106 protein-coding genes (2 of these 106 cut by a window edge) are annotated in these 111,746 nt (G+C 71.7%); 44 read left to right on the plus strand and 62 right to left on the minus strand.

Translation table 11 applies throughout. The features are described from left to right. From ACFFR3_RS32595 to ACFFR3_RS32625, 7 genes are all read right to left on the minus strand, one after another. Positions 1-937, minus strand: the 5' portion of a protein-coding gene (locus tag ACFFR3_RS32595) for a SagB/ThcOx family dehydrogenase (RefSeq protein ID WP_379484388.1). 407 nt of this gene lie to the left of the window's left edge; the window shows 937 of its 1,344 coding nt (coding positions 1-937); the start codon lies at positions 935-937; its stop codon lies beyond the left edge, outside the window. After that, positions 934-1,794, minus strand: coding sequence for a thiopeptide-type bacteriocin biosynthesis protein (locus ACFFR3_RS32600; RefSeq protein WP_379484389.1), 861 nt, complete (start codon positions 1,792-1,794; stop codon positions 934-936). Before ACFFR3_RS32600 ends, ACFFR3_RS32595 begins: the two co-directional genes overlap by 4 nt. Continuing rightward, positions 1,791-4,361: a lantibiotic dehydratase family protein gene (locus ACFFR3_RS32605; protein WP_379484390.1), complete on the minus strand. Its 2,571-nt coding sequence runs from the start codon at positions 4,359-4,361 to the stop codon at positions 1,791-1,793. Before ACFFR3_RS32605 ends, ACFFR3_RS32600 begins: the two co-directional genes overlap by 4 nt. A gap of 71 nt (positions 4,362-4,432) precedes the next feature. Continuing rightward, a complete protein-coding gene (locus ACFFR3_RS32610) occupies positions 4,433-4,663 on the minus strand; it encodes a thiomuracin/GE37468 family thiazolyl RiPP peptide (RefSeq protein WP_345391780.1) in 231 nt (76 codons plus the stop codon). A 71-nt stretch (positions 4,664-4,734) separates the two neighbouring features. Beyond that, positions 4,735-5,628 carry a hypothetical protein gene (locus tag ACFFR3_RS32615; protein WP_379484391.1) on the minus strand — a complete coding sequence of 298 codons (894 nt, stop codon included), beginning with the start codon at positions 5,626-5,628 and terminating at the stop codon, positions 4,735-4,737. Further along, positions 5,625-6,257, minus strand: a complete 633-nt coding sequence (locus tag ACFFR3_RS32620; protein ID WP_379484392.1) for a TOMM precursor leader peptide-binding protein — start codon at positions 6,255-6,257, stop codon at positions 5,625-5,627. Before ACFFR3_RS32620 ends, ACFFR3_RS32615 begins: the two co-directional genes overlap by 4 nt. 6 nt (positions 6,258-6,263) lie before the next feature. Beyond that, entirely contained in the window at positions 6,264-7,610 is a 1,347-nt protein-coding gene (locus tag ACFFR3_RS32625; RefSeq protein ID WP_379484393.1) for a YcaO-like family protein, read from the minus strand. 168 nt (positions 7,611-7,778) lie between these two features. Here ACFFR3_RS32625 and ACFFR3_RS32630 point away from each other — a divergent pair, with 168 nt between their 5' ends. Then, complete coding sequence (locus tag ACFFR3_RS32630) at positions 7,779-8,693, plus strand: RNA polymerase sigma-70 factor (RefSeq protein WP_364367177.1); 915 nt, start codon at positions 7,779-7,781, stop codon at positions 8,691-8,693. Positions 8,694-8,695: 2 nt separating this feature from the next. Here the strand turns inward: ACFFR3_RS32630 and ACFFR3_RS32635 are convergent, their stop codons facing one another. The 4 genes from ACFFR3_RS32635 to ACFFR3_RS32650 are packed head-to-tail and all read right to left on the minus strand — an operon-like array spanning position 8,696 to position 12,466. Then, the gene (locus ACFFR3_RS32635) at positions 8,696-9,061 is read right to left on the minus strand and encodes a hypothetical protein (protein WP_345391792.1); all 366 of its coding nucleotides are present in this window, start codon (positions 9,059-9,061) and stop codon (positions 8,696-8,698) included. 6 nt (positions 9,062-9,067) lie between these two features. Continuing rightward, positions 9,068-9,976: a WXG100-like domain-containing protein gene (locus ACFFR3_RS32640; RefSeq protein WP_345391795.1), complete on the minus strand. Its 909-nt coding sequence runs from the start codon at positions 9,974-9,976 to the stop codon at positions 9,068-9,070. Next, positions 9,973-10,338 (minus strand): YbaB/EbfC family nucleoid-associated protein, encoded by a 366-nt coding sequence (locus tag ACFFR3_RS32645; protein ID WP_345391798.1) that lies wholly within the window; start codon positions 10,336-10,338, stop codon positions 9,973-9,975. Before ACFFR3_RS32645 ends, ACFFR3_RS32640 begins: the two co-directional genes overlap by 4 nt. Positions 10,339-10,387: 49 nt before the next feature. Next, complete coding sequence (locus ACFFR3_RS32650; RefSeq protein WP_345391801.1) at positions 10,388-12,466, minus strand: alpha-N-acetylglucosaminidase; 2,079 nt, start codon at positions 12,464-12,466, stop codon at positions 10,388-10,390. Between the two features lie 104 nt (positions 12,467-12,570). On the opposite strand from ACFFR3_RS32650, the gene ACFFR3_RS32655 reads away from it, so the two are divergent. Together ACFFR3_RS32655 and ACFFR3_RS32660 are read left to right on the plus strand one after the other, a co-directional pair. After that, entirely contained in the window at positions 12,571-13,188 is a 618-nt protein-coding gene (locus ACFFR3_RS32655) for a TetR family transcriptional regulator (RefSeq protein WP_345391804.1), read from the plus strand. 2 nt (positions 13,189-13,190) lie between these two features. Then, positions 13,191-14,441, plus strand: a complete 1,251-nt coding sequence (locus ACFFR3_RS32660) for an MFS transporter (RefSeq protein WP_345391807.1) — start codon at positions 13,191-13,193, stop codon at positions 14,439-14,441. 13 nt (positions 14,442-14,454) lie between these two features. Here the strand turns inward: ACFFR3_RS32660 and ACFFR3_RS32665 are convergent, their stop codons facing one another. Next, the gene (locus ACFFR3_RS32665) at positions 14,455-15,216 is read right to left on the minus strand and encodes a FadR/GntR family transcriptional regulator (protein ID WP_345391810.1); all 762 of its coding nucleotides are present in this window, start codon (positions 15,214-15,216) and stop codon (positions 14,455-14,457) included. 132 nt (positions 15,217-15,348) lie between these two features. On the opposite strand from ACFFR3_RS32665, the gene ACFFR3_RS32670 reads away from it, so the two are divergent. Genes ACFFR3_RS32670 through ACFFR3_RS32680 form a run of 3 tightly spaced genes read left to right on the plus strand, consistent with a single transcriptional unit; the run spans position 15,349 to position 18,421 of the window. Further along, complete coding sequence (locus tag ACFFR3_RS32670; protein ID WP_364367187.1) at positions 15,349-16,635, plus strand: ABC transporter substrate-binding protein; 1,287 nt, start codon at positions 15,349-15,351, stop codon at positions 16,633-16,635. 29 nt (positions 16,636-16,664) lie between these two features. Continuing rightward, positions 16,665-17,609 carry a carbohydrate ABC transporter permease gene (locus ACFFR3_RS32675; RefSeq protein ID WP_364367190.1) on the plus strand — a complete coding sequence of 315 codons (945 nt, stop codon included), beginning with the start codon at positions 16,665-16,667 and terminating at the stop codon, positions 17,607-17,609. After that, positions 17,606-18,421 carry a carbohydrate ABC transporter permease gene (locus ACFFR3_RS32680; protein WP_364367193.1) on the plus strand — a complete coding sequence of 272 codons (816 nt, stop codon included), beginning with the start codon at positions 17,606-17,608 and terminating at the stop codon, positions 18,419-18,421. The genes ACFFR3_RS32675 and ACFFR3_RS32680 overlap by 4 nt, the downstream gene beginning before the upstream one ends. Before the next feature lie 6 nt (positions 18,422-18,427). Here ACFFR3_RS32680 and ACFFR3_RS32685 read toward each other — a convergent pair whose 3' ends face one another. From ACFFR3_RS32685 to ACFFR3_RS32775, 19 genes are all read right to left on the minus strand, one after another. Continuing rightward, positions 18,428-19,132 carry an alpha/beta fold hydrolase gene (locus tag ACFFR3_RS32685; protein WP_379484394.1) on the minus strand — a complete coding sequence of 235 codons (705 nt, stop codon included), beginning with the start codon at positions 19,130-19,132 and terminating at the stop codon, positions 18,428-18,430. Between the two features lie 79 nt (positions 19,133-19,211). Continuing rightward, positions 19,212-20,132 carry an RNA polymerase sigma factor gene (locus ACFFR3_RS32690; protein ID WP_379484395.1) on the minus strand — a complete coding sequence of 307 codons (921 nt, stop codon included), beginning with the start codon at positions 20,130-20,132 and terminating at the stop codon, positions 19,212-19,214. A gap of 47 nt (positions 20,133-20,179) precedes the next feature. Then, positions 20,180-20,809 (minus strand): response regulator, encoded by a 630-nt coding sequence (locus ACFFR3_RS32695; protein WP_364367202.1) that lies wholly within the window; start codon positions 20,807-20,809, stop codon positions 20,180-20,182. Continuing rightward, the gene (locus ACFFR3_RS32700) at positions 20,806-22,029 is read right to left on the minus strand and encodes a sensor histidine kinase (protein ID WP_345391825.1); all 1,224 of its coding nucleotides are present in this window, start codon (positions 22,027-22,029) and stop codon (positions 20,806-20,808) included. The genes ACFFR3_RS32695 and ACFFR3_RS32700 overlap by 4 nt, the downstream gene beginning before the upstream one ends. A 7-nt stretch (positions 22,030-22,036) precedes the next feature. After that, a complete protein-coding gene (locus ACFFR3_RS32705) occupies positions 22,037-22,741 on the minus strand; it encodes an ABC transporter permease (RefSeq protein ID WP_345391828.1) in 705 nt (234 codons plus the stop codon). Beyond that, the gene (locus tag ACFFR3_RS32710; protein WP_379484396.1) at positions 22,738-23,658 is read right to left on the minus strand and encodes an ABC transporter ATP-binding protein; all 921 of its coding nucleotides are present in this window, start codon (positions 23,656-23,658) and stop codon (positions 22,738-22,740) included. Before ACFFR3_RS32710 ends, ACFFR3_RS32705 begins: the two co-directional genes overlap by 4 nt. Positions 23,659-23,760: 102 nt before the next feature. Next, positions 23,761-24,153, minus strand: a complete 393-nt coding sequence (locus ACFFR3_RS32715; protein WP_364367209.1) for a hypothetical protein — start codon at positions 24,151-24,153, stop codon at positions 23,761-23,763. An 89-nt stretch (positions 24,154-24,242) separates the two neighbouring features. Further along, complete coding sequence (locus ACFFR3_RS32720) at positions 24,243-25,547, minus strand: hypothetical protein (RefSeq protein WP_379484397.1); 1,305 nt, start codon at positions 25,545-25,547, stop codon at positions 24,243-24,245. Beyond that, positions 25,540-27,486, minus strand: coding sequence for an NAD(P)/FAD-dependent oxidoreductase (locus ACFFR3_RS32725; RefSeq protein WP_345391837.1), 1,947 nt, complete (start codon positions 27,484-27,486; stop codon positions 25,540-25,542). Before ACFFR3_RS32725 ends, ACFFR3_RS32720 begins: the two co-directional genes overlap by 8 nt. After that, positions 27,483-28,616, minus strand: a complete 1,134-nt coding sequence (locus tag ACFFR3_RS32730; protein ID WP_345391840.1) for a molybdopterin-dependent oxidoreductase — start codon at positions 28,614-28,616, stop codon at positions 27,483-27,485. Before ACFFR3_RS32730 ends, ACFFR3_RS32725 begins: the two co-directional genes overlap by 4 nt. A gap of 21 nt (positions 28,617-28,637) precedes the next feature. Continuing rightward, complete coding sequence (locus ACFFR3_RS32735; protein WP_345391843.1) at positions 28,638-29,114, minus strand: peroxiredoxin family protein; 477 nt, start codon at positions 29,112-29,114, stop codon at positions 28,638-28,640. A 25-nt stretch (positions 29,115-29,139) separates the two neighbouring features. Then, positions 29,140-29,901 (minus strand): SDR family NAD(P)-dependent oxidoreductase, encoded by a 762-nt coding sequence (locus ACFFR3_RS32740; RefSeq protein ID WP_345391846.1) that lies wholly within the window; start codon positions 29,899-29,901, stop codon positions 29,140-29,142. A gap of 55 nt (positions 29,902-29,956) precedes the next feature. After that, on the minus strand, positions 29,957-30,172 hold the full coding sequence (locus ACFFR3_RS32745; RefSeq protein WP_345391849.1) for a hypothetical protein: 216 nt from the start codon (positions 30,170-30,172) through the stop codon (positions 29,957-29,959). Then, positions 30,169-30,819 carry a sigma-70 family RNA polymerase sigma factor gene (locus ACFFR3_RS32750; protein ID WP_379484398.1) on the minus strand — a complete coding sequence of 217 codons (651 nt, stop codon included), beginning with the start codon at positions 30,817-30,819 and terminating at the stop codon, positions 30,169-30,171. Before ACFFR3_RS32750 ends, ACFFR3_RS32745 begins: the two co-directional genes overlap by 4 nt. A gap of 19 nt (positions 30,820-30,838) precedes the next feature. Further along, positions 30,839-32,515, minus strand: coding sequence for a BCCT family transporter (locus tag ACFFR3_RS32755; protein WP_379484399.1), 1,677 nt, complete (start codon positions 32,513-32,515; stop codon positions 30,839-30,841). Between the two features lie 66 nt (positions 32,516-32,581). Then, entirely contained in the window at positions 32,582-33,331 is a 750-nt protein-coding gene (locus ACFFR3_RS32760; protein WP_345409433.1) for an amino acid ABC transporter ATP-binding protein, read from the minus strand. A gap of 29 nt (positions 33,332-33,360) precedes the next feature. After that, entirely contained in the window at positions 33,361-34,254 is an 894-nt protein-coding gene (locus ACFFR3_RS32765; RefSeq protein WP_379484400.1) for an amino acid ABC transporter permease, read from the minus strand. A gap of 2 nt (positions 34,255-34,256) precedes the next feature. Further along, complete coding sequence (locus tag ACFFR3_RS32770; RefSeq protein ID WP_345391861.1) at positions 34,257-35,201, minus strand: ABC transporter substrate-binding protein; 945 nt, start codon at positions 35,199-35,201, stop codon at positions 34,257-34,259. Positions 35,202-35,218: 17 nt separating this feature from the next. Next, the gene (locus ACFFR3_RS32775; RefSeq protein WP_345391864.1) at positions 35,219-36,781 is read right to left on the minus strand and encodes an amidohydrolase; all 1,563 of its coding nucleotides are present in this window, start codon (positions 36,779-36,781) and stop codon (positions 35,219-35,221) included. Positions 36,782-36,899: 118 nt separating this feature from the next. Between ACFFR3_RS32775 and ACFFR3_RS32780 the strand changes: the two genes are divergently transcribed. Next, complete coding sequence (locus ACFFR3_RS32780; protein ID WP_345391867.1) at positions 36,900-37,775, plus strand: LysR family transcriptional regulator; 876 nt, start codon at positions 36,900-36,902, stop codon at positions 37,773-37,775. Positions 37,776-37,804: 29 nt separating this feature from the next. On the opposite strand, the gene ACFFR3_RS32785 is transcribed toward ACFFR3_RS32780, so the two are convergent. Both ACFFR3_RS32785 and ACFFR3_RS32790 read right to left on the minus strand, forming a co-directional pair. Beyond that, positions 37,805-38,464, minus strand: coding sequence for a response regulator (locus ACFFR3_RS32785; RefSeq protein WP_345391870.1), 660 nt, complete (start codon positions 38,462-38,464; stop codon positions 37,805-37,807). Continuing rightward, entirely contained in the window at positions 38,461-39,615 is a 1,155-nt protein-coding gene (locus ACFFR3_RS32790; protein ID WP_345391873.1) for a sensor histidine kinase, read from the minus strand. The genes ACFFR3_RS32785 and ACFFR3_RS32790 overlap by 4 nt, the downstream gene beginning before the upstream one ends. A 183-nt stretch (positions 39,616-39,798) precedes the next feature. On the opposite strand from ACFFR3_RS32790, the gene ACFFR3_RS32795 reads away from it, so the two are divergent. The 7 genes from ACFFR3_RS32795 (at position 39,799) to gdhA (ending at position 48,934) form a co-directional block, all read left to right on the plus strand. Continuing rightward, positions 39,799-40,731 (plus strand): alpha/beta fold hydrolase, encoded by a 933-nt coding sequence (locus tag ACFFR3_RS32795; protein WP_379484401.1) that lies wholly within the window; start codon positions 39,799-39,801, stop codon positions 40,729-40,731. A gap of 146 nt (positions 40,732-40,877) precedes the next feature. After that, positions 40,878-41,675, plus strand: a complete 798-nt coding sequence (locus ACFFR3_RS32800) for a helix-turn-helix transcriptional regulator (RefSeq protein ID WP_379484402.1) — start codon at positions 40,878-40,880, stop codon at positions 41,673-41,675. 171 nt (positions 41,676-41,846) lie between these two features. Continuing rightward, positions 41,847-42,899: an iron-siderophore ABC transporter substrate-binding protein gene (locus ACFFR3_RS32805; RefSeq protein ID WP_345391885.1), complete on the plus strand. Its 1,053-nt coding sequence runs from the start codon at positions 41,847-41,849 to the stop codon at positions 42,897-42,899. Further along, complete coding sequence (locus ACFFR3_RS32810; protein ID WP_364367249.1) at positions 42,896-43,951, plus strand: FecCD family ABC transporter permease; 1,056 nt, start codon at positions 42,896-42,898, stop codon at positions 43,949-43,951. Before ACFFR3_RS32805 ends, ACFFR3_RS32810 begins: the two co-directional genes overlap by 4 nt. Further along, positions 43,948-45,006, plus strand: a complete 1,059-nt coding sequence (locus ACFFR3_RS32815; protein WP_364367252.1) for a FecCD family ABC transporter permease — start codon at positions 43,948-43,950, stop codon at positions 45,004-45,006. Before ACFFR3_RS32810 ends, ACFFR3_RS32815 begins: the two co-directional genes overlap by 4 nt. A 78-nt stretch (positions 45,007-45,084) precedes the next feature. Beyond that, on the plus strand, positions 45,085-47,520 hold the full coding sequence (locus ACFFR3_RS32820; protein ID WP_379484403.1) for a PEP/pyruvate-binding domain-containing protein: 2,436 nt from the start codon (positions 45,085-45,087) through the stop codon (positions 47,518-47,520). Positions 47,521-47,593: 73 nt separating this feature from the next. Continuing rightward, on the plus strand, positions 47,594-48,934 hold the full coding sequence (gdhA, locus tag ACFFR3_RS32825; protein WP_345409435.1) for an NADP-specific glutamate dehydrogenase: 1,341 nt from the start codon (positions 47,594-47,596) through the stop codon (positions 48,932-48,934). A 128-nt stretch (positions 48,935-49,062) separates the two neighbouring features. Here gdhA and ACFFR3_RS32830 read toward each other — a convergent pair whose 3' ends face one another. Beyond that, complete coding sequence (locus ACFFR3_RS32830; RefSeq protein ID WP_379484404.1) at positions 49,063-49,881, minus strand: NmrA family NAD(P)-binding protein; 819 nt, start codon at positions 49,879-49,881, stop codon at positions 49,063-49,065. A gap of 85 nt (positions 49,882-49,966) precedes the next feature. Between ACFFR3_RS32830 and ACFFR3_RS32835 the strand changes: the two genes are divergently transcribed. The 3 genes from ACFFR3_RS32835 to ACFFR3_RS32845 all read left to right on the plus strand — a co-directional run bounded on the left by ACFFR3_RS32835 (position 49,967) and on the right by ACFFR3_RS32845 (position 52,129). Then, positions 49,967-50,749, plus strand: coding sequence for a helix-turn-helix transcriptional regulator (locus tag ACFFR3_RS32835; protein WP_364367262.1), 783 nt, complete (start codon positions 49,967-49,969; stop codon positions 50,747-50,749). A 30-nt stretch (positions 50,750-50,779) separates the two neighbouring features. Continuing rightward, positions 50,780-51,505 (plus strand): helix-turn-helix transcriptional regulator, encoded by a 726-nt coding sequence (locus tag ACFFR3_RS32840; RefSeq protein ID WP_345391903.1) that lies wholly within the window; start codon positions 50,780-50,782, stop codon positions 51,503-51,505. Positions 51,506-51,589: 84 nt separating this feature from the next. After that, a complete protein-coding gene (locus ACFFR3_RS32845; RefSeq protein ID WP_364367265.1) occupies positions 51,590-52,129 on the plus strand; it encodes a hypothetical protein in 540 nt (179 codons plus the stop codon). Here ACFFR3_RS32845 and ACFFR3_RS32850 read toward each other — a convergent pair. From ACFFR3_RS32850 to ACFFR3_RS32885, 8 genes are all read right to left on the minus strand, one after another. Next, positions 52,110-52,940 (minus strand): glycerophosphodiester phosphodiesterase, encoded by an 831-nt coding sequence (locus ACFFR3_RS32850; protein ID WP_345391909.1) that lies wholly within the window; start codon positions 52,938-52,940, stop codon positions 52,110-52,112. The two genes, ACFFR3_RS32845 and ACFFR3_RS32850, sit on opposite strands and share 20 nt — an antisense overlap. Positions 52,941-53,114: 174 nt before the next feature. After that, complete coding sequence (locus ACFFR3_RS32855) at positions 53,115-54,023, minus strand: sugar phosphate isomerase/epimerase family protein (RefSeq protein WP_364367268.1); 909 nt, start codon at positions 54,021-54,023, stop codon at positions 53,115-53,117. Between the two features lie 10 nt (positions 54,024-54,033). Continuing rightward, positions 54,034-56,148: a PQQ-dependent sugar dehydrogenase gene (locus tag ACFFR3_RS32860; RefSeq protein WP_364367271.1), complete on the minus strand. Its 2,115-nt coding sequence runs from the start codon at positions 56,146-56,148 to the stop codon at positions 54,034-54,036. A gap of 197 nt (positions 56,149-56,345) precedes the next feature. After that, the gene (locus tag ACFFR3_RS32865) at positions 56,346-57,569 is read right to left on the minus strand and encodes a S1C family serine protease (RefSeq protein WP_364367274.1); all 1,224 of its coding nucleotides are present in this window, start codon (positions 57,567-57,569) and stop codon (positions 56,346-56,348) included. Between the two features lie 136 nt (positions 57,570-57,705). Continuing rightward, the gene (locus tag ACFFR3_RS32870; protein WP_364367277.1) at positions 57,706-58,365 is read right to left on the minus strand and encodes a response regulator; all 660 of its coding nucleotides are present in this window, start codon (positions 58,363-58,365) and stop codon (positions 57,706-57,708) included. Beyond that, positions 58,362-59,525 (minus strand): sensor histidine kinase, encoded by a 1,164-nt coding sequence (locus tag ACFFR3_RS32875; RefSeq protein ID WP_345391924.1) that lies wholly within the window; start codon positions 59,523-59,525, stop codon positions 58,362-58,364. The genes ACFFR3_RS32870 and ACFFR3_RS32875 overlap by 4 nt, the downstream gene beginning before the upstream one ends. A gap of 28 nt (positions 59,526-59,553) precedes the next feature. Then, a complete protein-coding gene (locus ACFFR3_RS32880; protein ID WP_345391927.1) occupies positions 59,554-60,126 on the minus strand; it encodes a hypothetical protein in 573 nt (190 codons plus the stop codon). A 413-nt stretch (positions 60,127-60,539) separates the two neighbouring features. After that, positions 60,540-61,208 (minus strand): hypothetical protein, encoded by a 669-nt coding sequence (locus ACFFR3_RS32885; RefSeq protein WP_364367281.1) that lies wholly within the window; start codon positions 61,206-61,208, stop codon positions 60,540-60,542. Positions 61,209-61,546: 338 nt separating this feature from the next. On the opposite strand from ACFFR3_RS32885, the gene ACFFR3_RS32890 reads away from it, so the two are divergent. From ACFFR3_RS32890 to ACFFR3_RS32920, 7 genes are all read left to right on the plus strand, one after another. Then, entirely contained in the window at positions 61,547-62,734 is a 1,188-nt protein-coding gene (locus ACFFR3_RS32890; RefSeq protein WP_345391933.1) for a trypsin-like serine peptidase, read from the plus strand. 258 nt (positions 62,735-62,992) lie between these two features. Continuing rightward, the gene (locus ACFFR3_RS32895) at positions 62,993-64,180 is read left to right on the plus strand and encodes a M20/M25/M40 family metallo-hydrolase (RefSeq protein ID WP_345391936.1); all 1,188 of its coding nucleotides are present in this window, start codon (positions 62,993-62,995) and stop codon (positions 64,178-64,180) included. Between the two features lie 203 nt (positions 64,181-64,383). Next, complete coding sequence (locus ACFFR3_RS32900) at positions 64,384-64,833, plus strand: RlpA-like double-psi beta-barrel domain-containing protein (protein WP_345391939.1); 450 nt, start codon at positions 64,384-64,386, stop codon at positions 64,831-64,833. A 33-nt stretch (positions 64,834-64,866) separates the two neighbouring features. Beyond that, positions 64,867-65,451 carry a cell wall protein gene (locus tag ACFFR3_RS32905; RefSeq protein WP_345391942.1) on the plus strand — a complete coding sequence of 195 codons (585 nt, stop codon included), beginning with the start codon at positions 64,867-64,869 and terminating at the stop codon, positions 65,449-65,451. A gap of 10 nt (positions 65,452-65,461) precedes the next feature. Beyond that, positions 65,462-66,217: a MauE/DoxX family redox-associated membrane protein gene (locus ACFFR3_RS32910; protein ID WP_379484405.1), complete on the plus strand. Its 756-nt coding sequence runs from the start codon at positions 65,462-65,464 to the stop codon at positions 66,215-66,217. 67 nt (positions 66,218-66,284) lie between these two features. Beyond that, positions 66,285-66,452 (plus strand): hypothetical protein, encoded by a 168-nt coding sequence (locus tag ACFFR3_RS32915; RefSeq protein WP_345391945.1) that lies wholly within the window; start codon positions 66,285-66,287, stop codon positions 66,450-66,452. Positions 66,453-66,497: 45 nt separating this feature from the next. Next, on the plus strand, positions 66,498-67,076 hold the full coding sequence (locus ACFFR3_RS32920; protein WP_379484406.1) for a dienelactone hydrolase family protein: 579 nt from the start codon (positions 66,498-66,500) through the stop codon (positions 67,074-67,076). Here the strand turns inward: ACFFR3_RS32920 and ACFFR3_RS32925 are convergent. Together ACFFR3_RS32925 and ACFFR3_RS32930 are read right to left on the minus strand one after the other, a co-directional pair. Then, positions 67,069-67,410, minus strand: a complete 342-nt coding sequence (locus ACFFR3_RS32925; RefSeq protein ID WP_355412342.1) for a chorismate mutase — start codon at positions 67,408-67,410, stop codon at positions 67,069-67,071. The genes ACFFR3_RS32920 and ACFFR3_RS32925 overlap by 8 nt on opposite strands. 77 nt (positions 67,411-67,487) lie before the next feature. Then, complete coding sequence (locus ACFFR3_RS32930; protein WP_345391958.1) at positions 67,488-67,694, minus strand: hypothetical protein; 207 nt, start codon at positions 67,692-67,694, stop codon at positions 67,488-67,490. A gap of 174 nt (positions 67,695-67,868) precedes the next feature. Between ACFFR3_RS32930 and ACFFR3_RS32935 the strand changes: the two genes are divergently transcribed. Together ACFFR3_RS32935 and ACFFR3_RS32940 are read left to right on the plus strand one after the other, a co-directional pair. Further along, positions 67,869-69,143: a sensor histidine kinase gene (locus ACFFR3_RS32935; protein ID WP_364367295.1), complete on the plus strand. Its 1,275-nt coding sequence runs from the start codon at positions 67,869-67,871 to the stop codon at positions 69,141-69,143. Beyond that, complete coding sequence (locus tag ACFFR3_RS32940) at positions 69,131-69,787, plus strand: response regulator (protein ID WP_345391965.1); 657 nt, start codon at positions 69,131-69,133, stop codon at positions 69,785-69,787. The genes ACFFR3_RS32935 and ACFFR3_RS32940 overlap by 13 nt, the downstream gene beginning before the upstream one ends. Positions 69,788-69,791: 4 nt before the next feature. Here the strand turns inward: ACFFR3_RS32940 and ACFFR3_RS32945 are convergent, their stop codons facing one another. After that, positions 69,792-70,049 carry a hypothetical protein gene (locus ACFFR3_RS32945; RefSeq protein ID WP_364367301.1) on the minus strand — a complete coding sequence of 86 codons (258 nt, stop codon included), beginning with the start codon at positions 70,047-70,049 and terminating at the stop codon, positions 69,792-69,794. Positions 70,050-70,143: 94 nt separating this feature from the next. Beyond that, a complete protein-coding gene (locus tag ACFFR3_RS32950; protein ID WP_345391968.1) occupies positions 70,144-70,482 on the minus strand; it encodes a hypothetical protein in 339 nt (112 codons plus the stop codon). A gap of 337 nt (positions 70,483-70,819) precedes the next feature. On the opposite strand from ACFFR3_RS32950, the gene ACFFR3_RS32955 reads away from it, so the two are divergent. After that, positions 70,820-72,154, plus strand: a complete 1,335-nt coding sequence (locus tag ACFFR3_RS32955; RefSeq protein WP_379484407.1) for a lipase family protein — start codon at positions 70,820-70,822, stop codon at positions 72,152-72,154. A 55-nt stretch (positions 72,155-72,209) separates the two neighbouring features. Here ACFFR3_RS32955 and ACFFR3_RS32960 read toward each other — a convergent pair whose 3' ends face one another. Beyond that, positions 72,210-73,604, minus strand: coding sequence for a PLL family lectin (locus tag ACFFR3_RS32960; RefSeq protein ID WP_379484408.1), 1,395 nt, complete (start codon positions 73,602-73,604; stop codon positions 72,210-72,212). Positions 73,605-73,737: 133 nt separating this feature from the next. Beyond that, positions 73,738-75,240: an FAD-dependent monooxygenase gene (locus tag ACFFR3_RS32965; RefSeq protein ID WP_379484409.1), complete on the minus strand. Its 1,503-nt coding sequence runs from the start codon at positions 75,238-75,240 to the stop codon at positions 73,738-73,740. A 189-nt stretch (positions 75,241-75,429) separates the two neighbouring features. Here ACFFR3_RS32965 and ACFFR3_RS32970 point away from each other — a divergent pair, with 189 nt between their 5' ends. Then, positions 75,430-76,626 (plus strand): cytochrome P450, encoded by a 1,197-nt coding sequence (locus tag ACFFR3_RS32970; RefSeq protein ID WP_345391980.1) that lies wholly within the window; start codon positions 75,430-75,432, stop codon positions 76,624-76,626. Positions 76,627-76,789: 163 nt separating this feature from the next. On the opposite strand, the gene ACFFR3_RS32975 is transcribed toward ACFFR3_RS32970, so the two are convergent. Together ACFFR3_RS32975 and ACFFR3_RS32980 are read right to left on the minus strand one after the other, a co-directional pair. Then, complete coding sequence (locus ACFFR3_RS32975; RefSeq protein ID WP_345391983.1) at positions 76,790-77,146, minus strand: helix-turn-helix domain-containing protein; 357 nt, start codon at positions 77,144-77,146, stop codon at positions 76,790-76,792. Then, positions 77,143-77,514: a type II toxin-antitoxin system RelE/ParE family toxin gene (locus tag ACFFR3_RS32980; protein ID WP_364367316.1), complete on the minus strand. Its 372-nt coding sequence runs from the start codon at positions 77,512-77,514 to the stop codon at positions 77,143-77,145. The genes ACFFR3_RS32975 and ACFFR3_RS32980 overlap by 4 nt, the downstream gene beginning before the upstream one ends. A 173-nt stretch (positions 77,515-77,687) precedes the next feature. Here ACFFR3_RS32980 and ACFFR3_RS32985 point away from each other — a divergent pair, with 173 nt between their 5' ends. Continuing rightward, positions 77,688-78,641 (plus strand): NAD-dependent epimerase/dehydratase family protein, encoded by a 954-nt coding sequence (locus ACFFR3_RS32985; RefSeq protein ID WP_379484410.1) that lies wholly within the window; start codon positions 77,688-77,690, stop codon positions 78,639-78,641. 8 nt (positions 78,642-78,649) lie between these two features. On the opposite strand, the gene ACFFR3_RS32990 is transcribed toward ACFFR3_RS32985, so the two are convergent. Genes ACFFR3_RS32990 through ACFFR3_RS33010 form a run of 5 tightly spaced genes read right to left on the minus strand, consistent with a single transcriptional unit; the run spans position 78,650 to position 83,299 of the window. After that, the gene (locus ACFFR3_RS32990; RefSeq protein WP_364367322.1) at positions 78,650-79,924 is read right to left on the minus strand and encodes an ABC transporter substrate-binding protein; all 1,275 of its coding nucleotides are present in this window, start codon (positions 79,922-79,924) and stop codon (positions 78,650-78,652) included. Positions 79,925-79,929: 5 nt separating this feature from the next. Next, complete coding sequence (locus ACFFR3_RS32995) at positions 79,930-80,931, minus strand: branched-chain amino acid ABC transporter permease (RefSeq protein ID WP_379484411.1); 1,002 nt, start codon at positions 80,929-80,931, stop codon at positions 79,930-79,932. Beyond that, the gene (locus ACFFR3_RS33000) at positions 80,928-81,809 is read right to left on the minus strand and encodes a branched-chain amino acid ABC transporter permease (RefSeq protein ID WP_364367328.1); all 882 of its coding nucleotides are present in this window, start codon (positions 81,807-81,809) and stop codon (positions 80,928-80,930) included. Before ACFFR3_RS33000 ends, ACFFR3_RS32995 begins: the two co-directional genes overlap by 4 nt. 3 nt (positions 81,810-81,812) lie before the next feature. Beyond that, a complete protein-coding gene (locus tag ACFFR3_RS33005; RefSeq protein WP_345392007.1) occupies positions 81,813-82,529 on the minus strand; it encodes an ABC transporter ATP-binding protein in 717 nt (238 codons plus the stop codon). Further along, complete coding sequence (locus ACFFR3_RS33010) at positions 82,526-83,299, minus strand: ABC transporter ATP-binding protein (RefSeq protein WP_345392010.1); 774 nt, start codon at positions 83,297-83,299, stop codon at positions 82,526-82,528. Before ACFFR3_RS33010 ends, ACFFR3_RS33005 begins: the two co-directional genes overlap by 4 nt. 178 nt (positions 83,300-83,477) lie before the next feature. Between ACFFR3_RS33010 and ACFFR3_RS33015 the strand changes: the two genes are divergently transcribed. Further along, positions 83,478-84,842, plus strand: a complete 1,365-nt coding sequence (locus ACFFR3_RS33015; RefSeq protein ID WP_345392013.1) for a PucR family transcriptional regulator — start codon at positions 83,478-83,480, stop codon at positions 84,840-84,842. After that, on the plus strand, positions 84,829-86,295 hold the full coding sequence (locus ACFFR3_RS33020) for a long-chain-fatty-acid--CoA ligase (RefSeq protein ID WP_379484412.1): 1,467 nt from the start codon (positions 84,829-84,831) through the stop codon (positions 86,293-86,295). Before ACFFR3_RS33015 ends, ACFFR3_RS33020 begins: the two co-directional genes overlap by 14 nt. Here ACFFR3_RS33020 and ACFFR3_RS33025 read toward each other — a convergent pair. Further along, entirely contained in the window at positions 86,273-88,615 is a 2,343-nt protein-coding gene (locus tag ACFFR3_RS33025; protein WP_345392019.1) for a glycoside hydrolase family 2 protein, read from the minus strand. The two genes, ACFFR3_RS33020 and ACFFR3_RS33025, sit on opposite strands and share 23 nt — an antisense overlap. Before the next feature lie 178 nt (positions 88,616-88,793). On the opposite strand from ACFFR3_RS33025, the gene ACFFR3_RS33030 reads away from it, so the two are divergent. Further along, complete coding sequence (locus ACFFR3_RS33030) at positions 88,794-89,663, plus strand: hypothetical protein (protein WP_345392022.1); 870 nt, start codon at positions 88,794-88,796, stop codon at positions 89,661-89,663. Here ACFFR3_RS33030 and rarD read toward each other — a convergent pair. Together rarD and ACFFR3_RS33040 are read right to left on the minus strand one after the other, a co-directional pair. After that, positions 89,554-90,519: an EamA family transporter RarD gene (gene rarD, locus ACFFR3_RS33035; RefSeq protein WP_345392025.1), complete on the minus strand. Its 966-nt coding sequence runs from the start codon at positions 90,517-90,519 to the stop codon at positions 89,554-89,556. The genes ACFFR3_RS33030 and rarD overlap by 110 nt on opposite strands. Positions 90,520-90,554: 35 nt before the next feature. Then, entirely contained in the window at positions 90,555-91,583 is a 1,029-nt protein-coding gene (locus ACFFR3_RS33040) for a LacI family DNA-binding transcriptional regulator (RefSeq protein ID WP_379484413.1), read from the minus strand. A 137-nt stretch (positions 91,584-91,720) separates the two neighbouring features. On the opposite strand from ACFFR3_RS33040, the gene ACFFR3_RS33045 reads away from it, so the two are divergent. The 5 genes from ACFFR3_RS33045 to ACFFR3_RS33065 are packed head-to-tail and all read left to right on the plus strand — an operon-like array spanning position 91,721 to position 98,556. Then, positions 91,721-93,091, plus strand: a complete 1,371-nt coding sequence (locus ACFFR3_RS33045; RefSeq protein ID WP_364367345.1) for an ABC transporter substrate-binding protein — start codon at positions 91,721-91,723, stop codon at positions 93,089-93,091. After that, the gene (locus ACFFR3_RS33050; protein ID WP_345392034.1) at positions 93,088-93,978 is read left to right on the plus strand and encodes a carbohydrate ABC transporter permease; all 891 of its coding nucleotides are present in this window, start codon (positions 93,088-93,090) and stop codon (positions 93,976-93,978) included. The genes ACFFR3_RS33045 and ACFFR3_RS33050 overlap by 4 nt, the downstream gene beginning before the upstream one ends. Then, positions 93,975-94,817, plus strand: a complete 843-nt coding sequence (locus ACFFR3_RS33055) for a carbohydrate ABC transporter permease (RefSeq protein ID WP_345392037.1) — start codon at positions 93,975-93,977, stop codon at positions 94,815-94,817. Before ACFFR3_RS33050 ends, ACFFR3_RS33055 begins: the two co-directional genes overlap by 4 nt. A gap of 23 nt (positions 94,818-94,840) precedes the next feature. Next, positions 94,841-96,910 carry a glycoside hydrolase family 2 protein gene (locus ACFFR3_RS33060; RefSeq protein WP_345392040.1) on the plus strand — a complete coding sequence of 690 codons (2,070 nt, stop codon included), beginning with the start codon at positions 94,841-94,843 and terminating at the stop codon, positions 96,908-96,910. A gap of 17 nt (positions 96,911-96,927) precedes the next feature. After that, positions 96,928-98,556 (plus strand): ricin-type beta-trefoil lectin domain protein, encoded by a 1,629-nt coding sequence (locus ACFFR3_RS33065; protein WP_379484414.1) that lies wholly within the window; start codon positions 96,928-96,930, stop codon positions 98,554-98,556. Positions 98,557-98,612: 56 nt separating this feature from the next. Here ACFFR3_RS33065 and ACFFR3_RS33070 read toward each other — a convergent pair whose 3' ends face one another. Then, positions 98,613-99,191 (minus strand): TetR/AcrR family transcriptional regulator, encoded by a 579-nt coding sequence (locus ACFFR3_RS33070; RefSeq protein WP_345392046.1) that lies wholly within the window; start codon positions 99,189-99,191, stop codon positions 98,613-98,615. Between the two features lie 151 nt (positions 99,192-99,342). On the opposite strand from ACFFR3_RS33070, the gene ACFFR3_RS33075 reads away from it, so the two are divergent. Both ACFFR3_RS33075 and ACFFR3_RS33080 read left to right on the plus strand, forming a co-directional pair. Beyond that, positions 99,343-102,486 (plus strand): AfsR/SARP family transcriptional regulator, encoded by a 3,144-nt coding sequence (locus tag ACFFR3_RS33075; RefSeq protein ID WP_345392049.1) that lies wholly within the window; start codon positions 99,343-99,345, stop codon positions 102,484-102,486. Between the two features lie 66 nt (positions 102,487-102,552). Continuing rightward, the gene (locus ACFFR3_RS33080; protein WP_345392052.1) at positions 102,553-103,710 is read left to right on the plus strand and encodes an FAD-dependent monooxygenase; all 1,158 of its coding nucleotides are present in this window, start codon (positions 102,553-102,555) and stop codon (positions 103,708-103,710) included. Here the strand turns inward: ACFFR3_RS33080 and ACFFR3_RS33085 are convergent. Further along, positions 103,700-104,518, minus strand: coding sequence for an SAM-dependent methyltransferase (locus ACFFR3_RS33085; protein WP_364367364.1), 819 nt, complete (start codon positions 104,516-104,518; stop codon positions 103,700-103,702). The genes ACFFR3_RS33080 and ACFFR3_RS33085 overlap by 11 nt on opposite strands. Positions 104,519-104,735: 217 nt before the next feature. Here ACFFR3_RS33085 and ACFFR3_RS33090 point away from each other — a divergent pair, with 217 nt between their 5' ends. Then, the gene (locus tag ACFFR3_RS33090; protein WP_345392058.1) at positions 104,736-104,921 is read left to right on the plus strand and encodes a hypothetical protein; all 186 of its coding nucleotides are present in this window, start codon (positions 104,736-104,738) and stop codon (positions 104,919-104,921) included. Positions 104,922-104,925: 4 nt separating this feature from the next. On the opposite strand, the gene ACFFR3_RS33095 is transcribed toward ACFFR3_RS33090, so the two are convergent. Then, positions 104,926-105,735 carry an N-acetylmuramoyl-L-alanine amidase gene (locus ACFFR3_RS33095; protein ID WP_345392061.1) on the minus strand — a complete coding sequence of 270 codons (810 nt, stop codon included), beginning with the start codon at positions 105,733-105,735 and terminating at the stop codon, positions 104,926-104,928. 100 nt (positions 105,736-105,835) lie between these two features. Between ACFFR3_RS33095 and ACFFR3_RS33100 the strand changes: the two genes are divergently transcribed. After that, positions 105,836-107,245 carry a N,N-dimethylformamidase beta subunit family domain-containing protein gene (locus ACFFR3_RS33100; protein ID WP_345392064.1) on the plus strand — a complete coding sequence of 470 codons (1,410 nt, stop codon included), beginning with the start codon at positions 105,836-105,838 and terminating at the stop codon, positions 107,243-107,245. Here the strand turns inward: ACFFR3_RS33100 and ACFFR3_RS33105 are convergent. Continuing rightward, a complete protein-coding gene (locus ACFFR3_RS33105; protein ID WP_345392067.1) occupies positions 107,242-108,846 on the minus strand; it encodes a carbamoyltransferase family protein in 1,605 nt (534 codons plus the stop codon). The genes ACFFR3_RS33100 and ACFFR3_RS33105 overlap by 4 nt on opposite strands. A 344-nt stretch (positions 108,847-109,190) precedes the next feature. Here ACFFR3_RS33105 and ACFFR3_RS33110 point away from each other — a divergent pair, with 344 nt between their 5' ends. From ACFFR3_RS33110 to ACFFR3_RS33120, 3 genes are all read left to right on the plus strand, one after another. Then, positions 109,191-109,826, plus strand: a complete 636-nt coding sequence (locus tag ACFFR3_RS33110) for a GNAT family N-acetyltransferase (protein WP_379484415.1) — start codon at positions 109,191-109,193, stop codon at positions 109,824-109,826. Between the two features lie 260 nt (positions 109,827-110,086). Next, positions 110,087-110,944, plus strand: coding sequence for an SGNH/GDSL hydrolase family protein (locus ACFFR3_RS33115; RefSeq protein ID WP_379484416.1), 858 nt, complete (start codon positions 110,087-110,089; stop codon positions 110,942-110,944). A gap of 122 nt (positions 110,945-111,066) precedes the next feature. Beyond that, positions 111,067-111,746, plus strand: the beginning of a protein-coding gene (locus ACFFR3_RS33120) for an AfsR/SARP family transcriptional regulator (protein ID WP_379484417.1). 2,644 nt of this gene lie beyond the right edge of the window; 680 of the gene's 3,324 nt are visible here — the first part of the coding sequence; the start codon lies at positions 111,067-111,069; its stop codon lies beyond the right edge, outside the window.

Genomic DNA, 111,746 nt, shown 5'->3' on the forward strand with positions numbered 1-111,746 from the left:
CCGGGTAGATCTCCAGCTCGTGCATGGCTCCGCCGGCCGGATAGGGCCGGCTCACGTGCTGGACGCCGTCGATCCGGTAGATGCCGCGGTTGCCCGCGCAACGGTGGAGGAACTCTCCGAGGCCCGCGGCGGTCAGCGGGGCGCCGTCGTCGTGCCCGCGAATCGATCGCCGCTCCTCCAGCACCTCGGTCAGGCGAGGTTCGGCGGCGTACCGGCGGCCCGGATCAGACCGGGCCAGCTCGACGATCTCGCCCCCGAACGGCTCACGACGCGCCCCCGGCGGGGCGAACACGCCGGCCGTCCAGTCGCCCTTGCCGTACGGGACTCCAGGCAGCCGGGTGCGGCTGCGATGGTGGAACCACAGCTCATGCGGCTGCCACAGGCGCTCGGGCGGCCCGGCCGCCTCGTCGTCCTCCGGTACGGCGAGGCCGGCCGCCCAAAGGTCCTGACGGAGCCGGACAAGCGCCGGATCATCGTCGACCGGCCGGTCGGCGGCGAGCAGAACCACGGCGCGGCGCTCGTGCAGCCGGACGCGACACCAGGACAGCGGGGACTCCACGACCACCTCGCCGCCGTCCCTGCGAGCGATCGCGAACCTCGACAGGGTCAGGCGGCCGGGTGGCTCTCCCTGATGGGGCTCCTGCGGCCGCTCCGGCTCAACGGTGTAGACCTTCCGGCCGGCGGCGGCCACGGTGACGTGCAACCAGCCGCCCGTCCGCAGCAGCTCCAGCTGAGTGAAGAAGCCGGGATGAGTTCGCAGCTCGCCGAGGGGGACGGACTCCTGTCCCAAGCGCCGCAGCAGCGCGTGCTGGTCTGCGGTCAGGCGACCCAGACATGTGCTGTGCGGCCAGCTGAGCAGGTGGTAAGAGCCGTCTGGAGCGAGCGTTCCCGCCACCTCCGGCCTCAGCCTGACCATTTCCTCGATCGGTGGTGTCATGCCCGATGCTCTTCCTCACGCAGTTCATGCACGGTCCATGCGGCCAGGGAGGACGCGTATCGCTCGGTCCACAGGTCGATGCCCAGGCGGTTGGCGGCGAGGTGCGCGCAGGTGGTCAGCACCGCTGCCGTCCTGTCCGGGTCCACCTGCAGCGCCTTGCGCAGTTTCGCCGTCGTCCGCGACCAACCGGCCAGACCGTCGTCGCGTGTCACCTGATCCGTGTGGTCGACCAGCCCGCGCAGGCGCCGCCCCAGCGGTAGCAGGATGTCGCGCTGCCGCGCGTAGGCCTCCGCATGCTCTTGCGACGCCGTCGGCGGTGCCGCGAGCCGGAGCCGGACGATGATGTACATCGCGACGCCGGCGGTGACGCGCTGCTCTGCGGTGATCCCCGCTTCGAGCATGGCCAGGACGATCCTGCTGGAGTCCACGAAGTGCTCTTCCACCGCCGCCATCGCGGGGCGCCCGTAGCGGTGGTACTCCCTGCGATAGGGGATGAACGCGACGGAGTCGTTCGAGGCCAGGGTGGGGGCGAACTCCGTCATCTGTTCCCCGCGGGCCAGTTCGGCGGCCGACCGCTCGTACTCGGTCTGACTGATCCGGGTCTCGGAGGGCCACGTCTGGAAGAAGCGGCGGCTTCTCTTCTCGATCAGGCGGCGGACTCTGGCGTGGTCGGATGGCTCGGCCCGTACGCGTAACCGCACGTGCGGTCCTGCCTCCCAATAGCGAAGGAAGAAGAAGTCCCGGCCGAGGCCCTCCGCGGCAAGGTCGTCCACGATCTCCCTGATCAGCCGGGTGATCAGGCTGTCCTGATCACCGTGGTAGAAGACGTGCGCGCTCACCCACTGGCCGCCGCTCATGTCAGGCGATCCCACGCCGAGACGTCCAGCATCATCTCCATGACGTGACCTCCGCCGTGGTTCTCGTGCGCCGTCACCGGATCCGGCAGTGCCTCCTCGAAGAGGACCACGTCGTGGGGGGACCGCAGGAAATCGGTGAAAACCCGCACGAGGAAGGGGTTGGCGAAATCGATGAAGAGCGGCTTATGCTCGCCGGTCCGTGCCCGGGAACGGCTCTTGAACAGGCTTTTCACGTAGCAGGTCTCCGGGATTCCGGCGATCTGCCGCCACTCGGTCAGGCGCAGCAGATAGGCGGCCTCCCGCTCGCCGGCCTTGGGCGCGGGGATGGCCGGCGGCGCTTTGTGCCGGGCGGCTCGTCGTACCGTCACGCGTCCCACTCGCGCCCGCGAGATCACCTCCCTGCCGCGCGTTCCGGACCAGTGCCCGCGGGGCGCGAGGGCGGCGATCGGCTGGGGAGCGTCCTCGCCGAACCCTTTCACGAGTAGCTGGGCCGCACGTGGCAGGGTCCAAGGTGCGCTCATGCCGAGATGTAGCGGTCTGATCTCCCGATCGAAGCCACTCGCACGCAACCGCAGGAGGCCGCGGGCATGGTCGCGCTCCACCCACAGATCCCGCAGATCGATCCCGCGGATGCCCGGTCGCGCGTCACCGTGCCACGGGTAGACGATCTCGTACGGCACACAGGGCTCCCGGACGTTCAGCGAGGTGCCGAGAGAGCCGCCGAGCCCCGCGAACAACGGAAAATCGCCGGGGATCACCCATGGCTCCGCACGACGTCCCGCCAGGCCGTCCACGCGGCGGTGCCCCTTGCCGTATCCGATGAAGACGTTGTTGACCACGAACTCGGGCCCCGCCTGCTCCAGCAGCGGCTGGCCGTACACCTCGAGCGAGTGCAGTTCGTCCACCCACAGGGGGAAACCGGCCACCGCGTCGGCGAGCCGCTGGGGATCGATGTCGACGGTCTCGTGACCGGCCTGCTCACCCCAGAGCACGCGGGCGGCGTCATCCCGTAGGGCGTGGAGCTCATCGGCGCGTGCCGACCCGCTCTCCCGCCGCTCCGACGGCGAGTGCCACAGGCGGCCGATCGTCCTGCCCTCGGGGGAGCCGCCGGCCACCTCCTGCATGACCTCGTGGTAGAAGTCCAGGTAACGCATCCGCTGATCGGCGGACGGCCGCCGGGTCCACCACGCGTCCAGAGCGATCTTCAACTCCAGGCTGGGGCTGAACACCGCCAGCCACCGGCGGAGGACCTGCAGATCGTCCATGACGGGCCGCCAGGCGCTGCGCCCGAAAGCCGCCAGCGGGCTCTCGGCCACGGCGGTGTCGAAGGTGGCCTGGCCTCCGGCCGACGCGACGGGCTGTCCCAGATGGTCCGACAGGTCGGCGAGCGCGCGGCGGACGTCGTTCAGGCGGCGTCGGTGGCCCTCGACATCGTCGATCGGCACGTCGATGCTCAGCCGATCGCTGACGGTCTGGACGAGCGCGCCCTCGTGGACGAAGTCCGCGCCGAGCGACCGCAACCAGCGCGCGGTCTCCCCCGGCGTGGTGACCTGCCCGCCGGGTTGGGGCGCGACCTGCAGCAGGCCGATCTCGACGAGGTGATCGAGGAAGGCGTCGACCTGAGCAGGATCGGCCTTGCCTCGCTCCGCCAGCCGTCCGGCGAGGTCTCCGAGCGTGCCGGCAGCGGTACCGGCAGCGGTGCCGGCAAGCAAGTCCAGGCAGGCATGGATCGCCGGCGTGCCATTGATCGTGATCATCGGCTCCTCGGGCGGGTGGCCGAGGAAGCGCAGCCGGTCACGGTCGACGACCACGCTCGGATTGACCCGGACGAACAGAGCGCGCCGGGTGCGATCGCTCGCCACCAGGGCCGCGTGCAGGTCCGACCGGGTCACGTGCCCCAGCTGCAGCACGCCGCGCGCGCCACGCACCCCATCGGCGAGCCGACGGACCGCGATGTCGTCCTCGCTCCACGTGCCGCGCCCGGTCACCATGAACGTGCTGAAAGGGCTGGTCTTGGCCGCGGCGCGGGTCAGATACTTGGCCAGGGCCGCCGCCAGCCGGTGCGGAGCGCCACGATGCGGGTCGGCCAGCCACTTGTCCAGGTCGTCCGAGAGGGCGGCACTGGCCTGCAGGAGCCCGCGCCGGAAGGCGGGGGCCGAGGCCATCTCGCGCAACCGGGCGGCGCGGGCGTCGGTCTCGGATCTCACCAGTTCGTCCAGGTCGTGCTCACCCGCGCGTAGCCGGGCGTGCAGCGCCAGCCACTGCTCCACCCTGTCGGCGAGGTCCTGTGCCAGCGCCTTTCGCGTGTCCGGGCTCCACTCGCGCGCGGTGGGCGCCCGCCCCTGGTAGAGGGCGCGGCGCAGGCCGACCATGAACGGCTTGACGGGATCGTCGGCCAGGCTTGCGATCACGCCGTACAGGTCGTCGCTCAGAGCCTCGCTCTCGGTCCTCAGCCTGCGCCGCAGTTGGAGCTGTCGCTCCACCGCCTGCCATGCCTCGTGGAAACGCAGCTCGCGTAGCACCTCCGACGGCATGCCGGCCAGCCGGATCAACGGGGGAACATCCACCTCAACCTCATTCGATGAGCACCAGGACGTGGCCGGTGGGCCGCCGCGCGGGGGGCGGCCCACGAGCCGGACTACTCCTCGTCCTCGTCGATGCCGGGCGCCACTGGGAGCGGGTCATCGGTGCAGGAGCCGCAGCCCCCCGTACCGGAGCAGGGGTAGCAGCGGGTGGACAGGCAGGAGGCGACCACGTCCAGGCCACGGCCCAAGGTCAGGGTCTCCACCTCCAGCCCGCTGACGGTGAGGTCGAAGACGTCCATCGAAAGGTCCTGAACGTCGAAATCCAGCATTTCTGTGGTCGGCATGGAAGCCCCTTTCACCTAGCGGAGTTGGCGTCAAAGCTAGGAGGAGCCGGTATGTCCGAGGTATGCCGACGTTATGCCAGGTGACCGCAGCGTTCGCAGTCCCCCCGGCGTGCGACGACGTCCTGGTGCGACGACCACGCGCGCAGGTCGAAGGTGGTGATCGTGCCCGGCGGGAGCGGTGCGCCGATCCGGGCGCGCTGATGGAGGATCTCGCCCGCGACGAGCGCCCAGGCCAGGTCCGCCGCCTCCGACGGATCCGGGCCGGACCCGCCGGCCGGCGGAACGTGAGCGGCACTGCGGACGCAGGCCAGGCAAGGGGTGAGCCGCCGGTCGAAGCGGCACAGTCGCAGGGTTCCTCCGGCGTACCAGGCCCACGTCCACGTCAGGCCATGCTCGAAGCAGGCCACGTCGAACCGTTCGAGCAGGTCGCGCTCCGTCTCACCCGCCGGCCCGACGACGTACGACTGCGCCGCCGGCACGCTGCCGGGCGCCACCAGCGTGACCCGGTCCCCCGACGCCGCCAGCAAGTCGGCGACCCGCGCGGCGGGCGGCCCCGTGTCCACGATGAAGGCGGGTGAGGCATGCATCGCCCGATAGGCCGCCGCCACGTTGGGCCAGGCCGGGTCGGCACCGAGCATCCTGCCCAGGGCCTGCGCGGCACCCGCGGGCACGCCCGGGGGCGGCTCCGGATCGTCGTCGCCCTCCTGCAGGTGACCCGTGGAGTGGAGGAGGCGAAGGGCGGCGGTGACCGCCTGCTCCGTACCTGCTCCGAGATCGCGGGCGAGGTCGGCGTGGGTACGGCTGCCGTCGAGCAATGGCAGGAGGCGTGGCAGGAATGTACGCGCCGCCTTCCCGTCGAAGGACCTCGGCTGCGCCGTGCCCTCCAGGACGAGACCCCGCTCGTACGGCACGGCGCACAGCCCGGGATGGAGCTTCGGCTTTCGAGGCAGGTCGGAGGACGTCACTCGGTCTCCAGCTCTTCCACGACGCCTCGCAGGCGGACGATGCTGCGAAGCTGCGGCGCTTCCGCCGCCTCGGGCGCGCAGACCGCGCAGCCGTGGACCGGCACGAGCCTGCTCACCAGCGGTGTGTTCGACAGCAGATCGAGGTGGCGTACGCGGGTCGTGTCCGCCGGGTCGGCCTGAGCGGCCAGCGCGGCCAGCGCGGCGGCCAGTGCCGGCCAGTGCGCCAGATACCCGCGGTCGGCGACCTCCGGATGCCGGCGGTGATGCTCCTCCACCGCTTCCTGAGCCGATACGTTGGCCGCGTGCTGCCGCACCCTGTTGCGGTAACAGGTGGAACAACCCCGAGAGCCGGCCCGCGACACCGGGCCGACACGCAGGCGCGGATGGTCGAGGACGACGGGGAGGAAGGCGAAGTCCCGCAGGTGCGCGGCCCGCGACAGCTCCAGCTCCACGGCGGGTGCGGGCACCGAGGCGGCCAGCACCACGGTCGCGGTCGCAGGCGGGAGGTCGATCTCCCGCCCGGCCGGAGGCGCGTCGGCGAGGCGGGTGGCCGGTCCCGAGAGCAGCCGGGCGGCAGCGGCGCCGAAGGCACCGACGGTGACGATGAGATCGGGCGGTCGCATGATCATCGGCCCTCACACGAACGGCTGGGGCCACGGATTGAGGTCGGCTTCGGCGTGGGCGGGGTAGCCCATGGCGACGGGCGCCTCGTACAGTCGCGGCGTCCCGCGGTACTGAGCGGCGCCGACGAAGGACAGCGGCATCAGCCGCGGCACGATGACGCGGACCACCGACATCCCGATGTCCCGTGCCTCGTCGCAGGTGAGGTCCACCGCGAACGCCTCCATTCCGTGATCCCGCAGCCGCTGGAGTATCCATCGCAGGGCCGGCCGCCCCTCTGCCACCTCGGGCGCGGGCAGATCGGACAGGCTGCGCCGGTGCGGCGAGTCGAGCAGGAAGTCGAAGGCGTGCGCCCGTTCGGGGGCGGCCATGTACGTGCCTCCGTCGAAGGGGTCGCGGAACGTCATGGGGTCCGTTCGCTCCGGCACCCGGGAACGCAGGCCGATCCGGCACGAGGCGGCCTCGCGGAACACCTTCTCCGCCGCCGCGTACGGGTCGAGATCCGTGGCGCACGTCACCCGCGTCCGCGTGGCCGGATGGTGCGGCGCGACCTCCACCAGGTAAACGGTGGGTACACCGAGGTCGGTCGTGGCGTCGAACAGGTGGGTGACGACCTGTTCCTCGCGTGCGATACGGGCGAGGAGGGCGAGTTCGTCCGACACACGGTCCAGGTCAAGACGGGGCAGCGGCAACCGCTGCAACCAGGTCAGGACGATCGCGTCGCGCTCGATCACCTCGCACAGCGCTTTGGCGAGCGCGGTGTGCACGTCGGTGTGTGCGGCGCAGCCGGTGGAGATCGGCGCCGTGAGCCGCTCACCCTCGGAGGCGTGGCGGAGGTGCAGGTAGACATAGGGGACCGGGATCCAGGCCGGCTTGGACGTCATGAGCGACAGACCGCGGACCCAGCGCATGGGCGCGAGCTTGTCCGGTTTGACCAGGGGGCAGGCCGGGTGGGCCGCCTCTGCATCGGAGATGCTCGGCACCGTGTCGAGGTCGAGTGCCTCATCGCCGAGTTCGGCCGCTGTCGCCCAGACGAACTGATCCTCGCTGTAGACGCTGCTCGAGTAGCGCTCCAAGGCCTCGGCGACGGCCAGCCAGCGCGCCTCTCGCTCGTCGACGGACGCGGCCGCACCGTCGATGGTCCCGTTCGTCGGACGCCCGCGCATCGCATCGGCCACCGCGGGCAGCACCTGCGTGGTGTCGCCCAGGGCGGCGGCATGAACCGGCAGCAACGCACCGGTCTCAGGAGTCAGCAGCCGGCTGGTCGAGCCGACGAGCCCGCCGAGAGGTGAGACCATCGCCTCCAGCGCGTCCGCCACCGGGGGTCTGGGGCGCGGGGGCCCGCCTAACGTCTCCGTCAAGGGCTTCCTCGGGTCCGATCTCCTTGGGCGCCAGGCACCGGCGCGTTCTCGGGGAGCGGTCGGCCGCCATCGGCCCGATCACTCTAGTCGAGTCAGCCGCGCGGCGTTCTGATGGTCACGAGGGGACCGGCCGTGTCACAAAAAGGCAGGCGGGGGCGTCTTGTGGGTGTGACGCAATCAGGCATCAACGAACGCGGCCCGCGCGCCGACACCGCGACCGAGGCGTTCGTCACCCATCGGAACCTGCTCTTCACGGTCGCTTACGAGCTGCTCGGCTCGGCCGCCGACGCCGAGGACGTCCTGCAGGAGACGTGGCTGCGCTGGGTGGACGTCGATCTCGCCGCCGTCCGTGACCGTCGCGCCTACCTGGTACGCATCGTCACCCGCAAGGCGCTCGACCGCCTGCGTACGCTGAGCCGGCGCCGCGAGTCGTACATCGGGCCGTGGCTTCCTGAGCCGCTGCTGACGACGCCCGACGTGGCCGAGGACGTAGAGCTGGCCGACAGCGTCTCGATGGCGATGCTGCTGGTGTTGGAGACGTTGCAGCCGGTGGAGCGGGCGGTGTTCGTGCTGCGGGAGGTGTTCGACCTGGCGTACGAGGAGATCGCCGCGGCCGTCGGCAAGAGCCAGGCCGCGGTCCGCCAGCTCGCCCACCGGGCACGTACGCACGTCGCCGCCCGCCGCCCGCGCGGCACCGGCTCCCCCGCCGAGCACCGCGCCGCCCTGCTGGCCTTCCAGCGGGCGGTCGAGACCGGCGAGCTCCAGGACCTGCTCGACATCCTCGCCCCTGACGTGGTGGCCTTGAGCGACGGCGGCGGCGTCAAGTCCGCCCTGCCGCGCCCGGTCGTGGGCGCCGACGCGGTGGCCCGCCTGCTGTCGACCGGCTGGTGGCGCACCGACGCGAAGCGAACGGTCGAACCGGTGCACATCAACGGCTCCCCCGCCCTGCTCATCCGGCTGGACGGCGAGATAGACGGCGTGCTGGCGGTACACGTGGACAACGGCCACGTCACCGGCGCCTACCACGTCAGAAACCCCGAAAAGCTCTCCCACATCAACCGCCCGACCACCGTCAGCCGCTGAGGTCAGGCTTTGGCGGTGCCCCAGATGGGCTGGTCGGGGTCCGGGGGTGGGAGCCTGGAGAGGATTTCGGCGACGCTGTTCCAGTCGCCGACCTCCACGTTGTCGGTCATCAGGCGCAGGCGGTCGGCGATCTCGTGGTGGGCCTCCATGAGGACCCCGATGCCGGCGGCCAGCTGGCCGGCGACCGCCGCGTAGCCGCTGCCGCCGCCCTGGCCCTTGAAGAACGTGACGCCCTCGGCGGTGCCGCCCCAGAAGTCGCCGATGGCGTTGAGCTCCTCGGCCGCCGCCGCGACGAACGTGGCCAGCTCGGTGCCCTCGACGTCGAACGCGATCGCCGCCGAGCGGATGCGTGACTTGCCGATCTCCACGGAAACTCAGCCTCCCGCTGGTTTGTGGGCCATGGTGAAGTACAGGAGCACCCGGCCCAGGGTCTCCTTCCAGGTGGGGAGCAGTTCCTCGCCGCGCTGCCCGTTCATGAGGTCGTACGAGGGCCCGTACGCGATGGACCCGCCGGCCATGCGGCTGAGGAAGTATTGGACGTCCGCGTTCGAGGTGACCTTCTTGGCCAGGGGCGCGGCGGCGTCGAAGACGCCGTAGAAGGCGACCGAGGCGGCGAACTCCTTGAGCGCCTGCGTGGCGTTGTCCTCGAGCGAGCCGACGTCCTCGCCGCGCGCGGCCTTGACGCCGGCCACCGCCGCCACGTCGCCGACCGCGAAGAAGACGCTGCCGATCGTGTACTCGGTCAGCTTGGCCAGCACGATCTTGGCCATGCCGTGTTGCAGCAGCTTCGCGAGCAGCCCGGCCTGCGCCCGGCGGATGAGGATCTGGGTGATCTGGTACGCCACCCCGGCCTGCCAGGGGAAGGTGGAGATGAAGACGAAGCTGGCGAAGTTGGCCATGGCCAGGGTCCAGTAGGCGTGCCTGGCCGCCTCGACCGCTTCGGCGAACTCGTTGCAGGCCGCGCTGGTGTCGCGGCACCGCTGGGCGAGCTTGGCGGCGTACCCGTTCTCCTCCGGCTCGGGGTAGAGCCCTTCGATCATGGCCCGCTTGAACTGGTCCACCCCGGCCCCGTGGTTGGTGCGCCACACGGAGGCGGCGGCGGGGTAGGTGTGCGACGGGCTCTGCTCGATGCGCTCGGCCAGGCGCGCGTAGACGCCGGCGGCCTGGCGGGCCCGGTCGGGGTCGCCCTCGGGGTAGTCGACGGCGAGCATCTGGAAGACGAAGCCGGCGATGCCGAGGGTGCCGAACGTGTAGACGCCCGCGCGGCCGTACGGAAGCTTCAACGGCGGCGCGTCCCGTCGGCGCGGTCGCCGTCGAGCAGCGTGCCGGCGATGAACGGCGTCACCAGGTCCTGCGCCTCCTGCTCCGCCTGGCGGCCGGCCCGTCCCGCGGCCTCCATGATGGCCGCCGCGAGCTGTTCCGAGCCGAGCCGCATGGCGCGCGGGTCGATGGTGACTCCGGCGAGCGTCCCGGTCTGTGTCACCTCCACCACGACCCGGCCGTCGGCGGCCTCGCCCCGGCCCTTGACCGCGGCGATCCGGTCGCGCAGTCCCTCGAGCTCCGCGAGATCCTGCTGGTAGCCGCGGAGGAGCCGGCCCAGTTCCTCGTCGCCGGTGGTGGTGAACGGATCTCTCGGTGATGTCATCCCGCCTCCTGAATCACCTAGACGATCTTTCACAAGATACGCAAACCGGTCAAATCTCGGTTCGGTCTCCGAGGATCTCCAGGGCGATCGCGACCGGGTCGCCTGACGGCTCCGCCGGGTGATCGGCATGCCGGTCGGCCCACGCCTGGCCGAAGGCGTTCCAGTCGATCTCGCCCTGGGCGAAGAAGGTCCGCCAGCGCTCCCGGTAGTAGCCGCTCATCAGCCCGGCCCAGTTGCGGTTGGCGTACTCGGTGAGGATGGCGGCGTCAGGCCCGCCCCACACGGTGACGAGCCGCTTGGCGGCGCGTTCGAGGTCGCGCCGCTCCCCCTCGTCGGCGCCCCAGCGGCGGGCGTCGCGCAGCCAGCGGCCGAGCAGGAACTCGGGGCGGGTGGCGAGCAGCCGGTCCTGGACGTCGATCAGCCGCAGGAACCGCTCCTGGACGGCCGGCTCGGCGAGCCGGGGGACGAGCGCGCGGCCGCGGTCGTCGAGGACCTGGCGGGTGACATCGACCACGTCATGCCGGTACGTGTCGCGCTCACGCAGCCGGGGCGCCGCCTTGAGCAGCAGCCGCCAGGCGGCCTCCACCTGCGCGGGGTCGTAGTGCAGCCGCCGGGGACCGACGGCCGACGCCTGGTCGGCGGTGAACGACGGGGTGGCGGCGAAGACGCTGTCGGTGGCCGCGTAGACGTGGAAGTCGGCCAGCTTCTCGGCGAACTCCTCGTCCCCTTCGGGCATGGACGTCTCCCCGCCCCACGTCGCGTACGCCGAGGCGCGCAGCAGCCGCCACGCCTCCAGCGCGTCGGGGTCGGCGGCGCCATAGCGGGCGTGCACCCAGTCCGCCAGCCAGGCGTCGAGGTCGACGGGCTCGCGGGTCCACGCGAGGTCGGCGAACAAGTCCCAGACCACGGGGTTGGTCTGCACGCCCTCGGCCATGTTCGTCAGCCCGGTCAGCTCGCCGGAGGCGAGCGGTGCGGCCAGCGCGGCGGGGGCGGCGGCGATGTCGGGCAGTGAGCCGTACAGGCCGTGCCGGCCGCCGTAGTTGGGCAGGATGCCGTACGCCCAGGGCGCGCCCCAGAACCCGCCGGCCCGCCGCCAGGTGTCGCCGGTCAGGTCGAGCACCAGCATCCGCTGCCGGTCGCAGACCTCGAACAACTCCTCGCGCGGGTTGCCCGCCCACGCCTGGACGACCCACAGGTAGCCGGGGTCGGCGGCACGCATCGCTCGTTCGACGCCGCAGGCCGCGTCGGCGAGCGAGGTGCCGCCGGTCTTGCCGCCCTCGTGCAGCAGGTCCACCGCCCAGGTGCCGGACTCCCCGAAGCGTTCGCGCTGGTGCCGGTAGAAGGCCGCGGCGACCTGCGCGTAGTGCGGGGTGGAGGTGTCGAGCCAGTCGGGACGTGCCGGGCCGGCGACGTCCATGAACCACCGGCCCTGCGGGACGACGACGGCGCCGGGGTTGCGCTCGGCGAAACCGCCGGGGACGGTGCCGGAGAACCCGGGCAGGATCGGCGTGATGCCCAGCTCCCGCATCCGCGCCAGCACCAGGACGGCCAGCTCGGCGCGCCGCTCGACGAGGCCGCGGGTGGTGCCGCCGCCGAAGCTGTGGATGTTGTTCAGCCACTGCCACGGCTGGTGCGACGGCGGGACGATCCAGGCCAGCAGCTCGCTCTCGGTGTAGCCGAACTCGGCGAACGCCGCCAGCCACACCGCCTCCTGCCCGAGCGTGAGGTGCGCGGCGTTGACGCCGGACGCGGCGAGCAGGTCGAGCTCGCGCTGCCAGTCGTCCCAGTCGTAGAACGGCGTCGTGTACCCGGCGACGGTGAGGTTGTAGGCCACCCGGTAGCGGTACGGCGAGGCCGCCGCCAGTGGTTCGGCGGGCGGCGGCGCGTGCTCGGGGAGGTGGTCGCCCCAGCGCGAGACCGTCCCGCGCGCCACGTGCCGCAGGTAGTGGGCGAACCCGCTGAGCACGGCCACGGGCCCGGTGCCGGCCAGCACCGTACGGCCCTCCTCGCCGGCGCGGACCTCGAAGCGGTCGCCGTCACCGGGCAGCGCCCGCACCTCGAAGGCGAGCGGTCCTGCGAGCCTGCGCAGCGCCTCCTGGGCGACGGGCACCCATGCGGGCGTGGTCATAAGACCTCCAGAAAATGTCTCAACGGGACTTTTCATAGTTTGGTGCGAAATTTCCCGCCAAGCCTACTGTCCCAGTGAGACACTTTTGCCCTACGGTAAGGGCCATGACCAGCCCAGGACTCCGCGAGCGCAAGAAAGCCGGCACCCGCCGCGCCCTGATCGAGGCCGCCCTCACCCTGTTCGAACGGCAGGGCTTCGACGGCACGACGGTCCAGCAGATCGCCGACGAGGTGCAGGTGGCGCGGCGGACCTTCAACCGCTACTTCACCTCGAAGGAGGACGTCGTCCTCGCCCACGAGGACCAGGTCATGGAGGATCTGCTGGCCGCGGTCGGCGACCGTCCGCGCGGCGAGTCGCCGGTCACCGCGCTGCGCGCGGTCTTCCGCACCTGGCTGGCCGACCCCCACTGGGCCCGGCACGAGCTGCCCCGCATGCAGCGCGTCCAGCTCCTGCTGGCCGACAACCCCGCGCTGATGGGCGAGAACATGCGGCGCTTCGCCGTACGCGAGGAGCTGCTCGCCCGCCACCTGGCCGAGCGGTCGGGCGCGGGGCACGGCTTCCACGCCCGGCTGCTGGCCTCGACGGCCTTCGCGGCGCTGCGCATCGCGTTCCAGGAGTGGGCGGCTCAGCCCGACGCCGGCCCCGACTCCTGCGCCCGCCTGGTCGACGAGGCCCTGCGACGGCTCGACCTCGGGCTGGACCTTCCCCCTCTCATGGAGTAGGCATGACCATCACCTCGAGCCGGGACGCCCACGGCGCCACCGGCCGCCGCCTCGGCGCGCTCCTGGGCGCGATGTTCCTGTTCAACGTGGCCGGTTACGCGGCCATCGGCGCCGCCCTGCAGGTGCTGCTGCCCTCCCAGGTCGAGGCGGCCGACCCGGTGGGCAAGCTGTCGGCGTTCGGGCTGGTGACCGGCGTCAGCGCGATCGCGTCGGTGTGCGTGCCGCCGATCGTGGGCGCTCTGTCCGACAGGACGCGCGGGCGGTGGGGCCGCCGCTCCCCCTGGATACTCGGCGGCGGCCTGGCCACCCTCGCCGCCCTGGTCCTGCTGGGCTGGATGTCCACGGTCGCCGGGCTGCTGATCGGCTGGTTCCTCGTGCAGGGCACGGTGAACGTCGGGCTGAACATCCTCATCGCCGTGGTGGCCGACCAGGTGCCTGAGCGCAGGCGCGGGCTGGCCTCCACGGTCGGCGGGCTGGGCGTGCCGGTGGGCTCGCTGGCGGGCACGGCGGCCGGGGCCGCGTTCATCGACTCCGCGCTGCTCGCGTACACGCTGCTCGGGGTGGTGTTCGTCGCGGCGTCGGCGCTGCTCGCGCTGCTCAGCCGTGAGCACGTCACCGTGGCCGTCGCGCCCGGGCGGGTGCCGCTGCGCGCTCAGCTGACCTCCGCGCTGGACAGCCTGCGCGCCCGGGACTACGCGTGGGCGTTCGGCTCGCGCGCGGTGATGTTCCTCGGCTACTTCGCCGTCTCCTCCTTCGGCCTCTACATCCTCAGCGACTACATCGAGCTGCCCGCCGGGCTCGCCCCCCAGGACGCGCTGACGCTGCAGACCACCGTGCAGACGCTCTGTCTGGTCGTAGGGACGATCATCGCGGGCCCGCTGGCCGACCGGCTGAACCGGCACAAGCTGTTCGTGCTCATCTCCTCGTTGATGGTCACGGTGTCGGTGGCGCTGCCGGTGCTCGCGCCCGTCTGGCCCGTCCAGCTCGCCACCGCCGTCATCGGCGGCCTCGGCTTCGGCGCCTACCTCTCGGTGGACCAGGCGCTGGTCACGCTGGTGCTGCCGGCGGCCGAGGACAGCGGGCGCGACCTCGGCGTCTTCCACATCGCGCTGAACGCGCCGCAGGTCGTGGCGCCGTTCGGCGGCTCGCTGGTGGTCGCCCACCTCGGCGGCTATCCGGCGCTGTTCGTCACCGGCGGCGTGCTCGCACTCGTCGGCGCGCTCATGATCCTGCGGGTACGCGGCGTCCGCTGACGCGCCCTTCCGGTCACCTGTCGCCGGGCTCGGCGCTGCGCTCCCACATCGACTTCATCTCCGCGAACCCCTGCTCCATGATGCCCACCATGGCCCGCCGCGCGCGCTCTCCGTCGCGGCGCTGGATCGCCTGGGCCACGTCGGTGTGCAGGTGGAGCGCCTGCTCGTCCGGATAGTGCGGCATCAGGTGGTAGTGGTGCCGCCCGGCGAGCACCTCGGCGACGATCAGGTGCAGCTTCTCGAACATCTCGTTGCCCGACGCGGCGAGCACCCGCCGGTGGAACTCGATGTCGAGGTCGAGGAAGCGGGTCTCGTCGCCGGCCTTCCCGGCCGCCCACATCTTGGCCGCGAGCCCCACCAGCTCGCTCGCCTCGTCGTCGCTGATATGGGTGGCGGCCAGCGCGGCCGCGTACGGCTCGATCGCGGTACGCAGCTCCGTGATCGAGCGCATCTGCGCCATGCGCCCGCCGGAGGCGAGCCGCCAGCGGATCACCTGCGGGTCGAAGACGTTCCACGCCCGGGCGGGCTGGATCATGATGCCGACCCTGCGCCGGGTCTCGATCAGCCCCATGGACGCGAGCACGCGCAGCACCTCGCGGATCACCGAGCGGGAGACCTGATAGCGGTCGATCAGGTCGTCGATGCTGAGGACGGAGCCGGCGGGCAGGTCGCCGTTGCAGATGACGGTGCCGAGCCGGTCGAGGACCCGAGCATGCAGCCCAGCCTCGGCAGGGGCAGGTGGGGTTGGTGCGCCCTTGGGGGAGGACTGAGTCACGAATAAAGCATATCAATTGAAAGACGATACTTGAATAAGTCAGCTTTTTTGTCCTAGCATCCCGGCATTAACCGGATGTTACGGATACGTGGCGCATAGGGGGCGGCGACCATGAAAGAAAGGCGAGATCACGTGCGACATCGGTCGATCATCGGTGCATCTCTGGCCGTGGTGGTGTCCATGACCCTGTCCGCCTGCGGCGGCGACGACGGCGATGGCGCGTCCACCACGGTCCGGGTCACGCTGGCCAACCACGTGTGGACCGACAACATCAAGAAGGCGCTGCCCGAGTTCGAGAAGCAGAGCGGGCTCAAGGTCGAGGTCACCCAGCTCGGCGAGGACCAGCTGTCCGACCAGTACAACGTCAAGCTCAACGCCGGCTCCGCCGACATCGACGTGATGATGTACCGCCCCCTGCAGGAGGGCAGGCTCTTCGCCAAGAACAAATACCTGGCCGACCTCTCCACCCAGGTCAAGGCCAACGCGAACTGGGACTTCAGCGACTTCCAGGCCGGCCCGGTCGAGGCCACCACGTACGAGGGCAAGCCCGTCGGCGTCCCCATCATCACCGAGCAGGAGGTCCTCTACTACCGCAAGGACCTGCTGGAGAAGGCCGGGCTCGACGCCCCGCCGAAGACCCTCGACGAGCTGAAGGCCGCCGCCGCCAAGATCAAGGAGAGCGAGCCCGACGTCGCCGGGTTCGTCGCGCGCACCGGCAAATCCGCGGCCGTCACCCAGTTCTCCAGCTTCCTCTACAGCTTCGGCGGCGACTTCGTGGACGCCAACGGCAAGTCCGCGGTCGCCAGCGACGCCGCCAAGCAGGCGTACGCCTTCTACGGCGGCCTGATCAAGGACAGCGGCCCGGCGAACGTCAGCACCGACATGAGCTGGCCCGAGGCGATGGCGATCTTCACCCAGGGCAAGGCCGCCTTCTATACCGAGGCCAACTCGCTCTACCAGAACGCCACCGACCCCGCGAAGTCGAAGGTGTCGGACCAGGTGGGCTTCGCGCCGTTCCCCGCCGGCCCCGCCGGGTCCAAGCCGTACAACATCCCGTCGTGGGCGCTCGGCATCAACGAGAGCTCGGAGAACGCGGCCAACGCCTGGAAGTTCATCGAGTGGGCGACCAGCAAGGAGCAGACGCTCGCCCAGCAGAAGGCCGGCGTCCCCGGCGCCCGCGCGTCCGTGTGGGAGAACCCCGAGGGCACCTCGACGTTCCCCAAGGACCTCGCCGAGGCCATCGCGGCCAGCACCCAGGCCGGGGTCGGTCATGACCGGCCGCTGGTCGTGAAGGTCGCCGAGTCCCGCGAGATCGTCGGCCAGCCCATCGTGGACGCGATCACCGGCAAGGACGCGGCGGCGGCCGCCGACGCCGCCAACACCGCGTTCCAGAAGTTCCTGGACGACGAGGCCAGGTAGCAGCTACCTCGCTTCTTTCTGGAGATTCCGTGGCAACGACCACCACCGAGCCGCCGCGCAGCGCGTCCACCCCCACCCCCGCCACGCCGGGGTGGGCGCGCTGGGTGGACGACCACCGCAAATGGCTCTTCGCCGCGCCGGCGATGGCGTTCGTCGCCGCGCTGCTCGTCTTCCCGCTGGGCTGGACGATCTTCCTCAGCCTCACCGACGCCGAGGGCTCCGTCCGCGCCGAGAGCGACTTCGTCGGCCTGCGGAACTACCTCGACGTGCTCACCGACACCGAGCGGTTCTGGCCCGCCGTCGGGCGCACGGCCATGTTCACGATCGTGGCGCTGCTGTTCGAGGTGGTCCTGGGGATGGCGATCGCGCTGCTGCTGTGGCGGCCGTTCAAGGGCGAGCGGTGGGTCCGCGTCGCCATCCTGCTGCCGCTCGTCGCCACCCCCGTCGCGGTCGGCATGATGTGGCGGCTCATCTTCGACCCCAACATCGGCCTGGCCAACCAGCTGCTCGGCTGGTTCGGCATCGGGCCGCAGCCCTGGCTGGCCGGCCAGCACACCGCGCTGCCCACCACGATCCTCATCGACGTGTGGCAGTGGACGCCGATGGTGGTGCTGATCCTGCTCGCCGGGCTCACCTCGCTGTCGGAGGAGCCGCAGGAGGCCGCCCGCATCGACGGCGCGAGCACCTGGCAGCGCTTCAGGCACGTCACGCTCCCGCTGCTGACGCCCACCCTGACGGTCGCGGTCCTGCTGCGCGGCATCGACGCGCTCAAGACCTTCGACATCCTGTACGCCACCAAGGGCCGCGGCGGCGGCTCGTTCCACGAGGTGGAGACGCTCAACGTGTACGCCTACGGGCTCAGCTTCGACTACAACGAGTACGGCGTCTCGTCCACCGTCCTCATCCTCTTCTTCCTGATCATCATCGGGGCGATGTGGGCCCTGACCGCGCGGCGCAAGGAGGCGAAGCGATGAGGGCCCGGCCCGCGTACCGGATCTTCCGCGCGACCGCGCTCACCGTCGTGGTGCTCGTGCTGGTCGCGCCGCTGGTCTGGATGGTCGCCGCGTCGCTCAAGACGAACGTCGACATCTACGACCCGGCCAAGGCGCTGTCCTTCTCCCCCACGCTGGACAACTACGGCAAGGTGCTCCAGCAGGCCAACTACGTGGAGTTCATCCTCAACAGCCTGTGGGTGGCCTTCGCCGCCACGGTGGCCTCGCTCATCCTGGGCGTTCCTGCGGCGTACTCGATGAGCCGGTTCAACATGAAGAAGTCGGCGCTGGTCGTGCTGATGGCGCGGATCATCCCCGGTGTCTCGCTGCTCGTGCCGTGGTTCTACGTCTTCTCCAACCTGCGCATGGTCGGCGGCTTCGGGGTGCTGATCATCAGCCACATGTTCGTGTCGCTGCCGCTCGTGGTCTACATCATGATGGGCTACTTCGACAGCCTGCCGACCGAGCTGGAGGAGGCGGCGCTGGTCGACGGGCTGACGCACGTCGGCGCGTTCCGGCGGATCACGCTGCCGCTGTCGGTGCCGGGCATCGCGACCTCGGGGATCCTGTCGTTCATCTTCTCGTGGAACAACTTCATGTTCGCGCTCGTGCTGTCCGACGCGGACACCAAGACCCTGCCCGTCGCGATCTTCGACTTCGTCGGGTACGCCAGTATCGACTGGGGCGGCCTGATGGCCGCGACCACCGTGGTCACCCTGCCGATCATGGTGATCGCGCTGTTCGTGCAGAAGTACGTGGTGTCCGGCCTCACCGCGGGCGCCACCAAGGGCTGACCCTTCTCAGGCGAGCAGGGCCCGCGTGACCTCGTCCGGGTAGGTCAGCATGCCCTGGTGGCCGCCGGGGACCATCGTCGGCGTCAGGCCGATCCTGGCGGCCAGCTCGTCGCCCGGCCTGGCCAGGGCGTGGTCGTCGGCGCCGAGCACGTACGAGAGGGGCTTGCCCAGGCCCGTCACGTCGGGCACGTCGAGCGGCTCCAGGAAGTACGCGCCCGGCTGTGGCCCCAGCAGCTCGTGGAAGATCCGCCGCGCCGCCTCGGGCAGCTCCGGGACCAGCACCGGCACCTGCTCGAACGCGACCTCCACGCTCCCGTCGGGCGAGGCGTCGATGGCGGCGCGCATGATGGCGGCGTATTCGGCGTTCTCATCGACGAACGGCACCCCTCGGGCCGGGACGAACGCGTTGTAGTAGACGATGCGGGCCAGCCGGTGCGCGACCCGGTGGGCGGCGCCGGTGATCGGGTAGCCGCCCCAGCTGTGGCCGACCAGCACCACGTCGTGCAGGTCGCGCCGCTCGATCTCGGCAACCACGTGGTCGACCGTCTCGGAGAGGTGGCGGCCGTCGCGGCGGTCGCCGTCGGCGAGGCCGGGCAGGGTGAGCGTCACGGCCTCGTGGCCGGCGGCGCGGAGCCGGCGGGCGACGGGCTGCCAGACCCAGCCGGCCTGCCAGGCGCCGGGCACGAGAACGAACGTCGATATGTCGGACATAGCTGTTGCCTTCCGTGGGGTGAACACCCACACGATCCGTGTCGAACGCGGAAAGTTCGGTCCGAGCTCAAGATTTCTGTCAGGCCGCTCGGTGGATCATCCTCACGCGACGGACCCGGCCGCCCTCATAGGCCAGCAACCAGCCCATCCACGGCGCGCATCCCGGCCCCGCCTCCGCCGGGCTGAACACCTCGGTCTCCCACACCACGACGTCGGCGCTCGCCGCCACCTGGGCCACCCGCTGCCGGGTGCCCGCCCCCATCCGCACGTCCACGACCCGGGCCAGGTGCTCGATGCCGCGCGTACGCCGTCCGTTCCCCCAGGCGATCTCCACGTCCGGCCACCAGCTCTCCCTGAGCGCGGCCCGGAACGTCCCCTGATGTCCGGCGGCGATCAGCTCGTCCGCCTCCCGCCGCCGCGCGGCCACGGCCACCGCCGCATCGCCGTGCGCACCGTCCCAGGTGCCCGGCAACGTCCGTGCCAGCATGCCCCGCGCCTCGTGCAGCCTGCGCCGCACGGTCCCGACAGGAACGCCGCAGACGGCCGCGATCTCCTCATACCTGGTCACCGAGGAGAAGTAACGCAGCAGCGTCACTGTTCGCAGCGGCGGCGACAACCGGCCGACGGCGTGCCAGATCCAGTCGCGCTGGGCGTGCCGCTCCAGCGCCTCCTGCGGATCGGCGGCCCGCTCGGGCGGCGTCAGGTGTCCGACGGGGATCGCCTGCCGCGCCCGCAACCGCTTCCTGCACAGGTTGCGGACGATCATCCGCAGCCACGGCCCCACGGCATCCGGATCACGCAGGTCCCCGATCCGCGCCAGCGCCGTCAGCGACGCGTCCTGCACGGCGTCCTCGCTCTCACCCGGGTCATGCATCACGCTCAACGCCACCGCCAGCATGCCGCCTCGATGCCTGGCCAGCAGCGTCCCCAGCGCACCCGCGTCACCCTGCTGGGCCAGCACCACCAACTCACCGTCGGCCGGCTCCCCAAAACCCGACATAACCGACAAAGTCACCGCGCCACTCTCCCATGCCCCGTCCCGGGCGGTCAGGGGCGGTCGAACAGGCCGCGTTCGAAGGCGGCGGCCACGGCGGCGGCGCGGTCTTTGACGCCCAGCTTGGTGTAGATGTGCAGCAGGTGGCTCTTGACGGTGGCCTCGCTGATGAACAGGCGGGCGGCGGCCTCCCTGTTCGTGCTGCCGCGGGCGATCAGGCCGAGCACCTCCAGCTCTCGGGAGCTCAGGGGATCGGCGGGGGCGCGTACCTGGCCCAGCAACCGGGTGGCCACCGACGGGGACAACACCGCCTCGCCGCGCGCGGCGGCACGGACGGCGCGGACGAGCTCGTCAGGCATCGCGTCCTTCAGCAGGTAGCCGGTGGCGCCCGCCTCGATGGCCGGCAGCACGTCGCGATCGGTGTCGTACGTGGTCAGCACCAGCACCCTGGCCGTGCTCCCCCGCTCGGCCAGCATCCGGATCGCGGTGACCCCGTCGGTGCCCGGCATCCGCAGGTCCATGAGAATCACGTCGGGCCGCAGCTCCTCGGCCAGGCCGACCGCCTCGGCCCCGTCGCCCGCGACCCCGACCACCTCGAAGCCGGGCTCGCCGGTGAACATGCCGCGCAGCCCGTCCCGCACGATGGGATGGTCGTCGACGACGATCAGCCGGATCACGCTCATCGCGGCTCCATCGCCGGGACGCTGGCGGAGACGGCGGTGCCCCCGCCCGGCTCCGACTCGACCTCTAAGCCGCCGGCCAGCCGGGTGACCCGCTGCCGCATCGACGTCATGCCGAAACCGCCTCCTTGGGTGCCGGGGACGAACCCCGCGCCGTCGTCGCGTACGTCAAGAGTGACCACGTCGTCCATGTACGACACGGTGACGCCGACCCGGGAGGCGCGGGCGTGCTTGGCCACGTTCGCCAGGGCCTCCTGGCAGACCCGCAGCAGGGTCACCTCCACCTCGGGATGCAGCGGCCTGGCCGTCCCCGTCGTCGCGAACGCGGCCGGCACCCCGTGCAGGCCCTCCCACCGCCGCACCACCTCGGACAGCGCCTCGGGCAGCCGGGCGGTCTCCAGCTCGGCCGGCCCCACCGCGTGCACGGACCTGCGGGCCTCGGCCAGGCCGTCCCTGGCGAGCTGGGCGGCGTTGTCGAGGTGGCGCTGCCAGGTCTCCGGGTCGTCCTTGGCCTTGGCGGCGGCCTGGACCTGGGTGATGATCCCGGCCAGCCCCTGGGCGAGCGTGTCGTGGATCTCCCTGGCCAGCCGCCGCCGCTCGTCGGTGACGCCGGCCTCGCGGGCCTGGAGGAGGAGCTGGGCCTGCAGCCCGGCGTTCTCCCGCATGGTCTCCTCCAGCTTGGCGTTGGTGGCGGCGAGCTGGTCGACCATCTGCTGCCTGCGTACGCTCTGCTCGTTGATCATGTCACCGGAGAGGCTGAACAGCACGACCAGCACCACGATGGCGACGATGACCAGCACGTAGGAGGAGATGACGGCCGGGTCAGGGCCGGGCAGCCCGCCGAAGTAGCCGGTGACGGCGGCCGCCGCCGTGACCGTCACGCCCGCGATCCGCCAGCGGCCGCGCAACAGGCGCCAGGAGTCCAGATAGCCGGTGAAGGCGTAGAAGCCGGCGAACCACGGGCTGAGCAGGCCGAGCGCGGTGACCAGCGCGATCAGGCCGGCGAGGTAGAGCACCGCTCCCCTGGCGGTCCCCGTGCAGGACGGGCGGCGCAGCACCACCATCCAGCCGGCCGCGAGCACGCTCAGCACCAGGACGGCGATCCGCTGTCCCGCCGTGAGGTCGCCGGTGAGCAGCGCGAGCCCCGCCGCGACGGCCAGCAGCACGTACGGGGCGGCGCCGAGGCCGGCGACCAGCCGCGTGTGAGCGGTTTCCGGCTGCACGCCTACCTCATTCCCAGCGGAAGAACCGGGCCGCGACCCCACCGATGACCAGCGCATATGCCGCCATTATGGCAAGAAGGAGTGGTTGTGTCGCCGCCCCGCTCCAGGCATCGTGCACGGCCTGCCGGAAGAGCCCCAGCGGCGTGAACCGCCCGATCGTGGCGAGCAGCTCGGGCATGGCGTCCACGGGCTGCATCACGCCGCCGAGGAAGGCCAGCGGGAAGTAGAGCAGCACGCCGATGCCGTTCGCGGCCCGCCCGGTGGTGGCCGTCGCCGCGATGAGCAGGCCGACCGCGACGATCGCCGCGGTGCCGAGCAGGAACGCGGCCACCAGCGACGCCACCCGCGCGGGCGCCGCCGCCTGGAAGACCGTCACCGAGACGGCGACGAGCAGCGCCGACGACACCACCGCGAAGACGAGCTGGAGGATCAGCTGCACGCCCAGCAGCGCACCGGGGCTGACCGGCGTCGTGGAGAACCGGCGCAGGATGCCCCGCTCCCGGTAGGTCGCCAGCGTCGTGGGCACCATGTAGAGCCCCACCAGCCCCACCGCGACCGTCATCGAGAGCGCGGGCAGCATGGTGTCGCCCGGCGCCGCCCCGCTGCTGAAGACGATGAGGATGAACAGCGGGATCACCATGCTGAAGATCGCGCCGGGGTCGCGCATCAGCAGCTTGGTCTCGACACCCGTGAGTTTCCCGAAGCCGGTCACGCGTCCTCCTTGGCGTCGAAGGCCCGTCCCGTCAGGGCGACGAACGCGTCGTCGAGAGTGTGCTGCTCGATGCGCAGCTCGGCCACCGGCACCTGGTCACGTGCCAGCGCGGACGTCACCGCGACCGCGAAGTCCCCCCGTCCCGCCACGATGACCTGCTCCCCCGAGCGGGACACCGACGCCACCCCCGGCAGCCGCGTCAGCAGCGCGTCGTCGAACGGCGCCAGCGGCCTGAACCGCAGGTGCTGGTCGGCGTCCACGTTGGAGATGAGGTTCGCCGGGCTGTCGAGGGCGACGATCCGGCCCCTGTCGAACACCGCGACCCGGTCGCACAGCTCCTCCACCTCGTCCATGAAGTGGCTGACCAGCACGACCGTCACGCCCGCCGCGCGGACCCGCTTGATCAGCTCCCACGTGGCCCGCCGGGCGGCCGGGTCGAGGCCCGTGGTCAGCTCGTCGAGGAAGGCCACCTTCGGATCGCCGACCAGCGCCAGCGCGATGAACAGCCGCTGCTTCTGCCCGCCCGACAGCGAGCCGAACTTCGCCTGCCGCTTTTCGGCCAGCCCCCACTCCTCCAGCAGCGCCCGCCAGTCCTTCGGCGTGCGGTAGAAGGAGGCGAACAGGTCGAGCGCCTCCCCCACCTTGATGTTCTCGGGCAGGAGTGACTGCTGCAGCTGTACGCCGACCAGGTGGCTCAGCTCTTTCCGGTCCTTGACCGGGTCGCGCCCGAGCACCCTGGTCGAGCCCCCGTCGGGCCGCCGCAGCCCCTCCACGCACTCCACGGTCGTCGTCTTCCCGGCCCCGTTGGGGCCGAGGATGCCGAAGATCTCACCCTCGGCCACGGAGAACGACACCTCGTTCACCACTGGCAGCCCGCCGTACCGCTTGACGAGCCCGTTCACCTCGATCACCGTCATGCGTTCATGGTGGCGGGGAACGCCCTTCGCCCGAATCGCCCAGCCGGCCACGACCCGGCGCGGATCCGGCTGACCGACAAATCAACCGATCGGTTGATGCGGTCAGGTGTGGTCCTTGTCCTTGTTGTCGTTGCAGATGGGGTAGGTGCTGTCGCGCACGGTCCGGAAGTTGGCCAGCGACATCCACCCCATCTTCCTGGTGCCCTTGACCCGCCCGTAGACCCAGAGGTTCCCGTGGCGGTTCTTCTGCCAGCAGTGGAAGTAGAGCACCTGCCCCGCGCGCATCCGCATGACGTCGCACCCGCTCTGGTAAGGGATGTCCTTGAGGTTGTAGGAGCCCCTCATCACCCCATAGCCGTCGTCCAGGTTGGGCCCCTTGTACACATAGTTCGGGCACGGCGCCGGAACGGACGTCGCGGCCTGGGCGGCCGGCGCGCCTGCCAGGGCCGCCCCGGCGACCACCAGCGCCACCGCCGTCGCACTCACAAAACGCATACGCCTCTCCTTCCTCAGGGGATTTTGTGTCCCAGAAGTATGGGGGCCGGCGTGTTGAGTATTCGTTGAGTGCCTGTTGAGTCACCGGCTCACGTGGCGACCAGGGTCGGGACGAGGACGGCCAGGAGGAGGACCAGGGTCCAGATGGCGGGGGCCGAGCCGAGGGTCTGCTCGCGCAGCGCGTTCGCGCGTTCCGCGGCGGACTGGCCACGGGTGAGCCACCACGGGTTGGCCCGCTCCTCCAGCCGGTTGTAGAGGACGCCGACGGCGGCCCCCGCCACCAGGTGGGCGACCAGGGCGGGGAAGGCGGCGGCCAGGTCGGGTGACGGGTGGGCGCCGCGCAGGACGGGCAGCAGGATGAGCGGGCCGAGCAACCACCACAGGAACCCGTACGACAGGCCCCAGCCGAGCCCGGACACCGAGTCGAAGCTGCGTCCGCGGAAGAACAGCGCGTACGTGACGCCGGCGACCACGCCTTCGACGAGCCCGAGCGGCCCGGCGGCGAGCGCCCCGAGCAGACCTGCCACCAGGCCCAGAGCGACGCCGTAAGCGGCGGCCGTGAGCCTGGGGACGCCGAGCGGGTCGGGCTGCAGGCGGCGGACGTCGTCGGCGAACAGCACCAGCGCCAGCCCGCCGAGCCAGGTGAAGACGGCGCCGGTGCCCGCGCCGAGCAGCAGGTAACCGGGCAGGGCGGGCAGCGTCTCGCGGACCATGGCGATCGACCAGTCGAGCCGCCCGCCGTCGAGGAGGCCAGGCAGGGTCAGGGCGAGCAGGATCCACCAGGCGAAGCCGTACACCATGCCGCGGATCAGCGCGGGCCCGGTGCCCTCGGAGCGGCCGCCGAACAGCAGCGCGTACGCGGCGCCCGCGAAGGGGGCCGCGACCAGCAGCTCGTACGGAGTCCGGCCGGTCATGACGTTCAGCCCCAGGACCAGCACGGCGGCGCTCACCAGCGCGGCGACGGCGCCCCTGACCACCGTGGCGAGGCGGATCGGGGCGGACGGCGCCTGCCGCCAGGCGTAGGCGGCGGCGGTGAAGGCGCCGTAGGCGAGATGGCCGAACAGGCTCGGGGTGAGGCTCTGGCCGCTCGTCAGATCCCAGGTGACGGGCCGGCCGAGCAGGATCGGCAGCAGCGTGAGCGGGCCGAGGAACCACCAGAAGGCGCCGTACACGAGCCCCCAGAACAGCAGCTCGCCCGCCTGGGCGCGCTGCCGCTCGACGAGCAGGCCGAACCCGGCGCCGATGATCATCGCGAACAGCATGTGCACGGCGAACCCGAGCACCACGGAGTCGGTGCGGACGATGGCGGCGACCGTGGGCAGAAAGCCGATCTGCGCCATGATCAGGCCGAACACCAGCCCGCCGGCGATGCCTGAGACGGCTCCCCTAATCATGAGCGATGTCCCTCGGGAAGGCGAGGTCGAGCGACCAGTCGAACAACACCCGCAGTTTCTTCTCCAGCCCCGGCAGCTTGGCGAGGTAGACGGCCCGCCACACCGCCCAGGCGAGGAAGCCGGACAGCCGCAGCCCCCGGATCTCGGCGACGGCGGTGTGGCGGCCGAGCGCGACCAGGGTGCCGAGCGAGCGGTGGCGGAACTCGGCCGGCTCGCCGCCCCGCAGCGTCGCGGCCACGTTGTCGGCCGCGGTACGGCCCTGCCGCAGCGCGTGCTGGGCGGTCGGCGGGTACGGCACGCCGTCCGGCCCGAGGACCCGCGCGCAGTCACCGATCGCCCACACGCCTGCCCTGCCCGGCACGCGCAACCGGCCGTCGGCGGCCGGCAGCCCCTCGGTCAAGGGGTGGGGCTTGTTGCCCGCCGTCCACACGATCGTGCGGGTGCCGATCTTCTCCCCCTCCTTGAGGAGCGCGGCATCGGACGTGGCGCCGGACAGCCGGGCGCCCAGCCGGATCTCGATGCCCCTGGCGGTCAGCTTGCGGTGCGCGTACGCGCCGAGCGTGGCGCTCAGCTCGGGCAGGATCCGCTCCCCCGAGTGCACGAGCACGAAGCGCGGCTCGTCGGGACGGATGCCGGGATAGCGGTGCAGCACTCCGTGGACCAGGTCGAACAGCTCGGCGATCAGCTCGCTTCCGGCGAAGCCGCCCCCCGCCACCACGAACGTCAGCAGCTCACGCCGGTCGCCGCCCGCGAGGTCGGCGGCGTCCAGCAGGTCGAGCACGTGGTGGCGGAGCCGGGTGGCGTCGGCGGTCGTCTTGAGCGTGAACGCGTGCTCGGCCAGCCCCGGCAGGTCGTGGAAGGACGGGATGGAGCCGACGGCGTACACGAGCTGGTCGTAGGGCACGGTCGTCCCGTCGCTCACGCGGACCGTCCGTCCGGCGGTGTCCACGGACTCGACCCGCGCGTGCAGGAACGTCGTACGGCTCAGGAAGGCGCGTACGGGGACGCTGATGTGCCGGGGCTCCAGGGCGCCGGTGGCCGCGCCCGCCAGCATCGGCGTGAACAGCAGCGAGCCGGCGTCGCTGATCAGCGTGACCTCGGCGGGCAGCCCCCGGGTGACGAGCCGGTCGAGCCTGCGGGCGGCGGCCAGCCCGCCGAAGCCGCCGCCGACGACGACCACGCGCGCGGTCTTCTGCGGCGGGGCGGCGGCCGGTTGCTCGCGGCGGCGCGGAGCGACGTACAGCAGCACGCCGGTGATGCCGCCGAGCAGCACCTCTCCCGCGAGCGAGCGGAAGTCGCCCGGCGTGATCGTCCAGTGCGGGGCGCCGCCGAGCAGGACGGGCAGCACCGTCAGCGACCAGACGGCCCAGGCGAGCAGCCCGGTCAGCAGGCCGCCGGCCAGGGCGTTGGCCAGGCTGAACAGCCGGGTGCCGAACAGCGCGGCCAGCACGGCGCCGAGCAGCGCGGCGTGCGCGAGGAACAGCGCCCACGTGCCGGCGTCGATCATGTCGTTGACCGCCATCAGAGACACCACCGGCACGCCGGACACCAGGCCCGCGAGCAGCCCGAGCCGGCCTGTCCTGGTCCACAGCCTCGGCAGCAGCGCGGCCAGCGCCAGCGCGGCGAGGACGAGCAGCAGGTTGCGGCCGTAGTCGAGCGGCAGGATGGACGGGTTGTCGCCGCGCCTGCCCAGGGCCAGCACGGTCGGCAGCGTCGCCAGCGTCACCGTGCCCGCCACGATCGCGGCGGCCCGCACCGCCCAGCGCACCCGGCGCAGCGCCCAGCCGGCCAGCAGCACCAGCGGCACCAGGATCGCGTCGTGCGCCACCGCGGCGCCGCCGAACCACCAGGCCCAGCCCACCGGGTTGCTCTCCCTGACCAGCCCGGCGAAGCCGAGCAGGATCAGCGCGGCGCCGGCCGCGTACAGAAGCCATCTCATGTGACGCGTACCGTCCCCACCCATTTGGTCTGCATGACGCCCGGCCGGTTCGGGGCGATGAGGCGTACCGGGTAGCCGTGGTCGGGGTCCAGCGGCCGGCCGTTGAGCTTGAGTGCGAGCAGGGTCAGCGGGTCCTGCCAGTGCGGCGCGCGGACCTCGCTGGTGCGGTAGTACCCGGCGCGTTCCAGCGACTCGACGGTCAGGACCGCCTCGGGCGCGCCGCCCGCCGCCTCGATGAGGTCGCGCAGGCGGACGCCCGTCCACTCGCACTCCACGCTCCAGCCCTCCACGCAGGCGATCGGCAGGCGTACCGTGTGCTGCGGCATGCGGGCCAGCTCGTCGTAGCCGATCATCAGCTCCGTACGCACCGCGCCCGTCACGACCAGCTGGTACGCCGCCGGATCCACCTGCGTCACCCCGGCCGCCGCGGCGGAGCGGTTGACCGGTACGCCCTGCGGCCCGATGTCCGGGTTGCGCGGCGCGAGCACCGCCAGCCGCTTGAGCGGCGTGACGGTCTCGCCCGCGGTGACCAGCGCCGCCACGCCGCACGCGGCGGCCACGGTGGCGAGGAAGCGGCGCCGGTCCGGGTCCTCGACCCGGGTGAAGGCGTGCCGCCGCACCTTGGCCCACTCGTTGACGACGTGGATGATGAGCGCGCCGTAGACGATGAACGCGGTCCAGTAGTGCGCCTGGATGAACCCGAACGGCCACAGGTACGTGTACGCGATGTTCATCAGCCCCGTGACGAGCTGGAACAGCGCGCCCGCGACCAGCAGCAGCACCGACAGCCGCTCGGCCGCGTGCCCGGCGGAGCGCAGCGGCGGCCACTGCCACAGCTTCGGGTAGACCGTCCACAGCTTGGCCAGCAGCAGCGGCACCGTGGCGATGCCGCCGATGACGTGCAGCCCCTGCGTCACCCGATAGAGGTTGACCGGCCGCGACGGCCACAGCAGCCACGCGGGCGGGTGCTGCACGTAGTGGCTGAACAGCCCGGTCGCGAAGGCGACGGTGAAGCTGACGCCCAGCCACATGCCCAGCTTGGCCGCCACCTTCTCCGAGTGCAGCCGGCTGGTGAACCGGCCCGGCAGCGACCGGCCGAGGTCCGTGACCTGCCTCAGGCGCGTGCTCATGGTCGGGCTCCCCCTGGCCGGCTACGCGTGCTCGCGCATGTAGCGGATCATTCCGGCGACGTCCTCGGGGACGAGGCGGCCGATGGCGCCGCTGGAGTAGACGCTGACGAGGACCCGGCCCTGCGGGTCGAGCAGGAAGCCGGTCGACTGCAGGTAGAGGGGGTCCTCGTTGACGAAGGCGCCGGTCGCCTCGGCGTACGCGCGGGCGTCCGCGCTGTGGCCCACCGGGAACCGTAGGCCGTGCTTGCCGATCGTCTCCTTGGTGGTGGCCTCGTCGTCCACGGAGACGGCGACCACCTTGGTGTCGAGGTCGGCGAGCTTGTCCAGCGACCGCTGGAACGCGCGAAGCTGCGCGTTGCAGTACGGGCACCACGCGCCGCGGTAGAACAGCACCACGCCGAAGTGGCCGGCGAACGCGCCCGGCAGGTCGAGGGTCTCCGACCCGGGCAGCGTCACGGTCAGGTCCGGGAACGTGTCCCCGGGATTCAGCAGGCTCATGGCCTTTTCCTTCCGGTAATGGTGGTCAGGCGTCGAAGTCCCAGATCTGGCCGGTGCCGTTGTCGCGGGCCAGCCGGTCGAGCAGCGTCCTGGCCGACTGCTCGGGCGTGATCAGCCGCCCCTCGGTGTGCGAGCGGATGAACCGCTCGTGCAGCGCGGCGCCGATCCGGCCCGGGTCCTGGGCGCGGATGTAGCCCGGCATGGCCGTGTCGACCAGGCCGGGGCGGTAGACGTTGACGGTGACGCCGGTGCCGTCGAGCTCCAGCGCGAGGTTGAGGGTGTGGGCTTCGAGCGCGGTCTTGGTGGTGACGTACGCGTTGCCGCCGATCATGCTGCCCGGGCGGGCGACGGCCCCGGTGGAGACGTTGACGACGCGGCCCCAGCCCCGGTCGAGCATCCCGGGCACGAACGCGACGGCCAGCGTCACGGGGGCGAGCACGTTGATGCGCATCGCCGCCGCCCACTCGCCGACGTCCACGGCGGGCGTCTCCCCCAGCGGCCACACCACGCCGGCGTTGTTGACGAGGATGTCGACGGCGCCCAGCTCGTCGCGTACGCGGGCGATCGCCTCTGCCAGCCGCCCGTCGTCGCCCAGGTCCGCGGGCACCACGTACGCGGTGCCGCCCTGCTCCTTGATCAGGTCGGCCGTACCGGCCAGCTCGTCCTCCGACCGCGCGAGCAGCGCGACCTTCGCGCCGCCCGCGGCCAGGCCGACGGCGGTCGCCCGGCCGATGCCCCGGCCGGCCCCGGTGACCAGGGCGGCCCTGCCTTTGAACGAATGAGTCATGCCCCGTTCGCGACGATCAGGGGCGAGCCCTTACCTCGATGTGACGCAGGTCACATCAATCGTCGCTGATGGCGGCCAGCAGGCCCTCGAAGTCGTCGGCGCACGGGCCGCAGGCGCGCAGGTGCGCGGCGATGCCCGGATAGCGCCGCGCGGCCCCGGCGTCCTCGGCCACCAGCTCGACGTAGACGTGCAGCATGGCGATCGCCTCCTCGCAGCCCACGTCGCGGGGGTCGGTCTGCAGGAAGCGGTCGAGCCCGGCCCAGTCGTTCACGGGCGCCTCACCATGTCGTCAACGTCGCTCACGTATCCCTTAGCGGCGAGCGCCGCCCTGAGCTTACGTCTGGCGTCGAACATTGTTTTGTAGATGGCGTTGCGATTGGTGCCCAGCTCGGCGGCGAGCACGTCGAGCGGCACCCCGGTGAGCACCAGGGCGACGAAGACGCGGCGCTGGTGCTCGGTCAGCTTGTCGAGCACGGCCTGGCGCAGTGCGGCGAGCAGGTCGCGCCACTCCGACTCCTTGGCCGGATCGAGCCCGAACCGGTCGGGCAGGCGTTCCCACTGCTCGCCTTCGAGCGGCACGCCCGGCTCGCGCCAGAAGTGCCGCGCGACCTTACCGGCCACCTCCAGCACGACGAACTTGTAGGCCCAGGTCGTGAACCGGCTCTCGCCACGGAAGTCGCCGACCTTGCGGGTGATGGCGAGCAGCGCGTCGGAGGTGGCCTGCTGGGCGAGGTCGTCGAGCTCGGGCCCGGTCACGCCGAGCCGCGCCGCGCGCCTGCCCACCTCTTTCCTGGCGATGCGCAGCAGCAGCTCGTGCAGCCGCCCGACGGCCGCCTGCCGCTCGGGCCCCGTGCAGCTCAGCGCCCGCACCCATGCGGCCGACTCGTCGTCCAGCACAGTCGGGCTACCTCCCCCCATGCAGGCATCGTAGCGAGATCTACTCCCGGCGCTCCGCGTCCCCGTCCTTGTCGCCGTCGGCGGGGCTGATCACCAGCTCGAACTCGTCGTCGTACAGCTCGTGGCCGCTCTCGACGGCCGAGTGCACGATCTCCACGCCGCGCTTGCCGCGCAGGATCAGCGGGTCGTGGCGCAGGTCGCGGGTGAGCGCCACGCACATGGCCACCATCACCAGCATGAACGGCACCGCGGCCAGGATCGTGACGTTCTGCAGCCCGGTCAGCGCCGCCTCGCCACCGCCGCCGAGCAGCAGCATGATGGCCGCGACCGCGCCGGTCAGCACGCCCCAGAAGACCACCACGGGCCGGGTGGGGCGCAGGCTGCCGTTCTGGGAGAGGGTGCCCATGACGACCGAGGCGGCGTCCGCGCCCGAGACGAAGAAGATGCCCACCAGCACCATCACGAGCAGCGTCGTGACGCCGACCAGCGGGAACTGGTTGAGCACGGCGAAGAGCTGGCCCTCGGCGGTGGCCTCGCGGGTCAGGCCCGCGCCGCCGGCCTCCAGCGACATCGCGGTGCCGCCGAGGATCGCGAACCAGACCAGGCTGACCAGGCTGGGCACCAGGATCACGCCGCCGACGAACTGCCGGATCGTCCGCCCCCTGCTGATCCTGGCGATGAACATGCCGACGAACGGCGTCCAGGAGATCCACCACGCCCAGTAGAAGACCGACCACGTCGAGAGCCATTCGGCGACCTCGTCACCCCCGGTCGCCTCGGTACGCCCGGCGAGCCCGGCCAGCTCGCCCAGGTACGCGGCGACGGAGGTGGGCAGCAGGTTGAGGATCAGCACGGTCGGCCCGGCCACGAAGAGGAACAGGGCGAGCGCCACCGCCAGCACCATGTTCGTGTTGGACAGCCACTGGATGCCCTTCGCCACACCCGACACCGCCGACACCACGAACGCCAGCGTCAGCAACGCGATGATCATGATGAGCAGCCCGATGCCGGCCTCCCCGAGACCGGCCTCCCTGACGCCGCTGCCGATCTGCAGCGCGCCGAGGCCGAGCGAGGCGGCCGAGCCGAACAGCGTGGCCAGGATGGCCAGCACGTCGATCACCTTGCCGGCCCCGCCGTTCGCGTGCCGGGCGCCGATCAGCGGGGTGAACACCGCGCTGATCGTCTGCCGCCGGCCCCGGCGGAAGGTGCCGTACGCGATGGCCAGACCGACCACGGCGTAGATCGACCAGGGGTGCAGCGTCCAGTGGAAGAGCGTGGTGGCCATCGCGGTGCTCATCCGCGCGGCCGGCGGCGCCGTGGCCTCATGGGTGCCCGGCGGCGGCTCGGTGAAGTGCGTGAGCGGCTCGTTCACCCCGTAGAACATCAGGCCGATGCCCATGCCGGCGCTGAACATCATCGCGACCCAGGACACCGTCCTGAACTCGGGCTCCTCGTCCTCGCCGCCGAGCGTGATGCGGCCGTACTTGCTGAAGGCCACCCACAGCACGAACACCACCAGCCCGGAGGCGACCAGCACGAACGCCCAGCCCAGGTTGTGCATGGTGGCGTTGAGCAGCCTGCTCGACACCCCCTGCAGCGAGCCGGTGGCGACCGCGCCCCAGACGATGAAGACCAGGGTCAGGACGGCGGCCACGCCGAACACCACCCAGTCCGTACGGGGCGGGCGGGCAGCGTCGCGGCCATCCGAGCTCGGCATGGGCACTCCTGTGATCCGGACCCCTCGTGCCCCTCTCGTCTCCAGATCCGGGTCCGGTAAACAGCCCTAGCCCTGATCTTCCCGCTGGCTCAGCACGCTCGACAGGAACGCCTTGGTCCGCTCGTGTTCCGGGGCGGCGACCAGCTCGGCGGGCACGCCGCTCTCGACCACGACCCCGTCGGCGAAGAACGTCAGCCGGTCGCCGACCTCCCTGGCGAAGGCGATCTCGTGGGTGACCACGACCATGGTCATGCCGTCGGCGGCCAGGCCGCGCATCACCTCCAGCACCTCGTCCACCAGCTCGGGGTCCAGCGCCGACGTGGGCTCGTCGAACAGCATCAGCTCGGGCCTCATGGCCAGCGCCCTGGCGATGGCGACGCGCTGCTGCTGCCCGCCGGAGAGCTGATGGGGCCGCTTGTGCGCGTGGTCGGCCAGCCCGACCCTGTCGAGGTGCTCCATCGCGCTCTCGCGCGCCCGCTCGGCCGGCACGCCCAGGACGTGCACGGGCGCGCAGGCCACGTTCTCCAGCGCGCTCTGGTGGGCGAACAGGTTGAAGCGCTGGAACACCATGCCGATCCTGCGGCGGAAGGCGGCGAACTCCTTCGGCGTCCAGGGCCGGTAACGGCCGTCGCGCAGCGTGTGGCCGACCTCCTCGCCCAGCACCCGCAGGCTGCCGCCGAGCACCGGCTCAAGGCCGTTCACGCAGCGCAGGAACGTCGACTTGCCCGACCCCGACGGCCCGATGACGCAGCTCACCTCGCCGGGCGCGACCTCGAAGTCCACGCCGTTGAGCACCTGCGTGTCGCCGTAGCTCATCCGCACGCCCCGGGCGTGCACGACCGGGGTCACGCCGCCGCCTTCGGACGCCCGCCGCCCCGCACCAGCCGGACGGCCTCTGAGCCGAAGCGGCGCTCCAGCCGGCCCTGGAGGAAGGTCGCGATGGCGGTCATGAGCATGTACCACAGGCTCGCCACGATGAGCAGCTCCATGATCAGGTTGTTGGCCTTGTAGATCTGGCTGGCGTTCGTCATCAGGTCGTGGCCGGCGACGACGTACACCAGGGACGTGGTCTTCAGCATGGAGATGAACTCGTTGCCGGTGGGCGGGATGATGATGCGCAGCGCCTGCGGCAGCACGATCACCCGCATCCGCTTGGCGGGGGTCATGCCCAGCGCGTACGCCGCCTCGGTCTGGCCGTGGTCCACCGCCTGGATACCGGCGCGTACGGTCTCGGCGAAGTAGGCCGCGAGGTTGAGCCCGAGCCCCAGCATGGCCGCGGTGAACCCGGTCATCACCTCGTTGGTGTCCCACTTCAGGCCGATCATCGTGAACGGGATCTTCAGCACCAGCTCGGGGAACAGGAACGCCAGGTTGTACCAGAAGATGAGCTGCACCAGCACCGGCGTGCCGCGGAAGAACCAGATGTAGAGCGTGGCCAGGCCGCTGAGCACCGGGTTGTGCGACAGCCGCAGGATCGCCATCGCCACGCCGAGCACCAGCCCGAGCACGGTCGCCAGCACCGAGATCTCGATGGTGACCCAGACGCCCGCGAGAATGCGGTCGTTGAACAGGTACTCGACGACCTTGCCCCAGTGCAGGCGCGGGTTGGCGGCGAACAGGTAGACCAGCCAGCCGGCGACCGCGACCGCGACGAGCGCGGCGGCCAGGCGGCCCCAGTGCCGGGTCCTGACGACCGGGATCCGCGCGCCGTCCGGCCCGGTGAACGGTTCGGTGCGCATGCTCACGTACCGCCGTTGATGGTGGCCGCGTCCACGGCCAGCGCGCCCAGGTTCCAGGCTTCGAGCATCTTGGCGTACTCGCCGCTCGCGATCAGCGAGTCGAGCGCGCCCTTGACCGCCTCGATCAGCTCCTTGTTGTCGGTGCGCAGCCCGATGCCCCACAGGCTCTCCGTGCCCTCAAGGGCCTTCGCCTCGATGCCGAGCTTCTCGTCGGGCACCTTGTACGCCGCCACCACGTAGTCGGTGATGCTGGCCTGCGCCCGCCCGCCGGTCACCTGCAGCAGCGCCTCCTGGTCGCCGGGGAACTTCAGCAGCTCGACGGCCTTCTCACCGGCCTTCTCGCAGTCGGCGGAGTAGCCCTCGGCCAGCTGCAGCGACGAGCCGTTGTCCACGACGGAGACCGTCTTGCCGCACAGGTCCTTCGGGCCGGAGATCTTCTCCGGGTTGCCCTTCTTGACGATCATCCCGGCGCCCGCCTTGACGTAGTCGACGAACGTGAGCTGCTCCCGCCGCTCAGGCGTGTCGCTCATCGACGAGATGACGAAGTCGTAGCGGCCGGTCAGCACGCCCGGGATCTGCGAGTTGAACTCCTCGTCGGTGATGCTCACCTTGACGCCGAGCTTCCGCGCGATCGCCCTGGCCAGGGCCGGGTCGAAGCCGATCGGCGTCTTGCCGTCGCTCGCGTACAGCTCCATCGGCGGGTAGCCGATGGACGAGACCACCTTCAGCCCGTCCTTCTTCAGCTTCGCCGGCGTCTTGCTGGCCAGGGCCGGGTCGGGCGTGATGGCGTTGATGACGCCGGCCGCCTTCTCCTCGGCGGGCGCCTGGTCCAGGGTGACCGGCGGAGCGCTGCCGGCGGGCTCCGAGGTGTCGGCGTCCAGGGATTGGGCGCCGCAGGCCGCGGTCGCGGCCAGCAGCAGGCCGGCGGTGATGATACGGATCTTCACAGGGGGGTGCTCCTTCGTCAGGATCGCCGCCAGCGGACGTCGCCGCCGACGACGGTGGTGAGGACCTGGGTACGCAGCACCGCCTCCGGCGCCTCCAGGTAGGGGTCCGTGTCCACCGCGATGAAGTCGGCGAGCATGCCGGGCGCCAGCACGCCCTTGCGGTCCTGCTCGCCGGCCGCGTACGCGGCGCCCAGCGTGTGCGCGGTGATCGCCTCGGCCATGCTGAGCCGCTGCTCGGGCTGCCAGCCGCCGGCGGGGGTGCCGTCCTGCCTGGTGCGGGTGACCGCGGCGTACAGGGCGGCGAACGGGTCGGGGCTCTCCACGGGGGCGTCCGAGCCGAAGGCCAGCGCGACGCCGGCGTTCAGCATGCCGCGCCAGGCGTACGAGGCCAGGTCGTGCTCGCCCAGCAGCGCGTCCACCAGGGAGATGTCGGTGGTGCAGTGCACCGGCTGCATCGAGGCGACGACCCCGAGCCTGGCCATCCTGGTCAGGTCCTGCGGGCGCAGGTGCTGGGCGTGCTCGATCCGGTGCCGCAGGCCGGGGGTGGGGCCGACCTGCTCGTACGCGTCCAGCACCAGCCGGTTCGCCCGGTCGCCGATCGCGTGCGTGGCCACCGCGATCCCGGCACCGGCCGCGGCGGAGAAGAGGCGGACGAGGTCCTCGTACGGGGTGACCGCGATGCCGGTGTTGCCCTCCTCGCCGGCGAACGAGCGGTGCATGTGGCAGGTGTGCGAGCCCAGCGCGCCGTCGCTGAACACCTTGACCGGCCCCGTACGGAACCAGTCGTCGCCCTGCCCGGTCCTGCGCCCTTCGGCGATGGCCGCCTCCAGGTGGCCCACCGGGATCGCCTTGTGCACCCGGATCTTCAGCTCGCCCGCGTCGCGCAGCTCCAGGTAGGCGGCGCGACAGTCCTCGCCGTCGATGTCGTGCACGCTGGTCACCCCGAGCGCCAGCAGTTCCTCCTGCCCGGCGCGCAGCCGGTCGCGCAGGTCGCCGGCGACCATCAGGGCGCGCAGCGGGTAGGACGCCGCCTCGCGCAGGATGCCGGTGGGCTCGCCGTCCGCGTCCCTGACGATCTCGCCGCCCACCGGGTCGGGGGTGCTCGCGTCGATGCCGGCCAGGTGGAGCGCGGCGCTGTTGGCCCAGACGGTGTGGCCGTCCACGTTCGGCAGCGCCACGGGCAGGTCGGGGCAGACCGAGTCGAGGGCGCGGCGGTCGGGCTGGACGGGCGGGTTCCAGACGTTGCTGTTCCACCGGCCGCCGAACAGCCATCCGCCCGGCCGCAGCCTGGCCGCGTGCTCGGCGATCCTGGCCAGGGCCTCGTCCAGGGAGCGGACGTCGCGCAGGTCCACGCCGGTGAGGCTGTGGGCGTACTGGGCGGTGTGGATGTGGGCGTCGTAGAAGCCGGGCAGGACGGCGGCGCCGTCGAGGTCCACCAGCTCGGGCGCCGTGCCCGCGGCCGCGCGTACCTCGTCCTCGGTGCCCACGGCGACGATCTGCTCGCCGTCCACGGCCATGGCCTGGGCGGCGGGAGCGCCGGGGACGCCGGTGCGGATGGCGGCGTTGCGGTATACGCGCATGCTGTCGTGATCTCTCAGGGAATGGGGAGGAGTGGTGTCGCTCACTGTAGGAGTCGCGAAAAGAAGTAGGAAGCGCTATAAACACGACATTTAGCGCCGCTGAGACCAAGGAATGCTTATGCTGAAGCCCGAGCATCTGCGTACGCTGCGTGAGGTCGTCCGGCTCGGCTCCTTCGCCGCCGCGGCCAACCGGCTCGGCTACACCTCCTCCGCCGTCTCCCAGCAGATGGCCGCGCTCGAACGCGAGACCGGCGTCCGCCTCTTCGAGCGCTTCGCCCACAGCGTGCTGCCGACCAGCGCGGCCGAGGTGATGGCGCGGCAGGCCGAGACCGTGCTCGCCGACATCGACCGCATGGTGGCCACCGTCCAGGAGGTGCACCGCAACAGCCACCCGCAGGTCCGGCTGGGCCTGTTCCCCAGCTTCGCCGACGTGCTGGCCGGCGTCCTGCGCGACATGGAGCCCGAGGAGCGGGCCGGCGTCCGGCTGTCGGTCGCCGAGCCCTCGCAGCTCATCACCCGCCTCGGCACCGGCGGCGAGATGGACGCCGCCGTCGTCTACCAGGTGGGCAACTCCGGGCTGTCGTGGCCGTCGGCGCTGTCGCGGCGGTGGATCGCCGAGGACCGCTACCGGCTCGTCCTGCCCCGCTCCTGGCCCGACCTGTCACCGCACCGGGCCGAGCAGCTCGTCGACCTGCCCTGGATCATGCACCACCCGGCCAGCAGCGACGCCACCCTCTTCGAGGCCCTGTTCGCCGGCTGGAACCTGCATCCGCGCGTGGTCGGCAACTCCGACGACTTCAAGGTCACCCTGTCGCTGATCGCCGCCGGCCTGGGCGCCGCCCTCCTCCCCGACCTCGCCCTCCGCCACCACAACCCTGAGGTGGTGGTCGTGGACCTCCCCTGGCTAAACATCAGCCGCAGCATCTTCACCCTCGTCCACCCCGACCGCGAAACCGCCCGCCTCCAAACCCTCCTGGACGCCCTCACCCTCTGAATCGACCACGGGAGGCGTGGACGATGACGTCAGGTGGCGAGGCCGCGGCGGTAGGCGTAGACCACTGCCTGGACGCGGTCGCGCAGGTCGAGCTTGGTGAGGATGCGGGAGACGTACGTCTTGACCGTCTCCTGGCTGATGACCAGGGTGGCGGCGATCTCGCTGTTGGACTGGCCGTCGGCGATGAGGCGCAGCACCTCCAGCTCGCGCGGCGTCAGCGCGGAGTCGGCGGCCGGCTCGTCCACGGGGCGGATGCGGGCGGCGTACTTGCCGACGAGCTGCCGGGTCACCTCGGGGGCGAGCAGCGCGGAGCCGGTGGCGACGGTACGGATGCCGTGCAGCAACTGGGGCGGCGGGGCGTCCTTGAGCAGGAAGCCGCTGGCCCCGGCGCGCAGCGCCTCGTAGACGTACTCGTCGAGGTTGAAGGTGGTGATGACGAGCACCTTGACGGGGTCCTCGACGCCGGCGCCGGCGAGCTGCGCGGTGGCCTTGATGCCGTCGAGCACGGGCATGCGGACGTCCATCACCACGAGGTCGGGCCTGAGCCTGCGGGCCATCTCGACCCCGGTGCGGCCGTCGCCGCACTCGCCGACGACCTCCATGTCGGGTTGCGCGTCGATGATGGTGGCGAACCCGGTGCGGATGAGCGCCTGGTCGTCGCAGATCAGGACGCGGATCGGCGCGCTCACGAACCGCTCCCCGTCGGGATGTCGGCGCGTACGGCGAAGCCGCCGCCGGCCTGCGGCCCGGACTCGAACCTGCCGCCGAGGGCCGCGACGCGTTCGCGCAGCCCGTTCAGGCCGCGCCCGCTCCCTCCCACGGAAGTGGCACGGGAGCCGGAGCCGTCGGTGGTGACCACCACGCTGATCTCCTCCTCGCCATAGCGCACCTGGACCAGAGTCTGGCTGCCATGGGCGTATTTGAGGGCGTTTGTCAGAGCTTCCTGGACGACTCTATAGGTCACGAATTCGGCGCTGCCTGCGGATTCGGATGGTTTGCCGTCCTCGTCGAACTCGACCGGCTGCCCGGCCTGCCGCGTCTGCTCGACGAGGTCCGCGAGATCGCTCGCCGACGGCACGCTGAAGTCGGCCTCGTGGTCGGGGTTGAGCACGTCGAGCAGGTGACGCAGGTCGGAGATGGCGCGCCGTCCCGTCCGGGTGACGGAGCCGAGCGCCGCGTCGAGGCGTTCAGGGTTGGCGGTCAGATAGCGGGCCGCCTCCGCCTGCACGACCATGGCCGTCACGTGATGGGTCACGACGTCGTGGAGCTCGCGGGCGATGCGGGTGCGCTCGGCGGTGCGGGTGGCCTCGGCGACGTGGCGGCGGCGCTCGGCCTCGGAGGCGCGGAAGGCGCGCAGCCAGGAGCCGACCGCCCAGAGGATCACCAGCGCCACGTAGAAGACGATCAGGTCTGGCAGCGTCTCCTCCGAGCCGAGCCGTTCGAGCCAGAGCACCAGCACCACGTACGCCACCGACAGCAGCGCCGGGGTGAGCCGGCGGCGGCGTTCGATGTGGGCGCCGGCGCTGATGATGGCGATCGGCAGGGCGATGCTGCTCACCGCGTGGTAGGCGAAGACCTGATCGAGGGCGAACCCGATCGAGATCAGCGCGATGGCGGCGGCCGGGTAGCGCCGCCGTACGGCGAGCGGCAGGCACTCCAGGGCGACCACCAGGAGGGTGAGCGCGTCGAAGGGCTCGTTGGGCAGCATGCCGAGGTTGGTGCCGCTGCCCTGGAACTCGGGCACGAACGACAGGACGATCAGCAGCAGGGCCAAGGGAAGATCCCGGACCGTGACGTCGCTCCGTCGCCAGATGTCCCTTATGCGTCGAAGATCCATCACCGAGCGAGCCTAGCGGTAGCAGGGGGTGGCGTGCCCACCTCGGAGCGAAACCGAAACAGGCGGCTTGTCCCCCATGCGAGCTACGGGCGATTGTCCACTGTGTGGTGACGCTTCCGGGGCGCTCGATTCCATAGCGTAACGGTCATAACGCCAACGACGTTCCTTTAGCCCCTGGAGGACATCATGATCCGCACGTTCAAGACCACCGCCGTGGCCGCCCTCTGCGCCGCCGTGGTCGGCGTCGGTGCCGCCGGCTGCAATGCCGACGGACTCGATGAGCTGGACAAGCTCGACGCCTTGGACGGCACGCCGTCCACCTCCCAGGAGGCCGGGGAGAAGCTGCTGTCCGGCACCGAGAAGATCGACGTGGCGGGCGTGAAGGTGAACGTGTCCTGCGCCGGCGAGGCGGCCGAGGGCAAGCCGGTGATCATGCTGCTGGCCGGCGCGGGTGACGGGCTGGACAAGCTGGCCGCCCTGCAGAAGACGCTGAGCGCGAAGCACCGGGTCTGCTCGTACGACCGTCCCGGCGAGGGCACCAGCGACAAGCCCAAGGGCCCGCAGACCTTCGAGAGCGCGGGCGAGGTGCTGACCGCGGTGCTCGACAAGGCCGCGGGCGACCACCCGGTGGTGCTGGCCGGACACTCCCTCGGCGGCCTGATCGCCGCCAGGTACGCCCCCGAGCACACCGACAAGGTCAAGGGCGTCGTCCTCATGGACGCCACCCCGTCCACCATGCTCAGCGACATGGAGAAGTCGATCCCGGCGAACGCCAAGGGCCCGGCCGGCGAGCTGCGCGCCCAGAACCTGGCCGTCTTCAAGGGGCAGAACCCCGAGATGATGAGCATGCCCGACGGGCCGGTCGGCTCCGCCGGTGACATCCCGGTCGAGGTGCTCACGCACGGCAAGGAGTACCTCGCGGCGCTGCCGACGTACGGGCCGAAGCTGGAGCAGGCGTGGACCGCCGGCCAGCGCGCGTGGCTGAAGCTGTCCAGCGACAGCAAGCTGATCGTCGCCGACAAGAGCGAGCACTACATCTACGTCGACCAGCCCGAGCTCGCCGTCGAGTCCATCGAGCGGGTCACCGCGCAGGCCGCGGGCGACCAGCCCGCGCAGTGACGGCCTGAAGACGAGGCGCGTGCCCGCCGACAGGGGCTTGCGGCGGGCACGCGCCTTTCCCTGTGTCCTCCATGTCCACGAGGGCCGGAGCCGGTGAGAGCGTCCCCTTAAGGTGACGGACAGGAGTCATCGCAGGAGGCGGCACGGTGAGCGCGCAGGGACGGGGGCCGACGGGCAGGGAGCTCCGGGTGCTACCCGCGCTCGCGGCCGGGCCGGTGGACATGCCGTTCCCTATCCTCAGCTGGAGCGAGGACTTCACGCACGACCTCGACTGGAACGAGCACTCCCACCCCTACCACGAGCTGCTGTGGAACGAGCGGGGCGCGTCCAAGGCCGTGGTGGGCGCGCGGGTCTGGACGGTCACTCCCACGCTCGGCCTGTGGATGCCCGCCGGGACGCTGCACTCCGGCTCGGCGGCGGCGGGCACGCGGTGCCGGGCCAGCCTGTTCGGCTTCGACGCGGTCGCCCCGATCTCCCCCACGCCGGTCGCGGTCGAGATCACGCCGCTGCTGCGGCTGCTGCTCGAACGGCTGGCCGACGCCGGGCTGCCCGCGCGCTCGCGGGAGCTGACCGAGGCGATGGTGCTCGACGTGCTCACCCCGTCGCCGCACGAGCTGCTGCTCAAGATGCCGACGTCCGAGCTGCTGCGGCCGATCGCCGACGCGGTCATGACGGATCCCGCCGACCGGCGCGGGCTGGCCGAGTGGGCGTCCCTGCTGGGGGTGAGCGCCAGGACGATCTCGCGGGCCTTCAACGCCGAGACCGGCACGAGCTTCGCGCGCTGGGTGGCGGCGGTGCGGGCGCAGCACGCGGTGGAGCTGCTCACCCGGGGGTGGCCGGTGGAGGTGGTGGCGGAGCGGGTCGGGTACCGGTCGGCGAGCGCGTTCGGCGCGGCCTTCCGCCGGACGACGGGGCTGACGCCGGGAGCGTTCAGAGCGCCATGAGCGCTCAGGGGGCGCGGGCGTGCGGACGTGAGTCCAGGCTGTGCGGCCGTGTCCCGATCGCGATATCCGGTGTCCTGAACGCTTGATTGCGACAAGTCGCCCATTTCTCTTATCGTGCAGGGTCATAGGTAAGCCTTACCTAAGTAGTGGGTCACCACCAGTGGAGTACGAGTGAAGCGTCCACCCAGCCTGCGCCTCATCACCGTGGCGATCGCCCTGCTCATGGGCATCGTCGCCTGCGGCAGCAGTCAGCCGGAACAGGCGCGGGACAGCGCCGCGGCACCGACCGCGAGCGGCGACGCCGCCTTCCCCCTGACGATCAAGCACGCGCTCGGCACCACCACCATCCCGGCCAAGCCCACCCGCGTCGCCACCGTCAACTGGGCCAACCACGAGGTGCCGCTGGCCCTCGGCGTCGTCCCCGTCGGCATGGCCAAGGCGAACTTCGGCGACGACGACACCGACGGCCTGCTCCCCTGGGTGGCGGAACGGCTCAAGGAGCTGAACGCCCCGGCTCCCGTGCTGTTCGACGAGACCGACGGCATCGACTTCGAGGCCGTGGCCGACACGCGCCCCGACGTCATCCTGGCCGCGTACTCGGGCCTGACCCAGCAGGACTACGACACGCTCAACGAGATCGCCCCCACGATCGCCTACCCTGACGCCGCCTGGGCCACCCCGTGGCGCGAGATCATCAGGCTGAACAGCAAGGCCATCGGCCTGGCCGCCGAAGGCGAGCGGCTGATCGGCGACATCGAGACCGACATCAAGGCGGCCGTCGCCGAACACCCGCAGCTCAAGGGCAAGTCGATCATGTTCATGACGCACGTGGACCCCAACGACGTCAGCGAGATCGGCTTCTACACCACGCACGACACCCGCACGCTGTTCTTCGAGGACCTCGGGCTGACGATCCCCGGCAGCATCGCCGAGGCGTCGAAGGGCACCGACAAGTTCGCCCTGACCAGGAGCGCCGAGCAGATCGACGTCTTCGACGACGTGGACATCATCACCGGTTACGGCGACGAGAAGGGCGAGCTGCTCGCCAAGATCCGCAAGGACCCGCTGCTGTCGAAGATCCCCGCCGTCGAGCGCGGCTCGATCTACCTGCTGCCCGACAGCAAGCCGCTCGGCACCGCCGCCAACCCGACGCCACTGTCCATCAGGTACGTGCTCAAGGACTACGTCAAGGCCCTGGCCGAAGCCGCGGACAAGGTCAAGTGACCCTGCCGCGACCCGAGGCCGCCACCGGCCGGAGCCAGGACGCCGCCGCCGCGCGGCGTCCTGCGCGTGTCCGGGCCCTGTGGCTGCTGGCCGTCGTGGTGGTGCTGGCCGCGCTCATGGTCGCCTCGGTCGCCCTGGGCTCGCGGGACGTCTCCTGGGCCGACGTCTGGGCCGCGCTCGGCGGGGCCGACGGCTCGCTCGACCAGGCCGCGGTCGCCAAGCGCATCCCGCGTACGCTCCTCGCCGTGCTCATCGGCGGCGCGCTCGGCCTGGCCGGGGGCGTGATGCAGGGCGTGACCCGCAACCCGCTGGCCGATCCCGGCATCCTGGGCGTCAACATGGGCGCCTCGCTGGCCGTCGTCACCGCCGTCGCGTTCTTCGGGCTCACCTCGCCCACCGGCTACGTCTGGGTCGCGATGGCGGGGGCCGCCGCCGCCGCGCTGTTCGTCTACACCGTCGGCTCACTCGGGCGCGGCGGTGCCACGCCGCTCAAGCTCGCGCTCTCCGGGGCCGCCACGTCGGCCGCGTTCGCGTCCCTGGTCAGCGCCGTCATCCTGCCGCGCAACGACCTCGCGGGCAGCTTCCGGCTGTGGCAGATCGGCGGGGTCGGCGGGGCGTCGTACGAGCGGATCGGGCACATCCTGCCGTTCGCCGCCGCCGGCTTCGTGCTGTGCCTGCTGTGCGCGCGGGGGCTGAACTCGCTCGCCCTGGGCGACGACATCGCGGCCGGGCTGGGCGAGCGGGTCGCCCTCATCAGGGCCACCGCCGCGCTCGGCGCCGTCGTCCTGTGCGGCGCCGCGACCGCCGCGGCCGGGCCGATCGCGTTCGTCGGGCTGGTCGTGCCGCACGCTGTCCGCCTGCTCGCCGGTGTGGACCACCGCTGGTCGCTGCCGTTCTCGGCACTGGGCGGCGCGGCCCTGCTGACCGCCGCCGACGTCGTCGGACGCATGGTGGCGCGTCCCGAGGACGTCGAGGTCGGCATCGTGACCGCCCTGATCGGCGCACCGTTCTTCATCGTCATCGTCCGCCGCCAGAAGGTACGTGAACTGTGACCGCCTTCCTGACCAGACCGCCGTCGGCCGAGGTCGTGCGGGTGGTGGCGCGCGACCGGCGGCGGCGGGTGTCGCGGCGGCGGGTCGTCGTGGTGACGCTGGCCGTGCTCGTCGTCGCCGCGTTCGCGGTGACCCTGATGGCCGGGCAGACGTTCTACCCGCCGGGCGACGTCATCCAGGTCATCCTCGGCGAGCGGGTGCCGGGCGCGTCGTTCACCGTCGGCCGGCTGCGCCTGCCCCGCGCCGTGCTCGCGCTCGTCGCGGGCTTCAGCTTCGGGCTGGCGGGCGTGACGTTCCAGACGATGCTCCGCAACCCGCTGGCCAGCCCCGACATCATCGGCATCAGCGCGGGCGCGAGCACGGCGGCGGCCATCGCGATCGTGTCGTTCTCGTTGGGCGGCCCGCAGGTGTCGGCCATCGCGATCGTCGCGGCCCTGGCCGTCGCGCTGCTGGTCTACACGCTGGCCTTCCGCGACGGGGTGGCGGGCACCCGGCTCATCCTGATCGGCATCGGCGTCGCGGCCATCCTCGACAGCGTCACCTCGTACGTCCTGTCGCGGGCCGCGGAATGGGACCTCCAGGAGGCCATGCGCTGGCTGACCGGCAGCCTCAACGGCGCAGGATGGGAGCAGGTCCGACCGGCCCTGGCCGCGCTGGTCGTCCTGACGCCCGTGCTGCTGTGGCAGGCCCGCGACCTGTCCGCGCTGCAGCTCGGCGACGACACGGCCGCCGCGCTCGGCGTCCGCGTCGAGCGCACCCGGATCACGGTGATCGTCGCCGCGGTCTGCCTGATCGCGTTCGCCACGGCGGCGGCCGGGCCGATCGCGTTCGTGGCGTTCCTGTCGGGACCGATCGCCGCGCGGCTGATCGGCCCAGGCAGCTCACTGCTCGTGCCCGCCGGTCTGGTCGGCGCGCTGATGGTGCTCGCCGCCGACTTCGCGGGGCAGTTCGCGTTCGACACGCGCTTCCCGGTGGGCGTGGTCACGGGGGTGCTGGGGGCGCCGTACCTCGTCTATCTGATCGTCCGTACGCACCGCGCCGGCGGCTCGCTCTGACGTGCGAGGATGGACGGGGCCTGGAGGCGAGGCGTAGGTTGATGGATCATCTACCGGCTGACCAGGTCGGGGGGCGCAATGACCATCATCGATGTGGCCGCGGCCGGCTCTTCCATGGTCGAGACCGTGGGCGGCAAGGCCGCCGGTCTCGGCGAGATGATCAGGGCGGGTGAGCGGGTTCCCGACGGCTTCTGCCTGACCGTGGCGGCCTACCGGAGCGGGGAGCTGCCCGAGCAGGAGCTGATCGACGCCTACGAGCGGCTCGGCGGCGGGCGGGTGGCGGTGCGCTCCAGCGCCACCACCGAGGACCTGCCCGATGCCGGCTTCGCCGGTCAGCACGACACCTATCTCAACGTGGAGGGCCACGCCGCGCTGCTCGACGCGGTACGCCGCTGCTGGGACTCCCTGCACAACGAGCGGGCGACGGCCTACAGGAAGGCCGTGGGCGTCGACGACGCCGCCATGGGCGTGGTCGTGCAGCGCATGGTGGACGCCGAGGTCGCCGGGGTGCTGTTCACCGCGAACCCGGTGACCGGCTGCCGTGCGGAGATGGTGGTGGACGCCGCCCCCGGCCTCGGCACGTCCGTCGTGGACGGCACGGTCGTCCCCGACCACTACGTCTTCGGCCACCGCGCGGCGCCCGACGGCGGCGGCTGCCTCGACCGGCGGCGGCTGGCGGCGCTGCGCGACGCGGGGCGGCGGCTGCAGGCGCACTTCGGCACGCCGCAGGACGTCGAGTGGGCCTTCGACGCCGCCGGCACGCTGTGGCTGCTGCAGTCGCGGCCGATCACCACGCTGTTCCCCGCGCCGCCCGCCACCCGCGACACCCGCCTCTATCTCGAGGTCGGCCACATGCAGGGCATGCTCAGGCCGGTGACGCCGATGGGCATGTCGCTGCTCAAGGCGGCGATGGGCGTGTGGCTGGAGTCCACGGGCGGCAGGTTCGACCGGCGCGACCCGCTGCCGCGCGTGGTGCCGATCGGCGGGCGGCTCTACTTCGACCTGACCGACTTCCTGCGCAACACCTCGATGCGCGGGCAGCTGGGCGCGTCGCTGGAGGTGTACGGGCCGCGGGTGCGCGAGGCGGTCGATCGGGTGCTGGACGATCCGCGGTTCACCCCGCGTCCAGGGCTGCCGTTCCGGCTGGGCAGCGCCGTACGGATGACGCTGCGGCTCGCCCCCGGCCTCGTCGCGGGCGTCGCGCACAGCCTGGCCGCGCCCGACGCCGGACGGGCCAGGGCCTACCGCGCCGTGCACCGGATGCGGCGCGACGTCGTCCCGCCCGCCGAGCCCGCCACGGCGGCCGAGCGGCTGCGCTGGGTGATCGAGGACGCCCATCGCCCGCTGCGGACGCCCGGCCTGTACGGGCTGATGGGTCCGCTGGTCGCGGGCATGCTGGCCGGCACGTCGCCGGCGGGGCTGCTGGCCGGCGTCGCCTCCGCCGAGGAGCTGGACGTGGTGCTCGGCGGCATGCCGTACAACGTGACCACGGACATGGACCTCGCGCTGTGGCAGGTCGCGGTCAACGCGCGCCGGCACCGCGAGCTGTTCCTCGGCACCGACCCCGCCGAGCTGGCGGCCCGCTACCGCGCGGGCGAGCTGCCGGACATCGGCCTGGACGGCTTCCTCGGCCGCTACGGCATGCGGGCGGCGGCGGAGATCGACGTCGGCATGCCGCGCTGGGCGGAGGACCCGGCGCCGCTGTTCGGCACCATCGCCAACTACCTGCGCGTGGAGGACCCCGAGCAGGCGCCCGACCGGCGCTTCGAGCTGGCCGCGGCACGGGCCGAGCGGATGATCCGCACGCTGGCGCCGCGCGCCCGCCTCGCCCGTCCGGTACGCGGCAGGCTCGCGGTGTTCCTCATGCGCCGCTCACGCAAGCTGACCGGGCTGCGGGAGATCGGCAAGTTCGCCTGGCTGCCGATGATGCAGGAGTCGCGCCGCCAGCTCCTGCTCATCGGCGCGGACCTGGCCGGGCGGGGCCTGCTGGAGGAGGCCGGCGACGTCATGTTCCTCGACCTCGCCGAGCTGGCCCAGGCCGTGCGCCACGGCGAGGACCACCGGCCGCTGATCGCCCGCCGCCGCGCCGAGTACGCGCGGGAGCTGCGCCGCCCCACCGTGCCCGGCGCGCTGCTGTCGGACGGCACCGACCTGGAGGCGCTGGCCCCGCCGAGCGTCCCGGCCGAGGACGGCGTGCTGGTGGGCATGGCGGGCGCGGCGGGCCGGGCGACGGGCCGGGCCAGGGTGATCCGCGACCCGGCGGGCGCGCGCATCGAGCCGGGCGAGATCCTCGTCGCGCCCACCACCGACCCGGGCTGGACGCCGTTGTTCCTGACGACGGCGGGCCTGGTGACCGAGACCGGCTCCGCCATCGCCCACGGCCCCACCGTGGCCAGGGAGTACGGCATCCCGGCCGTCATCTGCGTCCGCGACGCCACCCGCGCGATCAGGACCGGCGACCTGATCACCATCGACGGGGGCGCCGGCACGGTCAAGGTGGAGCGCCACGGCTGAACCTGCGTGCGGCTCACAACGCGCCTCCCCGTACAGTGAGGAGTCCGCCACAACCCCCGTGAGCTTGGAGTACGTGTTGCACGAGAAGTTGTCGTCGATCTATGACAACGTCCTGCGCCGCAATCCCGGTGAGATCGAGTTCCACCAGGCCGTCCGGGAAGTCCTCGACAGCATCGGCCCCGTGCTCGGGAAGCACCCCGAGTACGCCGAATCGAAGATCATCGAACGCATCTGCGAGCCCGAGCGGCAGATCATCTTCCGCGTGCCGTGGATGGACGACCAGGGCCAGGTGCAGATCAACCGGGGCTTCCGGGTGGAGTTCAACAGCGCGCTCGGCCCCTACAAAGGCGGCCTGCGCTTCCACCCCTCCGTCTACCTGGGGATCGTCAAGTTCCTCGGGTTCGAGCAGATCTTCAAGAACAGCCTGACCGGCCTGCCCATCGGGGGCGGCAAAGGCGGCTCCGACTTCGACCCCAAGGGCCGTTCCGACCGCGAGGTGATGCGGTTCTGCCAGAGCTTCATGACGGAGCTCTACCGGCACATCGGCGAGTACACCGACGTGCCCGCCGGTGACACGGGCGTCGGCGGCCGGGAGATCGGCTACCTGTTCGGCCAGTACAAGCGCATCACCAACCGCTACGAGTCCGGCGTCATCACCGGCAAGGGCCTCGTCTACGGCGGCGCCCAGGTCCGCACCGAGGCCACCGGCTACGGCTGCGTCTTCTTCGTCGACGAGATGCTGAAGGCGCGCGGCACGTCGTTCGACGGCAAGCGGGTCGTGGTGTCCGGCTCGGGCAACGTCGCCGTCTACGCCATCGAGAAGGTCGAGCAGCTCGGCGGCCTCGTCGTCGCCTGCTCCGACTCCTCCGGCTACGTGCTGGACGAGAAGGGCATCGACCTGGAGCTGCTCAAGCAGATCAAGCAGGTGGAGCGGGGCAGGCTCGACACGTACGCGCAGCGCCGCGAGCACGCCACCTTCGTGCCCGGCCGCAGCGTCTGGGAGGTGCCGGGCGAGGTAGCGCTGCCGTCGGCCACCCAGAACGAGATCACCGGCGAAGCCGCCGCCGCCATGGTGGCGGGCGGCCTGGTCGCGGTCGGCGAGGGCGCCAACATGCCGACCACGCCCGAGGGCATCAAGGTGTTCCAGGAGGCGGGCATCGCGTACGGGCCCGGCAAGGCCGCCAACGCGGGCGGCGTCGCGACCAGCGCCCTGGAGATGCAGCAGAACGCCAGCCGCGACTCGTGGACGTTCGAGTTCTCCGAGCAGCGGCTGCAGGAGATCATGCGCGACATCCACGACCGCTGCCTCAGCACCGCCGACGAGTACGGCATGCCGGGCAACTACGTGGCCGGCGCGAACATCGACGGCTTCCGCCGCGTCGCGGACGCCATGCTGGCCCTCGGCCTGATCTGACCAGCCTGATCTGACCCAGCCTGATCTGACGCGGTCTGATCTGACGCGGTCTGATCTGACGGCCTGGCCCGGCCAACGACGTCCGGGTCAACCAGCTTCCTCCTTGTACCGTCTTGTACCGAGACCCCCTACTCAAGCCGCCAGGCGGACGCCGTGCGGGCGACGTAGGCGGCGAAATCGATCGGGTCGCGGCCGAGCGCCCTCTTGACGCCGTCGCGCGGCTCGGCGTACAGGCCCGCGCGCATGCCGGCGAACAGCGCGTTCAGCTCCGCCGCCGCCTCCTCCGGCGCGCCCTGGGCGAGCAGCTCGTCCCTGTACTGCTCGGGGGTCAGCTCCTCGTACCTGATGGGATGCCCCGCCGCCTCGGCGATGGCCGCCACGGCCGCGCGGAAGGTCAGCGCCCGGGGGCCGGACAGCGTGTAGACCTGCTCGTGATGGCCGTCCTCGGTGAGCGCCGCCGCGGCGACGTCGGCGATGTCCTGCGCGTCCACGAACGGCTCGGGCACGTCCCCGATCGGCAGGCCCAGCCGTCCTTCGCGGAGCGGGGCCCGCCAGATGGAGGGGTCGTCGAAGTTCTGGTTGAAGTTGTTCGGGCGGATGATCGTCCATTCGGCGCCCGACTCGCGTACGGCCTGGTCCAGCGCGGCCATGCCCCTGAAGTAGCCGGGGAACCGCTCGATGTCGCGGCCGGACAGCGCCACGAGCCTGCCCACGCCCGCCTCCGTCGCCTGTTTCACGAACGGCTCGGCGGCCTCAGGCTCCTGGGGCGCGATGAGGTAGAGCGCCGACGCACCTGCCACCGCGCCCGCCCACGTGCCGGGGTCGGACCAGTCGAACCGCGTCCCGCTCGACCGGGTCGCGACCCGCACGTCCGCACCGCGTCCTTGCAACGTCTTCACCAGGCGGCTGCCGGTCTTGCCCGTGCCGCCCAACACCACGATCGTCATGCCCCTCAGTGAATCGGCCGCGGACGGGGTGCGGCCATGGCTCAGGATCCAGAGCGCATGCGCAATCGTCCATAGCATGGGAGGTATGGATCCGTTCGATGATCTGCTGCGCGGTGTCCGGTCCGAGGACGCCGAGCTCGGCGTCGAGGAGCTGACGCCGGGGCGCCCCCTCACCGGCGGCGCGGCCCTGACCCTCCTGGCGCCCATCGAAGGCGTCGCCGAGCTGCCGCACGGCGTCGTGCGGGCCGGCGAGACGGCGGTGGTGCGCGGGCCGTTCACCGCCCGCGCGCCAGGGCGTGCCGTGCTCCTCGTCGGCACGTACGACGTGCGCGGCGCCGTCGGGCACCGCCTCCTCGACGTCCTGCCGCCTCTGCTGGTGCTGCCGGACGGCGACGACTGCGCCGCGACCAGGGACTTCCTCGTGTCGCAGGCCGCCTCGTGCGCGCCCGGCCGGCAGGTCGTGCTGGACCGGCTGCTGGAGTGGCTGCTGGTGTGCACGCTGCGGGCCTGGTTCGACCAGCAGGCCGTCGCGCCCGCCGGGTGGCACGACGAGACGCTCGGCCCGGCGCTGCGTGCGATGCACGCGGCGCCCGACCGGCCGTGGACGCTGGCCGCGCTGGCCGGTGAGGCGGGCGTGTCGCGGGCCACGCTCGCCGAGCGGTTCGTGCGGGTGGTGGGCAAGCCGCCGCTGACGTACCTGAAGGAGTGGCGGATGGCGCTGGCGGCCGACCTGCTGACCGAGCCGGCCTCGACCGTCGGCGCGGTGGCCCGCCGGGTCGGGTATGCCGACGCGTTCGGGTTCAGCACGGCCTTCAAGCGCTTCTACGGCGTCAGCCCCACCGAGTGCCGGGCGGGTTGCCGAACCTGAGCCGCCCGCTTTAGGGGAGAATCGACCCTTGTGGAGGAGAGCGGGTCGCTGGCGGACCTCGCCCGCCGGCTGGAGGAGGTCGTGGGCGAGCTGCGCGGCATCCCCGTGGACGTCGAGCGGGTGGCCGACAACGCGCTCGTCCAGCCGCTCATCCTGGAGGCCGCCGGCACGGCCAAGGAGCTGCGGGCCATGCACCCGCTGGGCTCGACCGACCGGGGCCGCAGGGAGCAGCGCAGTCGGCGCGACGTGCTCGACGCGCTGCGCGGCGGCCTGAGCATGCGCACGATCGTGCACTCCGCCGTGCTGGACGACCCGGTCAAGGCGGCCCGCATCAGGGAGCTGCACGCGGCGGGCGACCTGCACCGGATCGTCGACGAGCCGATCCAGCAGCTGCTGGTCTTCGACCGGACGGTGGCGTTCCTGCGCACCACGCCCGTCGCCCACGCCCCCGGTGCCCTGGTCATCAGGCAGCAGAGCGTGATCGCGGCGCTGATCGACCTGTTCGAGCTGACGTGGGAGCGGGCCAGGGAGGTGACGGAGCCGGCGTACATGCTGTCGCCGCGCGAGCGCGAGGTGCTGGCGCTGATCGCCGAGGGCCGCTCGAACCGGGCCGTCGCCGACGCCCTGTCGATCAGCGAGGCGGCGGTGGGCAAGCACGTGACGAGCCTGTTCGCCAAGCTGGAGCTGCCCGCCACCGACGACGTCAACCGGCGGGTGCTGGCGGTGCTGGCCTATCTGCGCGGCACGGCCCGCTGAGGGTAGGGACAGAGCTACCCCGCCCTCGCCGTAGCCCCCGCGCGGGGGCGGCGCCGGGTCCGCTTGGATGGTCACATGCAACGAATGACGGGATTGCTGGTCGGTGCGGTGTTCGGGGCGGTCTTCGTGCTCGTCAACGCGGGCGGCCCGCTGGGCGGCGCGGTGGCGGGCGTGCTGCGGGTGGCCGCCTGCCTGGGAGCCGCCGGGGTGGTCGCCATGTGGTTCATGACCGTACGCGGGGAGCGCAGGTCGGGGCAGCCGCAGGGCCCCGGCATGTACGGGCGGGGTTACCTGCTCATCGTGCTGGCCGAGGTGGTGCTGCTCTTCGGCGGGCTGCGGGTGCTGGCCGCGCTCGGCGCCCCCGAGCAGGCCAACGTGGCCTGGGTGGCGTTCGTGGTGGGGGTGCACTTCGTCGCGCTCGCGCCGGTGTGGAAGGACTGGACGATCGCCGTGCCGGGCGCGCTGCTGGCTTTGCTCGGCGTGGCCGGGTTCGCACTGGCCGGCACGTCCGCGCTGGCCTGGGTGCCGATCGTGAGCGGGGTGGCGTCGGGGGTGGTGCTGCTGGCGGCGTCGCTCACGACCGGCTGGCGCACGATGGCGGGGCTCAGCGCAGCCCGCGCTTGACGGCCGTGAGCCGGCGGGGGTGGTTGGTCATGATGCCGTCCACCCCGTACGACACCAGTTTGCGCAGCACGGCCGGCTTGTCGGCGGTCCAGGTGTAGACCCGCATGCCCCGGTCGTGCACCTTCTTGACATAGCGGGCGGTGAGGCTCTTGTGGGCCAGCGTGAGCCCGTCGGCGTAGCGGGAGAGCTCGCTCAGCCGGGCCGCGTTCGGCTTGCCGAGCAGCGCGATCGGCAGTCCTGGCACCATGGCGTGCAGGAACCGCATCGACTGCCAGCCGAACGCCTGCACGGTGAGCAGCCCGTCGCCCCACAGCTCGCGCGACTCCTGCAGCTCGGCGGCCACCCTGCGGTCGATGTCAGGGCTGTCCGGCGGGTGCTTGATCTCCAGCAGCAGCCGGGTGCCGGTGTCGCGGACCGCGCGCAGGGCTTCGGCGAGGGTGGGCACGCCCTCGCCGCGGTAGCGGGCGGAGAACCAGGAGCCGGCGTCGAGCCGCTGGATCTCGTCGAGCGTGAAGTCCGAGACCCGCCACGGCGCCCGGCGGGGGAAGACCTTCTCGACGTTCGTGGTCCGCTCGAGTGTCTCGTCGTGCATGAGCACGAGCTTGTGGTCCTTGGTCTGCTGGACGTCGAACTCGCACACGTCCGCCCCTTGCGTCCGGGCCCGGGCACAGGCGGCGATGGTGTTCTCGGGAGCGTGCGCGGAGCCGCCCCGGTGGGCGATGGTGTCCACCCGGGGCGGCGCCGCGTGGGCCGTGGGGCCCGGCACCACGGCCAGGGCCGCGATGGCGAGGACGCCGAGAAAGCGGTACATGGTCCCTCCCTCCGTGTCGCGGCGCTGGCCGGCACACGTGCTGTTGTGCCAGAGAAGTGCCCACCAATGAGAGGAATGACCGTTTTCTACGGGCGTGTCGCGGAGGTCCGTACGAACTTTTGACCGCAGAAGACGCGTCCCGGACCGGCCGCCGCCGGCCCGGGGCCCGTGCGGTCAGTACCGCAGCTTGCGGAGGTAGCGGTAGCCCACCTCCGCCGTCTGCCGCGGTGTCACGTCCGGGGTGTCGTTCTCCACGATGTACTCCTCCACCCGGTGCGCGCGGAACACCCGGCGGAAGTCGATCGTCCCCGTGCCCAGGTCGGCCATGTCGCCGTCGAGGTGCCGGTCCTTGACGTGGTACTGCAGCACGCGCTGCGGCGCCCGGCGGATCACGTCGATCGCGAACTTCACCGGGTCGCTCGCCCCGCGCCCCACGCCGCCGGTGACCGCCCAGTAGATGTCGATCTCCAGGTGCACCAGGCGGGGGTCCAGCTCGGAGGTGAGCACGTCCCACGGGGTGACCCCGCCCCCGAGGTCGGTGGTGAACTCGTGGGCGTGGTTGTGGTAGCCGTAGCGCAGGCCGGCCGAGCGGGCCGCGCGCGCCTCGACGTTCATCCGCTCGGCCCAGCCCTTCCACTCGTCCAGGCTGTCCGACGCGAGGTAGGGCACCACCATGTACTTCTGGCCGAGCGTCAGCGCGTTCTCGATCTTCGTGTTGAGCGCGGCGTCGTCGGCGCTGATGCCGTCGTGGCTGGACGTGGCCCGCACGCCCAGCCCGTCGAGAAAGCGCCGCAGCTGCCTGGCCGTGCGGCCGAAGTAGCCGAGCGCCAGCTCCACCTTCGGATACCCGGCCCGCGCCACGTACCTGAGGGTGTCGTCGTAGCTCTGGGCCAGGTCGTCGCGGAGCGTGTAGAGCTGGATGCTGATCTTGCCGGGCGGCACCTTCTCGCCGCGCGGGGGGTGCGGGTGGTGCGGATTCGTCACCGCCGCGGCGGCGGGCGAGCCGGCGGCGACCGCCGCCGCGCCGAGCCCGAGACCCGCGGCGAGCAGGGAGCGCCTGCTGGGGCCGTAGCCGTAACACATGGTGGTTCTCCTATCGCGTCGGCTGGAGCACGACCTGGGTGCTGCTGGTCAGCGGCGGCAGTCCGCCGGTTCCGGGGTCGGTGTAGGTGGCCACGAAGACGCCGGTGAGGTTGTCCGTCTCCGGGTCGTGCCCGCTCGGCTCGGTGGTCTGGATCGATCCCGTGCAGCCGCGGGCCGTGGTCTGCGGGTGTCCGTGGTCGTCGTGGCCGAGGATGTAGTCCACCGTGACGGCGGCGCAGTCCACCGGCTGGTCGTCGGTGACCCGCACCTCGAACTCGACGACGTCGCCGAAGCTGAACTGGTCGCCGCCCGCCGGCCTGACCAGCTCGACGACCGGCGCCGCGTTGCCCACCACGACCCGTACGGACGTCGCGGCCGACCGCCCGCGCGGGTCGGTGACCTTGAGCGTGGCGTTGTAGAGGCCGTTCTGCCGGTAGGTGTAGGAGCCCGACGGGCTGCGCGAGTCCACCCGGCCGTCCGCGTCGAAGTCCCAGGCGTAGCTGAGCCGGTCACCGTCGGGGTCGCTGGTCCCCGTGCTGCTGAAGGCGACCGTCAGCGGAGCCAGCCCGGCCGTCGCGGACGCCGTGGCGACCGGGATCGGCGAGTGGTTGCCGGTGCGGCCGATGTAGTCGATGCGGGCGAGCTGCGCGTCGGGGTTCTCGCTGAAGTAGCCGTCGCCGTACTCCAGCACGTACAGCGCCCCGTCGGGGCCGAACTCCATGTCCATCGGGTTGTCGAAGACGATCGACGGCAGCACGCTCTCGATGCGGCCGTCCCGGTGCATGGCCTTGACGTAGTCGCGGGTCCACTCGTAGAACAGCGGCACGCCGTCGTAGTAGCGCGGCCAGGCCACCGAGTCGCGACCGCGGGTGTCGGCCTTGCCGATGTCGTACGCCGGCCCGCCCATCGGCCCGATCCCGCCGGTGCCCAGCTCGGGGAACTCAGGCGAAGGCCCGTACGAGTACCAGACGTCGGGCTGGGTGACCGGCGGCAGCTCGCGCAGTCCGGTGTTGCGCGGCGACTCGTTGACCGGCGCCGCACAGTTGAACGTCGCTCCCGAGGCGCCGGTGGCGAAGTCGTAGTCCACGTACGGCAGCCGCGCCGTCGCGCAGTACGGCCAGCCGTAGTTGCCCGCCTTGCGGACGACCGTCCACTTGCCGGTGCCGGCCGGGCCCCTGCTCGGGTTGGCCTGCTGCTGGTCGGGCGAGTAGTCGCCGACGTACAGCTCCCCCGTCCTGCGGTTCAGCTCGATCCTGAACGGGTTGCGCAGCCCCATGGCGTAGATCTCCGGCCTGGTGTCCTTGGTGCCGGGCCGGAACAGGTTGCCCTTGGGGATGGAGTAGCCGCCGCCGCTGTCGCGTGGCTTGATGCGCAGGATCTTGCCGCGCAGGTCGTTGGTGTTGCCCGAGCTGCGCTGGGCGTCGAACGCGGGGTTGCGGTCCGGCCGCTCGTCGATCGGGGTGAAGCCGTCGGAGGAGAACGGGTTGGTGTCGTCGCCGGTGGACAGGTAGAGGTTGCCCGCGGCGTCGAAGACGATGTCGCCGCCGACGTGGCAGCAGATGCCGCGGTCCACCGGCACGTCCATGATGCGCTGCTCGGTGCGCAGGTCGATGGTGGCGCCGGTGAAGCGGAAGCGCGACAGCCTGATCAGGCCCTTGAACGGGGCGAAGTCGGCGGGGGTGCCGGTGATCGGGGCGTCGCCCTCGTTGACGTCGGGGGTGGCCGGGTCGTCGACGGGGGTGTCGAGCGGGGGCGAGTAGTAGAGGTAGACCCAGTCGTCCTTCTTGGAACCCTTCCCGAAGCCCGGGCTGAGCGCGATGCTCTGCAGCCCTTCCTCGTCGTGCTGGTAGACGTCGAGCGTGGCGGCGAGCGTGTTGAGCCCGGTCTTCGGGTCGTGTAACCAGACCTCGCCGCGCCTCGTGGTGTGCAGGACTCGGTTGTCCGGTAGGACCGCCAGGTCTATGGGCTCACCCGGATGGTCGTTGAGCGTCACCTTCTGGAACTGGCTGTCGGGCGGCGCACTGGTCGTGGGGGCCGCCACGCCGGCGTGTGCGACGGCCTGCACGCAGGCCGGCATGATGATCGCCGCGGCGCTCATGGCCGCGATCATGGTTCTCGCTCTCACGCCTCTCTCCTTCGGTCTACTCGGGTGGGATAAGAGAGGGCAAATTAACGTGAATGTAACCCGAGTTACGCCGATCGAGGAGGGCCTAATTCACGCCCGCCCGCGTATCTCCCGCCCCCGATCGCACTAAGTGGAAAGGTGATCAACAAAAGATCGCCCCCTGCCGGAGCAGGAGGCGATCGGGATTCTCTATGACGTCAGTTCTTCTGTTCCTCCATGGTGACGGTCACCGTGGACTCCTCGCCACCGCGCTGATAGGTGATGGCCACCTGCTGGCCGACCTTGTAGCCGCGAACCTGGCCGACCACCGTGTCACCGCTCGCCACCTGGGTGCTGCCGATCTTGGTGATGAGGTCGCCCTCCTTGAGCCCCGCCTTCTCGGCCGGGCTGCCCTTCGTCACCTGCCTGATGAGCGCGCCAGGCACGTCGCCGGTGGCGTTGGTGACGCTCACGCCCAGGTAGACGTGCGTCACCTTGCCGTCCTTGATGAGCTGCTCCGAGACGTGCTTGGCGGTGTTCACCGGGATCGCGAAGCCCAGGTTGACGCCGTCGGAGGCCACCGCGCTGTTGATGCCGACCAGCTCACCGGCCGCGTTGACCAGCGCTCCGCCGGAGTTGCCGGGGTTGATGGCGGCGTCCGTCTGGATCATGCCGCCGAGCGTGGTGATGTCCTCGGGCTGCGACCGCCCGCCCCAGCCCGGCGGGAGCTGCTGGTCCTGCGGGCCGTTGCCGGCCGTCACCGTACGGTCGAGCGCGCTGACGATGCCGGAGGTCACCGTGCCGTCCAGGCCCAGCGGGCTGCCGATGGCCAGCACGTCGTCGCCCACCTTGAGCTGGTCGCTGTCGCCGAGCGTCACCGCGGCCAGCCCCGACACGTCCTGGGCCCTGATGACGGCGAGGTCGGTGGCCGGGTCGGTGCCGACGACGGTGGCCTTGGCCATCTTGCCGTCGTTGAACTTCACCGTCAGCCCGCTGTCCTGCCCAGACACCACGTGGTTGTTGGTGAGGATCAGCCCGTCCGCCGACAGCACCACGCCGGAGCCCTCCGACGTGCTGCCCTGGATCATCACCACGGACGGCTGCACCTTCTCCGCCACCTGCGCCACCGTGTACTGGTCGGCGGCGGTGCGGAAGACGGGGCTCGGCTGGCTCGGGGTGGCGGTCGCCACCGGCGTGCTGCCCCCCGCCAGGTACGCGCCCACGGCCCCGCCGCCCAGCGCGGCTGCTCCGAGCGCGGCGACGGCCGCCAGCGCCAGCCCCGCGACCGCCTTGCGGGTCAGCATGAACGCCTGCTTCGCGGCGGGCCGCGGGGGCGGCGGCATCGACGGGATCGGCCGGGTGAACCCTCCGGCGGACGGTGGTGTGGCACCGAACTGGCTCCAGCCACCGGTGCGAGGCTCCCTCGGCTCGTTCGCGCTCATGTCATCTCCTAGAGTCCCGATGACACAAGCGTGATCGAACGTGCGTAAACACCGGCTAAGCCGTACGCCGCCCGCGCCGGCACCCCCTGATGGCCGCCTTATCACCGCTGGCCGCGGCCTCGCCCGCCGCTGGAAATCAGCCGGAAATTCCCGGCGTGACGAGCCCCGCCTCGTAGGCGACGATCACCGCCTGCACCCGGTCGCGCAGCCCCAGTTTGGCCAGCACGTTGCTGACGTGCGTCTTGACCGTGTGCTCGCTGACCACCAGCTCCGCGGCGATCTCCGCGTTGGACAGCCCGCGCGCGATCAGCCGCAGCGTCTCCTGCTCGCGCGCGGTCAGCACCGACAGCCTGTCGGCCGGTGGCCGGGGCGCGGCCCGCGACGTGAACTCGGCGATCAGTTTCGTGGTGATCGACGGGGCCAGCAGCGACTCGCCGGCCGCGACCACGCGTACGGCGTGCACCAGGTCGTCGCGGCGCACGTCCTTGAGCAGGAAGCCGCTCGCCCCGGCGCGCAGCGCGTCGTAGACGTAGTCGTCGAGGTCGAACGTGGTCAGCATGAGCACCCGGCACGCTCCCTCCGCGCAGACCACGCGGGCCGCCTCGATGCCGTCCATGACGGGCATGCGGATGTCGAGCAGCAGCACGTCGGGGGCGTGCTCACGGACCGCGGCGATCGCCTGCTCCCCGTCGCCCGCCTCGGCCACCACCTCGATGTCCGGCTGGGCGTCGAGGATCATGCCGAACCCGGCGCGTACCAGCTCCTGGTCGTCCGCCACGACGACGCGGACGGTCACGACGCCGCCAGCGGCAGCCGGACCAGCACCTGGAAGCCGGGGCCTTCCTCGCGCGGGCCCGCCACGGCGCTGCCGCCGCACGCGGCGGCGCGCTCGCGGATGCCGATCAGGCCGTTGCCGCCCGAGGGCAGCGCGGGCTCCCTGCCGTGTCCGTCGTCGGTGATGTCGATCATGAGTGCGTCTTCCTGCCAGGTCAGCGCGAGGCCGGCGCTGGTGGCGCCGGCATGCTTGACGATGTTGGTGAGGGCTTCCTGAACGATCCGGTACGCGGCCACCTCCGTGTCCGGCGACAGCGGCCGCGGGTCACCCGTGTTGGAGCAGTCCACCCGCAGCCCGGCCGCCCTGAGCTGGTCGGCCAGGGCGGGCACCGCCGCGAGGGTGGGCTGGGGGCCGCGCGGGCCCTCCTCCTCCTTCAGCACGTTCAGCAGCCGGCGCAGCTGCTCCATCGCGTCCCGGCCCGCCGCGGCGATCGCGTCGAACGCGGCCACCGCCCTGGCCGGCTGCGTCGCGACCGCCACCGGCCCCGCCTCGGCCTGCACCACCATGACGCTGACCGCGTGGGCGAGGATGTCGTGCATGTCGCGGGCGATCCTGGCCCGCTCCCGCTCGGCGGCCCGCTCGGCCTCGGCCTCTCTTTCCCTGGCGAGCTGGGCGGCGCGCTCCTCCAGGGCGGCGGCGTGCGCGCGGGAGGAGGCGGCGGCCCGGCCGATCGCGTACGCGGCGACGAACAGCACGATGCCCCGCAACGCCGTCTCCGACGAGCCGACGACGAGCATCCCGCCTCCGAGCGCGGCGGCCAGCAGGACCCAGCGCACCCGGCGGGGGCAGATCACGGCGACGGTGTACAGGGTCACCAGGCCGCCGTACCAGATGGGCTGATCGGCCACCTCGTCCACCAGGTCGTACAGGCTGCTCGGAATGAGCGAGCCCAGCAGGGCGAGGACCGGCGCGCGTCGCCGCCACACCAGCGGCACGGCGGAGGCGACCACGACCGTGTATCCCCACCAGTGCCAGGGCCCGCCCGCCGGGTTGTCCCGGGAGAGCAGCGGCCAGAGCTGCACCACCAGCACCAGCGCCGCGAGCCAGCCGTCCACCAGTGTGGGAGGCAGTGCCGCCGCGCGGCGCCGGAGAACGGTGAGGAGGTCCTGCATGTCACTCATCCTGCCTGCTGCTCCTCATACGGGCTCGTCATACGGCGGCGAGCGCCACGGCGGGCCGGCGGATGAGCGGGAGGAGCGCGACGAGCATGAAGAGCGCGGAGACCGGAATCAGGTCCTTCCAGACGATCGGCAGGGCGAGGTAGACCAGCACCGGCGCGAGCGTCCACACGGGAAGGACGCGCAGGACCGCGAGCCGGATCATCAGGACGAGTTGCGCCACGTAGAACAGGAACGGCAGGCCGTCATACACCGTGAACGGCACGCCTGGCACGCTCTGGACCTGCTGGAACAGCAGGTTCATGCCGTCCCGGTCGGCGGCGGCGAACCCGACGGCGATGTCGATGCCGAACTGGACGAGCAGCGCCACCACGCCCACGAGCCCGGCCACCGCGCCGGCCGTGGCCAGGGCGTCCCGCCCGGCGAGCGTGCGGAACCACAGGAAGAGCCAGGCGAACAGGAGGAGCGCCGCCATGAAGGCCAGGTGCCCGGCGGTCCAGGCGAGGCCGGGGCCGTAACTGCCGTCGAGGCCGTCGAGGATGCGGATGGCGCCGTAGGCGAAGGCGAAGAGAGGCGCGGCGATCAGCGCCGAACGGGGAGTCATAAGGCGATGGTGCGGCCGGCGGGGCCCTGCCGGCATCGCCGGTGGGAGGGATTCCGCGACTCACTCCTGCGCATGAGACGCCGGCGCGGCCGGCTTCCACGTCGGGGAAAGGCGAGATGTGAGGGCCCGATACCCTCACATCTCCTGGCGGATCCGTGTTCAGCGGCGGCGACGCCGGCGCCGGCGGGCCCGCCCGTAGGTGTCGCCCCCACCGCCCGGAGTGGGCTCCGGTCCAGGAGCGGCGGGCAGGCGGAAGACTCTGAATCCGAGATATCGCTGTATGGCCATTGGTGTCCCCCTCGTAGAAGCCGTGGGGTTCGGCGCACCGGACGGCTGCGCGCCCGGCCGTGCCGGACTGCCACCCCCCATACCCGCGATGTCTCCTCAGAACCCTCCTGACCTGCGAAATCCGGCTACTTGGCGGACAGGATCCGGCGCTTGAACTTGGGATGCTCGGTCTCCCAGTAGCGCCAGCCCTCGACGCGGGCGGGCACGTTCGCCACGCCGGCGGCCACCTTGCGGCGGTCGCAGGTGCCGAGGACGGACCAGGCCGACCAGCCGATGCGGTAACCGAAAACGCGGTACCACATGTTGCCGTATTTGCCCGGCGTGACTTCCCTGGTGTATTCGTGCCCGGTGAAGACCATGTGCCGCTCTTCGAGGTGCGGCAGGCCGAGCCGGCGCAGGGCCTCCACCACCGACTTGGTGTCGGTGACGTCGTCCACCGTCCGCGCTCTGCTTTTCTCCAGCGACTTGGTCTTCTCGTTCTCGGCTTCGAGGAAGGCGAGCACCTCGTGCTCGCGCGTGACCGACACCGTCATCGAGCCGCCGGGGCCGTCGATGTAGCGGGTGCGGGGCAGGAAGAAGTTGCGCGGCGAGAGCTTGTGGATCCGCCAGAAAGTGCGCGGCCTGCAGTTACGCCCGCCGTCCTCGTCCCTCCTGCCGGTGTGGAAGCCCCTGTCGCTGTGGATGCCCTTGAACTTGCGCAGGTGTCGGTCGTCGCGGTCGTCCGCGCTCGCCGCCGGTGCCATGGTGACCGCCAGCGCCACCGTGAGCAGCCCGTGCACCGCCGGCCTCGCCATTTTTCTCATTGGGGTGAGCATTTACCGTTCCTTTCGGAATACGACCCATGGTCGCCAGACCGGTACGATGCTTACAGTTGCCGCGAGCCGAGTGACAACGCCACGCCGCAGGTCAATATCCCGCACCAGGGAAAGAATCCCTGAAAATGCGTTCGCCGCTCGTGGCTATTTCGTAAAGAAAAAGTAGTGTCCCCGCCTATAGGCGCCTCTATGCACCCTGCGTGACGTGTCGGATTCGTCGGGTGATGTCGCCATATCCATTTGGGCGTGCGTTGAGGAGAATCGAACGCACCCTACGTACCTCCCTACGGCAGTTACCGGGTTTCGGGAGGTACGTAATGCACCGCAGAGTCGCCCTGCTCCCCGCCGTCGCGCTCGCCCTCGCGGGCGCCCTGGCCCCCGTGGGCACCGCGAACGCCGGCACGGCCGGCGGGCCGGACTTCAGGCGGCCCGCCGGGTGGACGGCGACGGATTCCTGGCGCGAGCGCAGGACCGTCTCGCAGTACTGGAGCACCAACCGCATGCTCGCGGCCCAGCCGCTGAACGCCCCCGCCCCGCGGCGCAACCAGTGGCGCGGCCCGTCCCGGGGCAACCCCTGGTCCACCCAGGGCACCCGCGCCGCGGGCAGCCGCGGCTCGTCCTGGTACGAACGCGGCAACCAGGGCACCGGCAACCGGGGAACCGGCGGGCAGGGGACGGGCGGACAGGGCACGGGCGGACAGGGCACGGGCGGACAGGGAACAGGTGGCCAGGGAACAGGTGGCCAGGGAACAGGTGGCCAGGGCAACGGCAACCAAGGGAACGGCAACGGCAACCAGCAGCGGACCGCCGTCAACAACAGCCCCGGCCTGCGCTGGACCGACGGCGGCGCGGTCGTCCGCACCACCGGCCGGGTCTTCTTCACCACCGCCGACGGCCGCAACTCCTCCTGCTCCGGCTCGGCCGTGACCAGCGCGAACGAGAGCGTCGTCATCACCGCGGGCCACTGCGTCAAGCTGAACGGCGCCGCGCACCGCAACTGGGTGTTCGTCCCCGCCTTCGACAACGGCCGACGGCCGTTCGGCACGTGGGTGGGCACCAGGATGTTCACCACCCCGCAGTGGAACGCCCGCGAGGACATCAACTTCGACGTGGCCGCCGTCGTGGTGGCGCCGCTCAACGGGCGCACGCTGACCGACGTCGTCGGCGGGCAGGGCGTGGCCTTCAACCAGGCCAGGCAGCAGCAGATGTTCTCCTTCGGATATCCGGCGGCCGAGCCGTTCGACGGGTCGCGGCTGATCTACTGCAGCGGGCGCGCGTTCAACGACACGGTGATGACGCAGGACCAGGGGCTGCGGTGCAACATGACCGGCGGCTCCAGCGGCGGTCCCTGGTTCCAGAGCTTCGACGCGGCCACCGGGCTCGGCTCGCTGAACTCGGTGAACAGCTTCACCTATAACTTCGCGCCCGGTTTCATGTTCGGCCCGTTCTTCGGCGACGAGGCGATGGCCGCCTACCGCGCCGCGCAGAACGCCGACGCGGTCTGACCTCCGACCGAAGCGACGGCGCGGTCCGAGCGCCGACCGGAGCGGCGGCGCGGTCCGAGCGCCGACCGGAGCGGCGGCGCGGTCCGAGCGCCGGTCGGCGGGCCGGGGTGATTCGCCCGCCGGTCGGCGGGCCGGGGTGATTCGCCCGCCGGTCGGCGGGCCGGGGTGATTCGCGCGGCGGGCGGCGGGCCGGGGTGGTGACGCGCGTGCTCGGGGCGGGCGTCGCCGGTGCGGCATGATGGCTCAGGGAGGGCCGCCATGCCGCACACCGCCGACCCGCTGGAGCTGCTCCAGGCACTCGTCGCCATCGACTCGGTCAACCCCGCCCTGTCCCCGGGCGGCGCGGGTGAGCAGGCCGCCGCCGACTTCTGCGGGCGGTGGCTGGGCGAGCGCGGGTTCGAGGTCCACCGGCTGGAGCGCCGGCCGGGCCGCCCGTCGGTGGTGGGCGTGCTCAAGGGCACCGGCGGTGGCCGGTCCATCATGCTGAACGGGCATCTCGACACGGTCGCCTACGGCACGTACGAGGGCGACCCGCTGAGCCCGCGCGTCGAGGACGGCCCTGTCCATGGCCCTGTCCATGGCCGCGTCTATGGCCGCGTCTATGGCAGGGGCGCCTTCGACATGAAGAGCGGCGTCGCCGCCATGCTGGCCGCCGCCGCCCGCGCCACCGCGGCGGGGCGGCTGCGCGGCGACGTCATCGTGGCCTGCGTCGCCGACGAGGAGCACGCCAGCTCCGGCACCGAGGAGGTCCTTGAGCGGTTCACCGCCGACGGGGCCGTGGTGACGGAGCCGAGCATGCTGGAGGTGACGCTGGCGCACAAGGGCTTCGCCTGGTTCGAGGTCGACGTGCTGGGCCGCGCCGCCCACGGCTCGCGTCCCGATCTCGGAATCGACGCGATAGCCAAGGCCGGTCACTTCCTCGTCGCGCTGGAGGAGCTGGGCGCCCGGCTGGCGGCGGCGGGCGGGCACCCGCTCCTGGGCCCCGGCACCGTACACGCGTCGATGATCGACGGCGGCGAAGGGCCATCGACGTATCCTGCGCGATGCCGGATTACGGTCGAGCGCCGCACGGTGCCGGGCGAGCCGGCCGCGGCCGTACGCGACGAGCTGGCCGCGATCCTCGACCGCCTGGCCGCCACCGTGCCCGGCTTCCGTTACGAGCTGCGCGCGGGCCTGCATCGCGAGCCCTTCGAGGCCGACCCGGGCGCGCCGATCACGCGGGTGCTGCTCGCCCAGGCGGAGCGGGTGCTCGGCCGCCCGCCGGTGATCAGGGCGGAGCCGTTCTGGACCGACTGCGCGCTGCTCGCCGCGGCCGGCATCCCGTGCCTGCTCTTCGGCGTCTCGGGCGGCGGCGCGCACGCCGACGAGGAGTGGGCCGACATCGCCGCGTTGCACCAGGTCACCGACGTCCTGACCGGCACCGTCACGGAGTTCTGCGCCGGCTGAGCGGCCTCGGAGCGACGGCTGGACGCGGCCGCGACCGGCCCCGCACCCACCACTGGCCGGTCGCTCGTCACGCCCCCGCCGCCCCACAGGTCATGAAAAATCAGGGCATTGACGAAAATTCCTTACATGGTACTCATAGATCGAGTCGGAAACCTTCAACCCCTCGCAGAGACCGTCCACAAGCGCACCCAAGGAGGACGCGCATGGCGCGAAGCAAGGCCACCGACCCGCCCGCCGACTTACTCGGCCCCGTCCAAGGAGAGGTCTCCTGGTTCTGCTGCGGCACCGCATGGGGCCCGTGCAGCAGCACCGGCAAGGGAGCCTGCGGCACCTGCAACTCCGGCAGTCTCCAGCACGCCTGGCCCAACGCCTCCGACGCGTGCTGGTCCATCACCCGTCCCGACCGCTGCGGTGTCAGCCTGTCGCGCAGGACGTGCGGCTTCCGGCACCGCATCACCTCGTTGTGCGGCGGCGGCAGCGTCGTCACCGCGATCGCGGACTGCGGCCCGCAGACCGACCTGTTCTGCGGTGAGCGCAGCTGCTGCGGCGCGACCTGCGCCAACAACCGCCTGATCGACCTGACGCCCGCCGCCTACAGCCAGATCGCCAGCCTCTCATCCGGCCTGCGGCCGGCCGAGATCTCGACGCCCTGAGGGACGGTGATCACAGTGCCAAGCAGACGAGACGTGCTGAGGTCGGCCGTGCTCGGCGGCGGCGCGAGCGTGGTCGCGGCGACCGCGATGGGCTCGCTCGGCCCCGAGGCGGCCTTCGCGACCGCCGCACCCGCCCAGAAGGTCGAGCCGGGAGCACCGGACCCGGACTTCGCCGAGGGCCGGATCCGCTCGATCAAGGACAACACCCTGCTTGTCCTGGGCTCCAACATGGTGCTCCACACGATCAGAGTGGTGGACGGCACCAGCCTGTGGAAGCTCGGCCCCGTCGGGTTCGACCAGGCCAAGCCGGGCGACGGCCTGTACGCCAGAGGCGTGCGGATGCCGGACGGCATGCTGGCCGCCGAGTCGGTGTGGCTGAACATCGTCAACATCAAGGGCCACATCACCAACATCAAGGGCCAGACCTTCCACCTCGACCACAACGGGCACGAAGTGCTGTGCCACGTGGTCGCCGGCACGACGGTCGCCATCCACTCCCAGTCGCCGCCGACCACGGACCTGTCGATGCTGAAGGTCAGCCAGCACGTGCAGGTCCTGGGCGCATGGCGGCCCGACACCAACGAAGTGGACATCGCCACGGTCTTCTCCCCGCACTAGGAGGCAGCTCGTGAACGGGATCGCCGCGTCGCAGCCGTACGTCATCGCCTCGTTCCTCGTCTGGGCAGGTCTGCTGAAGCTGTTCAGCCGGCGGATGCGGGCACAGGCCGGGCGCACCGCGCTGGCCAGGCTCACCGGTGCGGCGCGCGCGGTCCCCGCGCTGCGCCTGACCGGGCTGGCCGAGCTGGCGGTCGCGGCCGGGCTGCTGGTGCCGTCCGCGCACCCGTGGAACGCGGGGGCGGCGGCGCTGCTCACGGCCGGTTTCCTCGCCTATCTCCGGTACGCGCACGTCGCCGCGCCGGCCACGTCCTGCGGCTGTCTCGGCACCCACTCCCAGCCGGTGGACGTGCGCTCGTTCGCCCGTGCCGGGCTGCTGCTGGCCGGCGCCCTGCTCGCGCTGGCCGCACCGTCCGGCACGGTCTCCGCTCCCGTCGTCGCCGTGGTGGTCGCCATGGAGGTGGCGGCGCTGCTGGCGCTCTCCTCGGAGCTCGACGGCCACTGGCTCACGCCGCTGCGCCGCCGCCTGGTACGCCCGGTCGCCGCGCCCCCGCAGGACGGGGTGCCGCTGGAGGCGTCCCTGCACCTGCTGCGCCGCAGCCCCGCGTACTGCTCGGCGTCCGCCCAGCTCACCTCGGACGTCCAGGAGACGTGGGACCAGGACGGCGTGCGCTTCGTCGTCTACGGCGCCCATGGCCGCACGGCCGTCTTCGCGGTCCCGCTGACCGGCGACGACCCTGGCCAGGTCAAGGTCGCGCTCGTGGACTGAGGGCGGCACGTACGCCGGACAGGCAGCGCTCGACGACGCGCAGATTCCGTTCGGCCCCGAGCTGGTCATGGTGGGGCCGAAGACCGGGGAGCGGGTGGTCGGCGAGGTGGGCACGCGGGCGGCCGAGGTGCTGCTCGACATCCTGGACGGCGGCGGCGAGCCGGCTCGCACGACGCACACGTTGCGCTCAAGGCTGATCAGGCGCTCGTCGGTGGCGCCGCCGCGCGTGCCCTGACATACTCGGCTTCCGAACGCCCGATCGAAAAAAGGGAGGACGGTCATGGCCGAGGTGCTGCTGTTCCATCATGCCTGCGGGCTGACCGCCGGTGTGCGCGAGTTCGCCGCGACGCTGGAGGCGGCGGGTCACACCGTGCACGCGCCCGACCTCTACGACGGGCACGTCTTCGACAACCTGCCGGACGGCGTGGCCTATGCGGAGAAGGCGGGCTTCGGCACGTTCGCCGAGCGGGGCAGAGCCGCTGCGCTCGACCTGCCCGCCGGGCTGGTCTACGTGGGGTTCTCGCTGGGCGTGATGTCGGCCCAGAGCCTGGCGCAGACGCGCGCGGGGGCGAGGGGCGCGGTGCTGATCGACGCGTGCGTGCCGGTCGCCGAGTTCGGCGAGGCGTGGCCGCAGGGGGTGCCGGTGCAGGTGCACGGGATGGAGGCCGACGAGATCTTCGCCGGTGAGGGCGACCTCGACGCGGCGCGGGCCCTTGTGGGGTCGGCCGCCGACGCGGAGCTGTTCCTCTATCCCGGTGACCGGCACAACTTCGCCGACCCGAGCCTGCCGTCCTACGATCGGGCCGCCGCCGGGCTGCTCACCGAGCGGGTGCTCGCGTTCCTCGATCGGCTCACGTAGCGCGGGCGGCCGCCCGGTTGCTGGCGATCAGCTCGTGATGCCTGACGACCTCGGCGATGATGAAGTTCAGGAAGCGCTCGGCGAAGACGGGGTCGAGCTTCGACTGCTCGGCCAGGGCGCGCAGGCGGCGGATCTGTGCGGCCTCCCGCTCGGGGTCCGCCGGGGGCAGCTCATACTCCGCCTTGAGACGGCCGACCTCCTGCGTGCACTTGAACCGCTCGGCCAGCAGGTGGACGAGCGCGGCGTCGAGGTTGTCGATGCTGTCGCGGAGCCGCTGCAGCTCCTTGCGGACGAACGCTTCCTGCTCAGGACGATCTTCCGAGGCTTTTTCCATAAATATCCCCTTTCATCCCTGGAAGGGGAAATCCTACCTGCCGCTTCACCGGCGGGTGCCCTGGACGGACGTCCGGTTCAGCGGCGGCGGGCGGTGTAGTGCTGGTGGATCAGGGCGGCGGCGCAGGCCAGGGTGAGCAGACCGAAGCCCATGCCGACCAGCACCGGTAGATCCGACACCGACGTCACCACGTTACAGACCGCGAAGACCGCGAGCAGCGCCCACAGCACCGGACGGCTGACGTGGTGGCGGGCCTGACGCATCTCGGAGGTGTGCTGGGTCATCGCGATCTCCTTGCCGTTCTGTGTTCCGCTTGCACCACGAAACGGTACGAACCTCCCGCCGGCCCGGCGATCCCACCAACGCGACAGCCGAGGTACAGCCTGCTGTACTCTTCCGCCGCCGCCCTGACGGCCGCGCCCGCCGGTGACCTAGGGTCGGTGGCGAAGGAGGTGCGGATGCCCGACCACGACTCGCCTGCCGAGCGGCGGCCCGCCCGTACGTGGGATCCGTCCGCCCGTGCCAGGGCGACGCTCGACGGGCTCGAACACCTCGTCGGCGGCATCGGCACCGGCGCCCTGGCGCTGCTCGTGCTGGTCGGGCTGGTCCTCGTGGGGCTGCTCTGCCTCGTGGGCGTGGGCCTGCCGCTGCTGCCCGGCGCGCTGCGCGCCCTGCGCGCGGTCGCCGACCGTGAGCGGGCCCGGCTGACCCGCTGGGGCCCCGGCGACCTCATCAGCCCCGATCCGGTGCCCGACGGCTGGCGGGCGGCCGTCAAGCGGCCCGCGAGCCGGCGGGAGCTGGTCTGGGTGCTGCCGCACGCGACGATCGGGCTGCTCATCGGCTTCGTCGGGCTGACGTTGCCGTTCAGCGCGGTCCGCGACCTGCTCTACCCGCTGTACTGGCAGGTCCTGCCGCCCGGCGAGACGGCAGGGGCCGGACTCGGCATCTGGGACGCCGACACCTTCCCCAGCGCGCTCGCGGTCAGCCCGCTCAGCCTGTTCTGGCTGGCGCTCACGCTGGCGTTCGTGCCCGCCATGGCCAGGCTCCAGGCGTGGCCGGGGCGCCGCCTGCTGGCCGCCGACCCGGCGACCGACCTCGCGCTGCGGGTCGCCCAGCTCACCGCCACCCGCGCGGGGGCACTCGACGCGCACGCCGCCGAGCTGCGCAGGATCGAGCGCTCGCTGCACGACGGCACACAGAACCGCATCGTGGCGGTCACCATGCTGCTCGGTGCGGCCAGGCGGGCGCTGGCCCGCGACCCGGCCACCGCCGACGCCGTGCTCGAAAGCGCCCAGAACGCCGCCGAGACGGCGCTCGCCGAGCTGCGCGCGGTCGTCCGCAGCATCCTGCCGCCGGTGCTGGCCGACCGCAGCCTGCCCGACGCGCTGACCGGCCTGGCCGCGGCCAGCCCCGTGCCCTGCCGGATCGACGCCGAGGTGCCGGGACGGTGTCCCGCCTCCGTCGAGGCCACCGCCTACTTCGTGGTGGCCGAGGCACTGACCAACATCGCCAAGCACAGCCAGGCCACGCGGGCGCAGGTCACCGTGCGCCGTGACGACGCCTGGCTGCGCATCGAGATCACCGACGACGGGCGCGGCGGCGCGGCCGAGAGCGGCGGGTCCGGGCTGAGCGGCATCCGCCGCAGGACCGAGGCCCACGACGGCACGTTCGCGCTGACCAGCCCCGCCGGCGGACCCACCACCATGAATGTGAGCCTTCCATGCGGATTGTGATCGCCGAGGACGACCCGTTGCTGCGCGAGGGGCTCGCGCTGCTGTTGCGCGCCGAGGCGCTCGACGTGGTCGCCACCGCCGCCGACCCCGACGGCTTCCTGAAGGCGATCGACGAGTGCGAGCCCGACGTCGCCATCGTGGACGTGCGCATGCCGCCCACCCACACCGACGAGGGCATCGTGGCCGCCGTCGAGGCCAGGCGGCGGCTGCCCGGGCTCGCGGTGCTGGTGCTGTCGGCGTACGTCGAGCAGGCGTTCGCCACCGAGCTGCTCTCCCACGGCAGCGCCAGGCTCGGCTACCTGCTCAAGGAGCGGGTGGGCCGGGTGCAGGAGTTCCTCTCCGCGCTGCACCGGGTGGCCGAGGGCGGCACCGCGATCGACCCCGAGGTCGTCGCGCAGCTCCTCACCCGCTCCCGGCCCGACAACCGGCTCGACCGGCTCAGCCCGCGCGAGCGCGACGTGCTCGCGCTGATGGCCGAGGGGCTCGGCAACGCGGCCATCGCCGAGCGGCTGGTCGTCACCGACGGCGCGGTGCACAAGCACATCCGCAGCATCTTCGCCAAGCTCGACCTCGCCCCGACCGACAGGACCGACCGGCGGGTGGCCGCCGTCCTGCAATATCTGGAGAGCGGCCACCGGCGTTAGCGGCTCAGGCGCCCAGGTCGCGGACGACGTTGTCCAGGCGGTGGGCCAGGGCGTCGAGCACCTCGTCCGTGGGGGTGCCGCCGGGGATCTGGGCCATGACATCGTCTCGGCTGGCGATCACCAGGCCCTTGTGGGCGTCGTCCACCTCGCCTGCGGGCAGCACCTCGCAGCCGCCGCGGATGAAGACCAGCGTGGCGTCCGGGTGCCGGGAGTCCAGCAGCCGGCGTACGCACTCCCTGTCGATCAAAGACGTCGTGGACATCGCAACTCCTCCGGTCCGGCCCTCCCAGCAGGCCGCATACCCGGTGAGCAGCGCCGAAACCCGGCGGTCCGCCGCGCACGGCCCTGACGAGGGGTCAGCCGAAGGTCGGGGGGCCGCCGTCCTGGCGGGCGCGGCGGATGCCGAACAGCACCAGGTAGAAGGCGGCCGCCAGAGCCACCAGCGCGGGCGGCACGGCCAGCGGCGGGTTGCCGGCGAGCACCGCGAGCACGGCCAGCACCACGCCGCCGAGCAGCAGCAGCGCGGCGGCCAGCAGGCGCAGGCTGACCGCGGTCGACGGCCCGGGCCGCCGCGCCCACTCCCCCTGCCCGGCCCCGTGCACGTGCGGCACGCCGGTGTCGCTCGCGTCCTCGCCGGGCGGCGGCTCCTTCAGCACGGGAGCGAAGAACTCGTCGTCGTCGCGTCGTTCTGGCATCGTGCTCACCTCGCGCGGTAGGTCGTTCTCGAAGGGCTCGTCCGTCGAAGGAGTTGGTTGTCTCGAGGTGCTCGTCCGTCGAAGGAGTCGGTTGTCTCGAGGTGCTCGTCCGTCGAAGGAGTCGGTTGTCTCGAGGTGCTCGTCCGTCGAAGGAGTCGGTTGTCTCGAGGTGCTCGCCGGGCTGTTCCGCACCTCCTGCCCCGTCGCCGCCGGGTGTCACGTCATCAGGTCTGACCTGCGAAAACGCCACCACGTTCGGTACTCGGTCAATGACTGGCAGTGACCGTAAGGTGTGGTCAGTGGCCCCAGTTGGCCCTCAGCGAAAAGAGGATCGGACATGCCGCAGGAACCGCGAATAGACGTCGAGACCAGGGCCCACACCTTCGAGAGCAGCCTCAGCACCGACCAGGTCGAACGCATCGCCGCCGCGCTCGGGCAGCAGGGGGTCTGGTTCGCCGCCCCGCCGCGCCGCGACGGCGAGGCCCGCCGGCCCGAGCTCACCTGGGACCTGGTCGGCGACGAGCCGTACCAGGGCTACACCGCGACCGGCCGCGCCGCCGTGCATCTGGCCGACGGGCACGACGCACCGACCAGGCCGCTGATCCTGGCCGACGGCTTCAACTACGGGCCCAGCGACCTCGACGCGCTGTGGCGGCACTTCAACCAGCCCTACCAGAGGGGCGTGCCCGGCTTCCTCGACCAGCTGAGGTCCATGGGCATCGACGTCGTCCTGCTGGGCTTCGACCAGCGGCACGCCGCCGTCCAGGCCAACGCCGCCGTCGCGGTGAGCTGCGTGCGGCGCGTCATCGACGAGCGCCTGGGCGACGACCAGCTCGTGGTCGGCGGCGTCAGCATGGGGGGCATCGTCACCCGGTACGCGCTGGCCCGCATGGAGAGCGAGGGCGTCGACCACCAGACCGACAAGTACTTCTCCTACGACAGCCCGCACCTCGGCGCCTGGATCCCGCTGGTGCTGCAGCAGCTGGCGTACCTGCACGAGTCGCTGGCCCCGCGCTCCGACGGCCCGGGCCAGGCCGCGCTGATCCGCAGCCCGGCCGCGCAGCAGCTGCTGTGGGGCTGGGTGGACGACGCCGACTACTCGGGGCCGGTGACCAGCGCCAGCCCGCTGCGCCTGGAGTTCCTGGAGGATCTGCGCCGGGTGGGCTGGTTCCCGATGCGGCCGTACAAGCTGGGTCTGGCCAACGGCACCGGCGACGGCGTCGGTCCCGACCTCGCGCCCGGCACGCCGGTCTTCGACCTGCAGCACGAGACGCTGCAGCTGACCGCCCGCGTCCAGCCCGACATGGGCGAGCTGCAGAACATCGGCGTCGTGCGCTTCGGCGCGCCGGTGTGGACGAGCGCGACCTCGCACGTCGCCGCGTTCGACGGCGCGCCGGGCGGCACGCTCGACTCGTGGGGCCGGCTGGCCGACGCGACGGGCCTGCCGATCCAGGACCGGCTGCGGCGCAGCTGCTTCGTGCCCTCGGTCAGCGCGGTGGCGCTGGCCAGGGATCCGTTCCAGTGGCAGTCGGAGCTCTACCACGACCTCGGCGACCTGCCGAAGGACGAGACGTTCCTCGACGCGTTCTGCTGCGACACGGCCAACACCGAGCACGGCGCGGTGTCGAGGCCGCTCATCGAATGGTTCCTCGACCAGCTCGCCGGCTGGTAGGCGGCCATGAACGGGTGCCGGCTCGCGGTGCGGGCCGGCACCCGCGCGTGTGGGCTCAGCGGGCTCCCCGGTGCAGGACCAGGAGCTGGTCGCGGGTGGCGTTCCTGTCGCGGTAGGCCATGATGACCGGGCTCTCGACGCTGTGGTGGCCGGGCAGCCGCTCGTCGGAGCTCCACGCGGAGCCGTTGAAGCTGCTCCACCACAGGCTCTGGTCGGCGGTGCCGCGGTGCACGCAGTAGAGGCGGTCCTTGTAGACGGTCAGCGCGGGGCCCTCGCCGGCGTGGTGGCCGGGCAGCCGCTGGTCGGGGCTCCACGTCGAGCCGTCCCAGCGCGTCCACCACAGGGCGGTGTCGTCGCCCGCGCCCCTGTGCACGCAGTAGAGGTGACCGCGGTAGACGGCCAGCGCCGGGTTCGAGCGGCTGGAGTGGCCGGGCAGCCGCTGGTCCTGGCTCCAGCTCGACCCGTCCCAGCGCGTCCACCACAGAGCGTCGTCGCCCGCGCCCCGGTGCACGCAGTAGAGCTGCCCGTCGTACGCCGCCAGCGCCGGCGCGCTCTCGCTGAAATGCCGCGGCAGCCGCTCGTCCGGGCTCCAGCTCGACCCGTCGAAGCGGGTCCACCACAGGGCGGTGTCGTCGCCCGCGCCCCGGTGCACGCAGTAGAGCTGCCCGTCGTACGCCGCCAGCGCCGGCGCGGCCTGGCTGAGGTGCTGCGGGAAACGCTGGTCCTCGCTCCAGCCCTCCTCGGCGTCGTAGACCGTCCACCACAGGCTCGCGTCGCCCGCGCCGCCCCGGTGGGCCAGGAACAGCCGGTCCTGGAACTCGCCCAGCGCCGGCCCCGTCACGCTGAAGTGGTCGACGAACCGCTGGTCCGCGCTCCAGCCCTGCTCCGGCTCGTGGACCGCCCAGTACAGGCCGTTCTCTCCGGCGGGCCTGCCGTCCTGGCGGGCGGGGACGAGCATGCCGGGCGCGGTCCACGGCGAGACCAGCTTGACCCCGTACGGGCGGGCGATGGAGGCGATCCAGGCGGCCTTGCCGCGTACGGCGCGCTCGATGACCGGGGTCAGCCAGCCGCCCACGATGGTCGCCGCGCTCTGTGCGATGAGCTGCGGGATCTCGGCGGCGAGCAGCGCGGCCGACTCGTTGAGGTGGATCTCGAAGCCCCACCACCGGGAGATCGGCCACACGTCGGCGCCCATCGTGCGCAGCTCGCGCTGGAGGTCGCGGAAGCGCTGCTGGTCCTGGGCGGTGAGGTCGGCGATCTGACGTTCGCTCTCGCGCCTGGCCTCGACCGCCTCGCGGGCCGGGGCGTCCTCCAGCAGCTCGGTCTCGACGGCCGCGTCCACGGCGGCGGAGGCCGTCGGGTCGTCCTGGGCGTGCAGCAGGGCGGCCTCGCCGCCGAGCACGCCGTCTTCCTCGTCGATCGTCCTGCCGGCCCGGGTCTCGTCAGTCATATCCAGCCCCCTGGAGTGATAGGTGCGCGAACTTCGCCATCGTAACCAGGAGTAGTGTTTCGATTACTCTATGGCTGTCTTGATCCCGGTAAACTCGCCGCAACCCCGGCCCATGGGGACAACCGGCGACCGGCTACCTGAGGTGCCCCAAAGCCAGGCGGAGCGCGCCTTCGGGGTCGCCGCCGCGCCAGGCCACGTGCTGGTCGGGGCGCACCAGCGTCAGCGGCTCGCCGGGCAGGTCCACCTCCTCCAGCGGCACGCCCAGCTCGCGCGCCTGCGCCACCAGCGAGGCGGCCTGCGGCGAGCCGAGGTCGCCGACCAGGCTGAAGGCGCGGCCGAGGCGGTCGTACAGGGACTCGCCCGGCGCGAGCCAGCGGTGCGGCAGGCGCTCGCCCGTCCCGGACGCGACGATCGGCGAGCCGGTGTAGGTGTAGCCGAGCACCAGGTCGAGGCTGTGGAACTCGCTGTCCTTGGTCCGCCTGATCGCCTCCGCGACGGCCGGGCGCACCTTCGCGAACTCCTCGTCCGTGCCCATCAGCGCCGGGTCGGCCAGCTCGGGGGCGAGGGTGGCCATGTTCGCCGCGGCGGCCTCGATGGTGTCGGCCGCGATGGGGCGGCGCTCGCTCTCGTACGTGGCCAGCAGCGCCTCCGGCGCCCATCCGCGCAGCACCGCGGCGAGCTTCCAGCCGATGTTGACCGCGTCGCCGACGCCGGTGTTGAAGCCGTGACCGCCGTAGGGCGGGTTCTGGTGGGCGGCGTCGCCGGCCAGGAAGACCCGCCTGCTCGCGTACCGGTCGGCCAGCAGCATGCGTGCCGTCCACGGGTCGGTGGCCAGGATCTCCACGTCGATGTCGGCGCCCGCGAGGTTGCGCACCAGCCGTACGGGGTCGGCGTCCTCGGCCCGCACCCCCTGGGCGATGCACCACCAGGTGTCCTTGAGGTCGAGCCGGCCGACGATGCCGGGCTGGGCCGGGTTGAGCACCCAGTAGTGCACGGCGGGCCCGTGCGGCACCCGGTCGGCGAGGTCGGGGGCGCGGAAGACGATGTTGAAGTTGGGCCTGGCGTCCTGGCGGCCCTCGTACCGGGAGCCGATGGCGTCCCTGGTGACGCTGCGCGAGCCGTCGCAACCGACCACGTACTGGGCGCGGACCTCGCGCTCGGCGCCGTCGGTGGCCGCGATGCGCACGGTCACGCCGTCGGCGTCCTCCTCCAGGCCCGTCACCTGCCACCCGGTGAGCAGCGCGTCGCCGACGGCCTCCCGCAGCACCTCCTCGACCAGCGGCTGCGGCACCTGCTGGCCGGGCTCGGCGGCGAGGTCGGAGCCGACGAGGTCGAGGCCGAAGCAGCGGTCGATCCTGGTGATCTCCCTGCCGAGCAGGCTGGTGGCGAACACCGCCTCGTCCGACCAGGCCACCGCCAGCGGCGCCCGCGAGCGCAGCGTCTCCGCCAGGCCCCACCTGCGCAGGATCTCCATCGACCGGGCCGAGGTGGTCTTCGCCCGCGGCCGCAGCCAGGACACCGTCTCGCGCGGCTCCACCACTAAGCACTCGATGCCGTGATGCGCCAGCTCCACCGCGGTCGCCAGGCCGACTGGCCCGCCGCCGGCGACCAGCACGGGCACTTGCCTTCTCTCCATGGGCCGTCCTCTTCATCCTGATAAGTGGGGGTATGTTTCCGGCGTCGCCGAGCCCGCGTCAAGCCGGCCGACTGCGATGCGGCCATGGTTCAAGTACGACCCCGCAACGATTGATGATCGCTTCTAGTGAACCGATCACCGGGATCAGTACGGTGCTGTGCAAATAACGGAACCATCTCAGGGGATTGCATGAGCGAGACCTCGGCGATGCCGCTGCACATGCGGCGGGTGGCGTTCGATCCGGCACCGGAGCTGGCGGCGGTGCGGGATGAGGAAGGTATCAAGAAGATCACGACAGCGTTCGGGGCGGAGGCATGGCTCGTCACCCGCCACGCCGACGTCCGGGAGGTGCTGGGCGACGCGGAGACGTTCAAGGTGGCGCCGCAGACCATCGCCCGCCTGCCCGGAGCGCCGCCGATGACCGAGGAGCAGCTCGCCAAGGTACGCGCGGGCAACCTCCTCGGCGTCGACCCGCCCGAGCACACGCGGCTGCGCAGGATGCTGACGCCCGAGTTCACCATCCGCCGCATGCGCCGCCTGGAGCCCAGGATCCAGCGCATCGTGGACGAGCACCTCGACGCGCTCGAAGCCGCCGGCTCCCCGGCCGACCTGGTGCCGTCGTTCGCGTTACCGATCCCGTCGCTGGTGATCTGCGAGCTGCTCGGTGTCCCGTACGAGGACCGCGAGGGCTTCCAGCAGCGGACGAACCGGATGCTCGACATGACCGTGCCGGGCGAGGAGCGCATGATGCTCCAGTTCGAGCAGCGCGCCTACATGGAGACCCTGGTCGCGCGCATCCAGGCCGACCCGGGCGAGGAGCTGCTCGGCATGCTCGTCCGCGAGCACGGCGACGACCTGTCCACCGACGAGCTGATCGGGATCGGCGGCCTGCTGCTGTTCGCCGGCCACGAGACCACCTCCAACATGCTCTCGCTCGGCACGCTCGCCCTGCTGCGCCACCCGGAGCAGCTCGACCTGCTGCGCCGCGAGCCCGAGCGCATCGACGCGACGGTGGAGGAGCTGCTGCGCTACCTCAGCATCGTCAACTCCGGCACCACCAAGGTCGCCACGAAGGACGTCGAGGTGGGCGGACAGCAGATCGCGGAGGGCGACCTGGTGCTGTGCAGCCTGCCGGCCGCCAACAGGGACCCGTCGTTCCTGCCGGATGCGAACACCTTCGACCTCGGCCGCGGCGCCCCCGGTCACCTGGCGTTCGGCCACGGCGTCCACCACTGCCTGGGCGCCCCGCTGGCCCGCATGGAGCTGCGCATCGCCTTCCCCGCCTTGCTCCAGCGCTTCCCGAAGCTCCGCCTGACGGACAACCCGGCCCAGTTCCGCACCTCCAGCATCGTCTACGGCCTCGCCTCCCTGGAGGTCGCCTGGTAGTCGCCGACCTCGTTGACCAGCAGGTCGTCCTGCTCGGCCGCGGCGGTCACCGTCCAGACGATGAAGTTGCTCTCGCCCCGATGACAGGCGGCTTCGGGGCCGAGCGCAATTTCGGGCGGGCAATGGTGATCGGCTCGCTGGCGGTCTTGACGGCCGCCTACATTTATGCGTTCGTGAGCTGTCGGTGATGCACTGTCAGAGGCTCGATTTCAGTGATGTCGTCGTCGACGACCAGTTCGACGCGGAACCGTACCCCCATCGCAGCGCCGAGGCGCAGCAGGGTCGCTATATCTGGAATGCCGCCGCCACCCTCGATGCGAGACAAAGCAGGCTGGGACATCCCAGAGCGTTCCGCTACGGTCTTCTGGGACAAGCCTCGGCGCCTACGGATTTCACGCAGTTGGTCTCCGAGCTCCAGATCACGTCCCGCCTGCTCGTATTCGGGGTGGGGCTGTGCATCCGCTTCCATCTCGCGCAGACGCTTCGCCTTGTAGGTTTCCCAACGGCTGTGACCCATCATGCACTCCTCTCAAACACGTGCGTGGTGGTCAGGTCGTGCTCTGCCTCGCACCGCTTCTTGGCGGCGATCGCTCGGGCGATGTCTGGGGCCTGTGTCCCTTCCTGTGCCTTGCGGAAGGCTGTAAGGATCACAATCGCCTTGTCGGACGGCTTCCAGAAGGTCAAGCGCCAGGTCGTACGGTCAAGAGCAACACGCAACTCGTGAACGCCCTCGGCATCCTTCAGTTTCTTCACGTGATCCCCATCAGGGATGCCACCAATGACGAGGTAGTCGTCAACGTTGCGCATGACACGCTGGTAGAGCGGGAAAGAAAGTTCGTCCAGCCAAGACTCCACCTCCGGCTCTAGGGCGATCTCCCACTGTGACATACCATCAATAGTATATGCACTCGATGGTAACTCACGGCGACGCGGCGTTCTCGGCAGCGCGAGGGGTTCCGTGTCAACCAGCAGGTACGAGGCGGAGGTGTACAGCGGGTGAGAACGTTCCAGTCCGGTCACCGGCTCTCCGGGAGCAGCGCGGGCGGGGATACGCTGGGCGCATGCGCGTTGTGGTGATCGGCGGTAGTGGGCACATCGGGACGTATCTCATTCCGCGGCTGGTGGCGGCCGGGCATGACGTGGTCAACGTGAGCAGGGGCTCCCGCGAGCCCTACGCCCCGCACGGCGCCTGGGAGCGGGTGACCACGGTCACCGCCGACAGGAAGGTGGACGAGGCCGACGGCACGTTCGGGCGGCGCATCGCGAAGCTGGAGCCGGACGTCGTCATCGACCTGATCTGCTTCACCGAGAGCAGCGCGGTGCTGCTGGCCGACGCGCTGGCCGGCAAGGTGCGGCATTTCCTGCACTGCGGCACGATCTGGGTGCACGGGCCGAGCGCGCAGGTGCCGACGACGGAGGACGTCAAGCGGGCGCCCTTCGGCGACTACGGCGTGCGCAAGGCGGCCATCGAGGCGATGTTGCTGGAGCGGGCCCAGCGCGACGGGTTCCCGGCGACGATCATCCATCCCGGCCACATCACCGGGCCGGGATGGGTGCCGGTCAACCCGGCGGGCAACGTCAACCCGGCGGTGTTCCAGACCCTGGCGGAGGGGTCGGAGCTGGCGCTGCCCAACCTGGGGCTGGAGACCGTCCAGCACGTGCACGCCGACGACGTGGCCCGGCTGTTCATGGACGCCATCGCCAGCCGGTCGGCCGCGGTGGGCGAGAGCTTCCATTCGGTCGCCACCACCGCCCTGTCGCTGCGCGGCTACGCCGAGGCGGTGGCGGGCTGGTTCGGCAAGGAGGCGCGGCTGTCGTTCCTGCCGTGGGAGCAGTGGCGCAGGACGGTCTCCGAGGACGACGCGGCGCTGACGTACGACCACATCGCCCACAGCCCTCACTGCAGCATGGACAAGGCCGAGCGGCTGCTCGGCCACCGTCCCCGCTACACCTCGCTGGAGGCGACCGCCGAGGCGGTCGACTGGCTGGTGCGCGCGGGGACGATCAAGCCGTAGCGCTCGGGTCAGCCGGTCAGGGGGCCGAACTCGGCGCGGGTGTCGACCACCTCGCCGAACAGCTCCCACCGCTCGCCCTTGAACTCCATGAGCTGCATCGACTCGATGGGGAACCCGTCGTCGGCGGCGGTGTCGAGCGTGACGCCGGGCAACAGCATGTCGACCTTGACGCCCTTGAGGTTGCGCACGGAGTCGCGCAGCCCCTCGCGGGTCGGGCAAGGCGCGGCCTCCATCGCCTTGTGGAAGCTGCTCGCGACGGCCCAGCCGAAGGTGTGGTACGGCACGTTCACGTCGGCGCCCGGCGCGTACTGCTTCATCTTCTCCTTGTAGAGCACCATCTCGGGGTCGCTCTCCCACGTGGGGTCGTTCGGGTCCTTGTAGTAGGTGGAGGACACGACGCCCTGCACGTTCTCGAAGCCGACCGGCTTGAGCACGGTGATCGAGGCGGCCACGTTGTTGACGATGTGCAGCGGGTTCCACTTGGTGTTCTTGGCGTCGGCGGCCAGCGCCTGCGAGCCGAACTTGGGCGTGGTGACGTTGAGGAACACGTCGGCCTCCGACTCGGCGAGGTTCCGCATCTGCGGGTCCACGCTGGGGTCGGTCACCTCGTAGCTCTGCTCGGCGACGACCTGCACCTGCGTGCCCTCGATGGCCCGCTTGAACCCGCCGAGCAGGTCCTTGCCGAAGTCGTCGTTCTGGTAGAGGACGGCGACCTTGGCCTGCGGCTGCTCCTTCTTCAGGTACGCGGCGTAGACGCGGGCCTCGGAGATGTAGTTGGGCTGCCAGCCGATCGTCCACGGGTGGGCGGCGTCGGTGCCCCACTGGGAGGCGCCGGTGGCCACGAAGATCTGCGGGACCTTGCGCTGGTTGGTGTAGTCCCAGGTGGCCGCGGTCGAGGGGGTGCCGAGCGTCTGGAACAGGGCGAACACCTGCTCCTGCTCGACGAGCCTGCGGGCCTCCTCCACGGCCTTGGGCGGCTGGTAGCCGTCGTCGCGGACGACGAACTCGACCTTGCGCCCGCCGATGCCGTTCTTCTCGGCGTTGATGTAGTCGAAGTAGGCCTTGATGCCCTTGGGGATGTCCCCGTAGGCGGAGGCGGGGCCGGACAGCGGGTAGATGCCGCCCAGCTTGATGCTGGTGTCGGTGATGCCGGTGGTCTGCTGCCCCTGGCACTGGCCGGTGGCCGCCGTACCCGTGGTGCCGCCGCCGCTGTCCCGCCCCCCGCAGGCGGCGACGGCGAGCAGGAGCAGCGCCGCACCGCCGATCGCAGATACTCGTCGCATCCCTCTTACTCCTTCCGGGGAATCTTCTTGAGCAGGCGCCCGGCCAGACCGGCGAGCCCCGTCGGGGCCACGTACATGACCGCGATGATCAGCAGGCCGAAGATGACGCCGGGCGCGGCGTCGTTGACGTCCTGCGAGATGCTCGGCACGAACATCACGAACAGCCCGCCGAGCACGGGTCCCGACAGCGAGCCGAGCCCTCCGACGACCAGGCCGGCCAGCAGGGTGATCGACAGGTTCACGGTGAACGAGTCAGGCGAGACGAAGCCGATCACCCACGTGTAGACGCATCCGGCGGCGCCGGCGTACATGGCGCTCCAGGCGAACGCGAGCGTCTTGTACGACGACAGCCGCACGCCCATGACCTCGGCCGCCGTCTCGTTGTCGCGGACGGCGTGCAGCGCCCGCCCCACCCGCGACCGCAGCAGCCCCGCCGCCACCAGGAAGGCGACGACGGCGACGACGAGGGTGAGGAAGTACAGCCACTGGTCCTCGGCCAGGCCGCTCCACGCGGGCGGCGCCGGTTTGGCCAGCGTCAGCCCCATGGACCCGCCGGTCAGCTCCTCGAACCGCTTGAGCAGCGGCACCAGGAAGATCGCGATGGCGAGGGTGACGAGCGCGAGGTAGAGACCGCGCAGCCGCATCGCCGGCACGCCGAGCGCGAGGCCGATCACGAACGCCACGGCCGCCGCGATGGGCAGGGTCAGCGGATACGGCAGGTCGTACCGGTCGAGCATGATGGCGCCCGCGTACGCGCCGACGGCGAAGAACGCGCCGTGCCCGAGCGAGATCTGCCCGGCGTGCCCGACGAGCAGGTTGAGGCCGAGCAGCGCCACGCTGTAGATGAGCACCATCGTGAGCTGGAAGACGTGGAAGGGCGCGAGCTGGAAGGGCGCGTAGACGGCGGCGGCGAGCAGCAGCGCGAGCCCGGCCCACCGCCAGCGCGGGTCGGGGGCGCGCCGCGCCCGTACGGGCGCCCGGGGAGAGGCTTCCTTGAGCTGGATCATGCGCGTTCCACCACCGCCCGGCCGAACAGCCCTTGGGGCCGCAGCAGCAGCACACCGAGGATGATCACCAGCGGCACCCCCACCTTGAGGTCGGACCCGATGACGCCGACGTACGCCCCGGCGAGGGTCTCGGCGACGCCCACGATCAGCCCGCCGACGACGGCGCCGACCGGGCTGTCGAAGCCGCCGAGCGTGGCCGCCGCGAACGCGTAGATGAGGACGCCGCCCATCATGTTGGGCTCAAGGAACAGCAGCGGCGCGACCAGCACCCCGGAGACCGCGCCGACGGTGGCGGCCAGCCCCCAGCCCAGCGCGAGCGTCCAGCCGACCCTGATGCCGACCAGCTTCGCCGAGGCGGGGTTGCTCGCCACCGCGCGCATGCCGAGCCCGATCTTGGTGTGCTGGAAGAGCAGGTACAGCAGCCCCATGGTGAGCGCCACCACGCCGAGCACGCCCAGCGTGGAGAAGTTGACGCTGACCCCGGCCGCCTCCAGCGCGCCGCCGGGGAACGGGTTGGGGAAGTCCTTGATGAGGAACGTCCAGATCCACCCGGCCGCCGCGTTGACGAAGATGAACAGCCCGACGGTGACGATGACGAGGGTCAGCTCGGGCGCGCCCTCGACGGGCCGGATGATCACCCGTTCGATGAGCATCCCGCCCGCGAACGACACCGCCAGCGTCAGCACCAGCGCCAGCCAGAACGGCAGCCCGGCCGCCACGCACTGCCAGGCGATGTACGTGGAGAACATGGCCAGCTCGCCCTGGGCGAAGTTCACGATCCCGGTGAACTGGTAGATCAGCACCAGGGCCAGCGCCAGGCTGGCGTAGATGGCGCCCGCGCCGAGCCCCTCGACGACCTGCTGCAGGAATCCGGCCATCGGCTACACCCGGTACCCGAGGTAGGACTGCGCGACCTGCTCGTCCGCCCTGATCTGCGCGGCCGTGCCGGACAGCACGATGCGCCCGGTCTCCAGGACGTGCGCCTGCTGGGCTATGCCGAGAGCGAGGTGGGCGTTCTGCTCGACGACGACCACGGTGGTCTGCTCCTCTGCGTTGATGGTCTGCACGATGCGGAACAGCTCCCGGGTGACCAGCGGGGCCAGGCCCAGCGACGGCTCGTCGAGCAGCAGCACCCTGGGGCGCAGCATGAGCGCCCTGCCGATGGCCAGCATCTGCTGCTCGCCGCCGCTCAGGCTGCCGGCGGCCTGCTTGAGGCGGGTCTTCAGCACCGGGAAGTAGGTGTAGATGCGGTCGAGGTCTTGGGCGACGGAGGCGCGGTCGCGGCGGACGAACGCGCCGAGCCGCAGGTTCTCCTCGACGGTGAGCGGCATGAACGTGCCGCGCCCCTCGGGCACGTGGGCCACGCCGAGCCTGGCCACCGCGTCGGGCGACCGCCCGGTCAGGTCGGCGTCGCCGAGCGTGATCTTCCCGCGCGCCTTGACCATCCCCGACAGGGCTCTGAGCAGGGTGGTCTTGCCGGCGCCGTTCGGGCCGAGAATCGCGCAGACCTCCCCCTGCCGTACGGTGAAGCGCACGCCGTGCAGCACCCGGGCGTCGCCGTAGCCGGCGACCAGGCCGTCCACCACGAGGTCGCTCACGTGCCCGCCTCCTCTCCCGAGGTCCCCAGGTACGCCTCGATGACGCCGGCATCGCGCTGGACCTCCTCGGGCGGCCCTTCGGCGATCTTGCGGCCGAAGTCGAGGCAGACGATGCGCTCGCAGGTGCCCATGACGAACCCCATGTGGTGCTCGACCACGATCACCGTCAGGTCGTACTCGCCGCGGATCGCCGCGAGCGTGCCGGCGAACTCCTCCACCTCGGCCGCGTTCAGCCCGTTGACCGGCTCGTCGAGCAGCAGCAGCCGGGGCTTGGAGACGAGCGCGCGGGCCAGCTCGACCCGTTTCAGCGTGCCGAACGGCAGCCCGGCCGCCGGATGCCCGGCCACCTCGGACAGGCTCAGCCGCTCCAGCACCGCGTCCGCGTCCTCCCGCAGCGCCCGCTCCTCGCGTCGCACGCCGGGCAGCCGGAGCCCGGCGGACAGGAAGCCGGCGCGGCCCCGGTGGTGCGCGCCGACCAGCACGTTGTCGCGCACCGACAGGCGCGGGAACAGGCCCAGGTTCTGGAACGTGCGCGCGATGCCGAGCCTGGCGATGGCGTGCGGGGCCAGCGCGGTCAGGTCGGCGCCCTCGTACGTGACGGTCCCTTCGTCCGGGTCGTACCGGCGGGTCAGGCAGTTGAACAGGGTGGTCTTGCCGGCGCCGTTCGGCCCGATGAGCCCCACCATCTCCCCGCCCGCGACCCCGAACCCCACGCCGTCCAGCGCGGTGATGCCGCCGAAGCGAACGGTAAGATCGTGTACCTCCAGCATCCGGCCTCCTGGAGAACAATGTTCTGAAGTTGGCCTCAGCGTAGGAGCCGCTCGTCAGGAGCCGCATTGGGCACGGTGACCCAAGATGTTTCCGGCGAGTTGTCTTCTGAGCACAGCGTGGGTCTCATCCCGGTTACGACCCGTTGACCGCCCGCCGCAGGCCATGGATCATCCCGGCATGTCCACTGGTTCGAGCACCGTGGAAGCCGCCGTACGCGCGGAACGCACACGCATACTCTCCGAGCTGCTCAGCGACCTGCCCGCACTCGCCGACGTCGCCGTGGCGACGATGCGCGAGGAGATCCCCGCCTACGAGGCCCAGGGCCCGGCCTTCCACGCCGACGTTCGCGACCAGGTGGTCAAGCACTACCGCGCCAAGCTGGGCGTGCTGCTCGAGGACCGCACGGTCACGCTGGAGGACATCACCTTCACCCGGCGGGCCGCGATGCGCCGGGCCAGGGCGGGGGTGGCGCTGGCCGACTACATCAACGCGTTCAGGGTCGGGCAGCAGGTCTTCTGGGAGGCCGTGGTCGAGCGGGCCGGGCACGCGTACGCGGGGCGCGAGGCCGCCCTGACGCTGGCCGCCCCGCTGATGCGCTACTGCGACTTCGCCAGCACGCACGCGGCCAACGCGTACATGGAGTTCCAGCAGTACGCGGCGGCCGAGGCCGTGCGCGAGAGCCGCGACCTGCTGGAGACGCTGCTGGCCGGGGCCGTCCCGACGCGCGGCAGGGAGCTGGCCGCCGCGCAGGCGCACGGCCTCGCCCCGGACGCGCGCACGCCGCTGCTCGTGGTGATCGCCGTGCTGGCCGGGCCGACCGCCCCCGTCGCGACGGGGCCCGACCAGGGCGCCGACGCCCGGCACGCGGCCTGCGCCGCCATCGCGCGGACCGGCGGGAACGGCACCCGTACGCTGTCGGTCGTCCGCCAGTCGGAGATCGTCGCCATCCCCGTGCTCGGTCCCGGCGTGGACGCGGAAGAGCTGTGCGACCGGTTCCAGGGCGTGCGCGAGAGCCTCGCCGCCGAGGGCGTCAGGCTGGCCATGGGCATCAGCACGGTCGCGGCGGGCACCGCGCAAATCCCGCAGGCGTACCAGGAGGCGCGGGCGGTGCTGGACTTCGTGCCCGAGGACGGCGGCGTGGCCGCGCTGCCCAGGATCACGCCGTTCCAGTATCTCGCGCTGAAGGCCGACGACACCGCCCGCCACCTCGTCGACCGCCGCATCACCGCGCTGCTGTCGGAGGACCGGGCACGCGGCGGCGTGCTCACCGCCACGATCAGGGCGTTCGCCGGAGCCGACCTCAACCTGCGGGCCGCCGCCGAGCGGCTGCAGATCCACCCCAACACCGCCCAATACCGGCTGCGCCGCATCCAGGAGCGCACCGGGCGGAGCCTGCGCTCGATCAACGATCTCCTGGAGCTGCTCGTCGCCATCGCGCTGCACGATGCGCTTCCCACCAATGCCGGGCGGGAAAGACTGGGTGCCGCGACCAATGAGGGGCGTGGGAGAGCCGACGTACGGTCTTTGCATGAACCTCGCTGACCGGCTCCACGCCGCCGCCCACCGGCTGGGCGGCCGGGCGGTTCTCACGCTGGACGAGGCGGAGCTGACGTACGGGGCGCTGGAGGAGCTGAGCGCCCGCCTGGCGGGCCTGCTGCGGTGCCGCGGCATCGGCCCTGGCGACCGGGTCGCCATCATGCTGCCGAACGTGCCGGAGTTCGGCGTCGTCTACTACGGGGTCCTGCGGACCGGGGCGGTCGTGGTGCCGCTCGACCCGCTGCTGAAGCGGCGGGAGATCGCCGCGTACCTGGGGGACTGCGGAGCCAGGCTGCTCATCGCCTGGCATGCCTTCGCCGAGACGGCCGAGGCGGGCTCCGCCGGCACCAAGGCCGACTGCTTCTTCGTGGTGCCGGGCGAGTTCCGCCGGCTGCTGCGCCGCGTCGCCGCCGAGCCCGCGATCGCCCCGGCCGCGCCCGACGACACCGCCGTCATCCACTACACCTCAGGCACGACAGGCCGGCCCAAGGGCATCGAGCTGACCCACGGCAACCTCGGCGGCAACGCCGCCACCGTGGCCCGCATGCACGCGCTCGGCGTGGACGACGTCGTGCTCGGCGCGCTGCCGCTCTACCACACCTTCGGCCAGACCTGCTCGCTCAACGCCACCGTGCACGCCGGGGCCCGCCTGACATTGCTCAACCGCTTCGACCCCGGCCGGGCCCTGGAGGTGATCAGGCGCGACGGGGTGACCGTCTTCCAGGGCGTGCCCACCATGTTCATCGCGCTGCTCGACCACCCGGGCGCCTCCGACATGTCGATGCTGCGGGTCTGCGCCTCCGGCGGGGCGGCGCTGCCGCTCGACGTGCTGCGCGCGTACGAGACCCGCTTCGGCTGCGAGATCATCGAGGGCTACGGCCTCAGCGAGACCTCCCCCGTCGCCGCCACCAACCGCGGCGGCCACCACCGCAGGCCCGGCTCGATCGGCTGGCCCATCAGGGACGTCGAGATGAAGATCGTGGACGAGGACGGCCGCGAGGTGCCGAGCGGCGAGATCGGCGAGATCGTGGTCCGCGGCCCCAACGTCATGAAGGGCTACTGGAACGACCCGGCCGCCACCGCCGAGGCCGTCCGCGACGGCTGGTTCCACACCGGCGACCTCGGCCGGGTGGACCCCGACGGCTACTTCTTCCTGGTGGACCGCCGCCGCGACGTCATCATCCGCGGCGGCTACACGGTCTACCCGCGCGAGATCGAGGAGGTCCTGTACGAACACCCGGCCGTCCGCCAGGCCGCCGTGGTGGGCGTGCCACACCCGGAACTGGGCGAGGAGATCGCCGCCGTGGTGGCTCTGCGCACCCCTGTGGACGGGGACGAACTGCGCGACTTCGTACGGGAGCGGGTGGCGGCGTACAAGTATCCCCGCCGCCTGACCTTCGTCGACGAACTCCCGATGAGCCCGACGGGCAAGATCCTCAAACGCGCCCTGACCCCCTGACGCTCTCGTTGACGCAGCGCAGCACCGGGTACGACGTCAAAGCCTCCGGGTCCACCTCCCCCTTGACGTGGAAGGTGACGGTCTCGCCCGGGAGCAGCGTGACGAGCTGGTCGTCCACCGTCGCCGCAGGGTCGAGGCGGTCGGGGAAGAGGGCCAGGTCGCGGAGGATCGTCCTCGCTGTGATGGTGACCGCGTGGCCGCCCTCCTCCGGGGCCACGGTCGCCGTGTAGTCGGCCGGGGGATAGTTCATGGCCGGGTCTTCGGCGGTCGTGAACAATGCCCGGTACGTCCCCAGTTCGACGGTCAGGAGGGCTGCTTCCCGGCCCCTCGGCTGGGCCACACGGACCGTGGCGCGGGCGGGGACCTCCACCTGGTCGGTCTGGGCGGCCAGGGCCCTGCCCGTCAGGTCGCGCAGGGCCAGGGTGAGGGTGCCGGACCACGCGTCGTCGGTGTCGTTGACCAGGACCACCTCGTCGCCGAGCCGGGTGATGAGGCGGTCGGCGTAGGAGCGGCGCAGCGCGTACCAGAGGGGCTTCCTGCGGCCCCCGCCGTCCACGGCGGCCCACGAGGTGACCGGCCAGCAGTCGTTGAGCTGCCAGACGATCGTGCCCATGCAGTACGGCATCAGCGCACGGAACCGCTCGACCCCGAACGTCATCGCGCGGGCCTGGTTGAGCTGCGTGTAGTAGTGCCAGTCGTCGAACGTCTCGGGGCGCGGCAGGTGCTCGCCCAGCCCGGCCAGCAGCTTGTCCTGCCCGCCTGGCGCCTTCTGGTGCGAGGAGCCGGGGGTCAGCGGCTCGTCGGAGGAGCCGGCCCGCAAGGTGGCGTACGTCGGCGGCCCCTGGTAGCCGAACTCGGCGACGAAGCGGGGCGTGTAGTCGGCGTAATGGACGTAGTCGAGCCCGCCGCCCCAGACCGTCCAGATGTGCACGGTGCCGGTCGAGGGGTCGCGGACGTCGCGGTCGGGGCTGCCCGAGTAAGGGCTGCCCGGCCAGTAGGGGCGGGTCGGGTCGAGCTCGGAGACCACCGAAGGCAGCAGGTCGTAGTAGAACGCGGCGCCCCAGCTCCTGCCGTCCAGCCGCTCGCGCCAGTCCCAGTGCTGGTGGCCCTCGATGTTCTCGTTGTTGCCGCACCACAGCACCAGGCTCGGATGGGCCGACAGCCTGGCCACGTTGTCGCGCGCCTCGGCCTCGACCTCGGAGCGGAACGGCTCCTCCTCGGGGTAGGCGGAGCAGGCGAACGGGAAGTCCTGCCACACCAGCAGGCCGAGGCGGTCGGCGAGGTCGTAGAAGGCGTCGGACTCGTAGAGGCCGCCGCCCCACACCCGCAGCGTGTTGGCGCCGGCGGCGACGGCCTGATCGACGCGTTCGGCCAGGCGGCCGAGGGTGACGCGGGCGGGGAAGCAGTCGTCGGGGATCCAGTTGAAGCCGCGCACGAACACCGGCCGCCCGTTGACGATCAGCCGGAACGCGTCGGTGTCCAGCTCGACCGTGCGGAAGCCGATCTCGCGCCGCCACTGGTCGGAGCCGGTCCGCACGGTCAGCGGGTAGAGCGGCTGCGCGCCGTGGCCGCGCGGCCACCACCGCTCGGCGTGCGGCACGTCGAGGCGCAGCACGGCCTCGCTCTCGCCCTGCTCCAGCTTGGCCTCCACGGTCACGCCGGCCACCTCGGCGGTGACGGTGACGGGCGCCTCGCCGGTACGTTCGACGCGCACGTGCACGTCGACCCCGTCGCCGCGCACCAGCGGCCGCACCTCGGCCAGGCGCGCGCCGGACCAGGAGTGCAGGCCGACGGGCCGCCAGATGCCGCTGGTCACCAGCGTGGGTCCCCAGTCCCAGCCGAAGTTGCAGGCCATCTTCCTGATGAACGCGTACGGCTCGTCGTAGGGGCCGGGCCGGTCGCCGTGCCTGGCCTGCTGCTCCTCGGCGTAGGCGTAGGGGGCGCGGAAGCGCACCTGGAGCGTGTTGCGGCCGTCGCGCAGCAGGTCGCGGACGGCGAAGCGGTAGGTGCGGTGCATGTTGGCGGTGCCGCCCAGCTCGTGGCCGTTGAGCAGCACGGTGGCGACCGTGTCGAGCCCTTCGCAGACGAGGTCGGCCCGCTCGGCGCCGTCGTCGTGCCAGTCGAAGGCGGTCTCGTAGATCCAGTCCGTACGCCCGATCCAGCCCAGCCGCCGCTCGTTGTCGTCGCGGTAGGGGTCGTCGATGAGCCCGGCGGCGAGGAGGTCCGTGTGCACGCTGCCCGGCACGGCCGCCGGGATGCCGGCGAGGTCACGGTCGCCGTCCGCGCGGAGGGTCCAGCCGTCGTGCAGCGCACGGAACACGTGTTTTCTCCCTACTAAACCGAATAAGCCCACGTGACTCTACGTGTGAGCCTCAGGGCCGTCAACGGGCGGGATGGTGAGATTAACCGGTTCCCTGGCGGCATCGCAGGCGAGGGGAGATCGCAAACGGGGTAAGTACTCAGGGACTTCAGTGCGCTCATCCTCCCGGGAGACCCAAATGACGAGGCCGGCGAAGAAGCAGCCGACGTTCGCGCTCGACCCCGTCCTGATCATCGGCACCGCACTGTCCGTGCTGATCGGCGTGATCTTCTACGTCAAAGAGGACACCGCGCAGGGGCTGGGCATGGTGGCCGGGCTCATCGGCGGCGTGATCACGTTACAGGTGCAGACCCTGCTGCGGGAGAAGCGCAGGATCGACCACGAGACACGGGTGGGGCAGATGGTGGCGACCATCGAGAAGATCCCGTGGCTGCCCGACCTGATGCTGCCGATGCTGCGGGCGGCCAAGCACGTGGAGCGCGAGTACGCGGGCACCCCGGCGGCCGACGCCTGCCGGGTGGCGTTCGAGGACTGCCTGCGCACGCTGGCCGACCTCGAGCGCGGCCACTTCCGCACGCCGTACGGCGACAACGCGGTCTTCCAGCGGCTGATCGACCAGACCAAGGCCACCATGTGCGCCACCAGCGTGCCCTCGGTCGACCTCACCTGGTGGCGCGAGCCGGTCGGCCGCCAGTATTGGCAGGCCCAGCTCGACGCGCTGGCGCGGGGCGTGACGATCCGCCGGGTCTTCATCTACCACGAGTGGAGCGAGGAGCTGGAGTCGCTGGCCCGCGAGCAGGCCGCCGCCGGCGTACGGGTGCGCAGGGTGCACGTGGACCGGCTCCCGCCGGCGATGCGGGTGATCAGCGGCGTGTGGGACGGCACCTGCGGCCACGAGCTGAGCTACACGGCGGCCGGTGAGGCGGTGCACGACACGTTCACGGTGTCTCCCCCTGATCTCGAACGGCTGATGACGCAGTTCGAGATGATCGAGCGGAGCGCGGTGGAGCTCGACGAGCCCCGGCGCCAGCCCGACTCCGTCGCCTGACGCCTTCGGCGGTCAGCATGGCGAGCGCGGCCCACAGCAGGGCGAACGCCGCCCACCTGACCGCCGGCATCACCTCGCGGAACACCAGCACGCCGAGGAGGAACTGCACGATCGGCTCGATGAACTGCAGCATGCCGACCACGCTCAGCGGCACGCGCGTGGCCGCCGCGTTGAACAGCAGCATCGGCGCCATCATGACGAACCCCGAGCCGACGCCGAGCAGGGTGTTGCCGAGCGACACGTGGCCGAACGTGGCCTGCCCCGAGGTCTGCAGCACGATCGTGTAGACCGCGGCGAACGGGAACAGCACCGCGGTCTCCACCATCAGCCCCTCGACGGCGCCCACGTCGAGATGCTTCTTGATCAGCCCGTACAGGCCGAAGGTGGCGGCCAGGCCGAGCGCGATCCAGGGCAGGCCGCCGTACGCGGCGGTGAGCACGGCGACGGCGCCCGCGCCGAGCCCGATGGCGGCCCACTGGCCGGGCCGCAGCCGCTCGCGCAGAACGGCCACGCCGAGCGCGACGCTGACCAGCGGGGTGATGAAGTAGCCGAGCGAGGCGTCCACCACGTGGCCGTTGGTGCTGGCCCAGATGAACAACGCCCAGTTGGCCGAGGTGAGCACCCCGGCGAGGGTGAGCAGGCCCAGCTCGCGGGGCTTGCGCAGGATCTCGGCCACCCTTCTCGCCCGGCCCATGGCGAGCAGCAGCAGGCCGACCGCGATGGGCGAGAAGAGCACGCGCAGGGCGAGGATCTCAATGGCGCCGGTGGGCTCGACCAGCGGCCAGTAGAGCACGGACAGGCCCCACAGCACGTACGCCGCCGCGCCGAGCAGGAGACCTTGACGAGCGACGGGCACCACCCAACCTTACGTCGTCCGATCAGAACGGCCGATCAGGCCGGTTGCTCCCCCGCCGTGCTCTCGCGGACGATCAGCCGGTGCGGCACCACGATCTCGGGCGGCGGGCCTGACGGCTCGGCCGCGGTGATCGTCTCCAGCAGCGCGTCCACGGCCCGCCTGGCCAGCTCGCCCTTGTCGGGGGCGATGGTGGTGAGGCTGGGCGTGCTGTACTGGCCCTCCTCGATGTCGTCGATGCCCACCACCGCGACGTCGTCGGGCACCCGCCACCCTGCCCTGGTCAGCGCCCTGATCGCGCCGAGGGCGAGCAGGTCGTTGTAGCAGAGGACCGCGTCGGGCGGCTCCGGCAGGGCGATGAGGCGCTGCACGGCCTCGGCGCCGAGCCGCCGGTGGAAGTGCGGCGTGGAGACGATCAGGGTCTCGTCCACCTCGATGCCGGCGCGGGCCAGCGCCTGCCGGTAGCCGGTGGTGCGGAGCTGGGCGGTCTCGCCGGTCGCGTACGGCTGGTCTCCGATGGCGGCCACCCGGCGCCGGCCGAGATCGAGCAGGTGGGTGGTGGCCTCGCGGGCGGCGGCGACGTTGTCGATGGCGACGTGGGGCAGGCTGCCGTTGAAGATGTGCTCGCCGAGCAGCACGATCGGCACCTTGTTGGCCCGGCCGCGCAGCTCTTCCGCGGTGACGGAGATGGGGCTGATCAGCAGGCCGTCGAAGAGCGTGGCGCGCGAGTCGCGGCCGAGCAGCTCGCGCTCCCTGTCGCCGTCGCCGTCGGTCTGGTCGATCATGACGACGTAGCCCCGGGCGCGGGCGGCGGTGATGATCTCGCGGGCCAGCTCGGCGAAGTAGGGCACGTCGAGCTCGGGCACGACGAGCGCGATCATCCCGGTGCGGCCCTGCTTGAGGTTGCGGGCGATGAGGTTGGGACGGTAGCCGAGCTCGTCGAGCACGGTCTGCACCCGGGCGCGCAGCTCGTCGGAGACCGGCGCGTAACCGTTCACCACGTTGGACACCGTGCGGATCGACACGTTCGCCCGCTTGGCGACGTCACGCAAGGTTGGACCGGCCATGCGTCTCCTATACCTCCCGCGCTCTCAGTTGGGTAGATCCTAAACCCGCTCTTGCATCGTTGCAGACGAGTATGCATGATGTCTGCATCGTTGCAGAGCCCTCACACCGTCTCATCCCGTCCGGCTAGGAGTCGAAGATGCCCCCATCCCCCATTGGCCGCCGTGGTTTTCTCAAGGGAGCCCTGGGCATCGGGGCCCTCGCCGCCACCGGCTCGCTCGCCGCCGCCTGCGCCGCCCCCGGCGGGACCGGCGCGGAGCCCAGCAAGCTCACCAAGCCCACCGCCACCGCCTCGGCCGCCAAGGGCGAGATCACCATCTGGAACCGGTCCGGCGACCTGTTCAAGGTGTTCGACGCGGCGATCGGCGAGTTCCGCAAGGCGTACCCGAACGTCAAGGTCAACCACCAGGCCGTGGACATCGACGCCAAGCTCGCCAACACCCTCATCAGCGGCACCGACGTGCCCGACGGCAGCTTCTGGGACGACGCCAAGATCGGCGGGCAGGCCGAGCACCTCTTCGACCTGACGGACCTCATCGCGCCGTACAAGGACCAGACGTCGGCGTACAAGCTGTCGGTGAACACCGTGGACGGCAAGATCTACGGCGTCCCGTGGGACCTCGACCCCGGCCTGCTGTGGTACCGCGAGGACATCCTGGAGGACGCGGGCGTCGACCCGGCGGGGCTCGCGACGTACGACGACCTGCTCGCCGCGGCCAGGACGGTCAAGGAGAAGGACCCCAAGACCAAGCCCATCCACCTGGAGAAGACGCCGTTCCTCAGCCAGCTCTGGCTGGAGATGCTGGCCAACCAGCAGGGCACCAGCCTCACCGACGCGCAGGGCAAGCTGCGCCTCGACTCCGAGGAGTACCGGCGGATCTTCGGCTGGATCGACACGGCGGTCAAGGACGGCCTCGTCACCCACGCGCCCTACCTGGAGCCGGCCGACGTCAACACGCTCGACAACGGCCAGCAGGTGTTCGTGCCGTGGGCGATCTGGTGGTCGTTCGCGCCGCAGCAGCTGCTGAAGAACACCAAGGGCAAGTGGCGGGCCGCGCCGCTGCCCGCCTGGACGCCGGGCGGCGCGCGCAGCGGCGCGATGGGCGGCAGCAGCTTCGTCATCCCCGCCAAGGCCAAGAACCCCGAGCTGGCCTGGCTGCTGTACGAGTTCCTGTGCTTCAAGGAGCCCGGCTACACCGCCGTGTACGGCCCCAACGACGTCTATCCCGGCGGCCTGTCCACCTCGATCCCGAGCTACCAGCCCGCGCTCGACCCGGCCAAGCCGCTGTTCCAGCCCATCGAGGCGCTCGGCGGCCAGGACCTGTGGAAGGTCGCCGTGGACGCCGCCGCCACCATCCCGGCCGCCGCGCCGATCCCGTGGTGGTGGGCGCAGTCGGTGGACTACCTGGGCAACAACATGCAGCGCCTGATCGACGGGCAGATGACGCCCGACCAGGTGATCTCCGACTCGGCGGAGAAGATCCAGCGCAACCTCATCGACCGCTCATGACGAGTCTCACCCGTGGTCTCCGGCGGCCCGCCAAGCTGTCGCCGTATCTGTTCATCGCCCCGTTCTTCGTGGTCTTCGCCGCGTTCGGGGTCTACCCGCTGATCTACGCGCTGCAGCTCAGCTTCATGCGCTGGCGGGGTGCGGGCGCGGCGCGCTGGGTCGGCCTGGACAACTACCTCTATCTGCTGACCAGCCCCGACTTCTGGGCCTCGCTCGGCAACAGCGCCGTCATGTGGCTGCTCATCGTGCCGATCCAGGTCGTGGCGGGGCTGGGCGGCGCGGTGCTGCTGGCCAACGCCAAGCTGCGGCTGCGCGGGTTCTTCCGGGTGGCGTTCATCGCGCCGTTCGTGACCCCGCTGGTGGCCATGGCGCAGATCTGGATCGTGGTGTTCGACCAGGACTACGGCCTGGTCAACTACCTGCTCAACCTGGTCGGGCTGCCCGACGTCGGCTGGCTCACCTCCACCACGTGGTCGAAGCCGACGCTGGCGCTGCTGTTCCTGTGGAAGACGACCGGGTTCGCGATCATCATCCTGCTCGCGGGCCTCCAGGCCGTGCCGGGCGGCGTGTACGAGGCCGCCTCCCTCGACGGCGCGTCCCGCTGGCGGCAGTTCTGGTCGATCACGCTGCCGCTGGTGCGGCGGAGCATGGCGTTCCTCGTCGTGATCCAGACGCTGGCGGTCTTCCAGATGTTCTCGGAGCCGTACGTGGTGACCGAGGGCGGCCCGTACGGCTCCACCACGACCGCCGGGCTCTACCTCTACGACCACATCACGGCCTCCGACCTCGGCACCGGCGCGGCGAACTCGTTCCTGCTGGTCCTGCTGGTCTTCGGCCTGTCGCTGATCTCGGTCAGGCTGCTGCGCCCGAAAGACGAGGTGTCATGACGCAGAACAGGCCGGGCATCGTCCAGTACGCGGTGCTGACGCTGCTCGCGATCGCGTTCCTGTACCCCATCTGGTGGGCGGTCAGCTCCTCGCTGAAACCGGCGGCCGAGATCATCACGAGCCCGCTGTCGCTCGGCGAGCCGACCCTGGACAACTACCGGGCGATGTTCGCCGACGTGCCCATCGGCACCGGCTTCGCCAACACGGGGCTGGTGCTGGCGGTCAAGGGCGCGATGACGATGTTCTTCTGCCCGCTGGCCGGCTACGCCTTCGCCAAGTACGACTTCCCGTTCAAGAACCTGCTGTTCGGCGTGGTGCTGCTGACGCTGATGCTGCCGACGCTGGTGCTGATCATCCCGCTGCTGCTGGAGATGAGCGCGCTGGGCTGGGTGAACACGTACCAGGCGCTGATCCTGCCGGGCAGCGTGGACGCGTTCAGCATCTTCTGGATGCGGCAGACCATCGCCGCCATCCCGAACGAGCTGATCGACGCGGGGCGGGTGGACGGCGCCGGCGAGTTCGGCATCTTCTGGCGGGTCGTGCTGCCGGTCATCCGGCCGGGCCTGGCCGCGCTGGCGGTGCTGACCACCATGAACATCTACAACGACTTCGTCTGGCCGGTCGTCGCCGTCAACGACACCTCACACCAGACGTTGCAGGTGGTGCTGTCCACGCTGGCGCAGAACGTCACCGGCAACCGCATCGGCGCCGACTTCGCCACCGTCTGGGGCGAGCTGCTCGCCGCCGGCAGCATCGCGCTGCTGCCGCTGCTGGTGATCTTCGTCCTGCTGCAGCGCCACTTCATCAACGGCATCCTCGCGGGCAGCGTCAAGGGCTGACCCCACACATGAAACGGAGAACCATGACGCCGCGTGCGGAATATCCCCGCCCCCACTTCGACCGGTCGCACTCCTGGTCGAGCCTGAACGGCGAGTGGGAGTTCCGGGCCGACACCGAGCCGGACTGGACCGCCACGATCACCGTGCCCTTCGCCTGGGAGACGCCCGCGTCGGGGATCGAGGCGCACTGGCTGCCCCTCGCCTGGTACCGCCGCCGCTTCACCGTCCCGTCCGAGTGGTCGGGGCAGCGGGTGGTGCTGCACTTCGGCGCGGTGCAGCACGAGGCCACGGTCTGGGTGAACGGCACCGAGGTGGTCAGCCACCGGGGCGGTTACACGCCGTTCGAGGCCGACATCACCGGCGCTTTGAACAGTGACGGCGAGCAGGAGGTCGTGGTCCGGGTCTCCGCGCCGCTCGACAAGCGGGAGATCGCGCACGGCAAGCAGCGCAGCGTCCCGCGCGACGACTTCGACGGCGTCTGCTTCACCCCGTCGTCCGGCATCTGGCAGAGCGTGTGGCTGGAGGCGCGGCCCGCGACGTACCTGGCCGGGCTGCGGCTGCGGCCGACCGAGGGTCTCGACGGCATCGCGGTCGTCGCCACCGTGGGAGGGCCGGCGGAGGGGGCCCTGCTGCGGCTGACGCTGCGCGGCACGGACACGAGCGTCGAGGTGCCGGTCTCCGGCGGGCGGGCCGAGGCGGTGCTGCCCGTGGCCGAGCCGCGCCTGTGGTCCCCCGAGGACCCGCACCTCTACCACGTGGACGCCACCCTCACCGCCGGCGCCGGCGCCGACACCGGCACCGGCACCGGCACCGACACCGTCGCCGCCTACACCGGACTGCGGCGCATCGAGGTCATCGGCGAGGACCTCTATCTGAACGGCCGCCGCCTGTTCGTGCGCGGGGTGCTCGACCAGGGTTACTGGCCGCGTACGGGGATCACCCCGCCGGACGACGACGCCCTCCTCCGCGACCTCGAACTGGCCGCCGAGGCGGGCTACAACCTCGTGCGCAAGCACCTGAAGCTGGAGGACCCGCGCTTCGTCCACCACGCCGACCGGCTCGGCATCCTGGTGTGGGCGGAACCGGCCGCGACGGGGACGTTCACCGAGGCGTCCGTGGCGGCGTTCGAGGAGCAGATCGCGCCCATGGTCGAGCGCGACGGCAACTCGCCCGCGATCGTCATCTGGGGGCTCTACAACGAGGAGTGGGGTCTCGACTGGGACATCCCCGGCGACCCGGCCAAGCAGGAGGCGGTGGCGCGGGCGTACGACCTGATCAAGGCCCTCGACCCGAGCCGGCCCGCGGTGGACAACTCCGGCTGGACCCACGTCAAGACCGACCTGCTCGACTGGCACTACTACGACGAGTCCGCCGCCTCCTGGGGCAGGACCGTCGCCGCACTGCTGGACGGTGAGCAGGACGACTTCCCCGTCAAGCTCGGCCCCGACTACGTCGTGCGCAAGAAGCTGGCCGGCGTCCCGGACCAGCCGCTGCGCGGCCTGCCCAACCTCAACAGCGAGTACGGCACCGGCTTCACCTCCGTCGAGCGGGGCTGGCAGCTGCGCTGGCAGACCCAGGAGCTGCGCCGCCACGACCGGGTGGCCGGCTACGTCTACACCGAGCTGTACGACATCGAGCACGAGATGGCCGGCCTGCTCGACCACGAGCGCCGCGCCAAGGACCTCGGCGGGGTGCGGCCGTCCGACGTGAACGCCACGACCACGCTCGTCCTCGACGTCGTCCCCGTCGCGCCCGGCCGCGACCTGCTCAGCGAGTCGGGGCGGGTCAGCGTGCCCGTCCGCGTCTCGCACCACGGCGCCGAGCCGGTCAACGGCCACCTGCACACCGCCTGGACGCCCGTCCTCGGCGCGCCGCCCGCCGGTCCCGCCGCCTTCGGCGCCGAGGGGCCGTGGATCGAGGCCAAGCCGTTCCTGCTCAGCGGCCCCGCCGAGGTCACCGCCGAGCTGCCGGACGGCTGGACCAGCGGGCGGCTGCACCTGGCCCTGGTCAGCGACGGCGTCGTGGTGGCCCGCTCCGCCGTGGACGTCGACACCCACACAGCTCCCGTCATCGGAGACAACCGCCAGTCCTAGCCAAGGAGAGTAAGCACGTGCGGCTGACACCCCCCGCGCGGATCGTGACCGCGTTAGCCCTCATCGCCACCTGCCTCGGAGCACTGGCCGGCCCCGCCTCGGCGGCCCCGGCCGGCCAGGTGCTCTACTCGCCCGACCTGGCCACGTTCCCCCAGGGGGACGCGAGCTACCCGAGGGCGATCAGGCTCGACCACGACGGCTCGCCGAACGAGACCATGCTGGCCACGTTCGCGCGCCGCGGGCACAACGCGCCCGGCTCGTTCCCCATCCACCGCAGCACCGACGGCGGGCGCACCTGGTCCGCCAACCCCATCTCCACCATCACCTCCAACACGCCCGGCTGGGCGCTCGGCGCTCCCGTCCTGTACGAGGTGCCGCGCACGGCCAACGGCCTCAACCAGGGCGACCTGCTCGCCGCCGGAACCGCCTGGATCGAGGGCGACTACCGGGCGCAGAAGGTCGAGGTGTTCAAGAGCACCGACCACGGCGCCTCGTGGACGTACCTGTCGAACTGCACGCAGACCAGCGGCCTGCCGGACACCATCGGGCACGGCATCTGGGAGCCGTGGTTCCTGCTCGCCCCGAACAACACGCTGGCCTGCTTCATCTCCGACGAGCGGCCCGCGGGCACGCCCACGAACAACCAGGTCATCGGTCACTACACCTCGACCAACGGCGGCCAGACCTGGTCCTCCACGATGACCCAGGACGTCGCCTTCCCGAACGACGACCTGGCCAGGCCGGGCATGTCGATCGTGACGGAGCTGCCGAACGGGACGTACCTGATGGCGTACGAGATGTGCAGGGACGCCACGGACGCCGACCACGCGTGCGAGGTCTACATCAAGACCAGCTCCAACGGCCTCAGCTGGGGCTCCGGCGCCGGCACCCTCGTGCGCACGTCCGACCAGCGGGAGCTGCTGCACACCCCGTACGTCGCGTGGCTGCCCGGCGGCGGCCCCAACGGCACGCTGCTGATGTCCGGCCAGCGGGTCGTGGCCGGGCCGACCGGCAACAAGACCGTGCTCGGCGAGTCCGGGCAGGTCCTGTTCGCCAACACCGACCTGGGCGCCGGCGCGTGGACGGAGATCGAGGCGCCCGCGGTCACCGCGCCCACCGGCGGCTACAACCCCGGCGAGCCGTCCTGCCCCGGCTACAGCTCCCCCATCGTGCCGTCCGCCAACGGCACCGGCTTCCTCTACCTGACCGCCGTCCACCTCACCGGCAACCAGTGCGCCGTCCGCTACGGCCTCGGCACCCTGCCCAGCCCGGCCCGGCAGATCACCGGGCCCGGCGGCAAGTGCCTGGACGTCGACACCAACACCAACGCCAACGGCAACCGCGCCCAGCTCTGGGACTGCGGTGTCGCCACCGGCCAGCGCTGGTCGCCGCACCCGGAGGGCAGCCTGCGGGCGTTCGGCAAGTGCCTGGACGTGGACGCGCAGGGCACCGCCAACCACACCAAGGTGCAGCTGTGGGAGTGCAACGGCAGCGGGGCGCAGAAGTGGGTGCACCGGGCCGACGGCTCCCTGTTCAACCCGCAGTCGGGCCGCTGCCTCGACGCCCCTGAGGGCGCCACCGCGAACGGCACGAAACTGCAGATCTACGACTGCAACGGCCTCTTCCCTCAGCAGTGGACCCTGTAGTCACGTGAACTCCGGCGCGCGGCTGCCCATCAGGCGGCCCGCGCGCCGGGCTCCGGTCAGCTGAACGGACGGGCCATCTGGTCGAGGGTCTCGCGGATGACCTCACGCAACGTGCGGGCCTCACCCTCCTCGGTCCACACGTGGGACGCCAGCCGCAACGCCACCAGGAACGCCGCCGCCAGCACCCGCCCAGGCACGTCACCCGGCCGCCCCGCGACGGCCGCGGCGAGGTCGCTCTCCAGACCGGCGTGGTTGGCGAGCTGCCGGGCCATCAGGGACGGATGCCGCCGGGCGAGGCGGGTGCGCAGCGCCCATTCGCGCTCCGGCTCCCCCAGCTCCTCCTGCAGCTCCTCGATCGAGACCCGCAGCGCCTGCCACGCGGGCATGCCGGGCGGCTGGGCGCGTACCCGCTCGACGAGGGCGCCCATGCGCTGCTCCTCGCCGTAGAGCAGTGCGTCCTCCTTGCCGGCGAAGTAGTTGGAGAACGTCCGGCGTGAGATGTTGGCCGCGTCGGCGATGGACTCGACCGTGACCGCGTCGAGGCCGTGCTCGACCACCAGCCGCAACGCCGCCTCGTGGACGGCCTGGCGGGTCTCGGCCTTCTTGCGTTCGCGCAGCCCGGGCGTGGGGTCCATGATGGGCTCAGCCTACCGGGGGGCGTGCGAGCCCCCGCTGCGGAGAGGGCTCGCACAAGATCATTCTGCCTCAAAAAGATCTTGACCCGCACACCGCCTCCCCTTTCCCGCGATGCGACCGGCGTTCGGCGCTTGGGGGACAATCGGCAGGGTGCAGTTCCGCGTACTGGGTCCCCTCGACGTACGGACCGCCGCCGGCGAGCCCGTCGCGGTCGGCGGCCCCCGCCCGCGCGCGCTGCTGGCCCTGCTGCTCCTCGACGCCGGCCACCTGGTCACCCTCGAACGCCTCATCGACGGCCAGTACGGCGACCGCCCTCCGTCGGGCGCGGCCAACGCCGTGCAGGCCCAGGTCTCCCGGCTGCGCCGCAACCTCCCAGGGGGCCTGATCGAGTCCCACGGCTCCGGCTACCGGCTCGCCGTCGACCGCGACGACGTGGACGTCCACCGCTTCGACCGCCTGGCCAGGGACGGCCGCGCCCTGCTCGCGGCCGGCCGGCACGCCGCCGCCGCGACCGTCCTCCGCGAGGCCCTGGACCTGTGGCGCGGCCCCGCCTTCGCCGACATCGCCGACGCCCCCTTCGCCGCGCCCCAAGCGCGGAGACTCGACGACCTGCGCCTGTCGGCGGCGGAAGACCTCCATGAGGCCGAACTCTCCCTCCCCGGCACCGCCCCGCCCGTGACGGGCCTGAGCGACCTGCTCTCCGCCGACCCCCTCCGGGAGCGAACCCGCGCCCTCCTCATGCGCGCACTCCACGCATCCGGCAGGCAGGCAGAGGCCCTGCAGGTCTTCGAAGAAGGCCGCCGCCGCCTGGCCGACGAGCTGGGCGCCGACCCCTCACCGGAGCTGGCGGCCCTCCACCTGGAAATCCTTCGCGGCCACCAGAACCCCACGTCCCTGATTCGCCCCCCGGCCCAACTGACCAGCTTCATCGGCCGCGACGCCGAGCTGGCCCACCTGGCGACCTTGAAGGCCCGCCTGATCACCATCGTCGGCCCCGGCGGCACCGGCAAGACCCGCCTGGCCATCGAACACACCCGCCGCGTCACCACCACCGCCTTCGCCGACCTCTCACTGGTGACCGTGGGCGGTGAGCCGGATCCGGGGTCGGCGGTGGCGCGGGTGGTGTGGCAGGCGCTCGGGCTGCGGGAGCCGGCGCTGCGGCCGGCCAACGCCGGCCCCGACCCCGTGCAGCGGCTCGTCGCCGCGCTCGCCGGGCAGGACCTGCTGCTCGTCCTGGACAACTGCGAGCACGTCATCGACGAGGCCGCCACGCTCGTACGCCGCCTGCTCACCGACTGCCCCGGCCTGCGCGTCCTCGCCACCAGCCGGGAACCCCTCGGCCTGACCGGCGAGCACCTCGTCCCGCTCACCCCGCTGCCCGTCCCGCCACCCGGTGCGGAGCAGGACCCGCTCGCGTACCCGGCGGTCCGGCTGTTCACCGAACGGGCGGCAGCGGTGCGCCCCGGCGCCCTGGACCCGCGGACGCTGGACGTGGTGGCGCGGATCTGCGCCGAGCTGGACGGGCTGCCGCTGGCGATCGAGCTGGCGGCGGCGCGGGTGCGGACGTTCGGGGTGGCGGAGATCGCCGAGCGGCTGGCCGAGCACGGCCGGTTCCGGCTGCTGTCGCGCGGCGACCGTACGGCGGCGGCCCGCCACCGTACGCTCCACGCGGTCGTCGAGTGGAGCTGGAGCCTGCTGGACGCCGACGAACAGGCCCTGGCCAGAAGGATGTCGGTGTTCAGCGGCGGCGCGACCCTGGAGGCCGTCGAACGGGTCTGCTTCCCCGACGGGGCGGACGTGCTGGCCGGGCTGGTGGACAAGTCGCTGGTCGAGACCGACGGCGAGCGCTACCAGATGCTCGACACCATCCGCCTGTTCTGCCTCGAACGCCTGGCGGCGGCCGGTGAGGAGGCGGCGGTACGGCGGGCGCACGCGGCCTGGTTCCTGGAGTTCGCCGGCCGCGCAGACGACCACCTCTACCGCGGCGAGCAGCTCGACTGGCTGGCCCGGCTGTCGGCCGACGACGCCAACCTGCGGGCGGCGCTGCGGTGGAGCGCCGAGCACGACCCGGCGACGGGGCTGCGGCTGATGGCGGCGCTGGCCATGTACTGGTGGCTGAGCGGGCGGCGGGGCCAGGCCGCCCCGCACGCCGTACGCCTGCTCGACCGGGTCGGCACGGAGCCGCCGGACGGGCTGGCGGAGGAGTACGTGATGACCGTGCTGCACGCCGTCCCCGACGCGGGGTCGCCGCACTGGCGGCGGGCCAGGGAGATCGTCGGCTCGCTGGGACGGCCGATGCGGCACCGGTTCGGCGTGGCGCTGTGGGGCATGATCGCCGGGCCGCCCGGCGCGGACGAGGAGGAACGCGGCCGCCGCGAGACCCTCAGCCACGACCCGTGGAGCCGGGCGCTCGGCGACCTCGGCACCGCCCTGATGAAGGTGCTCAACGGCGCGCCCGCCGAGGCCGAACCCGAGCTGGAGCAGGTGCTCGCCGCCTTCGGCCGGCTCGGCGAGCGGTGGGGCAAGGCGCAGGCGCTCGACTGGCTGGCGGTGATCGCGGGCTGGCGCGGCGACTGGGCGCGGGCCCGGCGCCTGTGGCGGGAGGCGATCGGGCTGCTGGAGGAGCTGGGCGGGCTGGACGAGCTGGCCGACATCCTGAACCGGCGGGCCGCCGCCCTGTGGCGGGCCGGTGACGTCGCCGCCGCCCGCGCCGACTACGCCCGCGCCGGCGAGCTGGAGCGGCGGCTCGGCCGCCCCGAGCTGACCGCCTGGGTGCAGCTCCAGCTCGGCGACATCGCCCGCCACGAGGGCGACCTGGCCGAGGCGGAACGGCTCCTGTCGGCGGCGCTGGCCGGCTCCGAGAGCGGCGCCTTCACCTCGGCCGGCACCCGCTCCCACGTCCTCACCGCCCTGGCCCGCCTCGCCGAGGCCCACGGCGACGCCGAACGCGCCGCCACCCTCCACACGGAAGCTCTGGCCACCGCGCTCACCTCCCCCATGACCTCCGACTGGGCCGACGCCACCGAAGCCCTGGCGGGCGGTCTCGTGGGCGGTCTCGTGGGCGGTCTCGTAGGCGGTCTCGTAGGCGAGGAGGCGGCAGGGCGGGCGGCGTTGTTGCTGGGGGTCGCCGTGGCGTTGCGCGGCATGGCGGTGGCGGGCGACCGCGACGTGGCCCGTACCGCCGCGAAGGCCGGCGCGATCCTCGGCGCTGAGGCGTTCGCCGCCGCCTACGCCGAAGGCGCCGCCATGACCAGGGCCGACGCCCTGGCCACGCTCAAGGCGACGGGTCGCTGACACCCCGGAGACGGGCTGTCAGCGAGTGATCGGCGGGTTGTCAGCGGGAATCGCGAACGTGGGGGCATGCGAAACACCAACGTCCTCATTTCGGGCGCCAGCATCGCCGGACCCGCACTGGCGCACTGGCTCATCCGCTACGGATTCGCCGTCACCGTCGTCGAGCGGGCGCCGTCGCTGCGGCTGGGCGGGCAGGCCGTCGACTTCAAGGGCGCGACCCACCGTACGGTCCTGAGCCGCATGGGCATCCTGGACGACGTGCGCCGGCTCCAGACCGGCGGCAGCGACCAGGAGATCGTGGACGCGGCCGGGCGGAGACTGACGGTCATCCCCGGCGAGTTCACCGGCGGCGACGTCGAGATCACCCGGGGCGACCTGTCGCGCCTGCTGTACGAGCGCACCGCCCCCGCCTGCGAGTACGTCTTCGGCGACTCCATCACCTCGCTCACCGAGACCAGGGACGGCGTGCACGTCACCTTCGAACGCGCGGCGCCGCGCACCTTCGACCTGGTGGTGGGCGCGGACGGGATCCATTCGAACGTGCGCAGGCTGGCGTTCGGGCCCGAGGAGGAGTTCGTGCGGTTCCTCGGCCATTACTACGCGCTGGTGGAGACCGGTCTGGACTTCGGGGAGCCGGCGAAGATGTACAACGAGCCCGGCCGGATGGTGGCGGTGGGCGGGACGAAGGCGCCGGCGTTCTTCGTGTTCGCCTCGGCGGCGCTGGAGTACGACCGCTACGACGCCGAACAGCAGAAGAAGCTGCTCGGCCGCGCCTACGCCGGCATGGGCTGGCGGGTCCCCGAGATCATGGACGCGGTTCGGGACGCGCGCGAGGTCTACTTCGACTCGCTCAGCCAGGTCAGGATCGACCGGTACAGCCAGGGCCGGGTGGTGTTGCTGGGCGACGCGGCGTACGGCAACACTCTGGGCGGTTTCGGCACCGGGCTGGCGGTGGTGGGCGCGTACGTGCTGGCGGGCGAGCTGGCGGCGGCGGGCGGCGACCACCGGGCGGCCTTCGCCGAGTACGAGCGCCAGTTCCGCCCCTACGCCAAGATCGCCAAGAACGGCAACGCGGGCCCGTTCCTCGCCCCGGGCAGCCCGGCCAAGATGCGCCTGCGCAACTGGACCTTCAAGTACGGCTTCCTGCTCGGCCTGATGCTGAAGGTGACGGACAAGTTCGCCACCGACATCAAGCTCAGGTCGTACGAGCAGGTCATGCGGTGAGGCGGCCGGCGGCGCCCTCGATGCGGAGCTTGGGCGGAGCGTCCAGCAGAGGGATCCGGCCGTCGTCGGGGCCGACGTGCCAGTCCTGGACCGGCACGAGCCCCGGCCCGATCAGCTCGAACCCGTCGAACAGCGCCAGCACCTCGTCCCGCGTGCGGAACCTGGGCTGCGCGGGCGAACCGGCCGTCGCGGCCGCGAGCTGGGCGATGGCCTCGGGGTCGCTGTCGGCCATGGCGTGCGAGATCACCAGGTGGCTGCCCGGCGCCATGCGCTCCCTGAACGCGGCCACGATGCCGGCCGGGTCCTCCTCGTCCATGATGAAGTGCAGCACGCCGACCATCAGCACGCACACCGGCTCGGTGAAGTCGATCAGCTCGACGACGTCGGGGTGGCCCAGGATGTCGGCGGGCCTGCGCAGGTCGGCGTGCACGCCGGCGACGGTCGGCGAGTCGGTGAGCATCACCTGGGCGTGCATGTAGACGACGGGGTCGTTGTCGACGTAGATCGCCCGGACGTCCGGGCGCGCCTTGCGGGCGACCTCGTGGACGTTCGGATAGGTCGGGATGCCGGTGCCGAGGTCGATGTACTGGCGGATGCCCTGCTCGCTCAGCTGCCCGACCACCTCGACCTGGAACTGCCGGTTGGCGCGGGCGACCAGGCGGCTGTCGGGGGCGACGGCGAGGAGTCGTTCGGCCACCTCGCGGTCCACGCCCAGATTGTCCTTGCCGCCGAGCAGGTAGTCGTAGACCCGCGCTGAGCTGGGGACATAAGGGTCGATGCCGGGTGGTACCCGTTCGAGCTCGGACACAGGGCCGTCTCCTTCACCGGGGGCAGCTTGGCCGTCATATTACTCGCCGGTTGGCTTTCGCACCCGGCATGTGCGGACTCCGGTGGTGAAGGTACTGTCCTCCGCGTACGTAATTACCGCCGCCTGACCGATGCGCTCGAGGCACAAGCCTGTGCATCCTGGTGGGGACGGGTCCGGCGCGAGGGCTCGTTCCGGACCCGAGAGGAGTCGCGAGGGCATGGACAACGCGGCAGGCCGCCCTACCGTGATCTTGGACAACGGTGTCGTCGGCAGGGTGGTGCTGGCTCATCCGTCCCAGCGCGACCTCGTGCTCGTGCTCGGCATGGACGGCACCCTGCTGAGCTGCCGGCTCGACGACATCGCCTGCGTGGTGGGCGGTGATCCGCTGTGCCGTGACGGCTGACCGGTCAGGTCAGAAAACGTTTGATGCCGGCGGCCAGCGAGGTCGCCATGCGCTCGCGGAAGGCGGGGTCGGTCATCTTGGCCGCGTCACCCTTGTTGCGCATGTTGCCGCACTCGATGAACACCGCGGGCCGCTTCGACAGGTTGAGCCCGCCGAGGTCGGTGCGGGTCTGCAGGCCCCTGCGGGCGGTGTAGTTCGCGTACGGCATGCCGGTGCCCTCGCGGAAGGCGTCGCGCACGTCGATGCCGAGCCGGCGCGACGGTTTGACCACGGCGTCGTTGTGGCCCTTGAGCAGGCCCGGCATGATCACGTGGAAGCCGTGCCCGCTGGGCTCGGCGCCGTCGCCGTGGATGGACAGCACCGCGTCGGCCCTGGCCTCGTTGCCGATGGCGGCCCGCTCGGTCACGCACGGGCCGACGCCCTCGTCGTTGGGCCTGGTGAGCACGACCTTGGCGCCCATGCGCCGCAGGATCGGCCTGAGCCTGGTGGCGACGTCCCAGGTGAAGGCGTGTTCGGGGAAGCCGGAGGCGGTCTGGGTGCCGGTGGTGTTGCAGGGCTTGCGTCCGGTGATGACGTCGACCTGGCGGTTGATCTCCTTGGGGTGGGAGGCGTTGCCGCCGTTGTGCCCCGGGTCGATCACCACGATCTTGCCCGCCAGCGGTCCCGAGGCGGGCTCGGTGGGCTCAGCGGTGGGCTCAGCGGTGGGCGACGCGGCCGGCACGGCCTCGCGTACGGCGGGCGCCGCGCCTTGGGCACATCCGGCGGCCAGGCCGGGAAGCGTCATCAGCAGGGCCGCAGTGAGGTGGGCGCGCATGGCAACGACCGTACCCGGCGCTGCCGGAGAAACCCACGACCCGCCCTGACCTGGCCTTTCGTGTCGTGACGTGGCCGCGGAACGGTGGAAGACTGGCGAGATGATCAGGGGGTACGCGGAGCAGCCGAGCCCGTACGCGGGCGGCCACATGACGCTGCGGGTCTCGACGGACGCGCCCAGGTTCCGGGTGGAGTTCCACCGGTACGAGACCGGCATGACGCTGACCGACAAGACGCCGTGGCTGCCCGGCGAGCACGCGCCGCCGCACCTGCCCGCGCACGACTGGGGCCGGCCGGGCACGGGGCTGCGCGGCGAGCCGCTGCGGCCATGGTCGGGCTATCCGGTGCGGGCGCCGGCCGAGCCAGGCGTCTATGTGGCGGTGCTGGTGGAGGGCGACGAGAGCGGCTCCGACCGTACCGACCCTGACCGGACGACCCCCGACGGCCGGGAGGACAGGGCGTTGTTCGTGGTCAGGCCCCAACGCCCGGCGGCGCGGATCCTCTACAAGCTGCCGCTGTTCACCTACCACGCCTACAACCTCATCGACGGGCGGCCGTACGATCCTGAGCGGCTGATCGGCCACTGGTGCCTCTACACCATGCCCGACCAGGTCCCCGAGCCCGGAGTGTCACTGCACCGGCCGGGCGGCGGCACCGGGGGCACGCCGTGGGACGTCCACAACTTCGATCCTTACGACCCGACGCCGCGCCAGACGTTCGTGCACTGGGACGCCAGGTTCATCGCCTGGGCCGCCCGCCGGGGCTACGCGGTGGACTACTGCACCGATCTCGACCTGCATCGAGAGGGGGCGGCGCTGCTGGAGCCGTACCGGCTGATGGTGAGCGCGGGGCACGACGAGTACTGGAGCGACGCCATGCGCGCCGCCGTCGCCGAGCACGTCGCGGCCGGGCGGAACGCGGCCTTCTTCGGCGGCAACACCTGCTGGTGGCGGGTCGTCTTCCACGACCCCCTCACCTTCTCCCGCGTCGGCGTCTGGCACGAGGAGGGGCCGCCGGAGAACGAGCTGATCGGCGTCAGCTTCCGCAACGGCGGCGAGCGCGACCGCGACGATCATCCGGAGCCGGTCGGCTATCGGGTGCAGCACGCGGATCACTGGGTCTACGAAGGCACCGGGCTGCGCGACGGCGACGTGTTCGGGCTGGCCGAGAACCTCGTGGGCTACGAGTGTGACGGCGCCGACTTCGACCGGGCGGCGGCGCCGCCGTACGCGCCCACCGGCGCCGACGGCACGCCCGCCGGGTTCACCATCCTCGCGGTGGGCGACGCCAGGGCGAGCGGGTGGGGCTTCGGCAACGGCGCCGCCACGATGGGCCTCTACGAGGCCGCCGCACCGGCCACACGGCCCCAGGCGCCCGGCGCCCCGGCCACACGGCCCCACGCGCGCGGCGGCATCGTGTTCAACGCCGCCACCACCGACTGGCCGCGCGGCCTGGCCACCTGCGCGGCGGTCGAGCGCATCACGGCGAACGTGCTCGACCGCCTCTCCTAGGCGCCGGGCAGCCGCGGCTCCTCGTGCTTGCGGATGAGGTACGGCGGCAGCGCCAGGGCGTGCATGCCGGTCGTGCGCAGGGTCTCGATCGAGTGCTCCGGCGTCTCGGTCAGCGGCTCGCCCGGGCCGTTGAGCGAGGTGTTGATCAGCACAGGAACACCGGTGAGCGCGTGCCACCTGGTCAGCAGGGCGTGCAGGAAGGGCGTGGTGGCGCGTTCCACGGTCTGCAGGCGGGCGGTGCCGTCCACGTGGGTGATGCCGGGCAGCCTGTCGCGGTAGGCGGGGCGGACGGCGACGGCGTACTGCATGAACGGGGCGGGGCGGTCCACCTCGAAGACACGTCCTGCGTGCTCGGCGAGCACCAGCGGCGCCAGCGGGCGGAACCACTCGCGGCCCTTGACCTCGAAGTTGATGTAGTCCTGCAGGTCGGGGCTGCGCGGGTCGCCGAGGATGCTGCGGTTGCCGAGCGCCCTCGGGCCGGACTCGCCGCGGCCCTGGTGCAGGCCCACCACCCGGCCGCTCGCCAGCAGCCCGGCCAGCTCGCCGGCCAGGTCGTCGGGCCGCTCGGCGTACAGTCCCGCGGGCAGGCCGCGCACGGCCGCCTCGATCGCGCTCTCGTCCGGGTCGGGGCCGAGGAAGTCGTCCGTCCACCGCCACCGGCTCTCGACGCCCAGGCAGGCGATCAGCCCGTAGAGCGCGCAGCCGATCGCCGTGCCGCCGTCGTGCGGGCTGGGCGGGATGAACAGCTCGCGGAACGGCGACTCGCGGATGAGCCGGCCGTTGGCCGAGCAGTTGAGCGCGGTGCCGCCGGCGAAGGCCAGCGCGTCGAGGCCGGTCCTGTCGTGCAGCCAGGCGACGACCTGGGTCAGCGCCCGCTCGAAGGCGCGCTGGCCGGCGGCGGCCAGGTTCGCGGCGCGGCGGAACTCCTCGCCGCCCGGCTCGTAGAGGTAGGCGTCACGGTCGGCGAAGAGCTCCACCCAGGCGGGCGGGATGTGCACTTCGTGGCCGCGTACGTCGAGGTCGGGCAGGCCGAGCGCATCGGGGTCGCCGAACGGGGCCAGCCCCATGACCTTGCCCTCGTTGCCCTCGCCCTCGGGCCACAGCATCTTGGTCAGCAGCGCGTAGAAGCAGCCGAGTCCGGCCGGCCGCGTCCAGTCGCCGTCCCAGAGCTGCTTGGCCAGGCACTCGATGCGGCCACCACGTGAGCACCGGTAGAAGGAGGCGACCTCCAGCAGGTCGCCTCCCGCGTCCCGCGGCAGCTCGACCTGCTCGGTGAAATCCCTGACGTGGCTGCCCTGCGCGTCGATCACGAGCCCGGCCGCCTCGTCGAACGGCGAGGGGTAGAACGCGCTGTAGAGGTGGCTGAGGTGGTGGGAGACCAGGACGATCTGCGCGTTCTCCTTGAGCCCGAGCGTCTCGCGCACCTCCTCCTGGTACGCGCCGGAGTGCTCGATCTCGGTGTCCGACGAGTACCCCTCGACCACGAGGTCGATCGGCTCCTTGAGGAGCGGCATGGCGGTCAGGTAGCGGTCGGGCAGGTCGCCGAGGCGGCCCCAGTGGTGCTTTCTTCGGCTGATCCGCTCCTTCTGCAGGCTGTACATGCCCGACTCGCCCACTGCGACGGCAATGGAACCATCCTGGGTGCGATTTATACCGACAACAATGGGAAAGTCCGCCATGTTGCTGCCTCCTGATCGTGATCACGGGCACCGATACCCCAGGCCAGAACAAGTGGATCTCCCAACCGCGTAAGGGACACGTCAGCTCTTAGCGGCCGAGCACGTCACGTGCCGGTCGGCGAGGTCGTGAGCGGTCTTTCCTCCCCGATTTCGGAAGCACACCGGGCGGTCGGGTGTTTACGCTCGCAGAGGGATGGGCGCCTTCGGCGACCACCTCTCAGGAGACCCTCCAGGCACCGCACCACGACGAGAGGAGACCTGGAGTCATGAGAGAGACCATGGAGACCTGGCCGGTCAGCGACAAGGGCGCCGGGCAGGGGATGTCCTTCCGGCCCGGCATCCGCACCGCCGCCCCCGGCGACGCCGCCAGGGCCGCCGAGCTGATCGCCACGGCGTTCGCCGGGCTGCGGTCCGTCGCCTACCTGGTGCCCGAACGCAGGCGGCGGCACCGGGTCCTGACCGACCACTTCCTGATCGTCGTCGAGCACGCCATCGAGCACGGCGAGGTGCACCTCATCGACGACGAGGCGGTGGCCGTGTGGATCCCGTACACCGAGGGCGCGTCCCGACCAGCCGACTACGACCGGCGGCTGGGCGAGGCCACCGGCGAGTTCGCCGACCGGTTCCGGCTGCGTGACGAGCTGTTCCGCCGGCACCACCCCACGGAGCCGCACCACTACCTGGCCTGTCTCGCCGTCCACCCCGACTGCCAGGGCCAGGGGCTCGGCACGGCCCTGCTGCGCCACCAGCACGCGCGGCTCGGCGGGCTGCCCGTCTACCTGGAGGCCAGCGACCCGCGCAACCGCGACCTGTACGCCCGCCACGGTTACGAGGCCCGCGAGCCGTTCGCACTGCCCGACGGCGCGCTGTTCTGGCCGATGTGGCGCCCCGGCACGCCCTGATGGGACGGCCTCGGCAGGCCCTGACGTGACGGCCCGGGCACGCCCCGGCGTGACGGCCCCGGAACGGCGCTGACCCGCACCCGCTCTGAGCAGCGTTCGGCGGGCGCTGATTCATACCGCCTCAGCATCACTCCCTCCGCGCGGTTCACAGACCGGCGGACGTGGCTCATCGTGTGGGTGATCGCCCCACGTCCCCGGCCAGCACCCCCCGGCCGGTCGTGGCTGCCCGCACCCCGCACACCCTGCCGGAGGGAGTCCCCATGGTCCGACGGATGCTCGTCGTGCTCGCCGCGGCCTTACTCGTCCTGAGCCTCGCGCCGCCCGCGCAGGCCGCCCAGGGAGAGGTGTACGTCGCACTCGGCGACTCGGCCGCCTCAGGACCGCTCATCCCGAACCAGATCGGCCCCGACTACGGCTGCTGGCGCTCCGACCGCAACTACGCCCACCTGACCGCCCAGGCCATCGGCGCGAGCGTCCTGCGTGACCGAACCTGCTCAGGCGCCGAGACCGACGACCTCTACAACTCCCAGAGCACCGACCTCGGCGACGTGCCGCCCCAGCTCGACGCCGTCGGCCCCGACACGACCCTGGTCACCGTGCAGATCGGCGCCAACGACCTCGGCCTGACCGACTTCATCGAAGACTGCCTCAACCTGCTGCCCCCGCCCGTCGGCGACGCCTGCAACGACGACTACGTCGTGGGCGGCCAGGACAAGTGGCGGGTCGGGACCGACGCCTTACGTTCCCGCCTGCTCACCCTCGTCTCCGACATCCGCGCCCGCGCTCCGCAGGCGCGGATCTTCATGGTGGGCTACGCCACGTACGCGCCGCCGAACGGCTGCTACCCGCGCGTCCCCATCATCCGCGCGGACGCCAACTACATCAGGGCCACGCTGATGTACTTCAACCAGATGCTCGCCGAGCAGGCCGCCGCGGCCGGGGTCGGCTTCATCGACCTGCAGACGCCGAGCGCCGACCACTCCCCGTGCGCCTCGTCCGGCCAGCGGTGGATCGAGCCGTACGTGCCCACGTCCCCCGCCGTGCCCTTCCATCCCAACGCGCGCGGCATGCGCGGCTTCGCCACCGCCGTCACCGCCGCCGTCACCTCCGTCCTGTGACCGCGGGCCGGCCCCGCCACCGTTCGCGGCGGGGCCGGTCAGCAGGTGAGTGCCCTAAGGCACAGGCTGGATGTAACGTTTTGCACAGTCCGGACGGCCTCGGCGTGCTTACCCTCCGCGGTATGAGGGAGTCGCTGTCCGTGCTGCTGCTCGGCTCGCCCCGGCTCGCCGCCGCGGGCGCTCCGCTGGGCGTGCGCTCCGCCAAGGCGCGGGCCCTGCTCTGCTACCTCGCCACCGCGCAGGCGCCCCGGCCGCGCGCCGAGCTGGCCACGCTGCTGTGGGGCGAACGGCCCGACGCCAACGCCCGCGGCAGCCTCCGCCTCGCCCTGTCCGAGCTGCGCAGAGAGGTGGGCGGCTGGCTGGACGTCACCCGCGAGCACGTCTGCCTCCCCGCCGCCGAGGGCTGCTTCGTCGACCGGCACCAGCTCGCCGGCGCTCCTCCGATCGCCGAGGTGCTGCGGTTGTGGCGAGGTGACTTCATGGACGGGGTGTCCTTCTGCGACGCCCCCGCCTTCGGTGACTGGCTGGCCGCCGAGCGTTCCCGGGTCCGGCTGCTGCTGCGCGAGGTGCTGCTGCGTTCGGCGGGCTCCTCGCCGTGCGCGCAGGTGGCGCGGCTGGCGTCCGTCGTGACGGGACTGGATCCATACGACGAGGAGGCGTACCGGGTGCTCATGACCGCGCTCGCCCGCGCGGGCAACCGAGCCGCCGCCCTGGCCCGCTACGACGAGCTACGCCACCGCCTCACCGCCGACCTCGGCGTGGACCCCGCCCCGGAGACACGGGCCCTCAGAAGAGAGCTGAC

Source organism: Nonomuraea salmonea (assembly GCF_042428605.1).
GTDB classification, from domain to species: Bacteria; Actinomycetota; Actinomycetes; order Streptosporangiales; family Streptosporangiaceae; genus Nonomuraea; species Nonomuraea salmonea.

What these genes read in the sequence shown, in the direction of transcription:
- ACFFR3_RS32600 (WP_379484389.1), bottom strand. Translation starts at nt 1,794, where the DNA reads ATGAGCGGCGGCCAGTGGGTGAGCGCGCACGTCTTCTACCACGGTGAT.
- ACFFR3_RS32610 (WP_345391780.1), bottom strand. Translation starts at nt 4,663, where the DNA reads ATGCCGACCACAGAAATGCTGGATTTCGACGTTCAGGACCTTTCGATG.
- ACFFR3_RS32620 (WP_379484392.1), bottom strand. Translation starts at nt 6,257, where the DNA reads ATGATCATGCGACCGCCCGATCTCATCGTCACCGTCGGTGCCTTCGGC.
- ACFFR3_RS32645 (WP_345391798.1), bottom strand. Translation starts at nt 10,338, where the DNA reads ATGACATCACCGAGAGATCCGTTCACCACCACCGGCGACGAGGAACTG.
- ACFFR3_RS32650 (WP_345391801.1), bottom strand. Translation starts at nt 12,466, where the DNA reads ATGACCACGCCCGCATGGGTGCCCGTCGCCCAGGAGGCGCTGCGCAGG.
- ACFFR3_RS32655 (WP_345391804.1), top strand. Translation starts at nt 12,571, where the DNA reads ATGACCAGCCCAGGACTCCGCGAGCGCAAGAAAGCCGGCACCCGCCGC.
- ACFFR3_RS32660 (WP_345391807.1), top strand. Translation starts at nt 13,191, where the DNA reads ATGACCATCACCTCGAGCCGGGACGCCCACGGCGCCACCGGCCGCCGC.
- ACFFR3_RS32680 (WP_364367193.1), top strand. Translation starts at nt 17,606, where the DNA reads ATGAGGGCCCGGCCCGCGTACCGGATCTTCCGCGCGACCGCGCTCACC.
- ACFFR3_RS32685 (WP_379484394.1), bottom strand. Translation starts at nt 19,132, where the DNA reads ATGTCCGACATATCGACGTTCGTTCTCGTGCCCGGCGCCTGGCAGGCC.
- ACFFR3_RS32690 (WP_379484395.1), bottom strand. Translation starts at nt 20,132, where the DNA reads ATGTCGGGTTTTGGGGAGCCGGCCGACGGTGAGTTGGTGGTGCTGGCC.
- ACFFR3_RS32695 (WP_364367202.1), bottom strand. Translation starts at nt 20,809, where the DNA reads ATGAGCGTGATCCGGCTGATCGTCGTCGACGACCATCCCATCGTGCGG.
- ACFFR3_RS32710 (WP_379484396.1), bottom strand. Translation starts at nt 23,658, where the DNA reads ATGACGGTGATCGAGGTGAACGGGCTCGTCAAGCGGTACGGCGGGCTG.
- ACFFR3_RS32715 (WP_364367209.1), bottom strand. Translation starts at nt 24,153, where the DNA reads ATGCGTTTTGTGAGTGCGACGGCGGTGGCGCTGGTGGTCGCCGGGGCG.
- ACFFR3_RS32720 (WP_379484397.1), bottom strand. Translation starts at nt 25,547, where the DNA reads ATGATTAGGGGAGCCGTCTCAGGCATCGCCGGCGGGCTGGTGTTCGGC.
- ACFFR3_RS32725 (WP_345391837.1), bottom strand. Translation starts at nt 27,486, where the DNA reads ATGAGATGGCTTCTGTACGCGGCCGGCGCCGCGCTGATCCTGCTCGGC.
- ACFFR3_RS32730 (WP_345391840.1), bottom strand. Translation starts at nt 28,616, where the DNA reads ATGAGCACGCGCCTGAGGCAGGTCACGGACCTCGGCCGGTCGCTGCCG.
- ACFFR3_RS32735 (WP_345391843.1), bottom strand. Translation starts at nt 29,114, where the DNA reads ATGAGCCTGCTGAATCCCGGGGACACGTTCCCGGACCTGACCGTGACG.
- ACFFR3_RS32740 (WP_345391846.1), bottom strand. Translation starts at nt 29,901, where the DNA reads ATGACTCATTCGTTCAAAGGCAGGGCCGCCCTGGTCACCGGGGCCGGC.
- ACFFR3_RS32750 (WP_379484398.1), bottom strand. Translation starts at nt 30,819, where the DNA reads ATGGGGGGAGGTAGCCCGACTGTGCTGGACGACGAGTCGGCCGCATGG.
- ACFFR3_RS32755 (WP_379484399.1), bottom strand. Translation starts at nt 32,515, where the DNA reads ATGCCGAGCTCGGATGGCCGCGACGCTGCCCGCCCGCCCCGTACGGAC.
- ACFFR3_RS32760 (WP_345409433.1), bottom strand. Translation starts at nt 33,331, where the DNA reads ATGAGCTACGGCGACACGCAGGTGCTCAACGGCGTGGACTTCGAGGTC.
- ACFFR3_RS32765 (WP_379484400.1), bottom strand. Translation starts at nt 34,254, where the DNA reads ATGCGCACCGAACCGTTCACCGGGCCGGACGGCGCGCGGATCCCGGTC.
- ACFFR3_RS32775 (WP_345391864.1), bottom strand. Translation starts at nt 36,781, where the DNA reads ATGCGCGTATACCGCAACGCCGCCATCCGCACCGGCGTCCCCGGCGCT.
- ACFFR3_RS32780 (WP_345391867.1), top strand. Translation starts at nt 36,900, where the DNA reads ATGCTGAAGCCCGAGCATCTGCGTACGCTGCGTGAGGTCGTCCGGCTC.
- ACFFR3_RS32795 (WP_379484401.1), top strand. Translation starts at nt 39,799, where the DNA reads ATGATCCGCACGTTCAAGACCACCGCCGTGGCCGCCCTCTGCGCCGCC.
- ACFFR3_RS32820 (WP_379484403.1), top strand. Translation starts at nt 45,085, where the DNA reads ATGACCATCATCGATGTGGCCGCGGCCGGCTCTTCCATGGTCGAGACC.
- ACFFR3_RS32830 (WP_379484404.1), bottom strand. Translation starts at nt 49,881, where the DNA reads ATGACGATCGTGGTGTTGGGCGGCACGGGCAAGACCGGCAGCCGCCTG.
- ACFFR3_RS32835 (WP_364367262.1), top strand. Translation starts at nt 49,967, where the DNA reads ATGGATCCGTTCGATGATCTGCTGCGCGGTGTCCGGTCCGAGGACGCC.
- ACFFR3_RS32845 (WP_364367265.1), top strand. Translation starts at nt 51,590, where the DNA reads ATGACGGGATTGCTGGTCGGTGCGGTGTTCGGGGCGGTCTTCGTGCTC.
- ACFFR3_RS32850 (WP_345391909.1), bottom strand. Translation starts at nt 52,940, where the DNA reads ATGTACCGCTTTCTCGGCGTCCTCGCCATCGCGGCCCTGGCCGTGGTG.
- ACFFR3_RS32855 (WP_364367268.1), bottom strand. Translation starts at nt 54,023, where the DNA reads ATGTGTTACGGCTACGGCCCCAGCAGGCGCTCCCTGCTCGCCGCGGGT.
- ACFFR3_RS32865 (WP_364367274.1), bottom strand. Translation starts at nt 57,569, where the DNA reads ATGAGCGCGAACGAGCCGAGGGAGCCTCGCACCGGTGGCTGGAGCCAG.
- ACFFR3_RS32875 (WP_345391924.1), bottom strand. Translation starts at nt 59,525, where the DNA reads ATGAGTGACATGCAGGACCTCCTCACCGTTCTCCGGCGCCGCGCGGCG.
- ACFFR3_RS32880 (WP_345391927.1), bottom strand. Translation starts at nt 60,126, where the DNA reads ATGACTCCCCGTTCGGCGCTGATCGCCGCGCCTCTCTTCGCCTTCGCC.
- ACFFR3_RS32885 (WP_364367281.1), bottom strand. Translation starts at nt 61,208, where the DNA reads ATGGCGAGGCCGGCGGTGCACGGGCTGCTCACGGTGGCGCTGGCGGTC.
- ACFFR3_RS32890 (WP_345391933.1), top strand. Translation starts at nt 61,547, where the DNA reads ATGCACCGCAGAGTCGCCCTGCTCCCCGCCGTCGCGCTCGCCCTCGCG.
- ACFFR3_RS32895 (WP_345391936.1), top strand. Translation starts at nt 62,993, where the DNA reads ATGCCGCACACCGCCGACCCGCTGGAGCTGCTCCAGGCACTCGTCGCC.
- ACFFR3_RS32900 (WP_345391939.1), top strand. Translation starts at nt 64,384, where the DNA reads ATGGCGCGAAGCAAGGCCACCGACCCGCCCGCCGACTTACTCGGCCCC.
- ACFFR3_RS32915 (WP_345391945.1), top strand. Translation starts at nt 66,285, where the DNA reads ATGGTGGGGCCGAAGACCGGGGAGCGGGTGGTCGGCGAGGTGGGCACG.
- ACFFR3_RS32920 (WP_379484406.1), top strand. Translation starts at nt 66,498, where the DNA reads ATGGCCGAGGTGCTGCTGTTCCATCATGCCTGCGGGCTGACCGCCGGT.
- ACFFR3_RS32925 (WP_355412342.1), bottom strand. Translation starts at nt 67,410, where the DNA reads ATGGAAAAAGCCTCGGAAGATCGTCCTGAGCAGGAAGCGTTCGTCCGC.
- ACFFR3_RS32930 (WP_345391958.1), bottom strand. Translation starts at nt 67,694, where the DNA reads ATGACCCAGCACACCTCCGAGATGCGTCAGGCCCGCCACCACGTCAGC.
- ACFFR3_RS32935 (WP_364367295.1), top strand. Translation starts at nt 67,869, where the DNA reads ATGCCCGACCACGACTCGCCTGCCGAGCGGCGGCCCGCCCGTACGTGG.
- ACFFR3_RS32940 (WP_345391965.1), top strand. Translation starts at nt 69,131, where the DNA reads ATGCGGATTGTGATCGCCGAGGACGACCCGTTGCTGCGCGAGGGGCTC.
- ACFFR3_RS32945 (WP_364367301.1), bottom strand. Translation starts at nt 70,049, where the DNA reads ATGTCCACGACGTCTTTGATCGACAGGGAGTGCGTACGCCGGCTGCTG.
- ACFFR3_RS32950 (WP_345391968.1), bottom strand. Translation starts at nt 70,482, where the DNA reads ATGCCAGAACGACGCGACGACGACGAGTTCTTCGCTCCCGTGCTGAAG.
- ACFFR3_RS32955 (WP_379484407.1), top strand. Translation starts at nt 70,820, where the DNA reads ATGCCGCAGGAACCGCGAATAGACGTCGAGACCAGGGCCCACACCTTC.
- ACFFR3_RS32960 (WP_379484408.1), bottom strand. Translation starts at nt 73,604, where the DNA reads ATGACTGACGAGACCCGGGCCGGCAGGACGATCGACGAGGAAGACGGC.
- ACFFR3_RS32965 (WP_379484409.1), bottom strand. Translation starts at nt 75,240, where the DNA reads ATGGAGAGAAGGCAAGTGCCCGTGCTGGTCGCCGGCGGCGGGCCAGTC.
- ACFFR3_RS32970 (WP_345391980.1), top strand. Translation starts at nt 75,430, where the DNA reads ATGAGCGAGACCTCGGCGATGCCGCTGCACATGCGGCGGGTGGCGTTC.
- ACFFR3_RS32975 (WP_345391983.1), bottom strand. Translation starts at nt 77,146, where the DNA reads ATGATGGGTCACAGCCGTTGGGAAACCTACAAGGCGAAGCGTCTGCGC.
- ACFFR3_RS32980 (WP_364367316.1), bottom strand. Translation starts at nt 77,514, where the DNA reads ATGTCACAGTGGGAGATCGCCCTAGAGCCGGAGGTGGAGTCTTGGCTG.
- ACFFR3_RS32985 (WP_379484410.1), top strand. Translation starts at nt 77,688, where the DNA reads ATGCGCGTTGTGGTGATCGGCGGTAGTGGGCACATCGGGACGTATCTC.
- ACFFR3_RS32990 (WP_364367322.1), bottom strand. Translation starts at nt 79,924, where the DNA reads ATGCGACGAGTATCTGCGATCGGCGGTGCGGCGCTGCTCCTGCTCGCC.
- ACFFR3_RS32995 (WP_379484411.1), bottom strand. Translation starts at nt 80,931, where the DNA reads ATGATCCAGCTCAAGGAAGCCTCTCCCCGGGCGCCCGTACGGGCGCGG.
- ACFFR3_RS33000 (WP_364367328.1), bottom strand. Translation starts at nt 81,809, where the DNA reads ATGGCCGGATTCCTGCAGCAGGTCGTCGAGGGGCTCGGCGCGGGCGCC.
- ACFFR3_RS33010 (WP_345392010.1), bottom strand. Translation starts at nt 83,299, where the DNA reads ATGCTGGAGGTACACGATCTTACCGTTCGCTTCGGCGGCATCACCGCG.
- ACFFR3_RS33015 (WP_345392013.1), top strand. Translation starts at nt 83,478, where the DNA reads ATGTCCACTGGTTCGAGCACCGTGGAAGCCGCCGTACGCGCGGAACGC.
- ACFFR3_RS33020 (WP_379484412.1), top strand. Translation starts at nt 84,829, where the DNA reads ATGAACCTCGCTGACCGGCTCCACGCCGCCGCCCACCGGCTGGGCGGC.
- ACFFR3_RS33030 (WP_345392022.1), top strand. Translation starts at nt 88,794, where the DNA reads ATGACGAGGCCGGCGAAGAAGCAGCCGACGTTCGCGCTCGACCCCGTC.
- ACFFR3_RS33040 (WP_379484413.1), bottom strand. Translation starts at nt 91,583, where the DNA reads ATGGCCGGTCCAACCTTGCGTGACGTCGCCAAGCGGGCGAACGTGTCG.
- ACFFR3_RS33045 (WP_364367345.1), top strand. Translation starts at nt 91,721, where the DNA reads ATGCCCCCATCCCCCATTGGCCGCCGTGGTTTTCTCAAGGGAGCCCTG.
- ACFFR3_RS33050 (WP_345392034.1), top strand. Translation starts at nt 93,088, where the DNA reads ATGACGAGTCTCACCCGTGGTCTCCGGCGGCCCGCCAAGCTGTCGCCG.
- ACFFR3_RS33055 (WP_345392037.1), top strand. Translation starts at nt 93,975, where the DNA reads ATGACGCAGAACAGGCCGGGCATCGTCCAGTACGCGGTGCTGACGCTG.
- ACFFR3_RS33060 (WP_345392040.1), top strand. Translation starts at nt 94,841, where the DNA reads ATGACGCCGCGTGCGGAATATCCCCGCCCCCACTTCGACCGGTCGCAC.
- ACFFR3_RS33070 (WP_345392046.1), bottom strand. Translation starts at nt 99,191, where the DNA reads ATGGACCCCACGCCCGGGCTGCGCGAACGCAAGAAGGCCGAGACCCGC.
- ACFFR3_RS33080 (WP_345392052.1), top strand. Translation starts at nt 102,553, where the DNA reads ATGCGAAACACCAACGTCCTCATTTCGGGCGCCAGCATCGCCGGACCC.
- ACFFR3_RS33090 (WP_345392058.1), top strand. Translation starts at nt 104,736, where the DNA reads ATGGACAACGCGGCAGGCCGCCCTACCGTGATCTTGGACAACGGTGTC.
- ACFFR3_RS33095 (WP_345392061.1), bottom strand. Translation starts at nt 105,735, where the DNA reads ATGCGCGCCCACCTCACTGCGGCCCTGCTGATGACGCTTCCCGGCCTG.
- ACFFR3_RS33100 (WP_345392064.1), top strand. Translation starts at nt 105,836, where the DNA reads ATGATCAGGGGGTACGCGGAGCAGCCGAGCCCGTACGCGGGCGGCCAC.
- ACFFR3_RS33105 (WP_345392067.1), bottom strand. Translation starts at nt 108,846, where the DNA reads ATGTACAGCCTGCAGAAGGAGCGGATCAGCCGAAGAAAGCACCACTGG.
- ACFFR3_RS33110 (WP_379484415.1), top strand. Translation starts at nt 109,191, where the DNA reads ATGAGAGAGACCATGGAGACCTGGCCGGTCAGCGACAAGGGCGCCGGG.
- ACFFR3_RS33115 (WP_379484416.1), top strand. Translation starts at nt 110,087, where the DNA reads ATGGTCCGACGGATGCTCGTCGTGCTCGCCGCGGCCTTACTCGTCCTG.